Below are 115,343 nucleotides of genomic sequence, written 5' to 3'. Positions count from 1 at the left end.
TAATAATGATTTTTGCCAGAAATTACTTCAGCAGCAATATGTGACTCATGAATAGCTTTATGAGCTAACATAGGAAAACCTGTAACATCACCAATTGCATAAATATTAGATATATTGGTTCTTAATTGATTATCCACTTTAACAAACCCAGAATCGTTTAATTTTACACCAATTTTATCCAATTCTAAATCTTTAGTATTAGGAGTACGTCCTATTGCAATTAATATATTATTATAACAAATGTTATGACTTGTATTATCACCTTCCATAGAAACAATTAAACCGTTTTCTTTTGATTCTACAGTTGTAATATGTGTATTTAAAAATATATTAAATTTTTTATTAATTGATTTAATATACATTTCAGAAATATCTTGATCAATTAAAGGAAGAAATACATTAAAACGATCTACAATATCTACAGTTGATCCTAATGAACTATATATTGTTGCCATTTCTAAACCAATAATTCCTCCTCCTACAATTAAAAAACGATTAGGAATATTTTTTAATGATAAAGCATCTGTAGAATCCCAAATTCTATTATCTTCAATTGGGAAAGAAGGTATTTTAATTGGATTAGAACCCGTGGCAATAATAGCATTTTTAAAAGATACATCAAATTTATTCTGATTATTTTCTATAATGATATTATTATCACTCTCAAAATAAGCTTTTCCTTGAATAAATCTTATATTTCTTTTTTTGCTGATATTATATAAACCGTCTGTCAATTTACTAATAATATGATTTTTCCAATCTTGAATTTTTTTAATATCAATAGAAGGTTTGTTAAAAAAAACACCTGCTTTAGATAAATCATCAGCATTTTTTATTACTTTTGCTATATGTAATAAAGATTTTGAAGGAATGCACCCTACATTTAAGCAAACACCACCTAATTTTTTATGACGTTCTACCAATACTGTATCTAAACCTAAATCAGCACATCGAAAAGCTGCAGAATAACCAGCAGGTCCTGATCCTAAAATAACCACTTCTGCTTGAATTTTTTGATGCATATAAACCTCTTTAATAATTAATTTTATAAAAGATATTTGATCAATATAAAATTACATAACTAAAAATCGTATATCAGATAATAACTTCTTAAGAAAAACAATAAAACGAGCTGCATCTGCTCCATTAATAACACGATGATCATAAGATAAAGATAAAGGCAATATTAGAGATGGAATAAATTTTATACCATTCCAAATTGGTTTAATGACTGATCTGGAAACTCCAAGAATTGCAACTTCTGGAGAATTAATAATTGGTGTAAACCAATATCCTCCAATACCTCCTAAGTTAGAAATGGTAAAACAACCATCTTTCATATCTAATTTATCTAATTTATTGTTACGTGCTTTTCCAGAAAGTGATGTTAATTCAGATGATAAATTAATAATACTTTTTTTATCCACATTCTTTAATACTGGAACAAGCAAACCGTTTTTAACATCCACAGCAATACCAATATTAACGTATTTTTTGAAAATAATTGTTTTTTTATCTGAAGATAAAGAACTATTAAAAATTGGAAAATTTAATAATGCATGTGATACTGCTTTTATAATAAAAATTAATATAGTAATATTAGTATAATTATTATCTTTTTTACGTTCTTCATCATTATAATGTTTTCGAAATTCTTCTAATGTAGTAATATTTATCTCATCAAACTGTGTTACATGAGGTATATTTACCCAATTATTATATAAATTATCACCAACAGTTTTTTGTAAAATATCTATTTTAACTTTTTCTATTTTTAATTTATTTAAATTATTAAAAGTATTTTTTGTATATAACTCAAGATCATTTTTTAAAATACGATTTTTTCGACCAGAACCTAAAATATTATTTAAATTAATATTTAAATCACGTGCTAATCGTCTTACTGATGGTGTTGCATGTACTATATTTTTTTTAATATCAATCGTCGATGTTTTAACTTTGGGAATATTAATATTTTCTTTTTTATGAACATTCGAATTAATAATATTAGTTATAAAAATCATAATAATAGTATCAGTAGATACTTTATCTCCAATTTTTACGTTAATTTTTTTTACTATACCAGATATAGGAGAAGGTATTTCCATAGAAGATTTTTCACCTTCAACAGTTATTAAACCTTGTTCTATTGTTACTTCTTCATTCAATTGTACTAATATCTCTGTTACTTCCACTTCATCTAAACCAATATCAGGCATTTTAACTTCAATATGCACTTTATTTCACCCCTCAAGCTAAACGTGGATTAATTTTATCTGCATTGATATTAAATTTAATAATTGCTTCTTCTACTACCTGTTGATTTATATTATTCAACTTAGCCAATAAATTTAACGAAGCTAATACAATATAGTGTGCACTAACTTCAAAATGATCTCGAAGTTTTTCACGACTATCTGATCGTCCAAAACCATCTGTACCTAAGACATAATATTCTCGTGATGGGATATAATTACGTACTTGCTCTGCAAATAATTTCATATAATCAGTAGCAGCAATAGCAGGAGCTGAGTTCATAATTTTTTTTATGTAAGCAATTTTCTTTTTTTGATTTGGATGTAACATATTCCATCTTTCACATTCTTCACCATCTCTTGCTAATTCTGTAAAAGAAGTGACACTATAAATATCAGTAGTTATATAATACTCATTAGATAAAATTTCAGCAGCCTCACATATGCAACGTAAAATAGCTCCAGAACCCATTAATTGTATTTTTAATCCAGTAGCATACAATGTTTTTAATTTATAAATTCCTTTACAAATGCCTTCTTCTACACCCTTTGGCATAGCTGGCATATAATAATTTTCATTAATTGTAGTAATATAGTAATATATATTTTCTTGAAGAGGACCATACATTCTTCTTAATCCATCTTGTATAATAACTGCAACCTCATAAGCAAAAGCAGGATCATAAGAAATACAATTAGGTATTGTTAAAGACTGTATATGACTATGACCATCTTCATGTTGTAAACCTTCTCCATTTAAAGTGGTTCTTCCAGATGTACCTCCAATTAAAAAACCTCTTGCTTGTTGATCTCCTGCAGCCCAAAAAAGATCTCCGATTCGTTGAAAACCAAATATTGAATAATAAATATAGAACGGAATCATAGGAAAATCATTAGTACTATAAGAAGTTGCTGCAGCAAGCCAAGACGAAGCAGCTCCTAATTCATTAATTCCCTCTTGTAATATCTGTCCTTTTTTGTCTTCTTTGTAATATGCTAATTGTTCACGATCTTGAGGAATATATTTTTGTCCATTAGAACTATAAATCCCAATTTTTCTAAATAAGCCTTCCATTCCAAAAGTACGCGCTTCATCAGCAATAATAGGAACGATTAAATTCCTAATAGAATTGTTTTTTAGAATTAAGTTCAAAACTCGAATAAAAGCAATTGTAGTAGAAATATGTTTAGTTTGTTCTTCTAATAATGATTTAAAATCGATTAAATTTGGCAAATTTAATTTCTTTGTAAATTTAGATAAACGAAATGGAATGTAACCACCTAGATTTTTTCTTTGATTTTGCATATAGCAATATTCTTTAGAATTTTTTTCAAACGTAATATAAGGTAATTTTTCAATTTCCTCATTAGATATAGGAATATTAAAACGATCTCTAATATAGATAGTTCCATTAATATTTATTTTCTTTATTTGATGCGCAATATTTTTACCTTCTGCAATATTGCCCATACCATATCCCTTGATAGTATGCGCTAAAATAACTGTGGGTTTCCCCTTGGTTGATTTTGCTTTTATTATTGCATTAAACATTTTTTTAGGATCATGACCTCCTCGATTTAAATTCCATATTTCTTCATCTGTCATATTTTTAACTAATTCCAATGTTTCTTTATATTTTCCAAAAAAATGTTTTCTCACATAAGCGCCATCTTTTGATTTAAATGTTTGATAATCTCCATCTATTGTTTCATTCATTAATTGGATTAGCTTTCCAGTTTTATCATTTTTGAGCAAACTATCCCATTTCCCACCCCATATTACTTTAATTACTTTCCATCCTGCACCATAAAAAAAACTTTCTAATTCATTTACAATTTTACCATTACCTATAACGGGACCATCCAGTCTTTGTAAATTACAATTTATTATAAAAATTAAATTATCTAACTTTTCTCGAACTGCAATAGAAATAGCTCCTTTAGATTCAGGTTCATCCATTTCACCATCACCTAAAAAAGCATAAACTGTTTGTTTTGAGGTATTTTTCAATTCACGATTTTGAAGATATTTTAAAAATTTCGCTTGATAAATAGAACAAAGAGGACCTAGCCCCATAGACACAGTAGGAAATTGCCAAAAATTAGGCATTAATTTAGGATGAGGATAAGAAGATAATCCATTACCATCAACTTCTTGTCTAAAATTATCGAGTTGTTTTTTAGATAAACGACCTTCTAAAAATGATCTCGCATAAATACCAGGAGAAATATGACCTTGAAAGTATACTAAATCACCTCCATCGTAATTATTTCTAGCACGAAAAAAATGATTAAAACAAACTTCATATATAGTTGCAGATGATTGAAAAGAAGATAAATGTCCACCTAATTCTAAGTTTTTTTTTGATGCACGTAATACCATCATAATAGCATTCCAACGAATGGCAGAACGAATTTTTTTTTCTAGAATTAAATCTCCAGGATATTCAATTTCATCTTCATCATTAATTGTATTAATATAATCGCTTGTAAAAAAACATTTAAAAAAATCTGATTTATTTATTTTAGATTGTTTTAAAACTTTTTCAATTAAAAAACGAGCTCTTTTAAGACCTTCTTTTTGAATAACAGATTCAATTGATTGTACCCAATCATTAGTTTCAATTGGATCCACGTCATCATATAAATTTTCTGACATGGTATAAGTTCCTTATATATTATTTTCAATGATAAAATTTCTTATCTTTTTTTATAAAATAATTAATTATTAATTTCTAAAAAAAATCAATAAAATTAACTATAAAATAATTAATTTTATTGATTTTATTATTTTAAATTTTTTAAAATAATATATATAATATAATTTATATTAATACGTAAAATTATTAAAAACACAATTTTCTTGTTCATTAACTCTTATAAACGTAGTTCTTTTAGTTAACTCTTTTAACTTTTGTGCTCCTACATAAGTACAAGAAGATCTCAGTCCACCTAAAATATCACGTATAGTTATATCAACGTTTCCACGAAAAGGTATTTTTACCGTTTTACCTTCTGAAGCACGATATCTTCTAATTTTTCCAGAATAACGTTGCATTGCAGAAGCAGAACTCATACCATAAAATAACATAAACTTTTTTAAATTTTCTTTAATAATTTCTCCTGAACATTCATAATGTCCTGATAACATTCCTCCTAACATTACAAAATCTGCACCACCTCCAAAAGCTTTGGCTATGTCTCCAGAAACAATACAACCTCCATCACTAATAATCTGTCCATTTAATCCATGTGCAGCATCAGCACACTCTATAATAGCTGAAAGTTGAGGGTAACCTACACCTGTTTTCACTCTTGTAGTACAAACTGAACCTGGTCCAATTCCAACTTTAACTATATCAGCACCAGATAGAATTAATTCTTCAACCATTTCACCAGTAACAACATTTCCAGCACAGATAATCTTATTAGGAAATGCATTTCTTACTTTTTTTAAGAAACAAACAAAATGTTCAGAATAACCATTAGCAACATCAATACAAATATATTTTAATTTAGAAGATAGTGATAAAATTTTTTGAATTTTTAAAAAATCTAAATCAGATGTTCCAATTGATACAATAACATGTTCTAATACTTGTTCCGAAGATGTATTAATAAAATTTTTCCATTCATCGAAAGAATAATATTTATGTATTGCGGTTAAAATATTAAAATTTGATAAAGACAAAGCCATTTGAAAGGTGCCAATAGTATCCATATTTGCAGCAATAATCGGTATACCGGACCATTTTTGATCGGAATATTTAAAAGTAAAAATACGAATAAGATCAACTTCAGAACGACTTTTTAAAGTAGACCGCTTAGGCCTAATTAAAACATCTTTAAAACCTAGTTTAATATCTTCTTCAATACGCATAAAATTAACATCCTTATAAATAATAAAAAGTATATAATATAGATATCTATTTGTTAATATAATAAAAATTTTTATATACTTAAACTTTATCAACTTAAATAGAAATAATTATGACTTATATTGTAGCACTTACTGGAGGCATTGGTAGCGGAAAAACTACTATTTCTAATAGCTTTAAAAAAATAGGTATAAATGTTATTGATACTGATATTATAGGGAAAAAACTAATAGAAAAAAATATAAAAATATTTAATTCTATTAAAAAAAAGTTTGGACATAGCATATTAAACTCAAATCAATCAATAAACCGAAGATTACTTAAAACATATATTTTTAATGATAAGCAAAAAAAAATATGGTTAGAAGATAGATTAATTCCTGAAATTTACAAAGAAAGCAAAAGACAAATAAAATTAGTAAGTTCAATTTGGTGCTTATGGGTAGTTCCATTACTTATTGAAAAAAAACTAGATAAAATAGCACATCGTATTCTTGTAGTTGATACACCTATAAAAACTCAAATAAAACGTATAATCATACGAGATAAAATTAATCAATATCAAGCAAAAAATATGATTGCTCAACAAACTAGTAGAAACAAAAGAATTTTAATTTCAGATGATATTATTTTTAACAACAATAAGACTATAAAAAAATTAGATGCATATGTTCATTATTTAAATTATTTTTATACATATTTATTTAATCAAAATGAACTTAAAAAAAAAAAATAAAATACAAATTTTTAAAAAAAATTATTTAACTAAATTATATTAATTAATATTAATTTTCAGAGAATATTTTTTAATTTTTTTATAACAAATAAATTAGAAGCTGGAAATTTAAAAGATTTTAATTGTTTTAAATCAACCCAACAATATTTATATCCTTCTATACTATATGCTGTTCCTTTCCATGTTTTGATTAAGAAAAAATATAATTTTATTTTTTTATGAAAAATTTTTTTATATTGAAAAAAATTAAATTTTAATATTCTTATTCCTACTTCTTCTAGTAATTCACGTTTTAATCCACATGTAATATATTCGTTTTTTTTAACTTTACCACCTGGAAATTCCCAAATATTTGAATTATATTTAATTTTATTTGCTTTAGTAATATAAACTTTATTCTGTTTTAAAATAACTCCAATTGCTATTTTTATATAACTCATAAAATATAACTTAAATTAAAATTATAAAATACCATGACAGTATTTATATTTTTTATTAGAACCACAAAAACATAACGTATTTCTTCCAATTTTAATATCATCTAATGGTTTATTTAAATTATCTTTAAAATTAAAATGTTTTTTTGTATAAGATATATTTAATTTACTAAGAAAAGATATAACTTCATACTTTAATAATTCTAACATGTCAGAAAACATATTAAAAGATTCTCTTTTGTATTCTTGTTTAGGATCTTTTTGTGCATAACCACGAAGATGAATACCTTGTCTTAAATAATTCATAGCTGATAAATGATCTTTCCAAAGATCATCTAATGTTTGTAACATAATAGACTTCTCTATCATTCTAATATTAGAATGACCTATTAAATTTTCTTTTTCTTCATAGTTTTTTTGTGCAATATTAATAATTTTTTCTATAATATTGTTTACATTTAAATTAGAATCTTTTTTCATCCAATCTGAAATTGATATATATATATTAAATTCAATATTTAATTTTTTTTCTAAATCTACAACTTTCCAATGATCTTTTTCAATGTTTTTACTTATGTATCTTTTGATAGTATTGTTTAATACATCTATTAAAATATCATTAATAATTTTTTTAATATCGTTTGAATTAATTAATTTATTACGTTGAGAATAAATTATACGACGTTGTTCATTATAAACATCATCATATTCTAGAAGTTGTTTTCTAATATCAAAATTTCGATTTTCTACTTTTTTTTGAGCATTTTCAATCGCTTTAGTAACCCAAGGATGTGCGATAGCTTCATTAGTAGAAAGTCCTAATTTTCGCATCATATTAATAATTTTTTCAGATATAAAAATTCTCATTAATGAGTCTTCCATGGATAAATAAAAACGAGAAGAACCGCTATCTCCTTGACGACCTGCACGTCCTCGTAATTGATTGTCAATACGACGTGATTCATGACGTTCAGTACCAATGATGTGTAAACCTCCGGATGATACGACTAAATCATGTTCTTTTTTCCATTTCCCTTTAATTATTTCAATTTCTTTTAAAGACATTTTCTTATTCAATTCTAAATCTATACTACCACCCAAAACTATATCAGTACCTCTGCCCGCCATATTAGTAGCAATTGTGACTGACTTAGGTTTTCCAGCTTGAGCTATAATTTCTGCTTCTTGCGCATGAAACTTTGCATTTAAAACGCTATGTTTAATATTAAATTCTTTTAATTTTCTTGAAATCACTTCTGATTTTTCAATAGATACTGTTCCAACTAAAACAGGTTGATTTCTTTGAATACAATTTTGAATATCTTGTAAAATAGCATATATTTTTTCTTTTTCGGTCATATAAACTAAATCAGGCATATCTTCTCTTATCATTGGTTTATTTGTAGGTATAACAATCGTATCTAAATTATAAATAGAATTAAACTCAAATGCCTCAGTTTCTGCAGTACCTGTCATACCTGCAATTTTTTTATATAAACGAAAATAATTTTGAAATGTAATAGATGCTAAAGTTTGATTTTCATTTTTTATAGAAACTTTTTCTTTAGCTTCTATTGCTTGATGTAATCCATCTGACCATCTTCTTCCCGGCATAGTTCTACCTGTATGTTCATCTACAATTACTACACTATTATTTTTTATCAGATAATCTACATCTCGAATAAATAATTTATGAGCACGTAGAGCCGATATAATATGATGCATTAAGATAATATTATTAGAAGAATATAGTGATTCATTTTTTTTCATTAATCTTTTAGTGATTAATAATTTCTCAATTTTAATTAATCCTCTTTCAGTTAAATAAATCTGTTTTGATTTTTCATCTACTGAAAAATGACCTTGACCTTGAAAATCATCAGAGTCTTCTTTTTTTTGAGCAATTAAAAAGGGCACTATTTTATTAATTTCTTTATATAAAAAAGAACTATCTTCTGAAGGACCTGAAATAATTAAAGGTGTTCTAGCTTCATCTATTAAAATTGAGTCCACTTCATCTATTATTGCATAATTTAATTGACGTTGAACTCGATCTTCACTAGAAAAAATCATGTTATCACGTAAATAATCAAATCCATATTCATTGTTTGTACCATAAGTAATATCACAAGAATATGCATATTTTTTTTGAGTAAAAGACATTTCAGATAAATTTAATCCAACTGACAAGCCAAGAAATTCAAATAATGGAGTGTTTTTATTAGCATCTCGTTCTGCTAGATAATCATTCATTGTTACTATATGAACACCTTTACCAGATAAAGCGTTTAAATAAGCAGGAAGAGTAGATGTTAAAGTTTTTCCTTCTCCTGTTCTCATCTCCGCTATACATTGCTTGTTTAAAACTATTCCACCAAGAATTTGAACATCAAAATGACGCATATTAAACACACGTTTACTTGCTTCTCTAACTGTAGCAAAAGATTCTACTAATAAATTATTTAAATGTTCTCCTTTACTTAATCGTAATTGAAATAATTTTGTATTTTCTTTAAGCTGTATATCTGAAAATTTTTCAAAAGTTTTTTCTAAATAATTGATTTCAGAAACAATTTTATTATATTTTTTTAAAACACGATCATTATAATTTACAAAAATTTTTTTTAAAAATTTAATTAACATATTACAATTCTCAAATTATATTTTTATTACAAATTAATAATATTTATATAATTTATAATAAATAAATTAATTTACTTTTAAATATCTATTTAATATTAAATTTATTAATTAGGATTAAGTTCTTATGTAAAAAAATTTTTTATCCAAAATAAAAAATTTTTTTTGTGTTTACTATTCTTTCTAGAATGACTTCTTAAATATATATTTTTAGTATATAAATTTTGAGTATTTAAAGACCATATTGGTATAGATTCTGTATATTCATTATTTTTTTTATAAAATAATTTCCCATGATTATTCATATAAAATACACGAATATTCTTAGGACGATTTAATATTAATGGCCTTGGATGTTGATATTCAAGATATTTTTGATATACTTGCATTGCACCAGAAGAACCATATAATCTAGTTGATTTATTATTATCTCGTCCTATCCAAGTAACTACAATTTGTTTTCCATCCACCCCTACAAACCAACTATCTACTAAGTTATTTGTAGTACCAGTTTTTCCAGCTAAAGAAAAATTTTTAAATAAAGCTCCTAAAGATTTAGCTGTTCCAGAAGTTACAACCTTTTGCATGGCATATAATGTTAAGTATGCTGCCTCAGAAGAAGCTATGTTTTTAGATTGTGGTAAACTTTGATATAATATTTTTCCATCATCAGAAACAATAAATCTAACTGAAGATAATAATGATTTATAACCTTCATTCGAAATTACTTGAAAAACCTGAGCAACTTCAATAGGTGTTAAATTAATAGATCCTAATGACATTGAGGGGAAAGGAGTTAAATATTTTCTAGAAACACCTAAATGAATCCAATTTTCTATTAATGAGTTTAAACCTATATCAATACTTAGATTGACTATAGGTATATTAATAGAGTTAATTAACGCTTCCAAAAGCATTACCCGTCCGTTAAATTGATTATTATTATTTTTTGGAATCCAATATTTACCATTATCTAATTTAATTGCAATAGGATCATCGGATATCCAAGTATTTAAATGATATTTTTTTGGATTAGATAAAGCTTTCAAATAAATAACAGGTTTAGATAAAGAACCAATAGAACGACGGGCTTTTAAAGCACGATTATAACCAGAAAATGTTGGATGAGAACTACCAACAAGTGCATTAATTTCACCATTAGATTTGTCTACTACAACCATTGCGATTTCTAAATCTTTTAATTTTTTTTTCTTTTTTAGTATAGGAACACCAACTCTAACAGATTTTTCAATAGAATTTTGAGATAAAGAATCTAAAGTAGTAAATATTTTTAAACCTGAAAAACTTTTAGTTTTTTTCTTTAATTTTTGTTTTACTTCCATCTCAACAAGTTGCAAAAAATCAGGATGATCTGAAATCATGAATCCTTTCGGATGAATTTTTAACGGTCTTTTAGATAATTTAATATAAATTTTTTGCTCAATTAATCCTGTATTATATAAAGTTAATAAAACTAAATTTCTTCTATTTAAAGCAATTTCCGGATTACTCCAAGGGTTATATAAAGAAGCTCCTTTCACCATACCTACTAACAAAGCATATTGGTCTAAATTCAATTCATCAATTGGACGACCAAAATAATAAAGACTAGCAAGTGGAAAACCTCGAATTTGTTCATTACCATCTTGCCCTAAATATACTTCATTCAAATATAATTCTAAAATACGATCTTTTTCATAAAAACAATCTAAAATCAATGCCATATACATCTCGTTCATTTTTCTCCATACCGAACGAGTATTTGTTAAAAAAAGATTTTTCACTAATTGTTGGGTAAGAGTACTACCTCCTTGTATTGTTTTACCTGCCATAATATTAACAAATAAAGCTCTAATAATAGATGATATATTAATTCCATCGTGTTTATAAAAATTTCTATCTTCAATTGCTAATAATGTTTTAATTAAAATCATAGGATATTTAGATCGAGGAAGAAAAATACGTTTTTTCCCTTTAAAAGAGTTTAGCATACTAATTAATTTTGGTTCTAAACGGAAAAAATTAAAATCACGATAATTTTCAAGATTTTTAATTTTTAATAAATAATTTGTGTTAAAAATTAATTTTACATGAAGTTCACTTTCGTTAATATCAGGAAAATTAAAAGCACGACGTATAAATTCTATATTATTATCTTGTATACTATATTCACCAGGAAGCATAATTCTATCAACTTTTCTATACATTGTATTCTTTAAAAATGTTTCAATTTCTTTTTGAGAAAACAAACTTCCTGGTTCTAAATTTATTATTCTACTATATATTGAAGTAGGAAAATGCCATACTTTACCATTGATTAAATGGCTTATCTTCATGTATAAAAAAAAACCATAAAAAATTATTAAAATCAATATTAGAATAAAAATTTGTCCTAATGATTTTATTTTTTTTTTATTCATATACACTAAAGACCTTATTAATTAAACATCTTATTATTAAAAAATTATATTTGATTTAAAAACTTAAATACACTTTTAAAATTTATTTTTTATTTAAAAAATCATTCTTTTATTTTAAAAAAAATATCTTCAAATACTGGTAAGTTAAAACATTTAGGATATTGAACATATAATAAATATAAACCTTTTGCAGGAGCAGTAGGACCTGCATAATTTCTATTTTTTTTTTTTAATAAATTTTTCATAATATTTTCTTGGTTAATAGAATTAATTTGAATTAAAGAACCAACTATATTTCGAACCATATGATATAAAAAAGAATTTGCTGTAATATCAATCATAACTAAATTATTTATGCGATAAACATTTATTTTTGTTATTTTTCTTCGAGCTGAATAAGATTGACAACCTAAGGCTTGAAAAGAAGAAAAATCATGTTCTCCTAATAAATGTTGTGCTTCAGAATTCATTTTTAAAACATTTAACTTTTTGTAAACATGATTTGATTTTTTATATAAAATACTAGAACGACAAACAGAATTATATATTATATAACGATAAGTACGTCTGATAGCACTATAACGCGCATTAAAATACTCAGGAACTTCCTTAACCCATGTAATTGAAATATTTTTAGATAAATAAGTATTTACACCTACTGTCCAAGCATATGTACTTCGAATAGAAGTAGTTTGAAAATGAATTACTTGCCCTATACTATGAACACCAGAATCAGTTCGACCAGCACAAATAACATCGACTTTATGATTTGCAATTTTAGACAAACATTGTTCTACTTCTTCTTGAACGGAAGGATGTTTTTTTTGACATTGCCAACCATGATAATATTCTCCATTATATTCTACTCCTAAAGCAAATTTTTTTATTTTTTTTTCCATTATTTAAAATTTTCCTTATTAATAAATTAATAGTTAAAATAAATATTAATTTAAGTAAACCTATAACTGTATAAAAACATATTTAATTAAAGTTTGTGTTAAAATTAGTTTTTAATAATTTTCTAAAAATATTGTACTCAATATAAAAATTATTTGTAAAAAAATAAAATATATTACATATAAAAATATTTATAGATTATTTATAATATATACTTATTCTTCTAAAGAAGAATATTTTTTTAAAATTTATACATTAAAATTTTTTACTAGGAAAACACTATGGAAAAAGAAAAACAAAAAAAAAAATCTTCTTTAAATGTTCTTTCTATAGCTGGATTAAGACCTTATCAAAAACAAATAGACGAACAATATATGAATGAAAGTCAAATGTTACATTTTAAAAAAATTCTTGAAACATGGAAACATCAATTAAAATTTGAAATCAATCATACTCTACTCTATATACAAGATAAATCGACTAATTTTCCAGATCCCATTGATCGAGCAGCACAAGAAGAAGAATTTAGTTTAGAACTAAGGAACCGAGATAGAAGTCGAAAATTAATAAAAAAAATTGAACTAACTTTAAAAAAAATAAAAAATAATGATTTTGGTTATTGTAATTCTTGTGGAATTGAAATTGGAATACGTCGTTTAGAAGCCAGACCAACTGCAAGTTTATGTATTGACTGTAAAACATTAGCAGAAATTAGAGAAAAACAAATGGCTGGTTAGTCATATAGATTAGGATATTCGATTGATACATTAAATTATCTCGAGTATCCTTTTAATTAATTTATATTCAAATTAACTTATTAAAAATCGGATTAAAGATGAAATCTATTAATATTTCTACATTACAGAATTGGAAAAATGAAAAAAATAAATTCGCTGCAATTACAGCTTATGATTTTAGTTTTGCCAAGTTATTTGCAAACCAAGGAATCCCAATTATACTTGTTGGAGATTCTCTTGGTATGACAATTCAAGGTCATAACTCAACAATACCTGTTACAGTTCAAAATATTGAATATCATACAAAAGCAGTAAGAAAAGGTGCTCCAAATGTTTTTTTAATATCTGATTTGCCATTTATGTCTTATTACCAAATAAATCAAGCATTAAAAAATACTTCTAAAATTATTCAATCCGGTGCTAATATGATTAAAATAGAAGGTGGAAAAAACTTAATTCATATTATTAAGGAATTATCGAATCATTCAATATTAGTATGCGGACATATAGGACTTACTCCACAACATATAAACTATTTAAGTGGATATAAGGTTCAGGGAAAAACTGAAAAAGACGCAAGTAAAATAATAGAAGAAGCTTTATTACTTGAAGATGCAGGAATTAAAATGCTAGTATTAGAATGCGTTCCTGCAAAATTATCAAAAATAATAACTGAAAGATTGTCTATCCCAGTAATTGGAATAGGAGCTGGAAATTACACCGATGGACAAATACTAGTAATGCAAGATCTATTAGGAATTACTGAGGGTAAAAAACTAAAATTTACAAAAAATTTTCTTTCTCAAAATGGAAGTATTCAAAATGCAATTAAAGCATATATTTATGAAGTGAAAAAAGGTATTTTTCCTAACGAAAAAAATAGTTTTTAAAAAATTTCAAATATCCTATAAAATAAAACCATTATGTACATAATAAAAAAAATAGATACTTTATATAAAAAAATTCAATTTTTTAAAAAACAACAAAAAACATTAGCACTAGTTCCTACTATGGGTAATTTACATGAAGGTCATATAAAATTAATTTTACTAGCCAAAAAATATGCAGATATTGTTATTGTAAGTATTTTTATTAATCCTATGCAATTTGATAATACATTAGATTTAAAAAAATATCCTCAAACTTTTTTAGAAGATTGCTTAATTTTAAAAAATGAAAAAATAGATATTTTATTTGCCCCTAAAATATCTGAAATTTATCCTAATGGTATAAAAATGCATACCTATATCCAAGTACCTAAATTATCTAAAATCATTGAAGGAAAATCACGACCTGGACATTTCATAGGAGTAACAACAATAATTGGAAAATTATTTAATCTAATACAACCTAATTTTTCATTTTTTGGAGAAAAAGATTATCAACAATTATTAGTAGTAAAAACTTTTGTTAAAGAATTAAACTATCCAATAAAAATTATTAGTTTACCTATAATTCGACTAAAAAATGGATTAGCTTTTAGTTCAAGAAATAGATATTTAAATGCGTTAGAATTAAAAAAAGCTCCATTTTTATATAAAATTATAAGATCGACAATAAATATTATTTTAAAAAATAATGGGAGAAAATTATATGAAACTATAAATCTTGCAAAAATATCTCTAATAAAAAAAGGATTTCTAGTTGATATATTTAATGTATATAATTCTAAAACACTAGATGTTTTTTCTAAAACAAACAAACAAAACATTATTCTTGCATCTGTTTGGTTAGGAACTACTCGTTTAATTGATAATAAAAAATTTAAATTACCAAATTAAAAATAAATATTTTTATTTTTTAAAAACTACTTTTCCTATGTAAGGTAAATAACGATAACATTGAGCATAATCTATTCCATAACCCACTATAAATTCATCAGGTATAGAAAAACCTACAAAATCAATATTAATATTAACTTCACGACATTCAGGTTTATCTAAAAGTGTGCAAATTGATAAAGATTTTGGATTTCTAAGCTTTAAAATACCTAATACTTTGCTTAAAGTTTTTCCAGAATCAATAATATCTTCAACAATTAAAACATTTTTATTATAGATATCTTCATCTAAATCTTTTATAATTTTTACATCTCCACTAGATATAATTCCACGACCATAACTAGAAGTAGTCATAAAATCCACTTCATGTTCAATTGTAATACTACGACATAAATCTGCTATAAATACAAATGAACCACGTAATAGAGCAATTAATATCATTTTATTTTTGCTATTTCTATATTTTTTAGTAATTTCTCGCCCTAATTCACCAACACGAATACCTAATTCTTTTTCAGAAAAAATAACTTTAATAATATGTTTCATAATATTAATTGATTTTTTAATTTAAATTATAATTTTATTATACTAAAAACAATCTAATTGATATTGATTAAAAATAAAAAACATTAATAATAGATAAAATTTCAATACTCAATTAAAAATTGAAATATTTATTTTTTAAACTATTGCAATAATAATAATCATTATGTTATAAAAATTATTATATTTACAAATATTAATTAAATACTTTATGTAATTATTCTATTATTTTTATTTATGCTATATCTTAAATATATATATTTTTTAATATATTTACACAAATACCTGCATAAATAATCTTATTATTTAAAATTATTTTATAAATATAAAATGTTATTAATAAATTATTTTTTTAATATTATTTAAAAAAAACAAACTAAATTTATGATAAAATTAATAGCATATAAGTTATACTAATAACAATAAATTTAAATATATTTTCAATTAAAAATCTGACTCTTATTAAAAAACTACCTAATAAAATAATTAAATTACTTTAAATACTTATTAATTTTAACTCTCAAGATGTTACATCAAATATTAATATCTATTTATAATCTTATCATAATAGAATTACTATTCTAGTTTACTATACTATTCTAGTTTACTATAAATAAACTTACATATAATGCAGGAGAAATATATTTCTAATAAAAATAAATTATAAACAATACAAGTTTTTTATGAAATAAATTTAAGGATTCATGAAATATGAAACTATTAAAATTTGGTGGAACTTCATTAGCCAATGCAGAAAAATTTTTATGTGCGGCTGATATCATAGAAAAAAATAAAAATTATGAACAAGTTGCAATAGTTCTTTCTGCGCCAGCTAAAATAACTAACTATCTAGTTAATATTGTTGAAAAAAACATTAATATTAATGAAATGTTAGAACAAATTGAACTTGCAGAAAAAATATTTATTGAAATAATACAAAATATCAAACAAATAAAATCTTACTTTTTATATGAAGAAACAAAAAAAATAATTGAAATTGAATTTAATGAATTAAAAAAAATAATAAATAATTTTACATCATTTAAAAAATACCCTGACAATATACAAGCCATTATAATGTCTCGTGGAGAAATACTTTCAATTTGGATTATGAAAAATATATTAAAATCTAGATACCATCAAGTTACTATCATAAATCCTATTGAAAATATTATATCTACAGGAAGTTTTTTAAATTCTTCAGTTGATATTAATGAATCTAAAAAACGTATTAGTAAAATTAATATAAATGAAAATAATATTATTTTAATGCCAGGTTTTATTTCAGGAAATAAAAAAGGCGAACTAGCATTATTAGGGCGTAATGGATCAGACTATTCTGCGGCAATATTAGCTTGCTGTTTAAATGCACAATTATGTGAAATTTGGACAGATGTTGATGGTGTTTTTACTTCGGATCCAAAAAAAATATCTAATACTTTTTTATTAAATTCAATATCATATGAAGAAGCAATGGAATTATCTTATTTTGGAGCTAAAGTAATACATCCACGAACTATCGAGCCACTTAAAAAATTTAATATACCATGTATTATTAAAAATACTTCTAACATTGAATCTAAAGGTACATTAATTTGTAAAAAAAGCAATCATAGTAAAGATATTCTAAAAGGTGTAACTAATATAGATGATATCGCAATGTTTACAATATCTGGTGATTTAATAAAACAAAAAAATAATACAATTACACAGATATTCAATCTACTTGAACAAGAAAATATTAACATTATATTAATTACTAAATCATCATCAAAAAATAATTTTAGTTTTTGTGTTTTAGAAAAAGAAACACAAAAAATACTCATTTTATTAAATCAATTATTTCCATTAGAATTACAAGAAAAAATTTTAAACAATATTAATATAATTAAAAATTTATCCATATTATCTGTAATTGGTTTTAATATTTCTCAAAAATACGATATTGCTTCAAAAATTTTTTCTTCTTTAGGAAAATCTAAAATTAATATTCTTGCAATTTCACAAGGATCTTCAAAATATTCTATATCGTTAGTAATTAAAAAAGAGAATATTTTACAAAGCATGCAAATTATTCATAATGCATTATTTTATAATAAAAAAATTATAAATGTTTTTTTAATTGGAATAGGTGGAGTAGGAAAATCATTAATCAAACAAATATTACAACAAAAAAATTTTTTAGCGAGCAAAAATATAGAAATAAAAATTCGTATTATCGCAAATTCTAAAAAAATATTATTTTTAAATGATTTAATTGATTTAAAAAATTGGGAAAAAGCTTTCCAAGAGTCAAAAGAAAGATTTAATCTTGAAATACTAAATAAATTATTAAAAGATAATTCTTTTTTAAATTCAGTTCTAATTGATTGTACTTCTGATGAAATTTTATCTAAACAATATGTGAACTATTTTTTAAAAGGATTCCATGTCATTACATCAAATAAAAAAGCTAATACTAGTCCATTAAAATATTATAATGAAATAAGAACTACTGCATTAAAAGAAAATAAAAAATTTTTATATGAGACTAATGTTGGCGCAGGATTACCTGTTATACAAACATTACAAAATCTATTTAATACAGGTGATAATTTAATTTGTTTCAAAGGAATATTATCTGGTTCGCTATCTTTTATATTTGGCAAATTAGAAGAAAATATTTTATTGTCAGATGCCACTAAACAAGCTAAAGATTTAGGTTTTACAGAACCAAATCCATGTGACGATTTATCAGGAATAGATGTAGCTAGAAAATTATTGATTTTAGCACGTGAAGTAGGATATAAAATAGAATTAGAAGATATTAACATTGAACCAATATTACCCGAGTATTTTAAAAAATGTAAAAGTATTAAGGAATTCTTATATAAATTAAAAGAGATGGATGTTCCTTTTATAGAAAGAGTTAAAAAAGCACGAAATTTAGGAAAAGTATTACGTTTTGTTGGAACAATAGAAAAAGGAGGAAAATGTTCAGTAAAGATTGAAGAAATAAATAGTAATAATCCATTATACAAAGTTAAAAATGGTGAAAATGCACTGACATTTTATACAAATTATTATCAACCGATTCCTCTTGTATTAAGAGGATATGGTGCTGGTAACAATGTTACTGCCTCTGGAGTATTTGCCGACCTACTACGTACAATATTATAAACGTCAGTGTGGAGTACAGTAATGATTAAAATTTATGCACCAGCTTCTATTGGTAACGTTGGAGTTGGATTTGATATTTTAGGTGCAGCCATTAAACCCATAAATGGTGAATTATTAGGTGATTGTATAACAATAAAATTATCAAAAAATTTTCAATTGATTAATAAAGGAATATTTTCTAATCAGTTGCCTACAAATACAGAACAAAATATTGTCTGGAAATGTTGGTCTAAATTTTGCAAAATAATACAAAAAAATATCCCAGTTTCTATAATTCTAGAAAAAAATTTACCTAGTGGATCAGGACTAGGTTCTAGTGCTTGTTCTATAGTTGCCACTTTAGTTGCAATTAATGAAATTTTTAATAATCCATTAAATTCAAAAGAATTGCTATTACTTATGGGAGAAGTAGAGGGAGAAATCTCCGGAAGTATTCATTACGATAATGTTGCTCCATCTTATCTTGGAGGGCTTCAATTAATCTTAGAAGACTCTCATATAATTAGTCAAAATATACCTAATTTTACAACTTGGTTTTGGATAGTTGCTTGGCCAGGAGTAAAATTATCTACTGCATCAGCAAGAAAAATTTTACCTAAAAAATATACAAAAGATATTTGTGTTAAAAATAGCCGTTATTTAGCTAGTTTTATTCATGCATCATATACTCAACAATCTAATTTAGCAGCAAGATGTATGAAAGAATTGATCGCAGAACCATATCGTAGTAAATTACTTCCTAATTTTTTTAAAAACAAAGAAGAAATTAAAAAATTAGGTGCTATAAGTTGTGGTATATCTGGTTCAGGACCAACTATTTTTGCTGTTTCAGAAAACATTAAAATTGCTAAAAAAATATCTTTATGGCTGAAAAACAACTATTTGAAAAATAAAACAGGATTTGTTCATATTTGTTATATAGATACAAAAGGTGTTCGAAAAATAGGATAAAAAATGAAACTTTATAATTTAAAAAATCATAGCGAACAAGTTAATTTTGAAACTGCTATCAAACTTGGATTAGGACAACAACAAGGATTATTTTTTCCAGTAAAAATACCAATCATTACACCTTTTGAATTATCAGACATATTAAAAATGGATTTTATTACAAGAAGTACTGAAATACTTTCTAAATTTATTGATAATGAAATATCTAAAAAAAAAATATATGAATATGTAAAAAAAGCCTTTTCATTTCAAAAACCATTAAAAGTTTCAATTAATAAAAATATAAGTTGTTTTGAATTATTTCATGGTCCAACACTAGCATTTAAAGATTTTGGAGCCCGTTTTATGGCTCAAATGATTTTTTCTTTGAAGAAAGAAAATGAAAATTTTACTATTTTAACTGCAACATCAGGAGATACTGGAGCTGCAGTTGCACATGCATTTTATAAAATGAAAAATATTCGAGTAGTTATTTTATATCCGAAAGGAAAAATTAGTTTCTTACAAGAACAATTATTTTGTACTTTAGGGCAGAATATAACAACTATATCAATTAATGGTAGTTTTGATGATTGTCAAAATTTAGTTAAAAAAGCTTTTGATGATAAAAAATTAAAAAAATTAATAGGTTTAAATTCTGCTAACTCTATTAATATAAGTCGTTTATTAGCACAAATATGTTATTATTTTGAAGCTTTTTCATTAATTTCAGAAGAACAACAAAAAAATTTAGTTATAGCTGTTCCATGTGGAAATTTTGGAAATTTAACAGCTGGATTACTAGCGAAATCTATTGGTTTACCAATTAAATCTTTTATAGCTTGTACAAATGCAAATGATACTGTTCCAAGATTTTTAAAAAATAGACAATGGAAACCAAAAAAAACTATATCTACGCTTTCTAATGCTATGGATATAAGTCAACCAAATAATTGGCCTAGAATCGAGGAATTATTTCGTAGAAATAATTGGAATTTAAATGATTTAAGATTTGGAAGTGTATCAGATAAGATAACTAAGGAAACAATCAAAGAACTTTTTAAATTAGGATATACTTCTGAGCCACATGCTGCAATTGCATATCGATTATTAAATGATCAATTAAAAGAAGATGAATATGGTTTATTTTTAGGAACAGCGCATCCATCTAAATTCAAAGATACTGTCGAAAATATTTTAAAAAACAGTATTACTTTACCAAATGAAATTAAATGTAGAATTGATTTACCGCTATTATCTCATAATATAAACCCAGATTTTAATCAACTTAAAGAATTCTTATTAAATAAATAAAAACCAAAAAATTAGAGAGGATAATTTTCCCTCTCTAATAAAAAAATAAATTAACAAATATCATATAGTTTTTAAATAATTAAATTATTTTTAAATATTAAACAAAAAGTTAACAATGTCACCATCTTCGATTTTATAATCTTTTCCTTCAAGTTTACATTTACCCATTTCTTTAACTTTAATTTCACTTTTATATTGAATAAAATCTATATACTTAATAATTTGAGCTCGAATAAAACCTTTACTAAAATCACTATGAATTTTATGAGCTGCTTGAACACTCGTACTACCATTAGGTATAGACCAAGCATGAATTTCTTTGATCCCAACTGTAAAAAATGTTATTAAATCAAGAATTTTATAACCGTATTTAATAATTTTATTTAATCCTAAATTTCTTATATTAAAAGCTTTCATAAAATATTTTTGTTCTTTTTTATTCATGTTAACCAAATCTAATTCTAAATTTGAATAAATTGGAACAACTAGAGAATTATCTTTTTTTGCTATTTCATTTAATTCATTTAAAAAAACTAAAGATTCTTTATTCTCATTAATATTTGCAATATACATCGTTGGTTTCAAAGTTAAAAATCGAAAATCACTAATCATTTTTTTTTCTGTTTCATTTAATCGTAAAGTTTTAAGCATTAAAAAATGCTTTAAATGATTCATACATTTATTTAAAACAATTAATTTGTTTTTTGTTTCTTTTATATCATATTTCAAGTTCTTTTCTAATTTTAATATAGACTTTCTACAAGAATCAAAATCAGACAATATAAGTTCAGAATTAATTATATCTACATCGTTTGTAGGTTTTATTTCATTATAAATATGACTAATATTATCGTCTTTAAAACATCGTACAACATGTGCAATAGCTTGAGTGTCTCTAATATTGCTTAAAAATTGATTTCCCAAACCCTCGCCTTTAGACGCACCTTTAACTAAACCAGCAATATCTACAAATTCTATACATGTATTTACTATTTTTTTAGGAGAAACAATTTTAGAAAGTTCATCAATACGAATATCAGGAACTGAAACTATTCCAATATTAGGTTTAATAGTACAAAATGGAAAATTTGCAATTGCAGAATTTCCTTTAGTTAAGGCATTAAATAAAGTAGATTTACCAACATTAGGAAGACCTATAATACCGCATTTAAAACCCATATTTATATACCTTAAAATAAATAACTTTATTTTAGATTAAAACAATAAAAAAATTCTTAATTAATTAAGAAATATCACTCAATAATATAAGAGTTTCTTTTATAGCATATTGAATAGATATATTAATTAAATTAGTTTCTTCTATTGTAGGATCTGAAAGTACAAAAGATGATATTTCTTTTTTATTTTTTGGTCGACCAATACCAATTCTAAACCTATAAAAATCTATTTTTTTATTAAAAATATTAACAATACTTCTTAAACCATTATGACCACCATGTCCATAACTATATTTTAGTTTTAATTTACCAGCTTCTAAATCTAAGTCATCATGTACTACCAATATTTCGTTTAAATTAATATTATAAAATGAAGATATTTTATATATTGCAATCCCATTAATATTCATAAAAATATTAGGTATAAATAAACGAATATCATTTGAATGTATATTAATAGAAGCAATAAAACCAAAAAATTTTTTGTCTTCTTTTAATAAAGTGTTAAAATATTTTGCTAAAGAATAAATATACCAAGAACCTATGTTATGACGTGTATTATGATATTTATTTTTAGGATTAGACAACCCTACAATCATCTTAATAATACTCAAAATAATCCTTTAATATTTTTCTATAATTTTATATGTTCAAACATATAATATAAATATATTATATGTTTTTAATAAAAAATTTTATTTTTGCAAGCGAATATCAACTTTATCCCAATTTACTACATTCCAAAATGCTTGAATATAATCTAATTTTCTATTTTGATATTTTAAATAATATGCATGTTCCCAAATATCTAAACCTAAAATAGGTTCACCATAAGTATTTGATATTAATTTACCCATTAATGGATTATCTTGGTTTATAGTAGATACTATATCTAGTTTTCCATTTTGATTTACTAACCAAACCCATCCTGAACCAAAATGTTTCATAGCAATTTCTTCAAATTTATTTTTAAAAGATTCAAAACTTCCAAAACTTTTTTCTAATTCTAATTTGACATTCCTATTTAATACAGTGTTAATTTTTAAAGATTCCCAAAAAAAACTATGATTTATATGTCCACCTGCATTATTACGAAGTGCATTTTTATTGTCTAAACTTATTTCATTGAATATAGACATCAGCTCTTCAATTGAAAGAGAAGAAAAAGCTGTATCTTTTAAAATGGCATTAGTATTATTAATATAATTTTGATGATGTTTTGTATGGTGAATTTTCATTGTTTCTTCATCAAAATAAGGTTCTAAAGAATTATATGAATAAGGTATTGAAGGTAAAAAATAACTCATTTTTTTTTCCTATTAAAATATGAAATATATATAAAAATTAAATTAAAAATTTCATCTTAAATATTATATTAAATTATAGTACAATTATTACATAATAAACAAGAATCATAATAAATATAAAAATTAATTTTATTAAATAAAAACGATAGTTTTTTAAATGAGATGTAAATGCCTACAACGCAAGAATTTAATTTATTAAATAATCGATTTCGAAATTTTTATCCTGTCGTAATTGATATTGAAACAGCTGGTTTTAATCCAAAAACCGATGCATTATTAGAAATTGCTTTAATAACATTAAAAATGGATAAATTAGGGTGGTTGCATACAGCAAGCACACTCCACTTTCATATTAAACCTTTTAAAGGATCCATTATTAATCCTGATGCCATTGCATTTAATAAAATTGATCCATTTAATCCATTACGTGGTGCTATTAGCGAAAAATTAGCAATTAAATCAATATTAGAAACAGTAAAACAAGGAATAAAAATAGAAGGTTGTAGAAAAGGTATTGTAGTTGCGCATAATGCTAGTTTTGATCATAATTTTTTAATGGCAGCAATACAAAGACTTCAAATTAAAAAAAATCCATTTCATCCATTTGTTACATTTGATACAGCCGCACTAAGTGCATTAGTTGTTGGAGAAACAGTTCTAGCAAAAGCATGTAAAGCTGTTGGATTAACATTTGATAATAATCAAGCTCATTCTGCACTTTATGATACTTTACAAACTGCAAATCTTTTTTGCGAATTAGTGAATCGTTGGAAATGTTTAGGTGGATGGCCAGTTAATATAAAAAATACAAATACTTTTCTTAAAAATTAAAATACTATTTTAGTTTTTATAAAATTTTTAAAAATTATAAAAAGATATGACATTAATAATATTTTTTTAAAAATGTCATATCTTTTTTAAAAGTAATTTAATAAATTGAATTTTATTTATTATATTTATTTATTGTTTTAGATATTAACTTCTGTAGATCTCCATTTTGCATCATTTCTATTATAATGCTACAACCTCCTATTAACTCACCATCTATCCATAATTGAGGAAATGTAGGCCAATTTGCATACTTAGGTAATTCTCTTCTAATATCTGTATTTTCTAAAACATCTACATATGCAAATTTTTCTCCACATGCTGATAAAGCTTGTACAGCTTGAGCAGAAAAACCACAACTAGGAGCGCTTGGCGTTCCTTTCATATAAATTAAAATAACATTATCTTTAATTTGATTTTCTATCTTTTTAATTATATCCACAATTTACTCCATTTTAAAATTTATAAATCTAAAAAACATTAAAAATAATTTTTCCAGTTTAAATGCTTTTAAAATATTTTCTAGACAACTTTATTTTTTTTTGTAATACTAATAAATTAATTAATTTATAATCTCCAAATATGGGGCTGTTTTGGATTCGACAAGATTATCAAAAAAATAAAGTGCATGCCGAGGAACGGTTTGCCTCGTAAAAAGCCGTAAAAAAATAGCTACAAATAATAAACAAAACTACGCATTAGCAGCTTAAAAAACTGTATAATGCCCTTTATTCTCAAAATTAACTCTTTTATAACGAGAAATTACTAAAGGTCATGCATTAAAGAGAAAACGTGAAAAAAGCTTGATAATAACACGTAAAAATATTTCTTAAGCTATACTCCTAAAATAAGTTTTTCTAAATTAGGAAAAGAATTTAACATATAAGAAAAACTAAGCATGTAGTATCTTTATTTATAGAAATTTTGGACGCGGGTTCAAATCCCGCCAGCTCCAAAATTTTTAAATATTATAATTTATTCAAATTATTCAATACTAAAATAAAAAACTTTATCTTCTTTAAAAAAAATATTTAATGTTGTTTTTTGACATGTATCTTTTGTAGATTGTTTACAAAAAATATAATGATAAGTATCACTAAAAGAATCAGAAATTATAGGATTTCCAAAAATATAAATTATTTGCTCTCTTGTCATACCTTTATAATTTTTTTTAAACTCATTTAAACTGAAATAAAACTTATCTATATTATTATAATTATAATTTTTATTGTCTAAAAATGAACAACTAGTCAATAAAAAAGTTATTAATAATATTTTAATTATAAAAATTTGAATATTCATTAATAAATTATTTCCTACTACTTTATAAAATATTGTTAATAATAATTTTTATAATAATTCTCTTGTAAATATACAATTCGAGAATATTAGATCATATTTATATATGTAATATATTAAAAATATTATATAATTTTAAAAAAATTTTTTAGACCAATTTAATTTTGAAGTTAAAGTTTCAAAATAGTTATAGCTTTTCGGATGCACGAGATTTAAATAGTAATTACTTCTTTGAAGAAGAACATGTTGTTTTTTTTTAACAGGTAATACTATTTGACTATCACAACTAATTTTTAAATCTTTTTCTACATTAGAAAACTTTAAACAAATTACACTATCACTTCTAATTACTAATGGTCGAGCTGACAAAGTATGAGGAAACATGGGTATCAATAATATAGCTTCCAAAGAAGCTGCTATAATTGGTCCTCCTGCAGAAAGTGAATAACCTGTTGAACCAGTGGGAGTTGAAATAATTAACCCATCTGAACGTTGTGCAAAAGCAAATTTTTCGTCAATATAAACTTCAAATTCTATCATATGAGCTACATATTTAGGATGTAAAACAACTTCATTAACAGCTATACTAGATTGATAAAGTTTTTTTTCCTTATAAATTTTTACATCTAATAAAAAACGGTTTTCTATAAAATAGTTTCCAGATAAAACTTCAGATAATTTTTTAAATCGATTATCAGGATTTAAATCTGTTAAAAAACCTAAATTTCCTCGATTAATACCAATGATTTTAATATTAAAATATGATAAAATTCGAGCTGTACATAATAAGTTTCCATCTCCACCAATTACTATAGCTAAATCACAAAGTTGACCGATTTCTATTAATGTAGCAGTTTTTGGATTTTTTAATTTTAACTTTTTAGAAACATTATATTCAATAAAAACTTTATAACCTCTTTTAATTAACCATTTATAAAGTATCTCATGTGTTCTTAATGCATTATAATGACGAGGACGTCCAACAATACCGATACAATTAAAATATTGTTTCATTGCATTAAAATCCCTAATGAATATATATATATATTTAATTAATACATGAATTAACTTAAAAAACATATAAAACAAATCTATATTTAACTAATACAGTAATATTCAAAACGGTGATATTATGGATACTGAAGAAAAACAAGAAATAAATAAAAATATTTCAAAACAAGATCAAGAAAAAGAAAACGAAGAAAAACTAAATAATGTTTCTACACTTAAAAAGACAAATAAAAATGAATTAAACGAATTAAAAGAAAAACTATCAAACAATCAAAAAAAAATACATGATATGCAATTAAGACATTTAGCATATATAGAAAATATTAAAAAAAAATCTGAAATAGAAATAAAAAATATAAAAAACATAAAAAAAGAAGAATTTTTTAAAAAAATAATTCCTATTATAGACATTTTAGAAGATACTTTATCTTTTTCTAAAAATTCAAATTTAGATAAAGAATCATTAGTACAAGGAATACAGTTAATATTAGAGTCTTTATTAAAAATAATGTATAAATTTGGAGTAAAAATAGAAGGTAAAAAAAATGAAATTTTTAATCCAAAAATTCATCATGTTATATTAACCGAAAATTCAAAAGAAATACAACCGAATCACATTATTTCAGTAACACGAAAAGGTTTTAGCTTTAATAATATTATACTTCGTAAAGCATTTGTAATAATTTCTAAAACTTAAAAAAATTTATATTTTTAATTATAAAACACATTAAAACTACTGAGTATATAAATAAAAATAGAAAAAATTTTATAAATTTTTTCTATTTTTACGTACAAATTTAAATATCAAACCAATTAATTTCTTTTTTTTTACATTCAACTAATATTTTATTAGTTTTAGAAAAATGTTTGCATCCCAAAAAACCTCGATGTGCTGATAATGGAGATGGATGCGATGACTTTAAAATATAATGTTTATTAGTATCAATTAAATTATATTTTTTTTGAGCGTTATTTCCCCAAAGTAAAAAAACAACAGATTTTTTATATTTGCTAATATAAAAAATCACTTTATTAGTAAATATTTCCCATCCTATATTATTATGGGATCTTGGTTTTCCTGACTCAACAGTTAAAATAGAATTTAATAAAAAAACACCTTGTTTTGCCCAATTTTCAAGACAACCATGATTAAATATATATTTTTTCTTAAAATCACTATTTAATTCTTTATATATATTTCTTAACGAAGGTGGTATATTTTTATTTTTAGGAACTGAAAATGCCAATCCGTGTGCTTGATTATTTGAAAAATAAGGGTCCTGTCCAACAATAACTACTTTAATTTCATCAAAAGAAGTTAGTAAAAAAGCTTTAAATATATCTTTAGAAGAAGGATATATGATTTTCGTTAAACGTTCTTTGTTAATATAATTAATAGCATCAAAAAAATATTTTTTTTTTTCTTGAGATAAAAGATCTTTCCAAGTTAAACTACTATTCATAAAAAACTCTTTTTTAAATTAAAAAAATAAAATATTTTAAAAAATCATGACTTTAATTTTATTTCACAATAAAAGGAGATAAAAATGGTTTTAGTAACAAAAAAAGCACCAAATTTTACAGCTCCAGCAATTTTAAGTAATGGTGAAATTACAAATACTTTTGATTTGAAAAAATATTCTAATGGTCAATCAGTTATGTTGTTTTTTTGGCCTATGGATTTTACTTTTGTATGCCCTTCTGAAATTATGGAATTTAATAAATCTTATGAAGAATTTTATAAGAGAAATGTAAAAATTGTAGGTGTATCTATTGATAGTGTTTTTGTACATCAAGCATGGCAAAATACCCTTCCTAAAAAAGGAGGAATTGGAAAAATTAAATTTCCAATGGTATCTGATATCAAGCATGAAATTCAAAAATCTTATGGTATTGAACATCCAGAATTAAATATTGCATTAAGAGCATCATTTTTAATTGATAAAAATTGGATAATACGTCATCAAATTGTTAATGATCTTCCGTTTGGACGTAATGTAAATGAAATAATACGAATGATAGATGCTATAGAATTTCATAATCAATATGGAGAAGTCTGCCCTGCAAATTGGGAACCAGGAAAAGATGGAATAACTACTTCTTTACAAGGAATTTCTTCATATTTAGATAAACATTTTTCTTAAGAATTATTTTTTATCTTAAAGTCAGCAAAAAATATGCTGGCTTTATTAAAATTTTCGAATTGAAAATAATTTTATATAAAATATTTCAAATAATTAAATAAAATTATCATCATTAATATCATTAATATCACTTGTATTATTCATATCATCATTAATGTCATTAATATGATCATCATCAAAATTAGACGTATTTTCAGAAGTGTAAAAATGATTTTCATTATCATAGTCGATTAAATTATTTTCATTATCTGGATTCAATTCGTGGTTTTCTATATTATATATAGAAGATTCGTTAATAGTATTGAACACCTCTTCTTCAGGTTTACTATGATTAAAAACATTCATTAACATATTACCTAAAATCATTCCTCCTGCTACACCAGTTGCTGTCTGCAAAGCATTTTTAAGAAACCCACTATTACCGCTATTACCATTATTACTACTGATAGTTGGAGAAGATGATGATAAAGGATGATAATTTCCTGAAGAATTTTGATCTTTTTTCCAAATATTATTATTAAACATATCTGAAGAAGTTGGTGATTTTTTAAAAAAACTAGATAAAAAACTTGGTTTTTTAGTTGTTTTATTTAAACTTAAGTTTGATATTTGATTGGTTAATTCTTCAAGTTTTAAACTTAATTTTTTTATTGCTGTTTCTTGGATTAATATTGTTTGCGTCATATAATAAGAAGAATATGGTTGTTTTTTTACCAGATCTTGGATTAAACTATTTGCTTCATTATCTCGTTCAGAAGAATTTAATTCAGTTTTTTTTAAACGATTAAATAAGTTTTCTATTAATTTTTTTTCTGCATCTTTCATACAAAAATCTCATATTCAATTATAATTAAAAAATATTATTTTAAATTATTCCAATATTAATAAAATAATTTTAACAAGCTATTATTTTAATACTTTCATTTCAAATAAACAATATAAAAAAATATTTTTCACTATTAATTATATTAGTAAAGATATTTTTAAATACAGAATCTATTTCTTTCAATGCATCTAATGTGTTAATTATGTTATAATTTTGACTTAATTTAATTTTATTAATTTAAAAAGAGACAATAGTTATTATGAAAGAACTTGCACGAGAAATCATACAAGTTAATATCGAAGAAGAATTAAAAAGTTCTTATTTAGACTATGCTATGTCTGTTATAGTCGGAAGAGCTTTACCTGATGTTCGAGATGGTTTAAAACCAGTACATCGAAGAATACTTTTTGCAATGCATATATTAAATAATGATTGGAATAAAGCATATAAAAAATCTGCTAGAATAGTAGGCGATGTAATCGGAAAATATCATCCACATGGTGATTCTGCTGTATATGATTCAATAGTCCGTATGGCTCAAGATTTTTCCTTGAGATATATGTTAATAGATGGCCAAGGAAATTTCGGATCAGTAGATGGAGATGCTGCTGCAGCAATGCGATATACAGAAATTCGTATGTCTAAAATTGCCCATGAGTTATTAATGGATCTTGAAAAAAACACTGTTGAATTTATTCCTAATTATGATGGAACTGAGTATATTCCTGAAATATTACCATCTAAAATACCAAATCTTTTAATTAATGGATCATCTGGAATAGCTGTTGGAATGGCAACAAATATTCCACCGCATAATTTATATGAAGTAATCAATGGATGTTTAGCATATATAGAAAACAATAATATCACTTTAGAAGAATTAATAAAATACATTCCAGGACCAGACTTTCCAACTGCAGGAATTATTAATGGTAAAAAGGGGATTGTAGAAGCATATCGCACTGGAAAAGGAAAAATTTATATTCGTGCCCGTAATAAAATTGAAAAAAACAAAAAAAATAATAAAGAAACAATTGTTTTTTATGAAATTCCTTATCAAGTTAATAAATCACGTTTAATAGAAAAAATCGCAGAATTAGTAAAAGATAAAAGAATAGATGGAATAACAGCTTTACGTGATGAATCCGATAAAGATGGCATGAGAATTGTTGTTGAAATTAAAAAAGAAGCATTATCAGAAATAATTTTAAATCAATTATATTCTCTTACTCAATTACAAGTTTCTTTTGGAATAAATATGGTTGCATTATGTCGAGGACAACCAAAAACTTTATCTTTAAAAGAAATAATCAAATATTTTATATTACATAGAAAAGAAATAGTAACACGTCGAAGTATTTTTGAATTAAAAAAAGCACTGAAACGTACTCATATTCTTGAAGGACTAAGTGTTGCTTTAACAAATATTAATCTTATTATTGATTTAATAAAAAACTCTAAAAATTCAATAGATGCGAAAGAACTTATTTTAAAAAAAAAATGGATTTATAAAAATAAAAAAAATAATAATAAGAATATTAAAGATATTAAACAAACAAATCAAGAAAACAATTATTATTACTTTAGTGAAAAACAAGCGCAATCAATTTTAGATTTAAGATTACAAAGATTAACTAATTTAGAACAAAACAAAATCATTTTAGAACATGATAATTTAATAAAAAAAATTACAGAACTTGAAGAAATATTAAAAAACCCAAATCGTATGCTTTCAGTGATCAAAAAAGAATTATTATTAATACAAGATAATTTCAATGATAAAAGAAAAACAGAAATAATAGAGCATCATACTGATATTAATATTGAAGATTTAATTAATCAAGAAGATGTAGTAGTTACATTATCTCATTCAGGATATGTTAAATATCAACCTATTTCTGATTATAATGCACAAAAAAGAGGAGGAAAAGGAAAATCAGCCGCGAAAATTAAAGAAGAAGATTTTATACAAAGTTTAGTAATTGCAAACACACATGATACTATCTTATGTTTTTCAAGTCGAGGTATTTTATATTGGATGAAGGTATATCAGTTACCAGAATCTAGTAGACATGCAAAAGGTAGACCTATAGTAAATTTATTACCATTAAACAACAAAGAAAGAATTACAGCTATTTTACCTGTCCACGAATATAAAGATAATCTTAATATTTTTATGGCTACTGCTCAAGGTGTAGTAAAAAAAACTTCTTTAAAAAAATTTCAAAAACCTAGATCCGCTGGAATCATAGCTATTAATCTGAGAACTAATGACGAATTAATTGGAGTAGCATTAACCAATGGTCATAATAATATTATGCTATTTACACAAAATGGAAAAGTGGTGCAATTTTTAGAAAATAGTGTTAGAGCTATGGGTAGAACAGCTTCTGGAGTAAGGGGTATTAAAATACGAAAAAATGATAAAGTTGTTTCATTAATTGTTCCTCACAAAAAAGAAAGTATTTTAATAGCAACTAACAATGGATACGGAAAACGTACAAAAATTTCTGATTTTCCAATTAAATCAAGAGCAACACAAGGAGTAATTTCAATAAAAATAACCAAGAAAAATGGAAAAATAATTGGAGCTATACAAGTAGTAGAAAAAGATCAAATTATGATGATTACTAACGCGGGAACATTAGTTAGAATTAGAGTCTCAGAAATAGGGATATTAAAAAGAAATACACAGGGTGTAATTTTAATACGCACCTCAAAAAATGAAAAAGTTGTTGCTTTACAAAGAATTGTTGAACCTATTATAGAAACTATATAATAAAAAATATTAATAATGAATTTTATAAAAATTATATTTGTAAAACAGGTTAAGTAAATATGAAAAATAGTCTATTTGTGACTAAACGTAATGGAAAAAAAGAAAAAATAAACTTAGATAAAATTCATAAAGTATTAAATTGGGCAGCTAAAGGATTAGAAGATATATCTGTTTCTCAAGTTGAATTACGTTCACGTATTCAATTTTATAATAATATAACAACTATTAATATACATGAAACAATTATTAAAGCAGCAGCAGATCTAATATCTAAAGATACACCTGACTATCAATACATGGCTGCTAGACTGGCTATTTTTCATCTTCGAAAAAAAGCTTATAACCAATTTGAACCACCAATACTATATAATCATGTTAAAAAGCTAGTAAATCTAGGAAAGTATGATAAAAACTTATTAAAAGATTATTCTTTTGAAGAATATGTAATAATGAACTCTTTTGTTGATCATCGCCGTGATATGAACTTCTCTTATGCTGCAGTAAAACAATTAGAAGGAAAATATTTATTACAAAATCGTATTACTGGACAAATTTATGAAAGCGCACAATTTCTATATATTTTAATATCTGCATGTTTATTTTCTAAATATCCTAAAAATATTCGAATGAACTATATTCAACGCTTTTATAATGCAATTTCTACTTTTAAAATTTCACTACCTACACCAATAATGTCAGGAGTAAGAACTCCAACTCGACAATTTAGCTCTTGTGTTTTAATTGAATGTGCAGATAATTTAAATTCTATTAATGCAACCACAAGTTGTATTGTGAAATATGTTTCGCAAAGAGCAGGTATTGGGATTAATGCTGGTCAAATTAGAGCTTTAGGAAGTCCAATTAGAAATGGAGAAGCATTTCATACAGGATGTATTCCTTTTTATAAACATTTTCAAAGTGCTGTCAAATCTTGTTCACAAGGGGGTGTTAGAGGTGGTGCAGCAACAGTATTTTATCCAATATGGCATCTTGAAATTGAAAATTTATTAGTTTTAAAAAATAATAGAGGTATCGAAGAAAATAGAGTACGTCATCTTGATTATACTGTTCAAATTAATAAATTAATGTACCAAAGGATGTTATTAGGGAAAAAAATTACATTATTTAGTCCTTCTGATGTTCCAGAATTATATGAAAATTTTTTTTCTAACCAGAAAAAATTTAAAGAAATATATATTCAATATGAAAAAAATAAAACTATAAGGAAAAAAACCGTTAAAGCAATTGATTTATTTTCTCTTATTATGCAAGAGAGAACTTCTACTGGACGTATTTATATACAAAATGTAGATCACTGTAATTCACATAGTCCTTTTAATCCTAAATTAGCTCCAATAAAACAATCTAATTTATGCTTAGAAATTACATTACCTACAAAACCACTAAATGATATTTATGATGAGAACGGAGAAATAGCTCTTTGTACATTATCAGCTTTAAATCTAGGTTCAATTAAACATTTACAAGAACTTGAAGAATTATCTATATTATCTGTTCGAGCATTAGATGAAATATTAGAATATCAAAACTATCCAATAATATCAGCAAAAAATTCTTCTATTTCAAGACGTTCTTTAGGTATTGGTGTAATTAATTTTGCATATTATTTAGCGAAAAATAAAGTTCGTTATTCAGATGGAAGTGCAAAAAAATTAACACATAAAACTTTTGAAGCAATACAATATTATTTATTACAAGCTTCTTGTGAACTAGCAAAAGAAAAAGGATCATGTATATTATTTAATCAAACTAATTATTACTTAGGAAAATTGCCAATAGATACATATAAAAAAGATATAGATGTAATATGTAACGAACCATTACATTTAAACTGGAATTTACTACGAAAAAAAATTAAAAAATATGGTTTAAGAAATTCGACTCTATCTGCTTTAATGCCTTCAGAAACATCTTCTCAAATCTCTAATGCTACTAATGGTATTGAACCACCAAGAGGATTTATTAGTATAAAAGCATCAAAAGATGGAATGTTAAAACAAGTAGTCCCAGATTATAAAAGATTAAAAACACAATATGAATTACTTTGGAACATACCAAATAATACTGGATATTTAGAACTAGTGGCTATTATGCAAAAGTTTGTTGATCAATCTATTTCAGTTAATACTAATTATGATCCAAAACGGTTTATAAACGAAAAAATACCAATGAAACAACTATTATATGATTTACTTATAGCATATAAATTAGGAATAAAAACTTTATATTATCAAAATACAAGAGATGGAGCTGAAGATAATTATAACTTTAATCAATCTGAAACAAATAAAGAAGATAATTGTACAAGCGGTTCTTGTATTATATAATAAAATATAAAAAATTAATTTTTAGGTATAAAAAAGTGTCTTATACAACATTTTCAAAAGAAAAAAACAATCAACTCATAGAGCCTATGTTTTTTGGACAATCTGTAAACATAGCTCGATATGATCAACAAAAATATAATATTTTTGAAAAATTAATTGAAAAACAACTTTCATTCTTCTGGAGACCAGAAGAAATAGATTTATCGCAAGATCGAATAGATTTTCAAAACCTTCCTTCACATGAAAAACATATTTTTATTAGTAATTTAAAGTATCAAACATTACTTGATTCTATTCAAGGACGAAGTCCAAATATTGCTTTTTTGCCTATTATATCTATCCCTGAATTAGAAACATGGATTGAAACATGGTCGTTTTCAGAAACAATCCATTCTCGATCTTATACTCATATAATTAGAAATATTATAAACAACCCATCTATTATTTTTGATGATATTATAACTAACAAAAATATTAATGATAGAGCAAAAGATATTTCTACTTATTATGATGAGTTAATTGAAATGACTAGTTACTGGCATTTATTAGGAGAAGGAGATCATATTATTAATAAAAAAAAAATTTACATTGATTTAAATTTATTGAAGAAAAAATTATATCTTTGTTTAATTAGCGTTAACGTATTAGAAGCTATTAGGTTTTATGTTAGTTTTGCTTGCTCATTTGCATTTGCAGAAAGAGAAGTTATGGAAGGAAATGCGAAAATTATTAGATTAATCGCAAGAGACGAAGCATTGCATTTAACTGGAACTCAACATATTTTATATCTTTTAGGTAATCAAAAAAACAATGAAAACATGAATAATATTGTTGAAGAATGTAAAGAAATAGCAACTCAAATTTTTATATCTGCTTCAGAACAAGAAAAAAAATGGGCAGAATATTTATTTCAAGATGGTTCAATGCTGGGCTTAAATAAAGATATACTATGCCAATATATAGAATATATCACTAATATTCGTATGGATGCAATAGGTTTAAAAATGCCTTTTGAAAAAAAATCAAACCCTATTCCTTGGATTGATTCTTGGTTAAATTCCGATTATATACAAAATGCTCCTCAAGAAACTGAAATTAGCTCTTATTTAGTTGGTCAAATTGACTCTGATCTATCTAGTCAAGAATTTAAAAAGTTTAAACTATAAAATGAACTATTCTACGATTGAAATAGTTAACAACAAAACAATTATTTATAAACAAAGTATTTCACTATTATCTATTCTAAATAAACATAATATACATATAGGATACCAATGTAAATCTGGATACTGTGGTACATGTCGAATACAAATAATAAAAGGAAGAGTACATTACTTAATAAAACAGCCTATAGCTGCTTTATTTAAAAAAAATGAAATTTTTCCATGTTGTTGTATACCAAACGGTAATATTATAATTAAAATTTAATTAAAACAAATTATGACTGAATTGAAGTTAAAGCGATAGTGTAAATAATATCTTCAATTGATGCACCTCTTGATAAATCATTTACTGGTTTTCTTAGTCCTTGTAACATAGGTCCAATACAAATCAGTCCTAGAGAACGTTGTACCGCCTTATAAGTTATATTTCCAGAGTTCAAATCTGGAAAAATAAAAATATTTGCAGATCCTGAAATTGCTGAATTTGGAATTTTTAATTTAGAAACTTTTCTTGAAATAGCTGCATCATATTGAATAGGACCTTCAATAATTAAATTAGGTTGTTTTAATTTTACAAGATCAGTTGCATATCTAACTTTTTCTACTTGTAATCCATTTCCAGAATACCCGCTAGAATAAGATAACATTGCTATGCGTGGTTCTATACCAAAAATTTTAGCTGAATTAGCAGATTGAATTGCAATTTCTGCTAATTGTTCAGCAGTTGGATCTACATTAATTGCACAATCACCATAAATAAACACTTCTTTAGGAAACAACATAAAAAATATTGAAGAAACCAAAGAATAAATAGGATTAGTTTTAATAATTTGTAATGCTGGACGTATAGTATTAGCTGTTGTATTTATTGATCCGGAAACTAATCCATCAACTTTATTAGATTCTAAAATTAATGTTGCTAAAATAGTATTATCTTGTAATTGTTTTATTGCAGAACATTCAGTAATTCCTTTATTTTTTCTTAATTCTATCAATCTTGATACATAACTATCTCGTATAGAATCAGGTTCTATTATTGTAATATCTTTGCTTAAATAAATTCCTTTATCATTGGCTATCTTAAAAATTTTTTTTGGACTTCCTAACAATATACATTCTGCAATTCCTAAATCGCTTGAAATTGATGCAGCTTTTAATATACGAGGTTCGTATGCTTCAGGAAGTATAATGCGTTTTTTATTTTTTTTAGATAACATTTTTAAATAATAACAAAATTCTTTAGGTGAATATTTTTTATTATCACCAGTTATTTTGTCTTGAAAAAAACTAAAATTAATATTTTTAAAATAACTAGAAATATATTTTAATATTTTATAAATATGTATCTTATCGTAAAAATTAATATTAAAATTAAATTTTTGCAATTGAGATAGTGTTGTTATCGTATTTGTATTAATAAAAAAAATAGCAATATTACTATCTTTTAAACAATTAATTAAATATAAAATCTTTTTTGTAAATTTAGACACTCCTGTTAAGATAATACCACTAATTTTTTTTATTTTTAATCTAAGAAAAAACTCATCAACAAATGTTTCTAAACGACTTAAACACACTAAAAATAAAGAATGATTATAATTTTTTATTGATATTTTTACATAATTTTCATCAAATATGATTACTTTTTTTACAATAGAATTTTTTGTATTTTTCATATTAACAATATTTGCATTTAAAAAACTACAAATTTCCATGATAGATGGTGTTAATAAATGTTGATTCCACGGAACACAAGCTAATGTAGAAAAAAATTTATTTGTAAAAAAAATATCTTTTTTAATTTTAAAAATATTTTTATTTTTTTGAAAATTGTATAAAATATTTAAATTTTCTATAAAATCATATTTTTTTTGTATTAAAGGTGAACCTATATTATTAAAAATAAAACCTAAAATATTTTTATATTGACTATAGTTTAAAAATATTTTTATTTTATTTTCTTTTTTATGAATATATTCTAAAGAATACTCTTTTAAATATTCTACAAATATTACTTCAGCATTTATATTTTGAGATACTTCATAATTTATTTTATTAGCATCAATATGTTGTTTTCTATTTATACCTTTAATTAAAATTAATCCATTATTAATATCTTTTTTATTATAACATTGTTCAATAACCTGATTAACAAGCATATGATATTGATTAGAATTAAAACATTGTTTTGAAAAATCTATATTTTCTAATGAATTGATATTCTTTGAAAAATATTTATTAATAATAAATTTAGTATTATCTATTGAATTATCTATAAGAGAAAAATAAAAAAAAGATTTAAAAAAATTATTTTTTATTTTTTTACTAATTAAGTAAACTAAACTTAAAGTAGTAGTTGTTAAACTAACATTGTCATTCAAAGGAACTAACATTATAATACGTGACATAATATTCTTATTATTTTAAAATGTAAAAACTTATAAATAATTATATTTAACTAACTATTTTCATCGTTTCTTGTGCTATTAATAACTCTTCGTTTGTTGGTATTACTAAAACTGGAATAGAATTATTTATAGTAATTAATCCACTTTTTCCATTTTTAACTGAAAGATTTTTTTCTATATCAATTTTAAAACCAATTAAACATAATTTTGATAAAGTTATTTGTCTAATTAATGATACATTTTCACCAATACCACCAGTAAAAACTACCGCGTCTAAACTATTATCCATTAAGCACATATAAGAAGCAATATACTTAGATAATCGATGACAAAAAATATCTACAGATAATTTTGCTTTTTCATTAGTAGAATAATTTTTTTCAAGATAACGAAAATCACTACTAATTCCGCTTAATCCCAATAAACCAGATTCTTTCGTTAATATTGTATTAATTGTATTAATACTTATTCCAAGTTGTTGATGCATAAAAAAAATAACGGAAGGATCTATATCACCACTTCGAGTACCCATAACTAAACCTTCTAAAGGTGTTAAACCCATAGAAGTATCTACACAAACTCCATTGCGAATTGCAGAAATAGAAGATCCATTTCCTAAATGACATGTTATAATATTTAGTGAATTAAAATCTTTATTTAACATAATAGATGCTTGATTTGAAACATAATTATGACTGATTCCATGCGCTCCATAACGTCGAATATGATATTTTTTATAAAAAATATAGGGAATAGCATACAAAAATGAAGTTTTAGGCATTTTTTGATAAAAAGAAGTGTCAAAAACTGCTACATTTTTATTTGATAAAAGAGGAAGTTTTTCCATAACCATTTTAATCCCTATCAAATTTGCAGGATTATGTAATGGAGCAAAAGGAATAGCTTTTTCGATAAAACTTATAATTTCAGTATTAATTAAAACAGATTTATTGATTCTCTTTCCACCATGAACAACTCTATGCCCTATACCAATAATATTATCATATATATTTTTTTCTTTTGATAAAACTTGATTAAAAATGAAATTTAAAGCATCTTGATGAGATACATGAGATCCTATATATTTTTCATATTTTATTCCCAAATATTTCCATTTAATATATGTATTTTTTAAAAATAAACATTCCACTAAACCAGATAAATATTTTTTTTTAGTATTTGGGTTTAATATAGAAAATTTTATAGAAGAACTACCACAATTTAATACAAAAATTAAATTATTCAATATTATTTACCAATGTTTTGTTAAAATTTAAAAGTAAAAATAATTTTTTTAATATAAATTTAAACAATTATTATATTTAATATATAATATATAATAATTAGTTTAGTAAAAAAAGATAATCTGATAAAATAAATATTTTTATAACATCTTAATTAATTTAAAGTTAAATACAATATGATATTACAAAAAAAAATTATTAGACTACTAAATGTAAAATCAAAAATTATACCAAAAATAGAAATTGAAAATCGTATTATACACTTAAAAAAATACTTACTTCAAAATATTCATTTAAAATCTCTAATTGTAGCTATTAGTGGAGGTCAAGATTCGACATTAACAGGAAAATTATGTCAAATAACAATTGAACAATTACGTCAAGAAAAAAAAGACCAATCCTATCAATTTATTGCATTAAGATTACCATATGGAATTCAAAAAGATGAAGAAGATTGTAAAAAAGCAATTAATTTTATCAATCCAGATAAAATTTTTACAATTAACATTAAAAATTCGGTTTTAAGTAGTGAATTATCATTAAATATGGCAGGAATTAAAATTTCAGACCATGTCAAAGGAAATGAAAAAGCAAGAGAAAGAATGAAAGTACAATATAGCATAGCTGCAATGAAACATGGAATAGTTGTAGGTACAGGAAACGCAGCAGAAATTATTACAGGTTTTTTTACTAAACATGGAGATCATGGAATAGATGTAAATCTTATATCTCAATTAAATAAACGGCAAGGGCAATTATTATTAAGAGAATTAAATTGTCCTAAATATTTATATTTAAAAACACCAACAGCAGATCTTGAAGATGAAAATCCACAAAAACCAGATGAATTTGATTTAGGCATTCAATATAGCACAATTGATTCCTACTTAGAAGGAAAAGAAATAAATAAATCAGATAAAAAAATAATTGAAAAACTTTATTTAAGTACACAACATAAAAGAAATATAATTAATATTGGATAACACTTAATATACAAATTTTATTAATGTAATATCATTTTTTTTTGTTCAATAGAATGAATTTGAACCTTAATTATTTCACTAATAGGATCTTCAGGACAATTTTCCACAAAATAAAGTAGATCTGTTAAAGCAACATGATTACAATCTAAGTGTGCATAAATTAATCCTCTATCACGAATTTCATATGGATCATTAGGATCAATTTGCAAAAGAACATTACTAACATTTAAAGCTAATTCCATATTTTTTTCTTCCATTAAAGCGGATTTTAGAGTATTGAGCATCTTTCGAATGATAGTAACAGATTCAGCTTGATATAAATCATTTTCATACAACTCTGCTGTTGGACTAATATTTCCTTTCAACCATACTTCTAATATATGCTGATCTAATATATCACCATTAAATGGATTAATTAACCACTTTTTTTTATCTGACCAATCAGCTCTTAATATTAATTGTGTAGGAAATGCTACTGGATTTAATGGTAATTTCAATTCTTGTGCAATATGTAGTAAAAGAATACCTAAAGATACTGCAGTACCTTGTCGAGTGTTTAAAACATTATCAATCCATAATACGTCTGAAAGTTTATAAATACCACTCGCTCCACCAAAACTCCAATGCTTATAAAATAAATTTAATAATTTTTTCAATTTTTTATTTGGTTCAATTTCAGATGAAATATAAGATTGTGCTTCTTTAATTTTATTACACATATCTAAAACTACAGAATCTATAGGAAAATCTTCTCGAATAAACTGAGAAGCAGCTACAATAGAATCAAACAGTGATAATTTAGATAAATTATTTTTTGAAAAAGATTTCATATTATTATACTAATACTTTTAATTAATAAAGAAAATAAAATATATTTTTAAAATATTTTAATAAAAAATATTCAATCATATTATTCAGAATGTAAAATTTATACTTTTAAATTAAAAATTTCAAAAATATTACTATTTTTTTTGACCAATAGTAACACGATCATTACCTCCATAATCTTTATAAGATTGTATATTAAAAAAATTATATTTTTTAAATAAGCACTGAACTTGTAATTTTTGTTTCCATCCATGTTCAATAAAAAGCCAGCCTTTATAAAATAAGTAATTTTTTGCTTGTTTTATAATTAAATCAATATCTTTTAGCCCATGATTTCCTGATACTAATGCATTAAATGGTTCAAAAATAAGATTTTTTTTAAAAAATTGCATTTCTTTTGAACTAATATATGGAGGATTGCTTACAATAATATGAAATTTTTTATTTATATGTGAAAACCAATTACTATAAAAAAAAAAATATTATTTAAACTTAATTCTATCGCATTTATTTTAGCTATTTTAATAGCTTTATTTGAATTGTCAACAGCCGTAATATTGAAATTTGAACAAATACTTCCAAGTGCTAATGCGATAGCTCCACAGCCAGTTCCTAAATCAAGAATATATCTTTGATTCTTATTAATTTTAGATAATACTGTTTCAACTAAAATTTCTGTATCAGGTCTAGGGATTAAAGTATCTGGAGATACACGTAAAGATAAAGACCAAAAATCTTTTTTTCCTAATATATAAGCCATAGGTTCTCCTGATAATCTTCGATTAACAAAATTTTTTAATTGATTTTGATTAAATTGATTCAATTCTGTTTCATCAAAAGCTATAATCCAAGAACGTGAACGTTTTAATACATGACTTAATAGTATTTCAGCTTCATATCGAGGATATTCAAAATTAGAGAATATTTTAATTGTTTTCTGTAACCATTGATATATTTTCATCCTTTAAACTCAGATAAAGAAGAAAGCATATCTGTTTGATATTCTTGAATTATTGGTTCAATAAGAAAATCTAATTTCCCTTCTAATACTTCATCTAATTTATATATAGTTAAATTAATTCTATGATCTGTAATTCTATTTTGAGGAAAATTGTATGTTCTATTTCTATCTGATCTTGAACCACTACCTAATAAGACTCGTCTCATAGAAGCATTTTCTTGCTGATTTTGTGCTAACTTTGCAGTATATAAACGAGCAGATAAAATAGATAAAGCTTTTGCTTTATTTTTATGCTGTGATCGTTCGTCTTGACATTCTACTACATATCCTGTTGGGAGATGAGTAATTCTAATTGCTGAATCAGTAGTATTAACATGTTGACCACCAGCACCAGAAGAACGAAATGTATCAATTTTCAAATCAGATACATTAATTTCTTCTTTTTCTGTTTTAGGAAGAACCGGCATGACTGCAATAGTACAAGTAGAAGTATGAATTCTTCCTTGTGATTCAGTTTCAGGAACTCGTTGAACACGATGACCGCCTGATTCAAATTTTAATCGGCCAGAAGCACCTTTACCTGTAATTTTAACTATAATTTCTTTAAATCCCCCTTTTTCATTTTCACTTGAACTCATTATTTCTGTTTTCCACATATAACTTTCAGCATATCTTATATACATTCTGCATAGTTGACCTGCAAAAATAGAAGATTCATCTCCACCTGTAGCTGCTCGAATTTCAATTAAACAACTATGCTGATCATTAGGATCTTCAGGTAACAATAATGTTTTAATTATTTTTTCTAATTTTTTTTTTTGTTTTTTAAGTATATAATATTCTTCTTTTGCTATATCAAGCATTTCTTCATCATCAAATAAAGAATTAATATCTTTCATATCATATTTTATTTTTTCCCATTCAATAAAACATTTAATAATTTCAGAAAGTTTTAAATATTCTTTAGATAAGTGTCTTAACTTATCTTGATTTAATATAGTATCTTTTTGAGTAAGTAATACTTCAATTTCTTGATAACGGTATTTTAAAGATTTTAATTTATTAATAATAGAGGTGTTCATATAATATGATCTCTTTTATAATTTAAAAAAATGCAAATAATATTTATATACTTCAAAATAAAGTAATATATTTCTAATAATCACAAATTAAAATCTTCAAATTAAAATGATTATATCATTTTTAATAATTTTCAGTATAATTTTAATAAATATTAACATAAAAATAATTTTTTAAAAATAAACATAAAAATGATATATACATGGCCTTCTCCTGCAAAAATTAATTTATTTTTATATATTACAGGTGTTCGATCAGACGGATACCATTATATACAAAGCTTATTTCAATTTCTTAATTATGGTGATACATTAAAAATAGTTTCAAATACAACTGGAAAAATTGAATTATTTTCTGAAAAAAAACTTATTTTAAATACAGAAAATACTATTATTAGAGCAGCTAAATTATTAAAATCAAAAGCATTATATTATGAAAAAACAAATTGTACTACTCTTGGAGCAAAAATATTTTTAAATAAAAAAATACCTATAGGAAGTGGGCTAGGTGGAGGTTCATCTAATGCTGCAACAGTATTAATTGCATTAAACAAACTGTGGAAAACAAAATTTACATTGGAAGAATTAGCTCAATTTAGTCTTAAAATAGGGTCAGATATTCCAGCATTTATCATGGGAAAAACATCTATTGTTGAAGGAATAGGAGAAATATTAAATCCTATTCAAAGAAAAGAAAAATGGTATCTAGTTGTCTATCCTAAAATACAAATTTTAACAAAAAATATATTTTCCAATTTTTTACTTGAGAGCACATCCCAAAAAAAAACAATACAATTACTGTTACAGTCTCCATTTAGTAATGATTTTGAAAATATAGTAAGTAATAAATTTAAAAAAATAAAAACATTACTTTCTATATTATCTATTTATGCACCAACTCGAATAACTGGAACAGGTTCCTGTGTTTTTTCAGAGTTTGATGATAAACTATCTGCTCAAAAAATATTTTCTTTACTTCCTAAGAACGTGCAAGGATTTATTGCTAAAAGTGTTAATACTTCTCCATTACATCATGTTTTTTATAAAAAAAATATCCATATTTGAAATTAAAAATCAACATTAAAATAAAAAATAAAAAACAAGGTTTGTTATGCCAGATATGAAATTATTTGCTGGAAATTCTATTCCAAAACTAGCAAAATTTATTGCTCACCGACTTTATATAAATTTAGGAAATGCATCTGTAGGTCGATTTAGTGACGGTGAAATTAGCGTTCAAATTAATGAAAACGTTAGAGGAAGTGATGTCTTTATCATACAATCAACTTGTTCTCCAACTAACGATAATATTATGGAACTTGTTGTAATGGTCGATGCATTAAGAAGAGCTTCAGCTGGTAGAATTACTGCAGTAATACCATATTTTGGATATTCACGTCAAGATAGACGCGTAAGATCTGCACGTGTTCCAATTACAGCTAAAGTTATAGCTGATTTTTTATCTAGTATCGGAGTAGATCGTGTATTAACAGTAGATTTACATGCTGAACAAATTCAAGGATTTTTTGATGTACCTGTGGATAATGTATTTGGTAGTTTAATTCTTTTAGAAGATATGTTGCAAAGAGAATTAAAAAATCCTATTGTTGTATCCCCTGATATTGGTGGGGTAGTAAGAGCACGAGCAATTGCTAAACTTCTTTATGATACTGATATGGCAATTATAGACAAAAGAAGACCTCGTCCTAATATTTCTCAAGTTATGAATATTATTGGCGATGTTGCAAACCGAGATTGTATTTTAGTTGATGATATGATTGACACTGGAGGAACACTGTGCAAAGCTGCAGAAGCTCTTAAAGAAAGTGGGGCAAAAAGAGTTTTTGCATATGCTACACATCCTATTTTTTCAGGAAACGCATCAGAAAATTTAAAATGTTCTGTGATTGATGAAGTAGTTGTATGTGATACCATTCCATTACAAGAACAGATTAGATTACTACCAAACGTACGAACTCTTACATTGGCCGGAATGTTAGCAGAAGCTATAAGACGAATCAGTAATGAAGAATCTATTTCTGCGATGTTCGAACATTAATAAATTGATTCTAAGCACACTATATTTTTTAAAATAATGTGCTTAGTATTTGAATAAAATATTAAAAAATTATTATTTAAAACTATTCAAACATAAATGAATTAAAAAAGATTCTTTTAATATATTTAAATAAATAGTATTACTGTATTTATGAATACAAAATAGCAAAAAAAATACTAATATTATTCCACGAAAAAAACCAAATACACTGCCTAAAATAATATTAATATATAATAATTTAAATTTTTTAATTATTGTGTTAAAAATAAAATTTAATAATATTTTTATTGTAAAAAAAAAACAATAGTAATTAAAATTATTAAATAATTTTCATTTTTTAAAAAAATATCAGAATAAAAGTTACTAAAATATACATAATTAATAAAAAAATATACAAAAAATAACCAAAATATAGTAGATGTTAAGTCTTTTAAAAAACCTCTAAATATTCCTAAAAAAGTAGAAAAGAAAACAATAATAAAAATAATAAAATCTATTAAAATCATAGTTTTTCCAAAAAATAATGTTTTTATTATGTTATTTTATTTCTTGATTTTTTATGGAAATAAATTCTGAAACAGTAATAAAAGAACCAAAAACTAATACTATATCTTTTTTAGTTAATATTTTTTTTAGGTTATTCCAAGCATTATAAATGCTATTAAAAAAAATTGTATTCTGAATAGGTAAACTATTTTCTAACTGCTTAATAGTAGCAGTACGATCTATAGGTAAGGTAGATACATACCAATAATAAACTTTATCTTTTAGTGGAGAAATAATTGACAAAATATCTTTATCTTTCAACACACCAAATATTGCATATATATTTCCTTGTATATCTATTTGATCAATTTTTTTAGAAAGATATAAGGAAGCATCATAATTGTGAGCAACATCAACAATAATATAAGGGGAGCAAGAAATAGTTTGAAATCTACCTTGTAATTGTACTGTAGATATTGAATTTATTAGTTTTTCTTTATTAACTTTAAGATTGGAATAAAATAATGCTGATAAAGCAATTGCAGCATTTGATAATGGTATTTGAGGCATTGGTAAATCGTATAATTCTATATTTGAATGAATTAAATCCCATGTATGATTGTATTCTTTCCAATACCAATCTTTATTAACTATTTTTAATATTGTTTTACTTTTGTATGCTGCTTGATATACAGAATCTGGAAGAAGTTTTTCACCAATCACGGCAATTTTATTTTTTCTAAAAATACCAGCTTTTTCACGAGCTATACTAAATCGATTTGAACCTAAAACTGAAGTATGATCGATGCCTATATTAGTAATTAAAGATATATTTGAATCTATAATATTAGTAGCATCTAATCTTCCTCCTAAACCAACTTCTAATATAATAACATCCAATGAATATTGTTTAAATAAAAACAAAGCGGAAAGTGTAATAAATTCAAAATAACTTAAATAATAATCTGATTTTGCAGAATATATATTAAAAAATGCAGAAACATATTGTATCTCAGTAAGATATGAGCCATTAATTTTAACACGTTCTATAAAATTTAAAAGATGTGGGGATGTATATAAACCAACTTGGTAACCGGAATCTAATAATAATTGCTCTAACATAGCACATGTTGTTCCTTTACCATTAGTCCCTCCTATAGTAAAAACAAAAGACTTTAAATTTAATAAATTTAATTTTTTTGCAATTTTTTTAATTTCTATTAAATTTATTTGATTTTTTTTCTTTAATTTTTCTAAATATTCAATCCACATAAAAAAAGAAAAATTTTTTTTACACATATTTCCAACTTATTTTAAAAAAAATTTTATTTATATAAATTTTAAAAATATTAAATATAAATAATTAACATGATATTATTTTTTTTTAATAAAAATTATATTTATCAGAAATGCAGAGACTAAAATTATCAATATAATACTAAAAGTAAGAAAAGTTGAAATAATTATGAATTTTTCAAATAATATTTTAAATCCTATAAACATCAAAATAAATGATAAAGCATACTCTATCATAGGAAATTTATTTACTATAGGAGCTATAAACAAATACATAGATCTTAACCCTAAAACTGAAAAAATATTAGATGATAAAATAATAAATAAATTATGAGTAACAGAGAAAATAGCGGGAATGCTATCTGCCGAAAAGAGAATATCACTAAATTCTATAAGAATTAAAGATACAAATAAAGGAGTAAAAAATATTTTATTATTTATTTTTAAAAAAAAATTTTTACAGCAAGAATTATTACTTATTCTAAATATTTTATAAATCCAAGATAAGCTTATATTTTTTTGTTTATTTTCTTTTTTACTTGATATGAAAAATATTTTAAAGCTCATTAATATAAATAATATTCCAAAAAAATATAATACCCAATGCCACTTAGAAAATACAAAAAAACTAAAAAAAGAAAATATAAAACGTAATACGAAAGCTCCTAATAATCCATATGATAAAACTTTTTTTTGATGAATTATTGGTATTTTAAGTGATTTAAAAATTAAAAACCAAATAAAAACATTATCTACTGAAAGTATAATTTCTAATAAATAACTAGTTAAAAAACAAACAATATTTTTATTAGCAATATTAATTCCACTGATGTTATATAAAAAAATCCAAAATATAGAAATAAACAAAAAAAAAGCAAAAAAATAACTAAAAATCCAACGATGTAAATAAAAAAAATGATTTATTTTACTTTTAAAATTGTATTTTTTAAAAAAAAAGTTAATTAAAATTAAAAAAAAAACCCAAATATTAGTGAAGTCGAAAAAAAAATAATCATTCAATTTCTCTTTTTTTAATTAAACATTTATTTTAATAAAAATTATTAACTTTTTAAAGTAATCAGATAATATTAAATTATTATCTACTGACATCTATTTGCTATAAACTACCCAGTTAACTTTATTAAATATATTAATGGATTTGGAAATAACCCCAATATTAACAATATTACTGAAGAAAATAATATTAAAATTTTAGAAGGCATATCAATCCAAATATTTGATGTAACTTTATTAATTAATGATTGATCTGATGGTTTTAAATATAAATTAATAATTAATCTAAAATAACCATAAAAACCCAATATGGTTCCAAATAAAAAGCTAAAACCCATGAACCATAAATGGTTGGTTATTATAATAGATAAAATATAAAATTTACCAATAAAACCCAAAGTTATGGGAATACCAGCCAAAGATAGTAAAACAATTGTCATAACACTACTTAAAAACGGTTGAAACCAAAACAAACCTTTATATGAATTAATTGAGTCTATATCATTAGATGAACGAGAAAATAACTGAATAACACCAAAATATGATATATTGATCAACAAATAATTAACAAGATAAACTAAAACTGTTTCTAAAGAAAAAACATAACTATTTTTTAAAACAAGCAATGTTATTAATAAATAACCTAATTGAGATATTGATGAATATCCGAAAAATCTTTTAATGTTCTTTTGAAAGATAGCCATTAAACTACCAAATAATATAGAAAAAATACTTATTAATGATAATATTAAATATAATATTTTATTATTCATAATAGCATTACATGTAAATATATTTAATAAAACACTAAAAAGAGCTACTTTCCCAGAAACAGAAAAAAATGATAAAATTGAAGATGGTGTTCCTTGATAAATATCAGATGTCCATAAATGAAATGGAACTAATGATAATTTGAATAAAAAAGAAATTAATACCATTACTATTCCAAATAGTAAAACTAATTTTTCATTATTAAATACAAATGATAAAACATGATTTATAGATGAAATACTAAGATCTCCAGAAATAGCATATATCCAAGCAATACCAAGCAATAAAAACGCAGAAGATATAGCAGATAAAATAAGATATTTAAAAGATGCTTCTAAAGCATAATTTACATAATTTGAATATGCAATTAAACCAAAAATTGGCAGTGACATTAGCTCAATACTAATAAATATTGATGACATATGACTAGAAATAGTTAACAAAATTGAACCTAGTGTCGAAAGAAGAAGCATTAAATAAAACTCTTCTTTATTAAAAGGATAATTTAATAACCATGAATATGAAAAAATGCAAGTAGCAAAACTAGATAGTAAAATAATACTAATATATAAAATAGAATATTTAGTAATATGAAATAACATAGTAATATCAATAGGAATCACTGAAAATAAAAAATATAATGAAAAAAAAGTTACAATTAGAATAAAAGCACTAAATACAGCCACCAAAAAATGATTTCGATTATAAGAAATAGATAATATAACTATTACTACACCTGCTATTAAAATTAACAAAGGTAATAAAGCGGTTAATTCTTGTAAATTTATCATCATTATTTATTATAACCTTGTCTTTGAAATAGAATTAATATTTTTTTTTTGAAAATGGTATATAGAAAATATAGTACCTTGTGAAATATTTAATATCTTTTGAGGCATTAAACCTAAAAAAATCAACGTAATAATTAATATTATTGATATCCAAAACTCTTGAATATTCGGATAAAATATTGAATAATTTTTCTTACAAGGGCCATAATAAATTCTTTGCACCATATATAAAGAATAAATAGAAGAAAAAACAATACTTATTGTAGCTATAATAGACACAATAGAATATGTTTTAAATATTCCAAATAAAATTAAAAATTCACCAATAAAATTTCCAGTTCCTGGAAGTCCTAAATTTGCTAAAGAAAAAAATAAAGAAAAAGCAGGAATCCAATAAATTTTAGACCACAACCCTCCCATATTAAGAATATTTTGAGTTTTAAAATATTTGTAAATTTGACCAGATAAGATACATAACGCAGCAGTAGCTACACTATTAGATATTATTTGTATTACTACTCCCTGAAAAGCAATTTCACTATTGCTATAAATAGCAATTAAAATTAACCCCATATGAGAAATCGAAGAATATGCAATTAAACGTTTAATATTTGTTTGAGAAAAAGCTAGTAAAGCACCATAAAAAACACTAAATAAACCCAAAAACATTGCAATCGGGGTCAATGCTTGTATTGTACTTGGAAATAGTGTCATACCATAACGAAACAAAGCATAAGGAGCAGTTTTTAATAAAACACCAATTATATCAACCGCACCACAATATGAAGATTCAGCATGAAAATCTGATAACCATCCGTGAAATGGAACAATAGGCATTTTTATAATAAAAGAAATAAAAAAACCTAACATAACAACATATGCTATATTTGAATTAAGTGAATTAAAAAGTAATAAATTATAATTAAATGTTAAAATATGAGTATTATTATAATAACTAAAAACTAATAATAAAATTGATACTAACATTATCAAACCAGATATTTGGGAATATATAAAAAATTTATTAGCAGCATTTATAGAACTTGTTTTATCTTTTTTGTTATTTCCCCATAGTGCAATTAAAAAATACATTGGAACTAATATAATTTCCCAAAAAAAGAAAAATAAAAATAAATCAAAAGCAATAAAAATTCCTATCACTCCAGTCAGAACTAACATCAAATTAAAATAAAAAAATCCTTCATTTTCTTTAATTTCATTCCATGCACATAAAATAGAAATAATTCCTAAAAATAAAGTTAAAAACAACATAATCATTGAAAAGCCATCAATCGCTAAATGAAATTCAATTCCAAACCTAGGTATCCAAGGTAATATTAACTGATAATTCCAATTAGGATAATGATCTATTTGATATATATAAAAATTTCCAAAAAACCATATTTTAATAGCAATGAAAATTGTAAATATTATACTTACTATCGCAATATAACGAGGAATATATTTATTTAATTTAAAAGACAAAAAGGAAATAATACTACTAAAAAATGGAATGATAACTAATAAAGAAAGCAACATCAGATATATATTCCTATGATTTATAAAACTATTCAATTAAAAATTTTATATAATTAACAAATTAAATTTTTTATAAAAATAAAATTAATGCAAAAATTAAATTAACACCTAATAGCATTGATGCTATATACCATTTTATATTTCCGTTAACCGTTTTTAATAAAGTCAAATTAAAATTTTTTGTAATATTAATAAAAAAAATATTAATTTTATTAAATGGATCAGAAAATAAAACATTAGAAATAGATAAATATAAATCAACAAAAAACAAATTATATAATGAATCAAAATACCATCCATTTAATAAAAAATAATGTATAGATCGAAAAATTTTTAATTTTAATATTTTAATAATAAAATCTGTATTCTTTACCCAAAAATAATATGCAAGCCCAATTCCTAAAAAAGATATAAAACTAGATATAATTTCAAATAAAAGTTTTTTATTTATAGAATGTTCAAACACAGGGAATATACAAGATAATGAAGGTATAATATATATACCAAGTACACTAGAAAGCCCTAATAGAATTAACAATGGAAGATTATGTGTTAATCTTTTCTTATATAAAAAATTAGAAAAACTACACTTATAAAATAAAACAAAAATCATTCTAAATGTATAAATAGATGTTAATAATGAACCAAATAAACCAAATAAAAATAAATTAAGATGACCACTTTCTAAAACACTAAATAAAATATTACCTTTACTATAAAAACCAGCTGTAATTAATGGAAATGAAATTAAAGATGCTCCTCCAAAAATAAAACTAATATATAAAACGGGACATTTTATATTTATTTTAGACATTTTAAATATATTTTTTTCATTTTTACAAAAAATGATTAAAGAACCAGCGGACAAAAATAACAATGCTTTAAAAATAGCATGTATTATTAAATGTGTAATTGCAGCAGACCATGCTTTTACACCTAATGCTAAAAACATATATCCTATTTGACTCATAGTAGAATATGCAAGAATGCGTTTTATATCTGTTTGAACTAATGCAGAAAAACTAGAAAATAATATTGTTAAAATACCAATAAAACTTACAAGATATAATATATTTGGAGCTAATAAAAATAAAAAATGTGTTCTACCTATTAAGTAAACACCTGCTGTTACCATAGTTGCAGCATGAATTAAAGCTGAAACAGGAGTTGGACCCACCATAGCATCTGATAACCAAGTTTGCAATGGAAATTGAGCTGATTTACCAATTACACCAATTAATAAAAAAAATGTTATAAAGTTTATACTGGAACTATCTATATAAATAAAATTTGATAAAAAGTGAATTTTTTGAAAAGTAAATGTTCCATATTTTTGATATATTAAAAACATTGAAATTATTAAAAATATATCTGAAATTCGTGTTAAAATAAAAGCTTTTAAAGCACATTTATTATTATTAATATTTTTATAATAAAATCCTATTAGTAAATAGGAACAAACACTTACACCTTCCCATCCAATGTACATTAATATAAAATTATCTGCTAATACTAATAAAGACATGCTTGCTATAAATAAATTAGTATACGCAAAAAAACGTGAATATCCTTCTTGATTTTGCATATACCAAACAGAAAAAATATGTATTAACAACCCTACTCCTGTAATCACTCCTAACATACTTAAAGATAATCCATCTAAAATTAAGTTACAATCTATTCTAAACGTACCAATAGCCATCCAACACCATAACCTTTGGATCCAAAATTGAAAAGAATGATTAATAAAAATTATGCTATAAAAAAGAGTAATAAGAAAAGAAAAAAATATCGAAAATACTCCTATAATAGATATTTTTACTTTAGAAAGTGTTCCTTGTGTAATAGATAAAATAAAGAAACTAATTAATGGAAATAAAATTATCAAAAAAATAATATTCATCCACTCATCTCACTTAACACATTAATATTTAATGTTTTTTTATTTCTATATAATTGTAATAATAAAGCTAATGCTATACTAGCTTCAGAAGCAGCTAATGTAATAGCAAGTATATACATTATTTGACCATCTGGTTGTTTCCAATATGTACTAACTACAACTAATGCTAACGCAACAGCATTCATCATTATTTCTAAACTAATCAATATAAATAGTACATTACGACGAACGATAAGAGATGTTAAACCTAAAATAAATAATATTAATGATAAAAACAAACCATGAAACAAAGAAATCATCAATCGTTATCCTTGAAAAATTAAGAAGTTATGATTATTTTTTTTGAGTTATTTTTTTTTCAGTACCAATATGAAAAACTACAACTAAAGCAGATAACAAAAGAAACGAAGCAAGTTCAACTAATAATAAATAAGGACCAAATAAACTAATGCCTATAATTTTAGTATTCATTAAAAAAAAGTCTATTTTTTTATCTCTTAGAAAAAAAATAACATATGTCATTGATAAAAACAAAACCAACGTTAAACAACTTGGTGTAACCCAAAAAATAGGATGTAAATATTTTTTTTCTTGCATATCATCTTTTTTACCAAGATTTAACATCATAATAACAAAAACAAATAAAACTATAATTGCTCCTGCATATATAATTACCTCAATAGCACCTGCAAAAAAAGCGCCAATTGTAAAAAAAATACCTGATATTGATAAAATAGAAATTATTAAATATAGTAAAGAATAAACTGCGTTTTTTTGAATAATGACTAAAAAAGTAGAAATTATAGCTATACAAGAACATATATAAAAAGCGAAATTCATTTAATAATATCCTATGGCAACAAAGTCTTAACATTAATAGGTGATGATTCTATATCTAATTCACCTGTCTTTTTACCACTAATAAGTGCACCTGAAAAATGATAAAAATTATAATCAGGATATTTTCCAGGACCAGAAATTAATAAATCTTTTTTTTCATAAACTAAATTATACCTTTTAAAGTCTGATAATTCAAAGTCTGAAGTTAATTGAATTGCAGCAGTAGGACAAGCTTCCTCACATAAACCGCAAAAAATACAACGAGAAAAATTAATTCTAAAAAATTCAGGATACCAACGACCACCTACTTTTTCGGATTTTTGTAAAGAAATACAATCAACCGGACAAACTACTGCACATAAGTTACATGCAACACAACGCTCGTCTCCATTTAAATTTCTTGTTAATATAACACGACCACGATATCTAGGCGGTAAATAAACTTTTTCTTCTGGATATAACTTAGTTTCAGATTTAGAAAATATATTTATAAAAATCATCCAAATACTTCTTATTTGCGTAAAAAATCCAATAATGATTTTTTTTAAGTTCATAAATAAAATCTCTTTTAATAAAGTTTAAATCAATATAAAAAAAGCTGTTATAAGCAAGTTTAATAAGGTCAGAGGTAGACATATTTTCCATCCAAAAGATAATATCTGATCATATCTAGGTCTTGGCAAGGATGCTCGAATTAAAATAAATAGAATAATAAAAAACATCATTTTTAAGAAAAACCAAAAAAAACTGGGTCTTCCGAAACCAAAACAACCACCAAAAAACATTACTGTTATTAATGATGAAATTGTAACAATTGAAATATATTCTCCAATAAAAAAAAATCCAAATTTCATACCAGAATATTCAATATGATAACCATCAGCCAATTCTTGTTCAGACTCGGGTTGATCAAAAGGATGTCTATGACAAACAGCCAATCCAGCTATAAAAAAAGATAAAAAACCAAAAAATTGAGGTATAATATTCCAAATTTCTTTTTGATTATTTACAATATCAATTATTGAAAATGAACCTGATTTTGCAACAACTCCCATTAACGACAAACCTAAAAACACTTCATAACTTAAAGTTTGAGCAGAAGCTCGAATAGCTCCTAATAAAGCATATTTATTGTTACTGGACCAACCTGCAAATAATATTGCATAAACAGATAAACCTGCCATCATTAAAAAAAATAAAACTCCTATATTTAAGTTAATTATTGGATTATTTGGAATAAATGGAATGATTGGAATTACAAATAATAAAGAAATAAAAGATATAATTGGAGATAAAATAAAAATAAATTTTTTACTAAATTTTGGAACCCAGTCTTCTTTAAATAAAATTTTAATCATATCTGCACACAGTTGTAAACTACCAAAATAACCAACTCGATTAGGACCATGTCTATTTTGAAAAAATGCTAATAGTCGACGTTCAAAAATACTTAACATTGCTGAAAAAAATACAACCAAAACAACAAATGATGTGATTCTAAAAAATCCTAAAAATATTTCCAATATATCTATTCCCAAGTATTTCATTTAATAAATTCTCTTATATATTTAATTTCTTTCCCAACTAGAGCAATAGGAAAGCCTTTTCTTCCTATAGGTAATCCAATTTGTTTTCTATTCAAATTCTTAGATAATCTTATATTTAAACGAAAATTTTTATTTAAACAATGAAACTCAATTATAGAATGTTTTTTTAAACCTATTTCTAACGCATCTAATTTATTTATCAAAACATATGGTATAACTATGTTATCTTGAATAATAGATGAATATTGTGTTAATTCTTCATTCCCAAAAATATGGTAATATGGGATTACATACCAATTTCTTTTTTTAATATTACTTTTAAAATTTAGATAAATATCTTTAACTTTTCTATTATCTTTAAATAAATGAACACCTGAATCTCCCGCTACTGATTTTTTCCCAACTTCTATTTGAAATTTATTCCATGCTTGTGGTGAATTCCATCCAGGAAACCAAGCAAATGGAATATATGAAAAAGATTTATTAGGTTGATTAAAACCTTCCATAGAAAAAGAAAACATAGTATTAATATCATTAGGTTGAGAAATTTCATGAATATTAATATGAGATTGTAAAGCAGTTCTACCACTATAACGATTAGGAGAGCGAGCAATCTTTTGATTATTGATTCGGAAATTCGCACTTGGTAAAGATATTTTTATCTTTTTAAAAATAGGATACTTATTACTATACGAAACAATCACATCATCTAAATTAAACCAAGATATTTCTTGATTTAAAAATTTACATTGAATGAAATGTAACCATTTCCAACTTTCATAAAGACAGTTTTTTTGATTTAAAAACATTGGATCATAAACTTGAAAAAAACGTTGTGCTCTACCTTCAAAATTAATTACTGTACCAGAACTTTCTGAAAAATTAACACAAGGTAAATTCAATGTAGAATTTTTATAAGTGTCAGTATATTGATGATCTATTGATAAAATATTATTTTTATTTTTTAAAAAAACATCACAATCGTATTTAGACAGATAACGATATAAATCGTATTCCATACATATAATTGCATCTACTTCTTTTTTACTTAATCGTTGGCATACTTCTTCTATAGAAATTCCACCAATTAATCCCAATCCTAACGTATTTGAACAAGATGTTAAAAAAGTAAGAGCAACATGATTGGTCTTTTTCTTCTTAATAGATATAGATAAATTAATAGCGGTCTTTATAATTGATGTACTAAATGAATGCATACCAGAAATAATTAGTACTTTTTTTGCATGCAGTAATTTTTTTGAGATAAAATTAGCTTTTTCAAGTAAAAATGGACTTAAATCTTCGATAGCTGGTAAGAGAGGATCTAAATTATGAGCAATTGCAGAACCGAATTTTGATTGATCATTAGTTGATGCAAAATAAGACCAATCAGAAATATCATCTAATTTAGTTTCGTGTGTATGAGTAATATATAAAGAATTTTTATAATTTTCTGAAATATTAGATACAACTGTAGCATTCCATCGAGGTATTCCGTTTAATTCAGCTATATCTTTAGCTTTATTTTTAATAGCTTGACGTACTGCTAATGCAACACGAGGTGACGTTTGTGTTAAATCTTCTCCAAGAATTAAAATAACGTCATAACTTTCAATTTCTTTTAAAGATGGAATATATAAATCGTTATTTTTAAGAACATTTAAAATTAATTTTAAACAAGCGTCTTCCTTAAGAGACATTCCATGAGAAAAATTATTTTCTCCGACTAATTCTTGTAATGCAAAATTGTTTTCTATGCTAGTACGTGCAGAACCAATACCAATTATATGTTTATAACGTTGAAAAAAATTTACCCCTTCTTCTATTGCTTCAGTAAAACTTAATATTTTTAAATTTCCATGAAATACATGAGAAGGATTTTTAGGACGTTTATTTAAATAATTATGTGAATATCCAAAACGCCCTAAATCACAAATGAAATAATGATTTATATTTTGATGATATCTATTTTCTATACGACGTATTTCACCATGTCGTTCACCTATACTAATATTACAACCTATACTACAACTTTGACATATACTAGGAGCATATTGCATATCCCATTTTCGATTGTATTGTTTAGAATGTGTTTTATCAGTAAAAACTCCAGTAGGACATATTTCAATTAAGTTACCTGAATGCTCATTTTCTAAAATTCCATCTTCTGTTCGACCAAAGTAAATATTATTATTAGCACCATAAACATTTAAATCAGTCCCACCTGCATAATCTTTATAGTATCGAACACAACGATAACATCCAATACAACGATTCATTTCATGTTTAATAAAAGAACCTAAATATTGATTTTTATGTGTTCTTTTTGAAAATCGATAATTTCGAGTATGATGTTTATTCATCACTGTCATATCTTGTAAATGACAATTACCACCTTCCTCACATACAGGACAGTCATGTGGATGATTTGTTAACAATAACTCTACTATACTTCTTCTAAATGATTCTGATATATTATCATTAGTTGATATAATAGTTCCATCTATTACAGGTGTCATACAAGACATAATAAGTCGTCCTTGAGAATCTGAAAAACTATTATACTGAGTTACAGCACATTGTCGACAAGCTCCTACACTTCCTAACTTAGGATGCCAACAAAAATAAGGAATATCCAATCCAATTGAAAGACACACCTGTAGTAAATTATCAGATTTATTTACATAATATTCTTTATTATTTATATAAATTTTAAACATAATAGAAAATTCCAGAACTTTTTTAAGAATAAATTTATATTTAAAAATTAAAATTTTAAGTTAAATTTATTAGATTGAATCCCAGTAATATTTTTATTTAAATTTGTTTTGTTTATACTAATTCCATCTTCAAATTCTGAACGAAAATATTTTATAGCACTTTGCAATGGTTCAATTGCCCCAGGCGCATGAGCACAAAACGTTTTTCCTGGGCTTAGAGAAATACACAATTGTTCTAAAATTTTTATATCATTACTTTGGCCATCTTTATTTTTTAAACTACGTAATATTTTGACAACCCAAGGTAAACCATCTCTACAAGGTGTACATAAACCACATGATTCACGAGCGAAAAACTTTTCTATATTATATACAAGTGATACCATATTAATTTCATTATCAACAGCCATAGCAAGTGCAGTTCCTAAACGACTACCTGCTTTTGAAATAGTAGTAAAATCCATAGATAAATCTAAGTGTTTTGGCGTAAGAAAATCAGTACCCGCACCTCCTGGTTGCCACGCTTTTAAAGATAAACCTGATCGCATTCCAAGTGCATAATCTTCTAATATTTCACGTGCAGTTATACCAAATGGTAATTCCCAAACACCAGGGTTATTCACTTTTCCTGAAAAACCCATTAACTTTGTACCAGTATCAGAACTTTTAGATAAATTTTTATACCAATTAGAGCCATTTAATATAATAGATGGAACATTAGATAAAGTTTCAACATTATTAACACAAGTGGGCTTTCCCCATAGTCCAAAAGTTGCAGGAAATGGAGGCTTAAATCTAGGATTTGCTCTTCGACCTTCTAATGAATTAATTAAAGCTGTTTCTTCACCACAAATATAACGACCAGCTCCAGTATGTAAAAATAAATCAAAATTAAATCCGCTATTTAAAATATTTAAACCAATATAACCAGAATTAATTGCTTCCTGTATAGATTTTTTTAAAACATATTCTCCTTTAATATATTCTCCTCTTAAAAAAATATAACCACGAGTAGCTTGTATCGCAAAAGCTGATAATAATATTCCTTCAATCAATTGATGAGGAAGCTGCTCTATTAATAACCTATCCTTATAAGTACCTGGTTCCATCTCATCTGCATTACATAATAAGTAACGATGTTCTTTATTATTAATTTTTTCTGGCATTAAACTCCATTTTAAACCTGTTGAGAAACCTGCTCCTCCTCTTCCTTTTAAACCTGATTCTTTAACTAGATTAATAGCATCTTTTGGAGTTATTTGATGTAATGCTTTCTTAAAAGCAGAATAACCATTTTTATTAGAATATTCTTCAATCCAAACAGTTTTTTTATCATCACGCATTCTCCATGTTAATGGATGAGTTTCTTCCATACGAACAATTTTTTTATTCATTTATATGATTCCAGTAAATTTAGTACAGATTCTGGAGTTAATTTAGAATGTAGATCCTCATTGATCATAATAGTTGGACTGTGATCACAGTTTCCTAAACAACAAATTGGTAATAATGTAAATCTTTTATCTATAGTAGTATGACCTGTTTGAATCGATAAATGTTTTTCTAGTACTTTTTTAATTTTTTGATAGCCTGTTAAATAACAAACTACGCTATCACAATAACGAATTATATTCCGTCCTACAGGTTGACGATAGATTTGACTATAAAAAGTTGCTATACTTTCTACATCACTGGCACTAATATTAAGTATTTTAGAAATTTCAACAATAGCTTGATTAGAAACCCATCCACGTTGTTTCTGAACAATTTTTAAGGCTTCTATAGCAATTGCTCTATAACTTTCATAATGCTTTTTTTGATTTTCTATTTCATTAATTTCGAAGGAACTTAATACAAATTTTGTAGAAATTTCTCTTAATTTTCTTTTTTTTTATCCATGATTATCTATCCACGTCTGACATAACAAAATCTATGCTTCCTAAATATACAATTAAATCTGATATTAAACTTCCACGAATCACTGAAGGTATTTGTTGTAAATGTGGAAAACTAGGCGTACGTATTCTCGTTCTATAACTCATAGTACCACCATCACTAATTAAATAATAACTATTAATACCTTTAGTTGCTTCAATCATTTGAAAACTTTCATTCGCCGGAATGACAGGACCCCATGAAACTTGTAAAAAATGAGTAATCATACTATCAATGTCTTTTAAAACATTTTCTTTGGGAGGTGGAGTTGTTAGTGGATGTTCTGCTTTAAAAGGACCTTCTGGCATGTTATTTAAACATTGCTTTAAAATTGAAAGACTTTGATAAACTTCTTCTACTTTGATCATTACTCTAGAGTAACAATCACTTATTCCACTACCAATAGGCACTTCAAAAGTATAGTTTTGATATCCAGAATAAGGTCTCCATTTTCTTACATCAAAATCTAAACCAGTCGCACGTAAACCAGCACCTGTTACACCCCACTTCAAAGCTTCTTTTTGAGAGTATTTAGCAATACCTTTAGATCGACTAATTAAAATAGTATTTTTTAAAGCTACATCTGTATAATATTTTAATCTTTTTGGCATCCATTCGAGAAAATTCTTTAATAATATATTCCATCCTTTTGGCAGATCATGGGCTACACCACCAATACGAAACCAAGCAGGATGCATTCTTGCCCCAGTTATTGCTTCAATTATATCATAAATTTTTTGACGATCTGTAAAAGCAAAAAAAACAGGTGTCATACATCCTACATCTTGAATAAACGTTGAAATATATAATAAATGACTATTAATTCGAAATAACTCTGATAACATGACTCGAATAACTTCTACTTTTTCTGGAACGGAAATATCAGCTAATTTTTCTACTGCTAATACATACGGCATTTCATTAACACAACCACCTAAATATTCAATTCGGTCTGTATATGGAATATAACTATGCCATGATTGACGTTCTGCCATTTTTTCCGCACCCCGATGGTGATATCCTATATCAGGTACGCAATCAACAATATTCTCACCATCTAATTGCAAAATAATTCTAAAAGCACCATGAGCAGAAGGATGATTCGGACCTAAATTTAGAAACATAAAATCTACATTATCGTTTTTTCTTTTCATCCCCCATAATTCAGGTTTAAACTTTAAACTTTCCATTTCTAAATCTTCTTTCTCGTCATTTAAGAAAAAAGCTTGAAACTCAGTAGCTCTAGCTGGAAAGTCTTTTCTTAACGGATGTCCTGTCCATGTATTTGGCATAATAATACGAGTTAAATTTGAATGATTTTTAAAAATAATACCAAACATTTCCCATGTTTCTCGTTCGTACCAATTTGCATTAGGAAACAAGGTAGTGCATGTAGATAAAATTAAATCATTTTCTAATAAAGGTACTTTGATCATAAAATCAATATTATATTTAATAGAGATTAAATGATAAAAAACTGAAAAATCAGCTGGAGGAAGATCTTCTCTATGCAATCGAAAACGTTCATCAACACCATGTAAATCAAAAAGCATATTGTAAGAATAAGATGAATTAAATAAAAATTTAATAACTTGTAATAAAAAAGTTTTATTTAACCAAATGATCGGAAAACCTATTTTAGTTTTTTGAATAATACAAAAATCTTCACCAAAGATATCAAATAATTCCTTAAAAACTAAATCATTTAGATTATCTTTATTAGTATTTTCACTTAAAAAACTACTTTTATTTACAATTTCATCTATCATGGATTTCTCATTATGATTGATTTTTAAAGCTTAAATATTTTTTTAAATTTTTATTATCTTTAAATAAGATATTATTTTTCATAAAAAATTAAATTTTTTCTGCTGTTGGAAGGTTAACAATTGAAATTCTTTTGCTTCTTTTTTTTTCTTTTTCTGATAATAATTGTTTTCTATATATACCTTGCTCGCCAACAACCCAAGACAATGGTCTTCTTTCTTCATGAATTGAATTTTGAAGAAGTCTTAAAGCATGTATATATGCTTCGGGCCTAGGTGGACAACCAGGAATATAAATATCTACTGGTAAAAATTTATCTACCCCTTGAACAACAGAATAAATATCATACATTCCACCTGAATTAGCACATGCACCCATGGAAATAACCCATTTAGGTTCTAACATTTGATCATATAATCTTTGAATAATAGGAGCCATTTTAACAAATGGTGTACCTGCAATTACCATGACATCAGCTTGTCTTGGAGAAGCTCTTAAGACTTCAGATCCAAAACGAGCTACATCATGTACAGAAGTAAAAGCAGTCACCATTTCCACATAACAACAAGATAACCCAAAATTATAAGGCCAAAGAGAATTTTTTCGACCCCAATTAACTAACTTATGAAGTAACTGATGAACTTTTCCTATAAAAATATTTTTTTTTAAATAACTTTCTACAGGATCTTCAACAAGATTAGTTTCTTCTTTTGGATATTTTTTATTAGAATGTTTTGTTTCTGCTCGAGTCAAAGTATAATGCATTTTACGTTTCATTAAATTATATCCTAAATATAATGAATTTAAATATTTTATTTATGTACCCAATTTAATGCTTTAATGCGAATTAAATAAAATAATGACAATAAAAGAAACAAAATAAAAATAAAAGCTTCAATAAACCCTTTCCAAGCAGTTTCAATTATACTAACAGACCATACATACAGATAAAGAGATTCAACATCAAATATTACAAAAAACATGGCAACCAAATAAAACTTAATAGAAAAATGCAAAGAAGTATCTCCAACTGGATCAATACCTGATTCAAAAGGAGTATGTTTGTATCTTGATAATGATTTTCCTCCTAAAACTGAACTTGCAAATAACATAAAAAAACAAAAAATCAATGAAACAGAAATAAAACATAAAAAAGACAAACATTCGCCGATATCAAATGTATTTAATACAAACATAAAATCACCTCAAAATCCATTTTACACAAATAAAGTAAATAAATATTATAAATATTTTATAATTTTATTTTTTTTAAATGAATAAAAAATTTAATATACATGAAAAATATAAAATAATAAATTATGTTTCGTAAGGAAAGTTATATTCTATTTAAACCAATTTAAAAATTCATTTTTTTTAGACTTAGACCTTGATGACTAAAAAAAAGACCCCATCTAATAATCAAAACACTGATAGATAATTATGAAATACAATCCTATGTTGCTAATCAAAGCCAAAAAAATAGCTACATAAGGGTTGAAAACCCAATTTTTTAAAAAGGAGAATACAATGGGTAAAATTATTGGTATTGACTTGGGAACAACCAACTCTTGTGTTGCTATTATGGATGGCAATAAACCTCGTGTTTTGGAGAATGCAGAAGGAGATCGTACTACACCTTCAATTATTGCATATACTCAAGAAGGCGAAGTTTTAGTGGGCCAACCTGCTAAACGTCAAGCTATCACAAATCCGAAAAATACTTTATTTGCTATAAAACGTTTAATTGGTAGAAAATTTAAAGATGAAGAAGTTCAGCGTGATATAAAAATCATGCCATATAATATAATTAATTCTGAGAATGGAGATGCTTGGATTGATGTAAAAAGAAAAAAAATGGCTCCTCCTCAAATTTCTGCTGAAGTTTTAAAAAAAATGAAAAAAACTGCAGAAGATTATTTAGGAGAATCAATAAAAGAAGCAGTTATTACAGTACCTGCTTATTTTAATGATGCTCAACGACAAGCAACTAAAGATGCAGGTAGAATCGCTGGTTTAGAAGTAAAAAGAATTATAAATGAACCAACAGCTGCGGCACTTGCATATGGTTTAGATAAAGGCCAAGGGAACCGGACTATAGCTGTTTATGACTTAGGTGGGGGGACTTTCGATATATCAATTATTGAAATAGATGATGTGGACAAAGAAAAAACATTTGAAGTACTTGCAACAAATGGAGACACCCATCTTGGAGGTGAAGATTTTGATAGTAGGTTGATTAATTATTTAGTAAATGAATTTAAAAAAGAACAAGGTATTGATTTACGAAACGATTCGTTAGCTATGCAACGCTTAAAAGAATCTGCAGAAAAAGCTAAAATTGAACTATCATCAGCACAACAAACAGATGTAAATTTACCATATATTACTGCAGACTCTAACGGTCCAAAACATTTAAATATTAAAGTAACCCGTTCAAAACTCGAATCTTTAGTTGAAGATTTAGTATTAAGATCAATTGAACCACTTAAAGTAGCACTAAAAGATGCAGGATTATCAATTTCAGACATTAATGATATAATATTAGTAGGTGGTCAAACAAGAATGCCTATGGTTCAATCTAAAGTAGCAGATTTTTTTGGAAAAGAACCTAGAAAAGATGTAAATCCAGATGAAGCAGTTGCAGTTGGAGCAGCAGTCCAAGGAGGAGTTCTTTCAGGTGATGTTAAAGATGTTTTATTACTCGATGTCACTCCATTATCATTGGGAATTGAAACTATGGGTGGTATAATGACTGCACTTATTAGTAAAAATACTACAATTCCTACTAAACATAGCCAAGTTTTTTCAACAGCAGAAGATAATCAATCAGCAGTAACAATACATGTACTACAAGGTGAAAGAAAAAGATCATTAGATAATAAGTCCTTAGGACAATTTAATTTAGATGGAATCGAACCTGCTCCTAGAGGAACAGCACAAATCGAAGTAACATTCGACATTGATTCTGATGGAATTTTACATGTTTCAGCAAAAGATAAAAAAACAGGAAAAGAACAAAAAATTACAATTAAAGCTTCTTCTGGACTAAATGAATCAGAAATTAAAAAAATGATAAATGATGCAGAAGCAAATTCCGAAGCAGATCGTAAATTTGAAGAATTAATTCAAATACGAAATCAAGGTGATCAATTAATTCATAGTACAAAAAAACAACTAGATGAAAATAAAACAAAAATTGAAATTCAAGATCAAGAACAAATAAAATCAGCTTTAAATGATTTAGAACAATCATTAAAGGGAGAAAATAAGTCTGAAATTGAAAAAAATATACAAAATCTTTTAAAAATTTCATCTAAACTAACAGAAGTTCATCAAAAAACAACAGAAAATGATCTCAAAAACGAAAATAAATCTGCTTCATCAAAACAAGATGAAAATGTTGTAGATGCAGAGTTTGAAGAAATAAAGGATCCTAAAAAATAATTATTCAATTAAAAACAGTTATAATAGCCTGAAAACTAGCACGGGCGTAGAATTTTTCTACGCCCGTGTAATTATTTTAAAAGTAGGAAGAGTAATAATGGGAAAAAAAGATTACTATCAAATTTTAGGAGTCTCAAAATCAGCTGAAGAACGTGAGATTAAAAAAGCTTATAAAAGACTAGCAATGAAATATCATCCTGATAGAAATCAAGGTGATAAAAATGCTGAAAATACATTTAAAGAAATTAAAGAAGCTTATGAAATTTTGATCAATGAAGAAAAAAGAAATGCATATGATCAATATGGACATGCAGCTTTTGAAAACGGTCATAATCAAAATACTACTTACAGCACTTTTACTAATTCTACAGATTTTGGTGATATTTTTGGAGATGTTTTTGGTGATATTTTTGGAGGCAATAGAAATCAAAGAGTAAAAAAAGGTGCTGACTTATGTTATAACATGGAAGTTTCTTTAGAAGAAGCAGTAAAGGGAACAACAAAAGAAATACGAATTCCTGCATTTCAAAAATGTCAAATTTGTTATGGAACTGGAGCTAAAAAAGGTACCAAACCTCGAAATTGTTCCACTTGTCAAGGTAGAGGTCAAATTCACATAAGAAAAGGATTTTTTACAGTCCAGCAATCTTGCCATGTATGTAATGAAAAAGGAACTGTAATTAAAGACCCATGTCGTACTTGTCAAGGTCAAGGAAGAATTAAAACCAATAAAACATTATCAGTAAAAATTCCACCTGGTGTTGATACCAATAATCGCATTCGACTAAATAATGAAGGAGAAGCTGGAACAAACGGTGCTCCATCAGGAGATCTTTATGTTCAAATTAAGGTCAATAAACATCCTATATTTGAACGCGAAGAAAATAATCTTTATTGTGAAGTTCCAATAAATTTTACTATGGCTGCATTGGGAGGTGAAATTGAAGTTCCTACACTAGATGGACGAGTTAAATTAAAAATACCATCTGAAACACAATCAGGAAAGCTTTTTCGTATTCGAGGAAGGGGTGTAAAATCTGTACAAAATAGAAATCAAGGTGACTTATTATGCCGAGTCGTAGTAGAAACACCAATTAATCTTAATGAACAACAAAAATACCTTTTAAATGAACTAGAAAAAAGTTTTAATGGATTTAGAGGTGAAAAAAATACACCTCGTTCAAAAAGATTTTTTGATGGAGTAAAAAGATTTTTCGATGATTTAACAAAATAAAATATTATAAAGTATTGCTTCTTAATAAAATTAGAGGCAATACTATTATAAAAAATCTAATTTTAATTTAATTTTTTAATTTGTAATGATAAAATAGATTTATGTCGTGATGCTTTGTTCTTATGTATTAAACCTTTAGTTGCATATTTATCAATAATAGGTTGCATATTTTTAAAAGCATCTTCTGCGTTTTTTTTATCCCCAGAACAAATAGCTAAACGAACTTTTTTTATAAAAGTTCGAACTTTTGAACGTTGACTCGTATTGTTTTTACGACGTTGTTCTGATGCTATAGAATCTTTTTTAGATGATTTAATATTTGCCAATTTTAACTCCTTAAAATTATATTATTTATTAAACATAATACAAGAAATAATACAAATTAATAAATTATATTGATATTATATATCAAAAAATTATTAAACAGTTATTATATAAATATAAATTCTATGATAAATTTTATGATATATTTATTTAATCAGGTTAATTCAATCATGAGGATTATACGAGGTATTCATAATCTAAAAAAAATAAATTCTAATTCAGTTGTAAGTATTGGAAATTTTGATGGAGTACATTTAGGTCATCAAAAATTAATTTCCACAGTATATAATATAGGTAAAGAAAATAATTTACCAACAATAATAATTTTATTTGAACCCCAACCATTAGAATTTTTTAATAATCAAAACCCTCCTAAAAGAATTACAAAATTTCGTGAAAAAATAAAGTATATTCAATTATATAAAATTGATATTGTTTTATGTATTCAATTTAATAGCTTTTTTTCAAATCTTAGTGCAGAAGAATTTATTATACAAATATTAATTAACAAATTAAATGTAAAATTTATTATAATTGGACAAGACTTTAAATTTGGAGCTAAAAGAAACGGAAATATTCCACTTTTAAAAAAAATTAGTAAAAAATACAAATTTAATGTTATTGCAGTTAAATCATTATATAAAAATAATATTAAAATTAGCAGCACTAATATTAGAAAATATTTATTAGAAAATAATATTAAATTAGCTCAACTATTACTTGGTAGACCATTTAGTATTATTGGTCGTGTTGTTTACGGCAATCAAATAGGAAGAACGTTAGGTTATCCAACGGCTAATATAAAATTATATAATAATATTCCTATAAATAATGGAGTATATGCAGTTAAGATTAATTATAAAAAAAAATATTTAGGGATATGCAACATAGGAATAAAACCTAGTTATATTCATATACCAAAAAATAAAATTCTTGAAGTTCATATATTTAATACAAATATTAATTTATATAACAAAAAAATAGAAATTTTAATATATAAAAAAATAAGAAACGAATATTTTTTTTCATCAACACAAAAATTAAAAAACCAGATTGCCAAAGATATTAAAGCTGTTACAAAATATTTTGATATCTTTGATGATGAACTTAAAAATAAAAGATAAAATTATGCATGATTATAAAAAAACTTTAAACTTACCTAAAACAAAATTTTCTATGCGAGCTAATTTAACTCAAAAAGAACCGCAAATATTAAAAAATTGGTATGAAAACGATATTTATCAAAAAATTAGAAAAAATAAAGAAAAGAAAAAAATTTTTTTTCTGCATGACGGACCTCCATATGCAAATGGAAATATTCATATTGGACACGCAGTTAATAAAATCTTAAAAGATATAATAATTAAATCAAAAAATTTATCTGGCTTTGATGCTCCATATATACCGTCATGGGATTGTCATGGATTACCTATCGAACAAAAAGTTGAAGAAAAACTAGGAATATATACAAAAACAATAAAAACTTCAAAATTTCAAGAAAAATGTAGAAAATATGCAAAAAATCAAGTAAAAAAACAAAAACAAGACTTCATTAGATTAGGAGTGATTGGAGATTGGGAAAATGCTCATCTTACAATGGATTATAAAAATGAAGCAAATATAATAAAAACACTTTATAAAATTATTGAAAAACAACACTTATACAGAGATTTTAAACCCATACACTGGTGTTTAAAATGCGAATCATCTTTATCTGATGCAGAAATTGAATACTTTGATAAAAAATCAGATGCAATTTTTGTTGCGATTAAAAGTAATGATAAAAAGTTAAAAAAAATATTTAATGCTTATATACTAAATAATAAAGAAACATATTTACCTATTTGGACTACTACTCCGTGGACACTTCCATCAAGCAAAGCTATTACAGTGCATCCGGATTTTCAATATGATTTAATTGAAACTGAAATATATAATTTAATTCTAGCTAAAGAACTCGTAAAAAACACACTAGATAGTTTAAAAATAAAAAATTGGAAGCATTTAATTTCGATTCAAGGAAAGCAATTAGAAGGAATAAAATTTTTTCACCCATTTTTAAAAAATATTTCATTACCTGTAATATTAGGAAAACATGTAACTCTTGATACAGGTACAGGAGCCGTTCATACATCACCAGATCATGGACAAGATGATTATACTGTTTGTCAAAAATATAATATAAATACAATAAATTTAATTGATTATAAAGGTGATTTTAAAAAAAATACACATCCAAATTTAGACGGCATTAATGTTTTTAAATCCAACGAAATAGTCATTCAATTATTAATTGATCATCATTGTTTATTACATCGTGAATCTTTAAATCATAGTTATCCACATTGTTGGAGACATAAAACTCCTATTATATTTCGAGCTACTCCACAATGGTTTATTGATATGAATAAAAATAATTTTCGTTTTAATACTATTAAAGAAATTCAAAAAGTTTTATGGATTCCAAAATGGGGAAAATTTAGAATAAAAGAAATGATAAAAAAAAGACCTGATTGGTGTATTTCAAGACAAAGAAAATGGGGTGTTCCAATGTCTATTTTCATACATAAAAAAACAGGTAAAATACATCCTCAAAACTCTGTAATAATTAAAAAAATAATTAAAAAAATTGAATTAGAAGGTATTAAAGTATGGTGGAATATTAATTTAAAAGAAATATTAGGTGAAGAATACGATCTATATGATCAAACTTTTGATATATTAGATGTTTGGTTTGATTCAGGAAGTACTCATACTTCAATACAATATAAAAATAAAAAAAATAAAAAAAATTATGCAGATATGTTTCTAGAAGGTTCTGATCAGCATAGAGGTTGGTTTATGTCGTCATTGATGATATCAATGCTAATTAACCAAAAAGCACCTTATTCAGAAGTTTTAACACATGGATTTGTAGTCGATGGAAAAGGACAAAAAATGTCTAAATCGATAGGTAATACTATTAGTCCTAACGATATAATTAACACATTAGGTGCAGATGTTTTAAGACTTTGGGTTGCTTCTTCAAATTACTCTAATGATATTTCTATTTCTAACGAAATTTTAAAAAGAACATCAGATGTTTATAGAAGAATAAGAAATACAGCACGTTTTATGCTAGCGAATATCAATGATTTTCATCCAGATGAAAATATTATTCCCAAAGAAAAAATGATTCATTTAGATCAGTGGGCTGTTTCTCATGCGAAAATAGTACAAGAAGAAATTATTCAGCTTTATGATAAGTATAATTTTCATGGAGTAATACAACGATTAATGCATTTTTGTTCTATTGAAATGGGTTCTTTTTATCTTGATATTATCAAAGATAGACAATATACTCTACAAAAAAACAGTTTAGAACGAAGAAGTTGTCAAACAGCAATATATTATATAATACATGCACTAGTTAGATGGATATCACCTATATTATCATTCACTGCTAATGAAATATGGAATTATTTACCTGGAAAAAATTCAGACTACGTATTTACAGAAGAATGGTCTAATGAATTATTTGAATTAAATACTGATACTAAATTTAATCACCAATTTTGGAATGAATTAATATCAATTAAAAGTGAAATAAATAAATTTGTAGAAGAAGAAATAAAAAATAAAAACATAAATAATTCATTGGAAGCTTCTATTACATTATATGTGACACATGAAATAAAAGAAAAATTAAATGTTTTAGGAAACGAATTAAAATTTATATTTTTAACATCTCATGTTTTAGTAAAAAATTATGACACAGCACCAATAAATACAAAAAAAAGTGTTTCATTTTCTAAATTTAAAATGTCGTTAAAAAAAAGTAAAGAAAAAAAATGTAAAAGATGTTGGCATTATAATATTCCTATTAACTATAATAATGATGAAATTTGTACGCGTTGCATTTCTAACACTCAAGGAAATGGTGAAAAACGAATTTTTATATGAAAAAAATATATCAAAAATATATTTTAATCGTAATAGTTGTCTTAATAATAGATATTTTTTCTAAATATTGGATTTTTAATCATTTAGATTTATATGAAACAAAAAAAATTTTATCAGTACTAAATTTATTCCATGTACATAATTATGGTGTAGCTTTTAGTGCTCTATCAAGTAAAACATTATGGAATAGATTTTTTTTATCAATATTAAGTATAATTATTATATTATTAATATTTAAAGAAATTTTAAAATCAAAAAAAAGTCATAAAAAATTAGCTTTTTACTTTATTATTTCAGGAGCTATAGGAAATTTAACAGATCGTATTTACTATGGGTTTGTTATAGACTTTATTGATATACATATTAATAACTGGCATTTTGCAACATTTAATATATCTGATTGTAGTATTTTTATTGGAATAGTTATATATATAAAAAATAAATATAAAATTTAAAAATAAATCGATTATTTTTAATAATAACCTATGTTCCTTTAATAAAAATATTTTCTGGAGATTTTTATAAGTGGATGTTTTATTAGCAAATCCAAGAGGTTTTTGTGCAGGTGTTAAAAGGGCTATTTTAATAGTTGAAAACGCTTTAAAGATTTATAAAAGAACTATCTATGTTAAACATGAATTAGTACATAATCAATATGTTATAAAAAAATTACGTAAAAAAGGAGTAATTTTTGTTGAAAAAATTTCAGATATTCCAGATAATTCAATAGTAGTTTTTTCTGCTCATGGCGTTTCAAAAAAAACGAAAGAAAAAGCTATAAAAAAAAAATTAATTATTTTAAATGCAACTTGTCCATTAGTTACCAAAGTACATAAAGAAGTTTCAAAAGCAAGTGAAAAAAGTATAGAAACTATTCTTATTGGCCACAAAGGACACCCTGAAGTCATTGGAACACTAGGTCAATATAATAATGAAAATAGTAAGATACATCTTATTGAATCAATAGAAGATATAAATAAACTACCAATTAAAAAAAACAATACAAAATTAAATTTTTTCACACAAACAACATTATCTATTAAATATACTCAATCTATTATTAAATCTTTGAAAAAAAAATTTCCATATATTTCTGGACCAAAAAAAGAAGATATATGTTATGCAACAACTAACCGACAAAATGCAGTGGTTAAATTATCAAACATAACTGATATGATACTTGTAATAGGTTCTAAAAATTCTTCTAATTCTAATCGTCTTGCTGAATTAGGAAGAGAAACTGGAGTGTTTACTAAACAAATTGAATCATTTTCAGATATTAAAGAAAAATGGATAAAAAATATAAAATATATCGGCATTACAGCAGGTGCATCTGCACCAGAATTTTTAGTAAAACAAGTCGTTGAATATTTGCAAAAAATGGGTGCTAAAAAACCAAAAGAAATGTTAGGAACTAAAGAAAAAATAATTTTTAATATACCTAGATATTTAACACTTCCATCACATTTAAAAAACTATGAATAGAAAAATAACTCGTATTGCAATTACCGGAGCTTTAGGCCGAATGGGACAAATGTTAGTTAAGGAAATACAAAAGAACAAAAAAACTTGCTTAACTACAGCAGTAGTAAAAAAAAATCATCCATTAATTGATCATGATATTGGAGAAACAATTGGAATAGGAAAAATAGGAATACTTATTAAAGATACTTTAGATATAAAAAAAAATGACTTTGATGTTTTAATTGATTTTACACATCCCATTGCAACACTAGAATATTTAAAATATTGTAATATATTTAAAAAAAAAATAATTATTGGTACAACTGGATTCTCAGATTCAGAAATACAAACAATCAACTTATATTCAAAAAATATTGCTCTTTTAATATCATCAAATTTTAGTATAGGAATAAATTTACTTTGTCAATTAGTAGAGCAAACAACTCGAATTTTAGGGGATAATTCTGATATTGATATAATAGATTTTCATCACCGTAATAAAATTGATATTCCATCAGGAACTGCATTAACTATTGGCGAAAGTATATCAAAAGTCATGAAATGGGATTTAAATAAAAATTCATTATATTATCAAAAAGGACTCACAAAAATTAGAGAATTAAAAAAAATTGGATTCTCTAGTATAAGATCAGGAAATATTATTGGAAAACATTCAGTAATTTTTACAAATTCTGAAGAAGAAATTAATATTACTCATACTGCTTTTAATAGAAAATCTTTTGCTAAAGGTGCTATTCAATCAGCTCTTTGGATTATTCTAAAAGAAAAAGGATTATTTAATATGAAAGATTTTTTAAAAAATATGTTTTAAATTTTTTATTATAAACAGTGAATATACGAATTTTATATTCTTTAAAAAAATTTTTTTAAAAAAACTAAGATACATAAAATATTTATTACGATAATAGACAAAAATATTAATTTTAGTTAAAATCAATATTTAATTTTTCAAAATATTTTAATTATTATTTATAAAATTTACTCAATATTAAAAAATTTTTTGGAGGGTGTTTTGGGCCAATCAGCAGTATTAGTTTTAGAAGATGGCACTAGATTTCATGGACGTTCTATTGGAGCTACAGGAACAACTGTCGGAGAAGTTGTTTTTAACACATCAATAACTGGATACCAAGAAATAATCACTGATCCTTCTTACTCACATCAAATAGTTACACTAACACATCCTCATATTGGAAATATTGGAACAAACAAAAATGACGAAGAATCATCTAAAATTCACATAAGAGGTTTAATTATTCGAGATATGTCTCCAATATCTAGTAATTATCGTAGTGAAAAAAGTTTTTCTTCTTATTTAAAAGAAAACAATATTATTGCAATATCTGATATCGATACAAGAAAATTAACACGTATTTTACGCACAAAAGGATCTCAAAATGGATGTATTATAGAAGATAAAAAAGAAAACTACATTATAGCACATAAAAACGCAAAAAATTGTTTAAGTTTGCAAGGATTAGATTTAGCCAAAAAAGTAACTACTAAAGTCGTTTATAATTGGAATGAAAGAACATATATTATTAACAAAAAAAAACTATATTCTGAAAAAAAATTTCGATTTCATATTATTGTATATGATTTCGGTATTAAACGAAATATTTTACGTATGTTAGTAGATCGAGGGTGTTATTTAACTATAGTACCTGCTACAACGAATGCAAAAACAGTATTAGATTTAGCTCCTGATGGAATTTTCTTATCTAATGGTCCAGGTGATCCAAGACCATGTCAATATGCTATTAAATCTATTCAAAATTTCTTAAAAATTAATATTCCAATATTTGGAATATGTTTAGGACATCAACTACTTGCATTGGCTAGTGGAGCTGATATCATTAAAATGAAATTTGGTCATCATGGTGGAAATCATCCAGTTAAAGAACTAAAAACAAACCGTGTAATTATTACTTCACAAAATCATAGTTTTACTGTTGATACAAAACATATGCCAAATAATATTTCTATAACACATACTTCTCTTTTTGATGGTACAGTACAAGGATTACGTTTAACTGATAAACTAGCTTTTAGCTTTCAAGGACATCCAGAAGCAAGTCCAGGACCACATGATGCTTCGTATTTATTTGATTATTTTATAAAATTACTCAATCAAACAAAATTCAGTAATTAATTAGGAAAAAAAAATGCCTAAATCTACTGATATAAAATCCATTTTAATTCTTGGTGCAGGTCCTATCGTAATCGGACAAGCATGTGAATTTGATTATTCGGGTGCACAAGCATGTAAAGCGCTGCATGAAGAAGGTTATAAAATCATTCTTGTTAATTCTAATCCTGCTACTATTATGACTGATCCATATATGGCAGATGCTACATATATTGAACCTATTCATTGGAAAATAGTAGAAAAAATTATTATTAAAGAACGTCCGGATGCATTACTTCCAACAATGGGTGGTCAAACAGCACTTAATTGCGCATTGGAACTAAATAAAAGAGGAATACTAAAAAAATTTAATGTTAAAATTATAGGTGCAACTATCAATGCAATTAAGAAAGCAGAAGATAGAAAATTATTTGAACTTTCAATGAAAAAACTTAATTTAAAAACTGCAAAATGCGGTATTGCACACAACATTAAAGAAGCATTATTAGTATTAAAAAATGTAGGTTTTCCATGTATTATTAGACCTTCTTTTACTATGGGTGGAAATGGTGGAGGAATAGCTTATAATCAAGAAGAATTCGAAGAAATTTGTGAACGAGGATTAAAATTATCTCCTACTACTGAATTATTAATTGATGAATCTTTAATTGGTTGGAAAGAATATGAAATGGAAGTTGTACGAGATAAAAATAATAATTGTATTATTGTTTGTTCAATTGAAAATTTAGACCCCATGGGAATTCATACAGGAGATTCAATTACTGTAGCTCCAGCACAAACTTTAACTGATAAAGAATATCAGATTATGAGAAATGCATCTATGGCAATATTGCAAGAAATTGGAGTGGAAACTGGAGGGTCTAACGTACAATTTGCTATTAATCCAAAAAACGGTCGTATGATAGTTATTGAAATGAATCCTCGAGTTTCTCGTTCTTCTGCACTGGCATCTAAAGCTACAGGGTTTCCCATTGCAAAAATAGCTGCAAAATTAGCAGTAGGGTATACATTAGATGAACTTGCTAATGATATTACAGGAATTAATACAACAGCATCCTTTGAACCATCAATAGATTATATAGTTACTAAAATTCCAAGATTTAATTTTGAAAAATTTTTAGGATGCAACGATAGATTGACAACTCAAATGAAATCTGTCGGAGAAGTCATGGCAATAGGAAGAACATTTCAAGAATCAATACAAAAAGCAATTCGAGGATTAGAAATTGGAGTATGTGGTTTTAATTCTAAAATATCTCAATTAGATCCACAATGTTTAATAAAAGTTAGACATGAGTTAAAAGAAGCTGGTGCAGATAGAATTTGGTATATCGGTGATGCATTTAGATTAGGAATGTCCATAAAAGATGTATTTGAATTAACATCAATTGATCCTTGGTTTCTTGTACAAATTCAAGAAATAATTCTTTTAGAAGAAAAAATTAAAAAAAATGGATTTATTGGATTAAATTATAAATTTTTATATTTTATTAAAAGAAAAGGTTTTTCAGATTTACGTATAGCAATGTTAACTAATAAAAAAGAACATGATATACGTAATCTTCGATATGAATTAAATTTACATCCTGTTTATAAAAGAATTGATACATGTTCAGCAGAATTTTCTACTGAAACAGCATATATGTATTCCACTTGGGAAGATGAATGTGAAGCTAATCCAACTAAGAATAATAAAAAAATTATTATAATAGGAGGTGGACCTAATAGAATCGGACAAGGAATAGAATTTGATTATTGTTGTGTACACGCTGCACAAGCATTAAGAGAAGATGGTTTTGAAGCAATTATGATTAATTGTAACCCGGAAACAGTATCTACAGATTATGATATATCTGATCGACTTTACTTTGAACCAATTACATTAGAAAATGTTTTAGAAATAGTTAAAATTGAAAAACCTAATGGTGTCATTATTCAATACGGTGGACAAACACCATTAAAATTAGCACGAGCATTTGAAAAAGAAGGAATACCAATTATTGGTACACAACCAGATGCTATTGATAAAGCAGAAGATCGCAATCGCTTTCAAAAAATTGTAACAAAATTAAATTTAAAACAACCGTTAAATGCTACTGTTTTAACTTTAAAAGAAGCTCATCAAAAAGCACTACAAATTGGTTATCCTATTATGGTTAGACCATCTTATGTTCTAGGTGGTAGAGCAATGGAAATTGTTTATGAACCATCTGAATTAGACAACTATTTTAAAATAATGTTAAAAAACAAAAAAACTACTCCAGTTCTATTAGATCAATATTTAAATTATGCAATAGAAGTAGATGTAGATGCTATCTGTGATGGAAAAACAGTTTTAATTGGAGGTATAATGGAACATATTGAACAAGCTGGAGTGCATTCTGGAGATTCTGCCTGTTCTTTACCAGCATATACCTTAACAAAAAAAATTCAAGATAAAATTAGAAAGCAAGTAAAAAAACTAGCATTTGAATTATCTGTAAGAGGATTAATGAATGTTCAATTTGCAATCAAAAAAAATGAAATATACATTATTGAAGTAAACCCAAGAGCCGCACGAACAGTTCCATTTGTATCAAAAGCAACAGGATTAGCATTAGCAAAAATCTCCGTACGTGTTATGTATGGTAAAACATTGGAAGAACAAGGATTTACAAAAGAAATTATTCCATCATTCTTTTCAGTAAAAGAAGCAGTTCTACCTTTTGATAAATTTCAAGGTGTAGATCCTATATTAGGACCAGAAATGCGCTCTACAGGAGAAGTAATGGGTATTGGAAAAAATTTTTCGGAAGCATTTTCTAAAGCAATGCTCGGCGCTCATACCAATATGAAAAAATCAGGTCGTGTGTTACTTTCAGTAAGAGATGATGATAAAAAAAGAATTATAAATTTAGCTGTAAAATTACAAAAATTTGGCTTTTTAATTGACGCGACGAAAGGTACATCTATAGCTTTAAAAAAAGCTGGAATTATTTCTAGACTAGTTAACAAAGTATATGAAGGTAGACCTCATATCCAAGATCGTTTAAAAAATGGAGAATATGCATATATTGTAAATACAACATCTTGTCATCAAGGTGTAAAAGATGCAAAACTAATTTGTCGAAGTGCTTTACAATATAAAGTACACTATGATACCACCATTAATGGTGCATTTGCTACTGTTATGGCATTAAATGAAGATCCAACAAAAAATATTACATCATTACAAGACATACATAAACAAATAAATTTAAATCATTAAATTTATTTTTAACAACTAAACTCTTTTTTATAAATATGTTGTAAAACATATTTATAACTCTTAAAAAAAAATTATAAAATATGAAAATTAGTTTAATTGCAGCGCTTTCTAATAATTTTGTTATTGGAAATAAAAATAAAATCCCTTGGCATCTCCCAGAAGATTTAAAATGGTTTAAAAAAAATACAATACATAAGAATATTATTATGGGACGTTTAACTTATGAATCTATTATCAATTCTTTACCTATGCGAACTAATATAGTAATTAGTCGAAAAAAAATTGTCAAAAAAAATATTATATGGGCAGATTCAATTAATAATGCTATAGTGTCTACTATATATTCAAAATACAAAGAAAATCAAGAAATAATGGTAATTGGAGGATCTGAAATATATAAACAAATGCTATTTTATGCTAATAAGTTATATTTAACTCATGTAAATTGTAATATTATTGGAGATTCTTATTTTCCAAAATATACATTATATAAAAATTGGAAAAAAATCTTTGAAAGAAAAATTTTTAAAGATAGCAAACATTCTTATGATTTTTATTTTGAAATATTAGAAAGATAACGCTTATAGATCAATTTTAATATTTTATTAGATTTTATTTTTGATAAGATTGATAAAAACATTTTTTATCTTCCCATCGTAACATGTATAATTCACCACCCCAACAACAACCTTTATCTAAAGGAAAAAATTGACAAGGCACATTTGTATTTTTTAATGTAGACCAATGCCCAAAAATAATAGAATATTTTTCTATAAATTTATTTGATATAAGAAACCATGGTAATAATGGATACTTAATAACACTGGGAGATTTCTTACATATAAGATTCAAATTTCCATTAGGATAACAATATCTCATACGTGTAAAAACATTAATACTATATCGCAATCGATCAATTTTTTTAAAATTAGAATCCCAATAATTTATTTTATTGTTAAAAACAGACTTTAAAAATAAAGGGTAATCATTACTTAATAAAGACTCTTTAATTTCTAAAGCACATTTTTTAATTATTTCAAGATTCCATTGTGGACTAATTCCTGCATGAACCATAATAATTTTTTGTTTTTCATTAATTTGTACAATTGATTGAGAACGTAGCCAATTAATTAATTGATGACTATCTTTAGCAGATAAAAAATCATCAAAATAATTTTCTTTTTTATTTTCTTGTATACCAGAATAAACTGCAATTAAATTTAAATCATGATTTCCAAGTACTATCTTTATACTATCCTTTATAGAATATAGATATCTTATTACTTTTAATGAATTTAGACCTCTAGAAACTAAATCACCTGCAATCCATAAATAATCTGTTTTAATGTTAAAATTTGATTTTTTTAAAATTAGTCTTAATTCTCTATAACAACCATGAATATCACTAATAAAATAATTGCTCATTGTTTTCACTTCACGTGTAAAAATATATATTTAAACAAAAATATACTTCTGATAAATATTATTTTCTATCATATAATTAGATAACTGACAATATTGTAATATAGAAATATTTTCAGGTCTTAATCTTGGATTAATATTTAATGTTATCAAAACTTTTTCAGAAAATATTTTTCCTAAACTATGACGTAATATTTTTCTTCTCTTTTGAAAAGCTAAATTTGTAATATAACTAAGCACTTTTATATTATGAGTAAAATAAGGAAAATAATCAGTATAAGGTATTAAACTAACAAATATTGAATCTACTTTAGGGACTGGTCTAAAACATTTTGGAGAAACATGTAGTAATATTTTTATATTACAATAATATTGAGCAATAATACTTAAACGACCATATAATTTACTTCCTGGAGAAGCAATTAAACGTTGAGCAACTTCTTTTTGTAACATAAAATTCATATCTTTAATGATCTTAATTTTTTTAAATAAATACAATATTAAAGATGTAGAAACATTATATGGCAAATTACCAAAAATTCGAATTAATTTATTTTTTTTATTAAACAATTCTAAATAATCAACTTTCAAAGCATCTTTATGAAATACTATTAATTTTGAATAAAATGAGTGTTTTTTTAATCTTTCTAATAAACATTTATCAATTTCGATAATAATTAACTCATCTATTAACTTGCAAATAGGTTTTGTTAATGCTGCTAAACCAGGCCCAATTTCAACTAATGCTTCATTTGATTTTGGATTAATCAACTCAACTATTTTTGTGATTATATGAGAATCTATAAGAAAATTTTGACTAAATTTTTTAAGAGGAATATGTTTTTTCATTTAAATTTTTATTAACTGATAGTATTATAAAAGTTTAATTTCTAAAAATATATTATTTATATTATTTGAAAATATCTACTGAATATTTATTTATATACGATGATTTTTTAAGCTTTTCAATCCAATTATTTTTTTCTTTTTTTATTTCACGTTCTAATAAAATTTGATAAATTTTTTCTTTTTCTATCTTCCATTTCTCATCTATTTGACGTTTTTCTAACAATTTAATTATATGCCATCCAAATTTAGATCTAATTGGTTTACTAATTTCATCACAATGTAAATTTTTTAAAATATTTTTAAAAACACCATCAAATGATTTATTTGAAATCCAACCTAAATCACCTTGTTTATGAGATGAATAAACATCATGAGAAAAATTTTTAACAGCATCTTCAAAACTATAATTTTTTGTTTTTATACTATTATATATTTCAAAAATATCTTTTTTTGCTTGTTTATCATTTAAAATAATTGAAGGACGTATTAAACAATGCTGAATATGAAATTCAGTTATTATTTTTTTTATACTATTATTTTTAATATCATTAACTTTTATAATATAAAAACCTTTTTTTTCTAAAATAGGACCTAATATTTGATTTTTTTTAAAAATATTTAATCGACTAGAAAATAATTTTCTTACATTTTTTAAATGTTTTAATGATATATTTTCTACTATAAAAAGGTTTCTATTTTCTTTAAAATTTTTATAAAAATAATCAAAATTAGAATTAACATTAATTATTTTAGCAATATTATCAATTAATATTTTTTTATTTTTAATTGTTTTATCACTCTCTCTAGTTGAAAAAGGTAAGATAATACATTTTAAATCAATTTTTTTTAATTCATTTTGTTTTTTTATTTCTTTATTTAATAAATGATATATTTCTTTTTCAGATATATGAACATTATTATTTAATATATGATCTTGTAATATTTTAATTCTTAAAGAATTTTTAATATTTTTTATATAATCTTCATAATTAAAAAAATCATTAGTATTATTTAATATAATATCATTTTTTAATTCATTTAAAGTAATATGCTTTTTTAAAGCAATATTTCTAAGTACAATATCTATTTGAGCATCGGAAACTTCAATATTAAACTTATTTGCTTCTTCTAAAATTAAAGTATCTAAAATTAATTTTTCTAATATTTTATCTCTTAAAAAATTAATTTTTAAAGGCACTGTAATAATATTTTTGTCTTGTTTTAAATAAAAAAGAATTTGATTTATATCACTATTTAATATAGCTTGATTATTTACAACAGCAGCAATTCTATCAATTTCAATATTTTTAGCAAAACAACTCGAAAACAAACTGAAAAATACAGATAAAATTAAAACAAAATATAATCTCATTTTTATTCTTCTTAGATTGGTAAATTTTTTTGTTATCATAATTTTTATATTATCATCATATTCTAATATATAATCTTTTATCTGGATTAAAAAATTTTAAATTTATCAAGTTTATTTAATTTAATAATACTTTTTAAAATATTTTCTTGAGATTTTATTAAAAAAAATATAAAGTATAAAAAATATTTAATTTAAAATATTACATCAAAATTTATCACAATTACAACTAATTATAATGGATATTTATGGAATATTGGTTCACATCTTTAATAACACATTCTTTAATATATTCACTGTTCATAGTAGGTATGGTTGCTTTTTTAGAATCTCTTGCATTAATTGGATTATTACTTCCAGGAATAGTATTCATGACAACATTAGGGACGTTTATAGGTAACGGAAAATTACTTTTTTATCCTTCTTGGCTTGCAGGAATTGTTGGATGTTTACTAGGAGATTGGCTCTCATATTACATTGGACTATACTTTAAACATTGGTTACATAATCTTTCTTTTCTAAAAAAACATCATAAGATTTTGGAAAAAACTAAAATCTTTTTAAATAAACATAGTATGTTAACAATACTAATTGGACGTTTTATAGGCCCAACTAGACCATTAATACCTATGGTAGCTGGAATGTTAAAATTACCATTAAAAAAATTTATTTTACCTAGTTTAATAGGATGTATATTATGGCCTCCAATATATTTTTTTCCAGGAATTATTGCAGGTATAACTATTAATATACCTACAGATTCCAATAATAATTATTTTAAATGGTTTTTATTAGTTATTGCTATTTTAATTTGGATAGGAATATGGTTAATATCAAAATGGTGGAAAATAAAACATATAAAAAACAGAGATAACATGAATATTGCACAAAAACATATTGGATTACTTTCAATAATATTTTTGCTATTCGGATTTATTGGACTAATATTAATACAATTTCATCCCACAATGTTAATTTTTAGAAAAGTTTTATCGACTATATTATAATTTTAATTATTTTTAAAATATATTTTTAAATCTTTTTAAGTATATAAAAAATCTATATGTAATAATTTTAATTTAAATGCATGTCGTTGTACAGATTGTACTCTAACTTTATATTCTTTTCCTTTAATTAATAATAATAATGTTTTTTTATAAAAATCTATTTTTTTTTGTAAATTAAAAACAGAATTATGATCTAAAGTAAGAGATATAGGGGTTTTGTTTAAACCATATAAAATAGCAGGAAACTTATTTTCAATACGTAATTTTCTACTAAAACTTGTTCCTTTTTTTTCTCTGATTTCTGCATTGATAATCAACATAATGTGTTTTCTCTTATAATGAAATAAATATATTAAAAAAATAATTTTATTATTTTAATGATTTTAACCAAGAAATTTCTTTTAACCACATCTTGGGATTACTAGTTTCCAATATCATTGGAATATTATTAAAATATTTATTTTTAATAATCCATTCAAAAACTAATGTTCCAATTTGACCTAAACCTAAATTTTCATGTCGATCAACACGACTATTAAATTCTTTTTTTGAATCATTTAAATGAAAACCTTTTAAGTATTTCAATTCTATTAAATTAAAAAATTTATTAAATATATTTTGACAATTTTCTTTTGTTCGTAAATCGTATCCTGCTGCAAATAAATGACAAGTATCAAGACAAACTCCGACTCTAGATTTATCATCTACTTTATTTATAATTTTATATAAATGCTCAAAAGAATATCCGACATTAGTACCTTGACCTGCAGTATTTTCTATCACAGCTACTATATTTTTAGTATTATCTAAAGCTATATTAATTGATTCAGAAATTCTTGACAAACAATCTATTTCTGAAATTTGATTTAAATGACTACCTGGATGAAAATTTAAAAAACATAATCCTAAATCATCACAACGCTTTATTTCGTTAATAAATGCTATACGAGACTTTTTTAATAAGTCATTATTAGGATGACCTAAATTAATTAAATAACTACTATGAGGTAAAATTTTTTCAAAAAAGAAATTATATTTAATACAAGCTTTTTTAAAATTATCTATTTCTATTAAACTTAAAGGCAATGCAGACCATTGCAATTGATTTTTAGTAAAAAATGAAAAAGCTGTAGCTTTTAATTGAAAAGCTCGAAAAACTGCTTTTTCTAAACCTCCTGCAGCACTAACATGAGCACCAATATATCTCATTTAACTTTTCCATTAAATTTTAAAATATTTGAAATTAATTGTATTTTATTAAAAATTAATTTAAATATCAAAATATTTATAAATTAAAAATCATATAATACTGAGAAATAATATTTTAATCAATCAAATAAATTGAATATATTTGTTCTTATACATTATTTTTAAAAAAAAATTCATCACGAGTACTCTTTTGACTCTTAAATAAACCTTGTAAAGATGAAGTGATCGTTATACTATTTACATCACAAATACCACGTGCTTTAACACAAAAATGATCCATATAAAGAACAATCGCAACATCTTGAGTGTCTAGCAAAACTTGTAATACTAATGATATTTGTTTAGTAAGACGTTCTTGAATTTGAGGTCGTTTTGAATAAAATTGTGCAATTCTATTTATTTTAGATAATCCAATAATTTTATTTTTAGGCACATATGCAATAGTAGCTTTTCCATGAATAGTAATAAAATGATGTTCACAAGTACTCATTAATATAATATCACGAACAACAATCATATCATTTGATTTTATTATATTTTCTATAAATGTAATCTTTGGAAAATTTTTATAATCTAAACCTGAAAAAATTTCATTATTATACATTTTTGATATACGAATGGGAGTATCTTTTAAACTATCATTTTTTACATCTAAATTTAAAATACACATAATTTTATACATATATTTAGCAATTAATAATTCTCTTTCTTTTTCTTCTATACCATTGTATGCTTTTAAAGTAGGATTTTCTAATCCCATAGTTAATAAAGCATTACGTGCTAATTTAGCTTCTTTACTAATTTTAATCATATTGAAACTTCTCCTTAACATTAAAAATTATATTTTATATAATTTTTATCTACAAAATATATAGATTATAAATATCATTATATATAATATACACAAATAAATACTATTCCTCCTGAAGGTATAAAATGAAAAATCATTGCAATACTTTTTACAATTTAATTCAAATTTTAAAAAAATATTGGATAGAAAAAGAATGTACTATTTTCCAACCATTAGATTTACCAATGGGAGCGGGTACATTTCATAATATAACATTTTTAGGAACAATTGGTCCTGAACCTATTAAAGCTGCTTATGTACAATGTTGCAGACGACCAACTGATGGAAGATATGCAAAAAATCCAAATCGTTTACAAAATTATTATCAATTTCAAGTGATTATCAAACCTCCAGTAAACAATATTCAAAATATGTATTTAGAATCATTAAATTTGCTTAAAATAGACGAAAAAAACAATGATATACGTTTTATAGAAGATAATTGGGAAAATCCTACCTTAGGTGCATGGGGTATTGGATGGGAAGTATGGCTTAATGGAATGGAAATTACTCAATTTACTTATTTTCAACAAGTGGGTGGAATCGAATGTAATCCTGTAACTATAGAAATTACATATGGTTTAGAAAGAATAGCAATGCATATGCAAAATAAATCAAATGTATATGATTTGATTTGGAGTTCAAATAAATTTCAAACAATTACTTACGGTGATATTTTTAAAGAAAACGAAATAGAACAATCGAAATATAATTTTGAATATTCGAATATTGATTTATTATTTAAATATTTTGAAAAATATATGTTTGAAGCAAATAATTTAATAAGTTTAACAAAGCCATTACTATTAGTAGCATATGAAAAAACATTACAAGCTAATCATGTTTTTAACTTATTAGATGCAAGAAAAGCAATATCTTCTAGCGAACGTCAAAATTATATTTTAAAAATTAGAAGCTTAAGTAAAAAAATTGCAAAAGAATATTTAAATTCACGAAAAAAATTAAAATTTCCATTATGCAAATAAAAAGAGAAAAAAAATGAAAAAAACATTTTTAGTTGAAATAGGAACAGAAGAATTACCTGCTAAAATATTATATCATTTAATTATTTCATTTTATGAAAACTTTACTAATGAATTAAAATTACATAATATTAAATATAAAAAAATTGATTATTTTGCCACTCCTAGAAGATTAGCATTAAAAATTATAGATATTGATAGTTCTGAAAAAATAAAAAAAATTTTAAAAAAAGGACCTTCCTTGAAATGTTCTTTTAATGAAAATGGAACTCCAACAAAATCTGCATATTCATGGGCTCAACATATTGGTATTGAAATAAATAAAGCAAGTCAATTAAAAAATAAAAAAGGCAGTTGGCTAGTACACTATATAAAACAAAAACAAGAAAATATTGAAATATTACTTCCTAAAATAATAGAAATATCATTAAAAAATATAAATATTAAAAAGTTAATGCGATGGGAAGTAAATAATACTAAATTTTTTCGACCTATTCGAAATGTTTTAATGATGTTAGATAACAAGATAATTAATAGTACAATTTTTAATATTTTTGCTAACAATAAAATTCATAATCATATTTCTTCCAAAGAAAAAAAAATATATCTTAATCATGCTCAAGAATATCCATCTATTTTACTTAAAGAAAATTATATAATAGCTGATTATGCAATTCGTAAAGAAAAAATTAAAACAGAAATAAAAGAAATTGCTAAAACAATAAATGGATATACACAAATAAACGATGTTCTTCTAGAAGAAATCAATTCAATAGTAGAATCACCTAAAGGTCTTTTAGCTACTTTTGAAGAAAAATACATTGAATATATACCGAATGAAATTCTTATCTATATTATAGAAAAACAACAAAAATGTTTTCCAATATACAATAAAAAAAGACTTTTACCATATTTTATTTTTATAGCTAATATCAATTTAAAAAATAATAATCAGATTATATTAGGAAATGAAAAAGTCATGAAAGCTAGACTATCTGATGTAATATTTTTTTTAAATAAAGATAATAAAATAAAATTATTAGATTATCTTCCATTATTAAAAAAAGTTTTATTTCATAAAAATTTAGGAACGTTATATGACAAAACTATGCGATTACAATCACTTGTAGATTTAATGTCTAACAGTAGTAATAAAATTGATTTAATAAAATCAGCAATGTTATCAAAATGTGATCTAATTACAGATATGGTATTTGAATTTCCAGAATTACAAGGAATAATTGGTATGTATTATGCAATTAAAAATAATGAAAAATATGAAATTGCCATCGCTATTAAAGAACAATATTTACCATCTTTTTCTGGAGATAAACTTCCATCTAGTATTATGGGATCTATATTGTCAGTTGCTGATAAAATAGATACTTTATGTGGTATGTTTTCAATTAATCAAATACCATTATCAAATAAAGATCCATTTGCTCTAAGAAGAGCGGCATTAGGAATAATAAGAATTATTATTAATAAAAAATTGTCTTTAGATTTAAAATTTTTAATTTGTAATAATCTAAAATTTTATAACAAAAAAGAATTAAATTATACATTAATATCTAATAAAATTATGGATTTTTTACAACTAAGATTATCATCTTTTTATGAAAAAAAGGGATATAATATTAAAGTAATTCAATCAGTATTATCTTGTAAACCAATAGACCTTTTAGATATAGATCAAAAAATCAGAATAATATCAGATTTTAAAACAACAGAACAGTCAAAATCAATTTTTTTAATAATCAAAAGAATATCTAATATATTAAAAATTCATAAACAACATATAATCAATAATCCAATTAATATAAATCTAATGCATATGGAAGAAGAAAAGATGTTATTTAAAGAAATAAAAAATTTTAATCATGATACAAAAAAATTATTTATAGAAAAAAATTATAAAACAATCTTATTAAGATTAAAAAATTTTGAAAATCCTATAAATAACTTTTTTAATCAAGTACAAATCAATCATTGTAATCCTGAAATTAAAAATAATAGATTAATTTTATTAAAAAAAGTAGAAAAAATTTTTTTTAATATAGCAAATTTTTCTTTTTTATATTAAAAAATTTATTTACATAATTTTAATTAAGGTTTTGAATTATTTACTTTTTTCAAAGATTCTAAAGTATTTTTAGGAAGTAATGAAACTATAAAATCTTTTTTTATAAAAACTTCATTTGCATCATTTAGCTCTAATAAAATATATCCATTGTCTGTGATGTCTTTTACACGACCTAAAAAACCGCTAGTTGTCATTACTTCATCACCTAAAGTAATTAATTTCATAAGATTTTTTCGTTCTTTTTCTTTTTTTTGTTGAGGACGAAAAAGCATAAAATAAAAAATTAATAAAAAAATTACAAGCATAATAACTAAAGAATAAGAACTACCTTCTATTGGTTGGTTCACTGCAGCATTTGCGTTTTCAATTAAAATACTCATTTTATAAAATTCCTTAGTGTATATTAATCAATATAAATTTATTTTTTTTGATTATAAAATTTTAGTATAAAATCATCAAATCTTTTTTCTTTAATTGCATTTCTTATATTAGACATTAATGTTTGATAATAATGTAAATTATGTATAGTATTCAAACGAGCTCCTAAAATTTCATTACAAGCATCTAAATGATGTAAATATGATCGACTATAATGTTTACAAGTATAACAAAGACATGTTTTATCTAATGGAGATACATCTTTTTTATATTTTTTATTTCTAATTTTTATTATACCATTAGTTACAAATAAATGTCCATTTCTTGCATTTCTTGTAGGAAGAACACAATCAAACATATCGATACCACGATATATACTTTCTATTAAATCTTCCGGCTTTCCTACTCCCATTAAATATCTTGGTTTATTTTTTGGTATTTGTGGAATTACATGATCTAATATCTTATGCATTTCCGGTTTAGATTCGCCCACTGCTAAACCACCTAAAGCATATCCATCAAAATTCATTTTAATTAATTCGTTTAAAGATAAATCTCGTAAAGTTGGATATATTCCTCCATGAATAATACCAAATAAAAGATTATTATTTTTTTTATTTAAATCAAAATAAACACGACATTTTTTAGACCAATTTAATGATTTTTCCATAGCATTTTTTGTCTTTTCCCAATCTGTAGTATATGAAATACACTCATCAAAAACCATAATAATATTTGAACCTAAATTTAATTGAATTTCCATTGAAAGTTCAGGTGTTAGAAAAAAGTTTTTACCATTAATATGATTTTTAAAAATCACTCCTTCTTCATTAGTTTTACAAAATTTTGACAGACTAAAAATTTGAAAACCGCCAGAATCCGTAAGAATAGGTCCATGCCAATTCATAAAATTATGTAAATTATTATGTAATTTAATTATATCTTGTCCTGGTCTTAAATATAAATGCAATGCATTAGCTAAAATTATTTTACTTCCAGTATTTTTGATTTCTTCAGTACTAAGACTTTTTACTGTTCCATATGTACCTACAGGCATAAAAATAGGAGTTTCTATACGTTTTTCATTAAAATAAAACATTCCACATCTTGCTTTTTTATCTTGACTAATCACTTGAAATTTCATTTTTTTCTCATAGACAAACAGATTTTTTTTAAATTAAAATTTTTTATTTTTTATTTTTTCATAAGGAGCTAATTTATTATATGTAATATACATTGCATCTCCATAACTAAAAAATCGATATTTTTTTTTAATTGCTTCATGATAAGCATTAATAGTATTTTTATAACCTAAAAAAGAAGATACTAACATAATTAATGTTGACTCAGGAAAATGAAAATTAGTAATTAATGCATCAACAACTCTATGTTTATAACCAGGGTATATAAAAATGTTAGTATTTTTGGAATAATTTTCTGTATTATTCCATGAAGTTGAATTGTATGCACTTTCTAAAGCACGTAATGTAGTAGTACCAACAGCTATGACACGTCCTCCATTTTTTTTACATATTTTAATTTTATTAATTAAATCTGAAGAAACACTCACCCATTCAGAATGCATAATATGTTTTTCTATTTCTATAGTTCTAATAGGTTGAAATGTGCCACTACCTATATGTAACGTTATAAAATCGATGTCTACTCCTTTTTTAAGTAAAGATTGTAATAAAGGTATATCGAAATGTAAACCTGCAGTTGGTGCCGCAATTGAACCTATATTTTTTTTATATATAGTTTGATATAAATGTTCATCTAATTTTATATTTTTTCTTTTAATATAAGGAGGTAAAGGTATATGTCCAATTTTGTTAAAAATATGAATAGCTGAAACTTTACTATTATGAAATTTAATTTCATAGAATGGATTTCTATAATTAATTATAGAACCTTGAACTTCATTATACTTTCCAAAAAAAAGATTAGAATTAATTTTAACTCGATTTGATGATTTAAGATATGCAAGTATATTATTATTATTTAATACTTTTTCAAGTAAAACTTCAACTTTTCCCCCGCTTTCTTTAAAACCAGATAAACGAGCAGGAATAACTTCGGTATTATTAAAAATGACTAAATCACCAGAATTAATTTCATTTATAATATTAAAAAAAAATCTATGATTTATTTGACCTGTACAACCATTAATTATCATTAGACGACATTGACTACGTATCCAAGAAGGATAAAAAGCTATCAATGAATTTGGTATCTCAAAAGAAAAATTGATAAGATTCATATTTTATTTCTTTAAAAAAATTCAACTAAATATTAATATTTAGTTTTTATAACACAATGTTCAACACGATTTTTTAATTTTTGACCAGCTTTAAAAGTAACAACTCGTCTTTTTGAAATAACTACTTTTTCTCCTGTTTTTGGATTTCTACCTGGACGTTCTTTTTTGTGTTTTAATTGAAAATTTCCAAATCCAGATAATTTAACATTTTCTCCTTGTTCTAAAGATTTTTTTACTTCTTCAAAAAAAAACTCTACAAATGCTTTTGAATCACGTTTAGTTAATTTTAATTTTTCAAATAAATTTTCTGAAATTTCAGCTTTTGTTAGTACCATAAACTTATTTCCTTAAAATAATTTGAAATTTGTCTATTAATGTTTTGATGCAATAATCAAGCATTAAATTAATTTCATTTTCTTTTAAAGTTTTTCTGTTATCTTGAAAAGTAAAGCTAATACCTAAACTTTTTTTATTAGAAAATTGTTCACATGAATAAATATCAAATAAATTAATATCTACTTTTTTATCTAAAAAACAATTTTTACATACTTTAATAATATCAGCATATGAAACATTTTCAGATATTAATATTGAAATATCACGACGACTACTAGGGAATTTAGAATACTCTTTTACTTTAAAATCTTGAAAAACTTTTAAATCAAAAATTTTATCAATTAACAATTCAAATAAAAATATATTATGATCTAAATCTAACTGTTCTTCTAAAGTTGGATCTATTTTTCCAAAATTACCAATAAAATTATTATTGAAAAAAATTTGAGCACTTTGATTTGGATGCAAACCTAATACCTGTTTATTTTTTATTTCATAACTATTTGAACCACATACTAATTCTAATATAGATTCTAAATCACCTTTTAAATCATAAAAATCAAATTTTCTTCTTTTAGAACACCAATTTTCTTTACTATTAAAACCACTAATTATACCTCCTAAATACATTTGTTGATTCACTCCAAGATTTTTTTGATCATCTATTGAAAAACATAGGCCTCTTTCAAAAAAACGAATACTATCTTGTTTACGATTTATATTATAAGAAAGAGTTTTAATAAGACCTGGCCATAATGATATACGCATACAAGAAAGATCTTTAGAAATGGGATTGGAAATAAATAATTCTTTTTCATTTTTTAAGAAAATATTGTTTTGTAAAATTGGATCAACAAATGGATAAGTAATTACTTCATAATAACCTCTATGCACAAGTAAGATTGCTAATTGATTTAATGTATAATCTTTGTTCAAATCATTTTTTTTATTATAAAAATTAAAATTTTCTTTTAATGGAATCAATGGAATTTTATTATAACCATATATACGCAGTATATCAGCTATTACGTCTTCTTCTATTAATACATCAAATCTACAAGTAGGAGGAATAACGTTCCAATAGTCTCTTTTCTCTTCTATCTGATACTCAAGACGTAATAAAATATTTAAAAAAATTTTAGAATCAATAAAAAAACCAGCTATTTTATTAATATTTTTATAATATAATTTAATTTGATTTGTATATCTTAAATAAGAATTATCTATATAAGAGGTAATTTCACCTGCACTTCCACCACATATTTGAAGAATTAACTCTGTCGCATATTCTATTGCATATTTCTGAAGAGAAAAATCAATACCATAATTATAATGATTAAGAATCTTATTAGGACCAATTATTTTATTAATATTAAAAAGAGATTCTTGATCTACTGAGTATGAAATCAAAAATATATTTTTAGTATTATGATCTATTTCTAAACAATAAGAATTTATATTACCAGGAATAAACAATATCTTTGATTTATCAGACACAACTAATATATTTTTATGTAAAATTATTTTACAATCTTTTTTTAAGTGTAAAACATTTTTTTCATTAGTTTTTTTAATATGAATAAAAGTATCTATTATATCTGAATTTAATACATTTAAAGGTTGACCAATTTCAATTAAAATATAATTAATAATATTTGTTATTACATTTTCTGACAACATTTCACACATGAATAGTTTCTTTTTCATCCAAAATGGAGTCTGACTGTTAATATTAATATTTTTAATTACTCTTCCAAAAACATTAATATCTTTTTTTTCTAAATTAACATAAATTGGAAATTTTTTTTGAATAGTAACAAGATTATTTTTATCCTTTAATGGAACTATATTTATATTATTTATAACTGCTATATTGCGAGCTATTCCTAAAATACTTAATCCATCTGCTCGATTAGGAGTAACATTTACTTTTATAAGATTATCTTCCAATAAAAAGTAATCATTAACGTTAATTCCTATAGGAGTTGTTTCAGGAAATTCAATAATTTCATTATTATTTGAATTAAACAGACCTAATTCAAAAAAAGAACATAACATTCCTTCAGACTTTTGGTCATGAAATTTTTTTAAATTAATTTTTATATTATTAGGTAGTATACTCCCAATAATAGCTACTGCAACTTTGATTTTATTACGACAGTTTAAAGCTTTACATAAAATATTTAATAACTTATTGCTTCCTATATCAACTTTAACTATTTTTAAATTATTTAATGTAGGATGCGTAATACAAGAAATTATTTTACCAACTACTACACCTGTAAATAAAGGAACAATTTTTTCAATAGATTCAATTTCTATACCAGAATTAATAATTTGTTCACTTAAAATAATACTATCTATTTTAGGATTGACCCATTCACGTAACCATTTCTCACTAAATTTCATTTTATCTCACTAAATATATTTAAATTGTTTTATAAACCTTAAATCATTTTCAAAAAAAGATCGAAGATCAGAAATTCCATAACGTAACATAGTAATACGTTCTACTCCTAATCCAAATGCACAAGCGGAATAAACATTAGAATCAATATTAACATTTTTTAAAACCAATGGATGAACCATTCCACATCCTAAAATTTCTAACCATTTTTTAGAATCATCCATAATATCAACTTCAGATGAAGGAGTAGTAAAAGGAAAATAAGAAGGACGAAATCTAAGAGAAACTTTTTTGTTAAAAAAACTATATATAAAATTATATATAATCCATTTTAAATGAGAAAAATTAATATTTTTTTCAACTATTAAACCTTCTACTTGATGAAACATAGGTGTGTGTGTGGAATCGTAATCATTTCGATAAACTTTACCGGGGAAAATAAATCTCATTGGAGGTTTTTCTGATTTCATCATACGAATTTGCATAGTAGAAGTTTGAGTTCTTAATAATCGGATTTCATCTAGCCAAAAGGTATCATGATTATCTCGTGCAGGATGATTTTTAGGTATATTTAATGCGTCAAAATTATGATATTCATCTTCTATTTCTAAACCATTAACTGATTGAAAACCTAATTTAGCAAAAAAATTTTGTATAAAATTAATACTATGATTGACAGGATGAATAGAACCATTTTGAATGTATCGACCTGGTAAAGATACATCAATTTTTTCTTTCTGAATTCGTTTTTTGAGAATAAATTTATTTAATTCACTTTTTTTTATATTAATTTTAGATATTGTTTTTTTTTTAATTGTATTAATAATAATACTATATTTTTTTTTTTCTTCAAAAGAAAAACTTTTTATGTTTTTCATATAATTATTAAAAATTCCATTTTTTCCTAAATATTTAATTTTTATTTTATCCAACATTTCTATATTATTAGAATTGTTAATTTCATTTTTAATTATATACCATAATTTTTCTAACATTAACATTGTTGACTCTTTTTTATATTTTATGTAAGTTTATATTGTTTAGATGTTAAAAAGCTTCCATAAAGGAAGCTTGTTTTATTGAATTTTTTAACATATAAAATATAAATATATTAATTAGATAATCTGATAGAAATTATTTAGAGATCAAAAATCTAACTATGATTTAGATAGAGGGGAGATGGATTTCCCCTTCTTTATTTTAAAAAAAATTACTTATATTATAAGTAAAGCTTCTTTTGCTTTTTCAACTAAAATATTAAATGCATTCGAATCAAATATTGCAATATCAGATAATATTTTACGATCAATGTTAATAGAAGCCTTTTTTAATCCATATATAAACTTGCTATAAGAAATTTTACTCTGACGAACTGCAGCATTTATTCTTGTAATCCACAACTGACGAAATTGCCTTTTTCTTTGACGCCTGTCACGATAAGCATATTGACCAGCTTTTACTACTGCTTGACATGCTACTCTATAAATACGAGAACGAGCTCCATAATAACCTTTTGCTTGTTTTAAAACTTTTTTATGACGAGCATGAGCAGTCACACCACGTTTTACACGAGCCATTGATATGCTCTCCTGTTCATACAATTTAAGTAAAAATAAATTTATAAATAAGGTAAAAATAATTTAACTTTATTTATATCTCCTTTCGATACTAAAATCTTAGGACGAAGATGACGTTTTTTACTTGTAGTTTTTTTTGTCAAAATATGACGTAAATTTGCTTGTTTACGTTTAAATTGACCAGATGCAGTTTTTTTAAAACGTTTTACTGCACTCTTTAAAGTTTTAATTTTTGGCATATAATGTTTCTTTTAAATTATAAAAAAATAATTATATATTTATTTTTGAACACGTTTAGTCAAAAATTACTATTTTTTCTTTGGCGCTAAAACCATTATCATTTGACGGCCTTCAATTTTAGACGGAAATGATTCAACAGTTGCTAATTCAATTAAATCATTTTTTACTCTGTTCAATACATTTACACCTATTTTTTGATGTGCCATTTCACGACCTCTGAATCGTAAGGTAATTTTAACTTTATCACCATCTTCTAAAAAACGAATTAAATTTCGTAGTTTAACCTGATAATCTCCTTCGTCAGTTCCAGGACGAAATTTAATTTCTTTCACTTGAACAACTTTTTGTTTTTTTTTCTGTTCTTTAGAAGACTTACTTTTTTCATAAAGAAATTTCCCATAATCCATAATACGACAAACTGGAGGCTCTGCATTAGGACTGATTTCCACTAAATCTAATCCTAATTCTTCAGATTTTTCTAAAGCTTCACGTAAATTAACTATACCAATTTGATCGCCTTCAACACCTGTAAGACGAACTTTAATTGCACGAATTTCGTTATTAATACGATTTGGCCTGGTCAATTGAGTTCTTTTTCCGACTTTAATACCTTATTCCTCCATTTGAAAAAAACTACGAGTAAATATTTCTTTTTGTAGTTTTTTAATAAACAAATCAACATCCATAATCCCAAAATTACTTCCATTTCTACTTCTAATAGAAACTGTATTAGTTTTTACTTCTTTTTCACCACAAATCAATATATAGGGAATTTGACGTAAAGTATGTTCACGAATTTTTAGACCTATTTTTTCATTTCTTAAATCCGATTCAACACGAATCTTTAAAACATTAAATTTTTTAACTATTTTATTTACATAAATAGCATCAACATTTTTAATAGCAATTACTATAACCTGTATTGGAGATAGCCATGTTGGTAATTTACCAGAACACTCTTCTATTAATATTCCAATAAAACGCTCAATTGAACCTAATATAGCTCGATGAATTATTATAGGAGTTTTTTTTTCATTATATTCATTAATATAAAATGAATTTAAACGACGTGGTAAATAAAAATCTAGTTGAATTGTTCCACATTGCCAACTTCTATTTAATGAATCTTGTAAAATAAATTCAATTTTAGGGCCATAAAAAGCACCTTCTCCCAACTGATGTTCAAATTCTAAGTTGTTTCTTATTAATGCATTAGACAAATCTGTTTCTGCTTTATCCCAAATTAGATCATTACCAATACGTTTTTTTGGTCGTGTAGAAAATTTTACTAGGATTTTTTTAAAATTAAATATACTATATAAATCATATATCATTTTAATACAATTATTTATTTCAGAATGTATTTGTTCTTGAGTGCAAAATATATGAGCATCATCTTGAGTAAAATTACGTACTCTCATAAGACCATGTAAAGATCCTGAAGATTCATTTCTATGACAACTTCCAAATTCCGCCATACGAATAGGTAAATCTCGATAAGATTTTAATCCAATATTAAAAATTTGAACATGTCCAGGACAATTCATAGGTTTAATACAATATTCTCTATTTTCTGATGAAGTAGTAAAAATAGCATCTTTATAATTGTCCCAATGACCGCTTGTTCCCCATATTGATTTATCTATTAATAAAGGCGTTTTTACTTCTTTATATTCATATTCTTTTAATTTCTCTCGAACAAAATTTTCTAGTTCATTAAAAATAATCCATCCATTATTGTGCCAAAAAATCATACCAGGAGACTCATCTTGCATATGATATAATTTTAAATATTGATTAATTTTTCTATGATCTCTTTTTTTTACTTCAGCAATATAACTTAAATATTTATCTAATTCTTCTTGATTCAACCAAGCAGTTCCATAAATACGTTGCAACATTTTATTTTTTTTGTTACCTTTCCAATAAACACCTCCAATTTTCTCCAATTTGAAATATTTACAAAATTTTATATTAAAAACCTGCATACCAATATCAAAATCTATATAATTTTCATGATAATATAAAGAAATTATATCATTTTCAATAAAATTACTTTTGATTAAGTCAATTTTATATGTATCTGATTGTTTTTCAAATTTTTTTAAAGCATAATTAAAAGAAACTTTTTTATTTAAAATATTATATTTTTTATTTAAAAGAGTTTTCATTTCTTTTTCTATTAAAACAAGATCTTTTTCTAAAATTCTGTTTTTTATATCTATATCGCAATAGAAACCATTACTTGTAATTTTACTTTCTACAATTTGACATAATGGCCATATTTTTTTAACGGAATAATTTAAGAGTTGTATACATGAATATCTAATAATATTTAATGCATCAAGATCTTTTTTACTAATAAATTTGATTGAAGAATCTTGTGTAATTACAGTATTTAAATTTGAAAAATTACCATTTACAGAAATAGCAATGAGAGATTGAATTATATTAGGATATTTATGCTTTAAAATTTCTATTAATGAAATAGAATGCTCGTAAATTTCTTTACTCCCATCACAAAATCTTATTACAGGCATTCTTATATACCTTTTATTTAAAAATATTTTTAATAATTTATAAAAAATTTAATTTTATAGAATTAAATGTTTTTAACTAAAAACATGCTAGTCAAAATTTTGACTAGCATATAAACTAAAAACGAGTATCTACTGCATCTGCTAATTGTTTGATAATTAAAACACTATCTTCCCAATTTAAACATGCATCAGTAATTGATTTCCCATATATTAATGGTTTATTTTTTGAGACTTTTTGAAAACCTTCTTCTAAAAAGCTTTCAATCATTACCCCAAATATATTTTTTGATCCTAAAGAAATTTGATTTGCAACAGATACAGCAACATTTTTTTGACGAATATGTTCTTTTAAACAATTACCATGACTGAAATCAATCATTAAATGTTCTATTAAATTAAATTCACGTAAATCTTTTATTGCTAACTCAATATCTTTAGCATGATAATTCGGAGTTCGACCACCTCTCATAATAATATGTCCATATGGATTTCCACTAGTATGATTAATAGTCATTTGTCCATCTTTATTTGGAGCAAAGAATAAATGACGAGCTTTTGCAGCTCTAATAGCATCAATTGCAATACGTATATTACCATCAGTACCATTCTTGAAACCCACTGGACATGAAAGTGCAGAAGCCATTTCTCTATGAATTTGACTTTCAGTAGTTCTAGCTCCAATAGCTCCCCAACTAATTAAATCTGCAATAAATTGACCTACTACTATATCTAAAAATTCTGTTGCAGCAGGCATTCCTAGTGTATTGATATCTAATAATAATTTACGTGCAACAGAAAGCCCATGATTTACTCTAAAACTACCATCTAAATCTGGATCTGAAATCAATCCTTTCCAACCTACTACTGTTCTTGGTTTCTCAAAATATGTACGCATTATAATTTCAAGACGATCTTCATATTTTTTACGCAACTCATATAATCGATGAGCATATTCAACTGCAGCTATAGGATCGTGAACAGAACATGGACCTATTACAACAAGTAAACGCAAATCTTGACCAGTCATAATTCGGGCAATATTTTGTCTTGTTATAATAACATTATCCATAATATCTGAAGTAATAACATATTTTTTTGCTAATTCAGAGGGAGTTATTAATGGATCAATTCGTATTGTACGTAGTTCATCTGTTTTTTTCATTTTATTCTCTAAATGAATTTTTTATTCTAAAAAGAATATCAAGATGTGATCAAATCACGATAAACTCATTAATCATAAACTTGTCTCTAATAAATTTTCTCACATACTCAATACTAAAGAAAACATTATATTTTTAGAGAAAAGAAGTATAATAGTATACTTTAAACATAATAAAAAAAGCTTAAAATAGGAAATAAAATGAAGATAAAATCCTAAAAATAATACAATTATACAAGATTATTAATATTCTGTTCAGTAAATATTAAACATAATTAAATTATTTTTTATAATATCATAATTTTTTATTTATTTTTTAAAAGTAATTATTCTATTTTTTAGATTAAATTAACTAATATTTTTTTACAACTTAAAATTTAAAAATTATATTACTATTAATTTTACTTATTATTAATTAATTTTAGATTTTACATTTATATTATTAATAAATGAATTAATAGAGATGCCATATATCCAAGATATTGTTAATCTATACAATATTACTAATGCGACTGGCCCAATAAACAATCCAATCATTCCAAAAGCTATTAAACCACCTATAACACCTAATAAAATTAAAAAAGTTGGTAAATCAGAACCCATTCGTATAAAAAAAGGCCGAAGTATATTATCTAATATAAACACAAAACAACTCCAAATTAATAACAATGTACCGCATGTAGTATCACTATGCCAATAAAGCCATATAATAGATGGTATTAAAATTGGTAATGGACCCAATTGAATCAAACAAGAAAAAACAATTAAAATCATTAATAAAGTCCAATATGGAATACCTGAAACCAATAAACCTAACCCAGATAAGAAAGCTTGAATTAAAGCTGTTACTACAACTCCTAATGCAACAGATCTAATAGCTCGAACTGTCAGTAAAATAATAGCATCTCCATTTTTAGAATTGATACGAGATGCAAATTGACGAATTGTATTGCTAATTTTTTCACCATTCCAATAAAGTACAATACTAAACAATAACATTAAAGTTAAATGTATAACAAGCAATCCAAAATTTTTAGCTTGAATTATAAAAAATTCAGTCGTACGACCCATATATGGTCTCACTTCTTTAATTAATTCTGCTCCATCACTATCTAATAATTCTTTATAGCTAATAAAAATTTTTTTTCCAATAAGTGGTATGTCTTGAAGCCAAATTAATTCTGGAAATTCTAAGGAATTTGAACTAAACCAATGAATAAGTGGAATACTTGTTGCAACCAAACTATTTACTAAAAGTACTATTGGAATAATAAATAATAATAATAAAATAATAATCATACTAATAAGAGCAATTAAACGCCTACCTCCTAAAAATTTTTGTATTTTTAACATAAGAGGCCAAGTTGAAATTACAATTGTACTAGCCCATGAAAATCCTAATATAAATGGTTTTATTATTAAAAAACTTGTAATGCTTATAGCAATAATAAATATTAATGATAAAATAAACTGCGATAAATCCATTTTTTCTTTTGGATTTTGCATATAATTGTTTCACCTCAATATTTTTATCAATATCTTGATATTATAAATGATGAGTAACAAATAATTAAAAAATTATAACATTAAATTTTTAAAAATTATGAAAGAAAAAATAATACGCTTTAAAGATGTATCGAAATCAATCTAAATTATTATTTAAAGAATATTTTTTTATTAAAAGTAATTAAAGAGAAAAAAATGGAAAAAAAACAAGAAAATACTTATTTATTTAATCAATATAAATGGAAAGGAATTGAGATAACTAAAAGTGCTATCAAACAAATATCATTTTTAATTAATCTTAATACAGAAAATAAGGGAATAAAATTAAGCATAAAAAAATCTGGATGCGCAGGTTTTCGATATATAATGGAATTAATTAATAGCAAAAAAATATCAGAAACAGAAGATAATATAATATTTTTTCATGAAAATATTCTAATACAAATTTCTAAAAAAGATATTCCATTTTTAAATGGTATTAAGATTGATTTTATAAAACACAATATTAATAAAGTATTTAAATTTTATAATCCTAAATTAGAAAAATTTTGTGGTTGTGGCGAAAGTTTTTCAATTAGTTAATAATTTAATGAATACATACTAATAAATAAATTATTTCCAATCTATAAGGCAATGATTTTTTTTTCCCCTTGAAATTAAAGTAAATTGATTGAATAATTTATCATTATCATGAAAAACATGATTTTTATTTATAATTTTATTAGTATTAATAGATATAGAATTAGATATTATCATGTTTTTTGCTTGTGTTCGAGATTGAGCTAGTGAGCATAATACTAATGCTTCTTGTAAATCTTTTATTTGATATACTTCAATAGAAGGTATTCCATCTTTTTTCAGTTGTTGTAAATCAGATTTTTTGATCTCGTGTATATTCTTTAAAAAAAGAATGTCTGTAATTCTTTCTGCTGCTAATAAATTTTCTTCACCATGTACTAAACGAGTCATATATTTAGATAAATAAGATTTATCATTAATAATTTGATTATTTTTATATTTGTTTATTTCTCTTTTATTAATTTCATTACAATCTAAAAAAGTAAATAATTTTAAAAAACTATAAACATTAGAATCTTCTATATTTTTCCAAAACTGATAAAACTTATAAGGAGTTGTTTTTTTAGAATCTAACCAAATAGTTCCAGATTCTGTTTTACCAAATTTAATACCATTAGATTGTACAAGCAAAGGCAATGTTAAACCATAAACTTCTTTTTTAGAAATTCGATTTATTAAGTGCATACCTGCAGAAATATTTCCCCATTGATCTGATCCACCAATTTGAAGAGATACTTGTTTTTTTTTATTTAATATAAAAAAATCATATGCCTGTAATAAATTATATGAAAACTCTGTAAAAGAAATACCTTGATCTGATCTTTTAATACGTTGCTTTACTGCTTCTCTATTAATCATAGTATTAATTGAAAAATGTTTACCAACATCACGTAGAAATGACAAGATGTTAATCTTTTCAAACCACTTTTTATTATTTAATATAATTGCACGATTCATACTAGAATTAATATCCAAAAAAGAAGATATTTGTTTACTTATTTTTATTGACCATATATCAATTTTATTATCAAAATTTAATAAACGTTCTTTTTCTTTAAAACTAGGATCACCAATAAGACTTGTAGCACCTCCAATTAAAATAACAGGTATATGACCTTGCATTTGAAATCTTTTAAGAGTAATTAAGGGTAAAAGATGACCTACATGTAAGCTTTCTTCAGTAGGATCAAATCCGCAATAAAGTGAAATAGAATTATTCTCAATATTTTTTTTTAACATACTTTCATTTGTAACATGAGATATTAAATTGCGTTGTCTTAATTCATCAACTAAATTAACATGATTCATTCAAAACCTTTTCAAATAAACACTTAAGTTATTTAAATATTTTATGCTAATTTATTTTAAACTTCAATAAATAAGATATATAAAGTTTTTATTTTATTAAAATTAATTCATATCAAAATTTAAAAACCATTTAATATCATTAAAAATAGAAAAATATTTTGAAATTTCAAGTGATGTTCGTAATATTTTTTGCAAATAAACACGTGAAGAACATTGTATTAATAATTTATAAATATATTTTTTTTGAGGTGTAAAAAAAACAGGTTCAGGACCTACAAACCATAATAAGATATTATTTTTTTTAGATTGTTTTTTTAAAAAAACATATATAAATTTTAAAAAAATAAAACTTTTTTTAAGACTTTTACTTTGACAATATAAAACTACTTGAAAATTCCATGGAGGTAATAAAAATTTTTTTCTTATAATTAATATTTGACGAGCATAAAATAAATATTTTTGATTACATATGTTAATTAAATCTTTATTATTAGGAATTGATGTTTGTATAAATATATTTAAAAATTTTGAATTTTTTTGTATCAAATTAACAAGATTAAAATAAAATTGAGCAAAATATTCAGTGTTATTAAACTTCAAAGAAAAAAAATAACAGTCAATATTAATCAAACCAATTAATCGTACATTAGGAAAATAATAATTTTGAACTATTTTTTCTGTAGTAATAATAATTCCAGAATGTAAAATAGAAAAACTAGAAATATTTAAATTTAATTTTTTTATTGTAATATCTTTTAAGTTTAATAAAAATAATATCGGTATATTAGGAAATATTTTTTTTATATTTTGTTTTATTTTTTTTATACCAAAATTAAATTTAGTTAATGGAAAAAAATTACAATTATAGCAAAATAAAGGTTTTTTATAATGAATTAAACAATGCCTACAAAATGCAGTATTATTGTATTTACTAACTTCATAATACTCATTGCAAATATCACATTTAGGAATCCAATTACAATTATTGCAAATTAGACTTAAAAAAATCAAATCAGATGGATTAAAAATTAATAAAACTGAAAATTTTTTTTTTATATTTTCAAAAATTTTATTAATTAAAGTATCTGATAAGCCAGTACTTCTTCTTTCTTTTTTTAAATCAATAATTTTATTTTTTAAAATTAAAGAAGTATGATTTTGATGAAAATTTATCCAAAAAATTTTTTTATTAATAACATTATATAATGTTTTTAAAGAAGGTGTATTTGAATCTAAAATAATAGGTATATTTTCTTTATATGCTCTTAATATCGATATATCTCTAATATTACATTTAAATTTATCTATATTTTTATAAATTAAACTATGTTCTTCAAAAATAACGATTAAACCTAATTTTAAAAAAGGAAAAAAAATACTTTTTTTTGTTCCTATAACAATAGAATTTTTTCCATTTTTAGTTTCCATCCATATATGAAAAAATATTTTGTCACTTAATTTAGAATGAACAATATCAATTGGCACATGAAAATATTTTTTTAAAAAAAACAACGTTCTATATATATCTTTTATAAAAGGAACAACAATTAAAATTTGTAAATTTTCCTTTAAAATTTTTTGAAATAATCCTAAATAAAATTTAATTTTTATATATAAATTAATTTCAGATATTAACCAAAATTTAAAGGAATTTTTCATTAAAATTTTATTTATCTTTAATAAAATTTGTTCACTTAAAAAAAACTTTTTATTAATTTTAAATTGATTAATTTCATTCGTATTTATTTTAAAACAAACTTTATTGTTATTTTCATCTATTTCTCTAGATTTTAAAATATTTGGTAAAATGAAAAACAATATACTTCCTATAGGATAATGATAATACTTACTCAACCACATTAAAATATTTAATAATGAAATATTTATAATTGGTTGATGGTCAATTATATATTTCACAAATTTAAAATTTAAGTTATTTATATTTTTTTTTTGATGAATCGCCACAATAATTCCTATAGTATCTTTTGAATGAAAAGGTACTACAACACGTCCACCAATTATAGGAGTCATTGAATATGGAAGTATATAGCTAAAATATACTCTAATTGGAAAAGGCAAAATCACGTCTACAATAATCACTTATATATTCATATATTATATAGATTCATTATTAATAAATTCACAAAATTTGCTTATCAAACAAATATTACATTTTTGTTTTCTTGCTTTACAAATATAACGTCCATGATAAACAAACCAAAAATGAATATTTTTTTTAAACACAGATGGCACAACTTTCATTAATTTTTTTTCAACTTTTATTACATTTTTTCCTGTAGCAAAACCAGTACGATTGGAAACTCGAAAAACATGTGTATCTACCGCAATAGTTTTTTTGTTAAATAATACATTTAAAATAATATTTGCTGTTTTTCTACCCACCCCAGGTAAAGACTCTAGTTCAATACGATTCTTAGGAATTTTATTATTATATTTATTAAATAGTAAAAAAGATGTTTGAATAATATATTTAGCTTTAGTGTTATATAAACCAACACTTTTAATATAATATTTTAATTTCTCTATACCTAATTGTAAAATACCTTCAGGGGTATTAGCAATTTTAAATAAAATAAAAGTTATTTTATTTACTGTTTTATCAGTTGATTGAGCAGATAATATTAACGATATTAATAATTCAAAATCTGATGAAAAAAATAATTCTATCATAGGATTTGGTTCATTTACATGAAATAATGATAAAATTTCATAACGTTTTTTTTTATTCATACTGTTATATTATTTTCTAAAATTTGAATAAATACATTTTAAACATTTTTTTTTCTTTTTTATTTTATTCTTATCTAAAAAATTTTTAAAAGCAATTAAAAAACCTAATACTAAAAATCCTCCTGGAGAAGATTCTGCTAAAATTATTATATTTTTACTTAATATTGTAAAAAAATAATTTGCTCCTAAAGTATTAAAAATTTTATTAATTCCAAATAAAAAGGTACCATGACCTAATATCTCTCGTATTGAACCTATAAAAAACATTGCTAATGTTGACCCCAATCCTGTCAATAATCCGTCAAAAAAAGCAACTAAAACAGAACTTTTATAAGCTATAGATTCTGCTCGACCAATTACAATACAATTAGTTACTATTAGAGGAATAAAAACCCCTAATGATTTATATAAATTAAATTGATATGCATGCAATATCATTTCGATACAAGTGACTGTTGAAGAAACAATTAACATAAAAATAGGAATTCTGATATTTTTAGGTATCACATATTTAAATATAGAAATAATACTATTTGTAATAGTTAAAATAAATGTTGTAGCAATTCCTAATCCTATTGCATTTACTACATTTGTAGTCATTGCTAAAACTGGGCACAAACCTAAAAGTTGAACTAAAGAAGAATTATTAGACCATAATCTTTTCTTAAAAAAATCATTCCATTTCATATATTTTATCTCTTTAAAGAAAATATTAATGGTATTCTCTTGATAAAAATTACCGTTCTTTTTATAGCATTAGTTACTGCCTGAGGTGTAATAGTTGCACCTGTAAATTGATCGATTTGACCACCATATTTTTTTAATAATACATGATTGTCTTGTTCATTAATCACACTTAAATCTTTAAATTTAGTAATCCAATTAGAAATAGATATATCGATTTTATCTCCAATGCCAGGAGTTTCTTTATGAGATAAAACTCTGACACCAATAATTTTTCCATTTAAATATGCAGCTACTAACATATAGATTGAACCAGAATATCCATCTGGAGCTGTACTTTCAACAATAGCAACTTTTGCTATTTTATCTTGAAATAACAACCATAAATTATGTTTTTTTAAATCTCCTAATAATTCGTTCTCTACTAAATATTTTTTTTTTTCATAGGAATTATAAATACTATAAGGTATTACCTGCTGAATAAATATTTTTTTTTCTTCTTCTTTTTGATTTTTTATTTGGTTTTTTGTAATATAATTTATATATCCAACAATACATAAAGATAAAACAGAAAAAAAACTCATTATAAATGAATTTTTTAATATTTTTTTCAAATATTTCATATTTTTTTATGTCCATATCCAGATGTTTTTAAAAAATCATCTATTAATGGAACTATCATATTTCCAAATAAAACTGAAAAAGCTATTCCATCTGGATAATCGCTGTAATTTCGAATTATATACACTAAAAACCCAATTATTAAACCAAAAATTATTTTCCCTATATTACTATAAGAAGTTGTAACTGGATCAGTAGAAATAAAAAAAGCACATATCATTGTTCCACCAGAAAAAAAATGAAACAATGGACATACAATAAGATTAGTTGAAAAAAAATAGTTAATAGTCGAAAAAATAAACAAAGAAAATAAAAAACTAAATGGAATACGCCAACAAATAATTTTTTTATATAATAAAAAAAAACCACCTAATAAAAAACTTATATTAATATAATTCCAAGATGAAAAAATAATTATTTTTTTATTTTTTAGACTTATATTTTCTAATGAGGTATTATAAGAAGCACGAGATTTATTTTTAAAATCATTTAAAGGAGTTGCTTTTGTAAAAATATCAGGATCGTTATCTATAAAAACGTCACTTTTACTTGTTTGAAAAAAAATTTTATTTATTGAAATTGTTACATCATCTAAAGAAAATAACTTAGTATTTTCCTTATAACAAGCACTCATATATAAAGGAAAAGATATAAGTAGTACAGCATAACCAACCATAGCTGGATTAAATATATTTTGACCTAATCCTCCATATAAATGTTTCGCAACAACAATAGCAAAAAAAGAACTAAACATTATCATCCACCAAGTTAACGTAGCAGGAACACTTAAACCTAGTAATACTGCAGTTACGATTGATGAATTATCTAATATGTTATTTTTAATATTTTTACCACGTATTTTTAATATAATTATTTCAAATAGCAAAGAAAATATTATAAATAATAAGATTTGTATTAATACTACTACACCAAAAAAATAGCATTCTGTTAATATAGCTGGAATAGATGCTATAAGTACAAAAAACATAATGTTTTTTACACTGTAATGATTATATATATAAGGAAGATTCATTTTTTATATTATTTAAAAGGTAAGATTATAAAATTTTATTTTTTTAATTTCGCGCGTTCTATTGAAGATCGTAATATTTCTTTTCTAATATTTTTTTCTATTTCTTGTTTATTAACAAATTCTTTTTTTGACGTTTTTTCTAAAACAGAAAACTTCATTAAATTTGTATTATTAAAATCGTTTTTATTTTCATGAACAATTGTTTTTTGGTTTAATATTCTTGCTTCTCTCTGCTGAAAATGATTAAAAAACATTTTTTTTCGCTTAATTTCTGTATCTATTTCATTTTGAATTATTTTTTCACGCTTAAAATATTTTACTAATGGAATATTACTAGGACAAACTTTTTCGCAAATTTTGCACTCAATACAATCCATAATATACGATGATTTTGCTTTTTCATGATGATTATATTTAGAATGTAAATATAGTTTTTGAGGCAACAAATTAACTGGACATACTTGAACACAATAGCCACAATTAATACATGAATAATTAATAGGTTTTTTCGTTTTTTTTTCGTATTTTCTTATTAAAACACAATTTATGTCTTTTGATATGGAATAATTTAAATCAATAAGTATATTATTCATAAATACACCTCCTATATATATCATATAATCTAAATTATTTTTAATCTTTAAATAATTTAAAAAAAAATTTATAGGAGTGCCTATTCTAATTAAAAAATTTTTAGATAAATGATTTTTATCATTATATAAACTAACAATTCTCTGAATTAATGGTTCTCCATTAATAACAGCTCTTTTAATAGCATATACAGTTGCAATATTAAAAATAAGATATCCTATGTCTATAGAATGTTGTCCATAAGGAATGTCTTTTCCTGTTAAAGATTGAATAATTATTTTACTACTACCTGCAGGGTATTTTTTTTTAAAAATACAAATTTTAAATAATGGTTTATTTTGAATTAATAATTTAATTTGTGAAATTAATTTAATTTTATCTTCTTGAATCACAATAAAAATATTTTTTACTTTAGATATCCAAGATATAATTTCACACCCTATAAATATTTCATTCAAATAATTGTTCATTAAACAATAATCAGCAGTTATATAAGGATCACTTTCAACTGCATTTACAACCAATGTATGTACTTTATTAATACTTAACATTAATTTTTTAGACGAAGAAAAATAAGCACCTCCAAGACCTACTACACCTGATCGATAAATAATTTTTATTAAACTTTGAGGAGAATACAATTTATAATTATTAATTTTTTTTAGTCTAATCCATTGATCTAAATAATCAGATATAATTGTAATTTTTATATTTTCTTTATTAATACCAAAACAATTAGAATTAAATTCTATATTTTTAATTAAACCTGAAGTAGGAGCATGAATAGGAACACTCAAACAGTCACCAAAAGTTAACGGTTCACCACACAATACTTTTTGATTAATTTTTACTCTTAACATATTTTTTTTTAAAGTATTATATTTAACATGAACAAAAAACTCTTTAGGATAAGGAATATAATTAATAATATAATTATCTAATTCTGTGTTTATTGATAAGCATTTAATTCCACCTGAAAAATTATATTTTTTTTTTATTAACAAAGTGTAATACAAAATTTTTCCAAAATTTATTAAATAAATATTTTTTTAAAATACGTGTTATTTTTAACATAATATTATTCTTTAATGATTTTAATACAATTAGTTGGACAATGTAATAAACAGATATTACAACCAGTACAAAATTTTTGTACTACTGTATGCATGAAGTTAGGAGCTCCAATTATTGCATCTACTGGGCAAAAAATAGCACATTTAGAACAGCCTACACAATTTTTTTCATCAATTTTTACTGTTGTATATACAAGTGATTTATTTTGAATATTAATATCTTCTATATTTTTATCTAAATTTAATAATTTAGTAATTTTAAAGATTAATTCACTTCCTCCAGGTATACACTTATTAATCTTTTCATTTTTATTTATTATGGCTTTCGCATAAGGATAACAACCTGGATAACCGCATTGTGCACATTGACTTTGAGGTAATTCATTATTAATTTTATTTATAATAGGATCTGTTTTTACAGGAAAAAGATAATGAGTATATGCAAGTATTAATCCTAATAAAAAAGATACCAAAGAAAAAATTAAAATAATTATTATTATAGACATGATTAAATTTTTATTAAACCTCTAAAGCCCATAAACGAAATAGCAATTAAACTGATGGTAATAAGAACAATAGGAGAACCTTTAAATGCAATAGGAATATCAGATAATAATATACGCTCTCTAATACTTGAAAATATAATCATTACTAAAGAAAAACCTAAAGCAGAACTCATCGCATAAAAAATTGACTCTAAAAATGTATAATTTTCATACAAACAAAATAAAGGAATTGCTAAAACTGCACAATTAGTTGTAATTAATGGTAAAAAAATACCAAGTATGCGATATAAAAAAGGACTAGTATTACGTAAAATTATTTCTAAAAACTGTACCAAAAATGAAATTACTAACATATATATAATAATTCTTAAATAAACTAAATTAAATGGAGATAAAATTAAAAAATTAACAAACCATAAAATCATAGTAGATATAAATACAACAAAAGTAGTCGCAAAGCTAATACCTACTGCAATTTCTAATTTATTTGAAGCTCCTGTAAAAGGACACAAACCAAGAAATTTTACTAAAATAAAATTATCAATTAATATATTTGATACAAAAAATAAAAAATAATTTTTCACTTATAATTTCCATTTATAAAAAATACAATATAATTGGATAATATATTATAAAAAAATTTAAATTATTTATATATAAAAAGAAAATTATTGATCAAACGTTCTGTGGTATCTACAGTTATTTGAGTGCATAAATCAATCTCAATATTAACTAATTCTCCAACTTTTTTATAACCTATTGTTGTTAAAGATAATGTTTCTGGTATTATACTTACACAAAACTCATTCTTAATAATATTAACAATTGTTAGACTTATTCCATCTATACAAATAAAACCTTTATAAAAAATATATTTTATTAAAGATATATCTGTTATTTTAAACCATATAATATAATTATTATCTAATTTTATTATTTTAGATACTTCAGCAGTATTCATAATATGACCAGATACTATATGTCCTCCAATTTCATCACCATACTTAACAGATCTTTCAATATTAATATAATCACCTATATTTAAAAGCCCTAAATTAGTATGGGCAATTGTTATTTGCATTACATCAAAAATTACATAACATTGGTCAATTTTTTTAACTGTTAAACAACATCCATTATGCGAAACTGAAGCTCCAAGTTGTAATTTATTTAATAAAATAGATGGAAAATGCATGGTATAAGTATATAATTTTTTTTTCTTATCTATAGAAATAACTTGAGCAATTCCATGAATAATACCTGTAAACATAAAATATCCTTAACTTAATGTTATTTAAATTTTTTTTATTTATAAAAAACATTTATTTTTTTAAAAAATTCATGTATGTTTTAATAGAGAAAAAAATATTTTTATGATAAAATATTTCAAATAATTATTCTAATTTTTACGTTCGTAGCTCAATTGGTTAGAGCACCACTATGACATGGTGGAAGTTAGTGGTTCAAGTCCACTCGAACGTAATAAAAAATGACAATATATTTTTAAACTAGGCGATTCTTATTTGATTCAAAATATTATTGAAAAATATAAATATAAACTATTCTTAATAGCATATAGTGGTGGAATGGATTCTACAGTATTATTATATCAATTATTAAAAATTAAACAAACAGACGATCAAATTAAAATACGTGCTATTCATATTAATCATAATATTCATACTCATTCAAAAATATGGCAAAAACATTGTTTCGATACTTGTGAAAAACATGATATACCATTAATTATTGAAACAATAAATATAAATATTACAAAAAATATTGAAGAAAAATTACGTATTAAAAGATATAACTTGATTTATAAACATTTATTTAATAAAGAAATACTGCTGACAGGACATCACTTAAACGATCAATGCGAAACATTATTTTTATCTTTAAAACGAGGTAGTGGTCCGACTGGATTATCTGCAATGTCTTCTGAAACAATTTTTGGAAAAACTAAAATTGTTCGTCCATTTTTAACAACAACAAAACAAGAACTTAAAAAATGGGCTAATTTAAATAAATTAACATGGATTGAAGATTTTACTAATTTTGATACAAACTATGACCGTAATTTTATAAGATATAAAATACTTCCAATTTTAGAAGAAAAATGGCCGTTCTTTTTAAGAAATTGTTTCCGTACTACAAAAATATGCAATGAAGAAACTAAATTAAAAAATATTTTTTTAAAAGAAAAAATTAAAAAATTTCTTCACTTTAACGAATGTTTAAATATTAAAAATTTTAAAAATTTGAAAGAAGAAGTATGTAAAGCATTAATTCGATATTGGATTTCTTTAAAAAATATTAAATTACCATCATATAAAACTATTCAACGTATATATAATGAAATTATATATAGTCGAAAAGATGCTAACATAAAAGTAATTATCAAAGAAAACGAAATCAGACGTTATAAATCATCTCTTTATTTTATTAAAACAACAAAAAGCATTAAAAATATGATTATATTTTGGCACGATACTAATCATAAATTAACTCTTCCTAATAATTTAGGATATATTATAAAAAATAACAAAGAAGGTATTAACATACCAACACCTAAAAATAGTGAATTCATTAATATTCGTTTTCAATATTCAGGAAAAATATTAATTTTAGGAAGACAAAAACGAAGAAATATTAAAAAAATTTGGCAAGAATATAATATTCCTCCTTGGTTACGTAATCAAATTCCTCTGTTATTTTATAATGATCAATTAATTAGTGCATTAGGCGTTTTTATTATTAATCAAAAAATTAAAAATGTAGAAAAAAACAATAAAAACGAATGGAATATATCGTGGATAAATAATATTCAATTAAATTATTGTAATAATTTTTTATTTAATTAAATGAGCTTACATTGTTTTAATGTTCAAAATTACTTAGATAATTTTAACAATTTTAATATTTTATCAGAACTTATTCTTTCATATAATCTTGGAAAATCTTTTATTTTTTGAGATAATAATGGTTTTTTAATATCATCCCAAATAAGATTTGAAACTAAAAATAGCTCTGTTTTTTTAGATAAAACAGGTAGAATAGGTTTTAAAAAAATCATAATTATTCTAAATAAATTAATTCCTGTAGTACAAATCATATGTAATGTATTGTTTTTTTCTATTTTTGTTTGAATCATCCAAGGTTTTTTTTCATTTATATATTGATTTGCTATATCTAATAATTTCATAGAACTTCGAATAATTGAACTAAACTTTCTATTTTCAAAAAAAATTTCTATTTTTTTAGTTGCATTAACAAAAGATTCGTATAAATTATAATCATCTAATCTATCAGATAAATATCCATTAAAATACTTATTAATAAAACTAGCACTTCTTGATGCTAAATTTACTAATTTATTTACAATATCACTATTAATTTTATATATAAAATCATCTAAATTTATCTCAATATCATTAATATTATTTGTTAATTTACTTGCATAATAATAACGTAAACTATCAGAATCAAAACATTTTAACCAATCTGATGCTTTAATTGAAGAACCTCTAGATTTTGATAATTTTAACCCATTCAGTGTAAGATGACCATGCACAAAAATACCATTAGGTTTTCGAAAAGAAGATGCTTCTAATATTGACGGCCAAAATAATGTATGAAAATAAATAATATCTTTTCCAATAAAATGATATAATTCACATTTAGAATTTATATCCCAAAATTCATTAAAATTTAAATTTTTATTTTTTAAACAAAGGTTTTTAAATGAACTTATATATCCAATAGGAGCATCTAACCAAACATAAAAATATTTATTTAAAAAATTAGGAATTTTAAAACCAAAATATGGCGCATCACGAGAAATACACCATGTCTTTAAACCTGATTTTAACCATTCTTCTGTTTTTTTTATTATTGAATTTTCTAAAACCCCAGAATATATCCATTTGTTCAACATATTTGAAAAAAATGGCAAATTAAAATATAAATGTTCAGTTTCTTTTAAAATTGGAGGTGTTCCTGAAATTGCTGAAATAGAATTAATTAAATCTATAGGTTCATAAATTGAACCACATACTTCACAAATATCTCCATATTGATTTTCTGAATAACAAACAGGACATGTGCCCTTAATAAATCTATCTGGAAGAAATATTTGTTCTTTATTATCATAAAATTGAATAATTTTTTTCTTATGTAAAAGTTTTTTATCATTTAAAGCAGAAAATATTTTTCTAAGTAAAAATAAATTTTCTATACTATGTGTATTATGATAGTTATCATAAGAAATATTAAAATTCATCAAATCTATTTTATGTTCTTTTTGAATATATTTTATTAACTGTTTTTCGGATATTCCTAAATCTTTAGAACGTAACATGACAGCTGTACCATGTGCGTCATCAGAAGAAACAAACCAAACTTCATGGCCTCGCATCCTTTGATAACGAACCCAAACATCTGCTTGGATATGTTCAAGCATATGTCCTATATGAATAGGACCATTGGCATATGGCAAAGCACAAGTAACTAGTATTTTTCTAAGTGTAGTAGACATAAAATTAATATTTCATTTATCAAAATAATTAATATAATATACAAAAAAATAATCGTAAAGTACTTATTTTAAAAATCTATAAATAAATTTTTAAAAATAATTATAAGTTTAAAATACTTTTTCTTTATAAATACGACTAGGAACTACTCCATTTTGGATTTTATATTTGGATTCACAACGAGCACTATAAGGACGAATAACTGATTTAGAAAGTAGTTCAAAACTTAATGCCGCAATTTTAATTTTCGGGGTTAATACTAGTGTTAAATTACCAGCATTGAAAATTTCTAAAACTATATTACCATTCCAACCCGGATCAATTCTATGAGATGTTACATGAATCATTAAACCTAGTCTTGCCAAAGAAGATCTACCATCTAACCAACCGACTAAATTATTAGGTAAAGTAATACTTTCTAAAGTTGAAAATAATACTAAAGATTTTGGTTTTAAAAAAAATGGATTTTTTTTAGAAAATAATTTTTCGTTGCTCATTACTTTTTTTAAATTTTTAGATATTTTTTCTTGTGAACTACTTAAATTAATACAAGAAATAGTATGATCATAAAAAATACGAAATTTATTTCCAAGATGTATATCAACAGTAATTCCATTAATCAGTTCTTTCTGAGGGTGAGGTGTAATAATTAATTTTTTCTGAGCCAACCACTCTTCAATATCTTGATCACATAAACGCATGATTTTTCCTATATTTTTAAAATCTCTTAATATTGATATCTTATACATTTATTTATAGCAGAGAGATATGTTCGCACATCTTCTGCTATTTTAAAAACATTAAAATCATAATAAATTATATAATCAATTTAATTTATAAAAAACTAAAACATTTATAGTTTAAATTATTTTTTAATCAAC

101 protein-coding genes, 1 tRNA gene, 1 other RNA gene and 1 pseudogene (2 of these 104 cut by a window edge) are annotated in these 115,343 nt (G+C 24.1%); 34 read left to right on the top strand and 70 right to left on the bottom strand.

Going from position 1 to position 115,343, the window contains the following annotated elements:
* The 4 genes from lpdA to FQV33_RS03085 form a co-directional block, all read right to left on the bottom strand.
* Positions 1 to 1,022: the 5' portion of a dihydrolipoyl dehydrogenase gene (gene lpdA, locus FQV33_RS03100; protein ID WP_158348511.1), read on the bottom strand. Its footprint begins 403 nt before the window's first position; 1,022 of the gene's 1,425 nt are visible here — the first part of the coding sequence; its start codon is at positions 1,020 to 1,022; its stop codon lies off the left edge, out of view.
* A gap of 51 nt (positions 1,023 to 1,073) precedes the next feature.
* Positions 1,074 to 2,237 carry a 2-oxo acid dehydrogenase subunit E2 gene (locus FQV33_RS03095; protein ID WP_226856624.1) on the bottom strand — a complete coding sequence of 388 codons (1,164 nt, stop codon included), beginning with the start codon at positions 2,235 to 2,237 and terminating at the stop codon, positions 1,074 to 1,076.
* A 13-nt stretch (positions 2,238 to 2,250) separates the two neighbouring features.
* Positions 2,251 to 4,914: a pyruvate dehydrogenase (acetyl-transferring), homodimeric type gene (aceE, locus tag FQV33_RS03090; protein ID WP_158348509.1), complete on the bottom strand. Its 2,664-nt coding sequence runs from the start codon at positions 4,912 to 4,914 to the stop codon at positions 2,251 to 2,253.
* A 171-nt stretch (positions 4,915 to 5,085) separates the two neighbouring features.
* Positions 5,086 to 6,135, bottom strand: coding sequence for a GMP reductase (locus tag FQV33_RS03085; protein WP_158348507.1), 1,050 nt, complete (start codon positions 6,133 to 6,135; stop codon positions 5,086 to 5,088).
* A 110-nt stretch (positions 6,136 to 6,245) separates the two neighbouring features.
* Here FQV33_RS03085 and coaE point away from each other — a divergent pair.
* Positions 6,246 to 6,912: pseudogene (coaE, locus tag FQV33_RS03080) on the top strand (dephospho-CoA kinase).
* Positions 6,913 to 6,925: 13 nt separating this feature from the next.
* On the opposite strand, the gene FQV33_RS03075 reads toward coaE, so the two are convergent.
* From FQV33_RS03075 to truA, 4 genes are all read right to left on the bottom strand, one after another.
* Positions 6,926 to 7,309, bottom strand: coding sequence for an NUDIX domain-containing protein (locus tag FQV33_RS03075; protein WP_158348503.1), 384 nt, complete (start codon positions 7,307 to 7,309; stop codon positions 6,926 to 6,928).
* Positions 7,310 to 7,330: 21 nt separating this feature from the next.
* Complete coding sequence (gene secA, locus FQV33_RS03070) at positions 7,331 to 9,949, bottom strand: preprotein translocase subunit SecA (RefSeq protein WP_158348501.1); 2,619 nt, start codon at positions 9,947 to 9,949, stop codon at positions 7,331 to 7,333.
* 122 nt (positions 9,950 to 10,071) lie between these two features.
* Positions 10,072 to 12,366, bottom strand: coding sequence for a penicillin-binding protein 1B (gene mrcB / locus FQV33_RS03065; RefSeq protein WP_264284752.1), 2,295 nt, complete (start codon positions 12,364 to 12,366; stop codon positions 10,072 to 10,074).
* Between the two features lie 101 nt (positions 12,367 to 12,467).
* On the bottom strand, positions 12,468 to 13,268 hold the full coding sequence (truA, locus tag FQV33_RS03060) for a tRNA pseudouridine(38-40) synthase TruA (protein ID WP_158348497.1): 801 nt from the start codon (positions 13,266 to 13,268) through the stop codon (positions 12,468 to 12,470).
* A 276-nt stretch (positions 13,269 to 13,544) separates the two neighbouring features.
* On the opposite strand from truA, the gene dksA reads away from it, so the two are divergent.
* From dksA to panC, 3 genes are all read left to right on the top strand, one after another.
* On the top strand, positions 13,545 to 14,000 hold the full coding sequence (gene dksA, locus FQV33_RS03055) for an RNA polymerase-binding protein DksA (protein WP_158348495.1): 456 nt from the start codon (positions 13,545 to 13,547) through the stop codon (positions 13,998 to 14,000).
* Between the two features lie 98 nt (positions 14,001 to 14,098).
* Positions 14,099 to 14,890 carry a 3-methyl-2-oxobutanoate hydroxymethyltransferase gene (panB, locus tag FQV33_RS03050; RefSeq protein ID WP_158348493.1) on the top strand — a complete coding sequence of 264 codons (792 nt, stop codon included), beginning with the start codon at positions 14,099 to 14,101 and terminating at the stop codon, positions 14,888 to 14,890.
* A 33-nt stretch (positions 14,891 to 14,923) separates the two neighbouring features.
* Positions 14,924 to 15,781, top strand: coding sequence for a pantoate--beta-alanine ligase (panC, locus tag FQV33_RS03045; protein ID WP_158348491.1), 858 nt, complete (start codon positions 14,924 to 14,926; stop codon positions 15,779 to 15,781).
* Positions 15,782 to 15,793: 12 nt separating this feature from the next.
* Here panC and hpt read toward each other — a convergent pair whose 3' ends face one another.
* Positions 15,794 to 16,327 carry a hypoxanthine phosphoribosyltransferase gene (gene hpt, locus FQV33_RS03040; protein ID WP_158348489.1) on the bottom strand — a complete coding sequence of 178 codons (534 nt, stop codon included), beginning with the start codon at positions 16,325 to 16,327 and terminating at the stop codon, positions 15,794 to 15,796.
* A 708-nt stretch (positions 16,328 to 17,035) separates the two neighbouring features.
* On the opposite strand from hpt, the gene thrA reads away from it, so the two are divergent.
* Genes thrA through thrC form a run of 3 tightly spaced genes read left to right on the top strand, consistent with a single transcriptional unit; the run spans position 17,036 to position 21,727 of the window.
* On the top strand, positions 17,036 to 19,483 hold the full coding sequence (gene thrA / locus FQV33_RS03035) for a bifunctional aspartate kinase/homoserine dehydrogenase I (protein WP_158348488.1): 2,448 nt from the start codon (positions 17,036 to 17,038) through the stop codon (positions 19,481 to 19,483).
* Between the two features lie 21 nt (positions 19,484 to 19,504).
* Positions 19,505 to 20,434, top strand: a complete 930-nt coding sequence (thrB, locus tag FQV33_RS03030; RefSeq protein WP_158348486.1) for a homoserine kinase — start codon at positions 19,505 to 19,507, stop codon at positions 20,432 to 20,434.
* A gap of 3 nt (positions 20,435 to 20,437) precedes the next feature.
* Positions 20,438 to 21,727, top strand: a complete 1,290-nt coding sequence (gene thrC, locus FQV33_RS03025; RefSeq protein WP_158348484.1) for a threonine synthase — start codon at positions 20,438 to 20,440, stop codon at positions 21,725 to 21,727.
* 90 nt (positions 21,728 to 21,817) lie between these two features.
* Here the strand turns inward: thrC and ychF are convergent, their stop codons facing one another.
* The 3 genes from ychF to FQV33_RS03010 form a co-directional block, all read right to left on the bottom strand.
* Positions 21,818 to 22,906, bottom strand: coding sequence for a redox-regulated ATPase YchF (gene ychF / locus FQV33_RS03020; protein WP_158348482.1), 1,089 nt, complete (start codon positions 22,904 to 22,906; stop codon positions 21,818 to 21,820).
* A gap of 64 nt (positions 22,907 to 22,970) precedes the next feature.
* Positions 22,971 to 23,504 carry an aminoacyl-tRNA hydrolase gene (gene pth, locus FQV33_RS03015; RefSeq protein ID WP_193201193.1) on the bottom strand — a complete coding sequence of 178 codons (534 nt, stop codon included), beginning with the start codon at positions 23,502 to 23,504 and terminating at the stop codon, positions 22,971 to 22,973.
* Positions 23,505 to 23,600: 96 nt separating this feature from the next.
* Entirely contained in the window at positions 23,601 to 24,212 is a 612-nt protein-coding gene (locus FQV33_RS03010) for a Fe-Mn family superoxide dismutase (protein ID WP_158348478.1), read from the bottom strand.
* Between the two features lie 168 nt (positions 24,213 to 24,380).
* Between FQV33_RS03010 and rnt the strand changes: the two genes are divergently transcribed.
* Complete coding sequence (gene rnt, locus FQV33_RS03005) at positions 24,381 to 25,043, top strand: ribonuclease T (protein ID WP_158348476.1); 663 nt, start codon at positions 24,381 to 24,383, stop codon at positions 25,041 to 25,043.
* A gap of 112 nt (positions 25,044 to 25,155) precedes the next feature.
* Here rnt and grxD read toward each other — a convergent pair whose 3' ends face one another.
* Positions 25,156 to 25,482 carry a Grx4 family monothiol glutaredoxin gene (grxD, locus tag FQV33_RS03000; protein ID WP_158348474.1) on the bottom strand — a complete coding sequence of 109 codons (327 nt, stop codon included), beginning with the start codon at positions 25,480 to 25,482 and terminating at the stop codon, positions 25,156 to 25,158.
* Positions 25,483 to 25,624: 142 nt separating this feature from the next.
* On the opposite strand from grxD, the gene ssrA reads away from it, so the two are divergent.
* Positions 25,625 to 25,996, top strand: a transfer-messenger RNA (tmRNA) gene (gene ssrA / locus FQV33_RS02995).
* Between the two features lie 28 nt (positions 25,997 to 26,024).
* Here the strand turns inward: ssrA and FQV33_RS02990 are convergent.
* Together FQV33_RS02990 and nadK are read right to left on the bottom strand one after the other, a co-directional pair.
* Positions 26,025 to 26,342, bottom strand: a complete 318-nt coding sequence (locus FQV33_RS02990) for an outer membrane protein assembly factor BamE (protein WP_158348472.1) — start codon at positions 26,340 to 26,342, stop codon at positions 26,025 to 26,027.
* 132 nt (positions 26,343 to 26,474) lie between these two features.
* Positions 26,475 to 27,353, bottom strand: coding sequence for an NAD(+) kinase (nadK, locus tag FQV33_RS02985; RefSeq protein ID WP_158348470.1), 879 nt, complete (start codon positions 27,351 to 27,353; stop codon positions 26,475 to 26,477).
* 118 nt (positions 27,354 to 27,471) lie between these two features.
* On the opposite strand from nadK, the gene FQV33_RS02980 reads away from it, so the two are divergent.
* Positions 27,472 to 28,047, top strand: coding sequence for a nucleotide exchange factor GrpE (locus FQV33_RS02980; protein WP_158348468.1), 576 nt, complete (start codon positions 27,472 to 27,474; stop codon positions 28,045 to 28,047).
* Between the two features lie 100 nt (positions 28,048 to 28,147).
* Here the strand turns inward: FQV33_RS02980 and ung are convergent, their stop codons facing one another.
* Positions 28,148 to 28,813 (bottom strand): uracil-DNA glycosylase, encoded by a 666-nt coding sequence (gene ung, locus FQV33_RS02975; protein WP_158348466.1) that lies wholly within the window; start codon positions 28,811 to 28,813, stop codon positions 28,148 to 28,150.
* An 84-nt stretch (positions 28,814 to 28,897) separates the two neighbouring features.
* On the opposite strand from ung, the gene FQV33_RS02970 reads away from it, so the two are divergent.
* Positions 28,898 to 29,494 (top strand): peroxiredoxin, encoded by a 597-nt coding sequence (locus FQV33_RS02970; RefSeq protein WP_158348464.1) that lies wholly within the window; start codon positions 28,898 to 28,900, stop codon positions 29,492 to 29,494.
* Positions 29,495 to 29,587: 93 nt separating this feature from the next.
* On the opposite strand, the gene FQV33_RS02965 is transcribed toward FQV33_RS02970, so the two are convergent.
* Positions 29,588 to 30,319, bottom strand: coding sequence for a DUF2076 domain-containing protein (locus tag FQV33_RS02965; protein ID WP_158348462.1), 732 nt, complete (start codon positions 30,317 to 30,319; stop codon positions 29,588 to 29,590).
* A gap of 260 nt (positions 30,320 to 30,579) precedes the next feature.
* Here FQV33_RS02965 and gyrA point away from each other — a divergent pair, with 260 nt between their 5' ends.
* The 4 genes from gyrA to yfaE are packed head-to-tail and all read left to right on the top strand — an operon-like array spanning position 30,580 to position 36,875.
* Positions 30,580 to 33,099, top strand: coding sequence for a DNA topoisomerase (ATP-hydrolyzing) subunit A (gene gyrA / locus FQV33_RS02960; RefSeq protein WP_158348461.1), 2,520 nt, complete (start codon positions 30,580 to 30,582; stop codon positions 33,097 to 33,099).
* A gap of 59 nt (positions 33,100 to 33,158) precedes the next feature.
* Positions 33,159 to 35,447, top strand: a complete 2,289-nt coding sequence (nrdA, locus tag FQV33_RS02955; RefSeq protein ID WP_158348459.1) for a class 1a ribonucleoside-diphosphate reductase subunit alpha — start codon at positions 33,159 to 33,161, stop codon at positions 35,445 to 35,447.
* 35 nt (positions 35,448 to 35,482) lie between these two features.
* Positions 35,483 to 36,613, top strand: a complete 1,131-nt coding sequence (nrdB, locus tag FQV33_RS02950; RefSeq protein WP_158348457.1) for a class Ia ribonucleoside-diphosphate reductase subunit beta — start codon at positions 35,483 to 35,485, stop codon at positions 36,611 to 36,613.
* A 1-nt stretch (position 36,614) separates the two neighbouring features.
* Positions 36,615 to 36,875, top strand: coding sequence for a class I ribonucleotide reductase maintenance protein YfaE (gene yfaE / locus FQV33_RS02945; RefSeq protein WP_158348455.1), 261 nt, complete (start codon positions 36,615 to 36,617; stop codon positions 36,873 to 36,875).
* Positions 36,876 to 36,885: 10 nt separating this feature from the next.
* On the opposite strand, the gene pta is transcribed toward yfaE, so the two are convergent.
* Both pta and FQV33_RS02935 read right to left on the bottom strand, forming a co-directional pair.
* A complete protein-coding gene (pta, locus tag FQV33_RS02940) occupies positions 36,886 to 39,018 on the bottom strand; it encodes a phosphate acetyltransferase (protein ID WP_158348453.1) in 2,133 nt (710 codons plus the stop codon).
* A gap of 46 nt (positions 39,019 to 39,064) precedes the next feature.
* The gene (locus FQV33_RS02935) at positions 39,065 to 40,267 is read right to left on the bottom strand and encodes an acetate kinase (protein WP_158348451.1); all 1,203 of its coding nucleotides are present in this window, start codon (positions 40,265 to 40,267) and stop codon (positions 39,065 to 39,067) included.
* 171 nt (positions 40,268 to 40,438) lie between these two features.
* Here FQV33_RS02935 and nadE point away from each other — a divergent pair, with 171 nt between their 5' ends.
* A complete protein-coding gene (nadE, locus tag FQV33_RS02930) occupies positions 40,439 to 41,245 on the top strand; it encodes an ammonia-dependent NAD(+) synthetase (RefSeq protein WP_158348449.1) in 807 nt (268 codons plus the stop codon).
* Between the two features lie 20 nt (positions 41,246 to 41,265).
* Here nadE and sirB1 read toward each other — a convergent pair whose 3' ends face one another.
* The 4 genes from sirB1 to prfA all read right to left on the bottom strand — a co-directional run bounded on the left by sirB1 (position 41,266) and on the right by prfA (position 44,116).
* Positions 41,266 to 42,075, bottom strand: a complete 810-nt coding sequence (gene sirB1 / locus FQV33_RS02925; protein ID WP_158348448.1) for an invasion regulator SirB1 — start codon at positions 42,073 to 42,075, stop codon at positions 41,266 to 41,268.
* Positions 42,076 to 42,207: 132 nt separating this feature from the next.
* Positions 42,208 to 42,465, bottom strand: a complete 258-nt coding sequence (locus tag FQV33_RS03150; protein ID WP_226856623.1) for a hypothetical protein — start codon at positions 42,463 to 42,465, stop codon at positions 42,208 to 42,210.
* Positions 42,466 to 42,518: 53 nt separating this feature from the next.
* A complete protein-coding gene (locus tag FQV33_RS03145; RefSeq protein WP_226856622.1) occupies positions 42,519 to 43,034 on the bottom strand; it encodes a HemK/PrmC family methyltransferase in 516 nt (171 codons plus the stop codon).
* Positions 43,031 to 44,116, bottom strand: a complete 1,086-nt coding sequence (prfA, locus tag FQV33_RS02915) for a peptide chain release factor 1 (protein WP_158348446.1) — start codon at positions 44,114 to 44,116, stop codon at positions 43,031 to 43,033. Before prfA ends, FQV33_RS03145 begins: the two co-directional genes overlap by 4 nt.
* Positions 44,117 to 44,305: 189 nt before the next feature.
* Here prfA and ispE point away from each other — a divergent pair, with 189 nt between their 5' ends.
* A complete protein-coding gene (gene ispE, locus FQV33_RS02910) occupies positions 44,306 to 45,178 on the top strand; it encodes a 4-(cytidine 5'-diphospho)-2-C-methyl-D-erythritol kinase (protein WP_158348444.1) in 873 nt (290 codons plus the stop codon).
* Positions 45,179 to 45,224: 46 nt separating this feature from the next.
* Positions 45,225 to 46,172 carry a ribose-phosphate pyrophosphokinase gene (locus FQV33_RS02905; RefSeq protein ID WP_158348443.1) on the top strand — a complete coding sequence of 316 codons (948 nt, stop codon included), beginning with the start codon at positions 45,225 to 45,227 and terminating at the stop codon, positions 46,170 to 46,172.
* A gap of 537 nt (positions 46,173 to 46,709) precedes the next feature.
* Here the strand turns inward: FQV33_RS02905 and folC are convergent.
* The 15 genes from folC to ndhC all read right to left on the bottom strand — a co-directional run bounded on the left by folC (position 46,710) and on the right by ndhC (position 63,977).
* Complete coding sequence (gene folC / locus FQV33_RS02895; RefSeq protein ID WP_158348441.1) at positions 46,710 to 47,957, bottom strand: bifunctional tetrahydrofolate synthase/dihydrofolate synthase; 1,248 nt, start codon at positions 47,955 to 47,957, stop codon at positions 46,710 to 46,712.
* A 75-nt stretch (positions 47,958 to 48,032) separates the two neighbouring features.
* Positions 48,033 to 48,821 carry a TerC family protein gene (locus tag FQV33_RS02890; RefSeq protein ID WP_193201183.1) on the bottom strand — a complete coding sequence of 263 codons (789 nt, stop codon included), beginning with the start codon at positions 48,819 to 48,821 and terminating at the stop codon, positions 48,033 to 48,035.
* A gap of 257 nt (positions 48,822 to 49,078) precedes the next feature.
* A complete protein-coding gene (locus FQV33_RS02885) occupies positions 49,079 to 50,533 on the bottom strand; it encodes an NADH-quinone oxidoreductase subunit N (RefSeq protein ID WP_158348437.1) in 1,455 nt (484 codons plus the stop codon).
* Positions 50,534 to 50,539: 6 nt separating this feature from the next.
* A complete protein-coding gene (gene nuoM, locus FQV33_RS02880; protein ID WP_158348435.1) occupies positions 50,540 to 52,069 on the bottom strand; it encodes an NADH-quinone oxidoreductase subunit M in 1,530 nt (509 codons plus the stop codon).
* 70 nt (positions 52,070 to 52,139) lie between these two features.
* Entirely contained in the window at positions 52,140 to 53,972 is a 1,833-nt protein-coding gene (gene nuoL / locus FQV33_RS02875; protein WP_158348433.1) for an NADH-quinone oxidoreductase subunit L, read from the bottom strand.
* Positions 53,969 to 54,271 (bottom strand): NADH-quinone oxidoreductase subunit NuoK, encoded by a 303-nt coding sequence (gene nuoK / locus FQV33_RS02870; protein ID WP_158348431.1) that lies wholly within the window; start codon positions 54,269 to 54,271, stop codon positions 53,969 to 53,971. Before nuoK ends, nuoL begins: the two co-directional genes overlap by 4 nt.
* Before the next feature lie 34 nt (positions 54,272 to 54,305).
* A complete protein-coding gene (gene nuoJ / locus FQV33_RS02865) occupies positions 54,306 to 54,812 on the bottom strand; it encodes an NADH-quinone oxidoreductase subunit J (RefSeq protein ID WP_158348429.1) in 507 nt (168 codons plus the stop codon).
* A gap of 11 nt (positions 54,813 to 54,823) precedes the next feature.
* Positions 54,824 to 55,366, bottom strand: coding sequence for an NADH-quinone oxidoreductase subunit NuoI (gene nuoI / locus FQV33_RS02860; RefSeq protein ID WP_158348427.1), 543 nt, complete (start codon positions 55,364 to 55,366; stop codon positions 54,824 to 54,826).
* Positions 55,367 to 55,390: 24 nt separating this feature from the next.
* The gene (nuoH, locus tag FQV33_RS02855) at positions 55,391 to 56,359 is read right to left on the bottom strand and encodes an NADH-quinone oxidoreductase subunit NuoH (protein WP_158348425.1); all 969 of its coding nucleotides are present in this window, start codon (positions 56,357 to 56,359) and stop codon (positions 55,391 to 55,393) included.
* Positions 56,356 to 59,079 (bottom strand): NADH-quinone oxidoreductase subunit NuoG, encoded by a 2,724-nt coding sequence (gene nuoG, locus FQV33_RS02850; protein ID WP_158348423.1) that lies wholly within the window; start codon positions 59,077 to 59,079, stop codon positions 56,356 to 56,358. The genes nuoH and nuoG overlap by 4 nt, the downstream gene beginning before the upstream one ends.
* Positions 59,080 to 59,126: 47 nt before the next feature.
* Positions 59,127 to 60,473 carry an NADH-quinone oxidoreductase subunit NuoF gene (nuoF, locus tag FQV33_RS02845; protein ID WP_158348422.1) on the bottom strand — a complete coding sequence of 449 codons (1,347 nt, stop codon included), beginning with the start codon at positions 60,471 to 60,473 and terminating at the stop codon, positions 59,127 to 59,129.
* Positions 60,470 to 60,949 carry an NADH-quinone oxidoreductase subunit NuoE gene (gene nuoE, locus FQV33_RS02840; protein ID WP_158348549.1) on the bottom strand — a complete coding sequence of 160 codons (480 nt, stop codon included), beginning with the start codon at positions 60,947 to 60,949 and terminating at the stop codon, positions 60,470 to 60,472. The genes nuoF and nuoE overlap by 4 nt, the downstream gene beginning before the upstream one ends.
* Before the next feature lie 31 nt (positions 60,950 to 60,980).
* On the bottom strand, positions 60,981 to 62,783 hold the full coding sequence (nuoC, locus tag FQV33_RS02835) for an NADH-quinone oxidoreductase subunit C/D (RefSeq protein ID WP_158348420.1): 1,803 nt from the start codon (positions 62,781 to 62,783) through the stop codon (positions 60,981 to 60,983).
* Between the two features lie 88 nt (positions 62,784 to 62,871).
* Positions 62,872 to 63,546, bottom strand: coding sequence for a NuoB/complex I 20 kDa subunit family protein (locus FQV33_RS02830; protein ID WP_158348547.1), 675 nt, complete (start codon positions 63,544 to 63,546; stop codon positions 62,872 to 62,874).
* A 47-nt stretch (positions 63,547 to 63,593) separates the two neighbouring features.
* Entirely contained in the window at positions 63,594 to 63,977 is a 384-nt protein-coding gene (ndhC, locus tag FQV33_RS02825) for an NADH-quinone oxidoreductase subunit A (protein ID WP_158348418.1), read from the bottom strand.
* Positions 63,978 to 64,308: 331 nt separating this feature from the next.
* Here ndhC and dnaK point away from each other — a divergent pair, with 331 nt between their 5' ends.
* Positions 64,309 to 66,225 carry a molecular chaperone DnaK gene (gene dnaK / locus FQV33_RS02820; protein ID WP_158348416.1) on the top strand — a complete coding sequence of 639 codons (1,917 nt, stop codon included), beginning with the start codon at positions 64,309 to 64,311 and terminating at the stop codon, positions 66,223 to 66,225.
* A gap of 97 nt (positions 66,226 to 66,322) precedes the next feature.
* On the top strand, positions 66,323 to 67,459 hold the full coding sequence (gene dnaJ, locus FQV33_RS02815) for a molecular chaperone DnaJ (protein WP_158348414.1): 1,137 nt from the start codon (positions 66,323 to 66,325) through the stop codon (positions 67,457 to 67,459).
* Positions 67,460 to 67,521: 62 nt separating this feature from the next.
* Here dnaJ and rpsT read toward each other — a convergent pair whose 3' ends face one another.
* A complete protein-coding gene (gene rpsT / locus FQV33_RS02810; RefSeq protein ID WP_158348412.1) occupies positions 67,522 to 67,785 on the bottom strand; it encodes a 30S ribosomal protein S20 in 264 nt (87 codons plus the stop codon).
* Positions 67,786 to 67,953: 168 nt separating this feature from the next.
* Between rpsT and ribF the strand changes: the two genes are divergently transcribed.
* From ribF to folA, 8 genes are all read left to right on the top strand, one after another.
* Entirely contained in the window at positions 67,954 to 68,907 is a 954-nt protein-coding gene (ribF, locus tag FQV33_RS02805) for a bifunctional riboflavin kinase/FAD synthetase (protein ID WP_158348410.1), read from the top strand.
* Positions 68,908 to 68,911: 4 nt separating this feature from the next.
* Positions 68,912 to 71,725, top strand: a complete 2,814-nt coding sequence (ileS, locus tag FQV33_RS02800) for an isoleucine--tRNA ligase (protein WP_158348545.1) — start codon at positions 68,912 to 68,914, stop codon at positions 71,723 to 71,725.
* Positions 71,722 to 72,180, top strand: coding sequence for a signal peptidase II (gene lspA, locus FQV33_RS02795; protein ID WP_158348408.1), 459 nt, complete (start codon positions 71,722 to 71,724; stop codon positions 72,178 to 72,180). The genes ileS and lspA overlap by 4 nt, the downstream gene beginning before the upstream one ends.
* 70 nt (positions 72,181 to 72,250) lie before the next feature.
* Positions 72,251 to 73,210: a 4-hydroxy-3-methylbut-2-enyl diphosphate reductase gene (ispH, locus tag FQV33_RS02790; RefSeq protein WP_158348406.1), complete on the top strand. Its 960-nt coding sequence runs from the start codon at positions 72,251 to 72,253 to the stop codon at positions 73,208 to 73,210.
* On the top strand, positions 73,203 to 74,021 hold the full coding sequence (dapB, locus tag FQV33_RS02785) for a 4-hydroxy-tetrahydrodipicolinate reductase (protein ID WP_158348404.1): 819 nt from the start codon (positions 73,203 to 73,205) through the stop codon (positions 74,019 to 74,021). The genes ispH and dapB overlap by 8 nt, the downstream gene beginning before the upstream one ends.
* Before the next feature lie 189 nt (positions 74,022 to 74,210).
* Positions 74,211 to 75,362 (top strand): glutamine-hydrolyzing carbamoyl-phosphate synthase small subunit, encoded by a 1,152-nt coding sequence (gene carA / locus FQV33_RS02780; protein ID WP_158348402.1) that lies wholly within the window; start codon positions 74,211 to 74,213, stop codon positions 75,360 to 75,362.
* A gap of 13 nt (positions 75,363 to 75,375) precedes the next feature.
* Positions 75,376 to 78,606 carry a carbamoyl-phosphate synthase large subunit gene (gene carB / locus FQV33_RS02775; RefSeq protein WP_158348400.1) on the top strand — a complete coding sequence of 1,077 codons (3,231 nt, stop codon included), beginning with the start codon at positions 75,376 to 75,378 and terminating at the stop codon, positions 78,604 to 78,606.
* 80 nt (positions 78,607 to 78,686) lie between these two features.
* Complete coding sequence (gene folA, locus FQV33_RS02770) at positions 78,687 to 79,184, top strand: type 3 dihydrofolate reductase (protein WP_158348398.1); 498 nt, start codon at positions 78,687 to 78,689, stop codon at positions 79,182 to 79,184.
* A gap of 34 nt (positions 79,185 to 79,218) precedes the next feature.
* Here the strand turns inward: folA and FQV33_RS02765 are convergent, their stop codons facing one another.
* The 3 genes from FQV33_RS02765 to FQV33_RS02755 all read right to left on the bottom strand — a co-directional run bounded on the left by FQV33_RS02765 (position 79,219) and on the right by FQV33_RS02755 (position 82,249).
* Positions 79,219 to 80,031 carry a symmetrical bis(5'-nucleosyl)-tetraphosphatase gene (locus FQV33_RS02765; protein ID WP_158348396.1) on the bottom strand — a complete coding sequence of 271 codons (813 nt, stop codon included), beginning with the start codon at positions 80,029 to 80,031 and terminating at the stop codon, positions 79,219 to 79,221.
* 30 nt (positions 80,032 to 80,061) lie between these two features.
* Positions 80,062 to 80,877, bottom strand: a complete 816-nt coding sequence (rsmA, locus tag FQV33_RS02760; RefSeq protein ID WP_158348394.1) for a 16S rRNA (adenine(1518)-N(6)/adenine(1519)-N(6))-dimethyltransferase RsmA — start codon at positions 80,875 to 80,877, stop codon at positions 80,062 to 80,064.
* A gap of 61 nt (positions 80,878 to 80,938) precedes the next feature.
* Positions 80,939 to 82,249 carry a peptidylprolyl isomerase gene (locus FQV33_RS02755; protein WP_193201182.1) on the bottom strand — a complete coding sequence of 437 codons (1,311 nt, stop codon included), beginning with the start codon at positions 82,247 to 82,249 and terminating at the stop codon, positions 80,939 to 80,941.
* A 245-nt stretch (positions 82,250 to 82,494) separates the two neighbouring features.
* On the opposite strand from FQV33_RS02755, the gene FQV33_RS02750 reads away from it, so the two are divergent.
* Positions 82,495 to 83,253 (top strand): DedA family protein, encoded by a 759-nt coding sequence (locus tag FQV33_RS02750; protein ID WP_158348390.1) that lies wholly within the window; start codon positions 82,495 to 82,497, stop codon positions 83,251 to 83,253.
* A 35-nt stretch (positions 83,254 to 83,288) separates the two neighbouring features.
* On the opposite strand, the gene rplY is transcribed toward FQV33_RS02750, so the two are convergent.
* The 3 genes from rplY to folE form a co-directional block, all read right to left on the bottom strand.
* Complete coding sequence (rplY, locus tag FQV33_RS02745) at positions 83,289 to 83,573, bottom strand: 50S ribosomal protein L25 (protein ID WP_158348388.1); 285 nt, start codon at positions 83,571 to 83,573, stop codon at positions 83,289 to 83,291.
* 49 nt (positions 83,574 to 83,622) lie between these two features.
* Positions 83,623 to 84,462 (bottom strand): deoxyribonuclease IV, encoded by an 840-nt coding sequence (gene nfo / locus FQV33_RS02740; RefSeq protein ID WP_158348386.1) that lies wholly within the window; start codon positions 84,460 to 84,462, stop codon positions 83,623 to 83,625.
* 148 nt (positions 84,463 to 84,610) lie between these two features.
* Entirely contained in the window at positions 84,611 to 85,273 is a 663-nt protein-coding gene (gene folE, locus FQV33_RS02735) for a GTP cyclohydrolase I FolE (RefSeq protein ID WP_158348384.1), read from the bottom strand.
* A gap of 125 nt (positions 85,274 to 85,398) precedes the next feature.
* On the opposite strand from folE, the gene glyQ reads away from it, so the two are divergent.
* Both glyQ and glyS read left to right on the top strand, forming a co-directional pair.
* On the top strand, positions 85,399 to 86,298 hold the full coding sequence (gene glyQ / locus FQV33_RS02730; RefSeq protein ID WP_158348382.1) for a glycine--tRNA ligase subunit alpha: 900 nt from the start codon (positions 85,399 to 85,401) through the stop codon (positions 86,296 to 86,298).
* Positions 86,299 to 86,311: 13 nt separating this feature from the next.
* Complete coding sequence (glyS, locus tag FQV33_RS02725; RefSeq protein WP_158348380.1) at positions 86,312 to 88,378, top strand: glycine--tRNA ligase subunit beta; 2,067 nt, start codon at positions 86,312 to 86,314, stop codon at positions 88,376 to 88,378.
* Positions 88,379 to 88,401: 23 nt separating this feature from the next.
* Here the strand turns inward: glyS and yajC are convergent, their stop codons facing one another.
* The 12 genes from yajC to ydiK all read right to left on the bottom strand — a co-directional run bounded on the left by yajC (position 88,402) and on the right by ydiK (position 100,781).
* The gene (gene yajC / locus FQV33_RS02720; protein WP_158348378.1) at positions 88,402 to 88,758 is read right to left on the bottom strand and encodes a preprotein translocase subunit YajC; all 357 of its coding nucleotides are present in this window, start codon (positions 88,756 to 88,758) and stop codon (positions 88,402 to 88,404) included.
* Positions 88,759 to 88,796: 38 nt separating this feature from the next.
* Entirely contained in the window at positions 88,797 to 89,900 is a 1,104-nt protein-coding gene (gene tgt, locus FQV33_RS02715; RefSeq protein ID WP_158348375.1) for a tRNA guanosine(34) transglycosylase Tgt, read from the bottom strand.
* A gap of 33 nt (positions 89,901 to 89,933) precedes the next feature.
* The gene (queA, locus tag FQV33_RS02710; protein WP_158348372.1) at positions 89,934 to 91,016 is read right to left on the bottom strand and encodes a tRNA preQ1(34) S-adenosylmethionine ribosyltransferase-isomerase QueA; all 1,083 of its coding nucleotides are present in this window, start codon (positions 91,014 to 91,016) and stop codon (positions 89,934 to 89,936) included.
* Positions 91,017 to 91,048: 32 nt separating this feature from the next.
* Complete coding sequence (locus tag FQV33_RS02705) at positions 91,049 to 91,351, bottom strand: integration host factor subunit alpha (protein WP_158348370.1); 303 nt, start codon at positions 91,349 to 91,351, stop codon at positions 91,049 to 91,051.
* A gap of 4 nt (positions 91,352 to 91,355) precedes the next feature.
* On the bottom strand, positions 91,356 to 93,761 hold the full coding sequence (gene pheT / locus FQV33_RS02700; RefSeq protein WP_158348368.1) for a phenylalanine--tRNA ligase subunit beta: 2,406 nt from the start codon (positions 93,759 to 93,761) through the stop codon (positions 91,356 to 91,358).
* A 9-nt stretch (positions 93,762 to 93,770) separates the two neighbouring features.
* A complete protein-coding gene (gene pheS, locus FQV33_RS02695) occupies positions 93,771 to 94,760 on the bottom strand; it encodes a phenylalanine--tRNA ligase subunit alpha (RefSeq protein ID WP_158348366.1) in 990 nt (329 codons plus the stop codon).
* 213 nt (positions 94,761 to 94,973) lie between these two features.
* Complete coding sequence (rplT, locus tag FQV33_RS02690) at positions 94,974 to 95,336, bottom strand: 50S ribosomal protein L20 (RefSeq protein ID WP_158348364.1); 363 nt, start codon at positions 95,334 to 95,336, stop codon at positions 94,974 to 94,976.
* Between the two features lie 41 nt (positions 95,337 to 95,377).
* Positions 95,378 to 95,575, bottom strand: a complete 198-nt coding sequence (gene rpmI / locus FQV33_RS02685) for a 50S ribosomal protein L35 (RefSeq protein WP_158348362.1) — start codon at positions 95,573 to 95,575, stop codon at positions 95,378 to 95,380.
* Positions 95,576 to 95,644: 69 nt separating this feature from the next.
* Positions 95,645 to 96,184 (bottom strand): translation initiation factor IF-3, encoded by a 540-nt coding sequence (infC, locus tag FQV33_RS02680; protein WP_158348360.1) that lies wholly within the window; start codon positions 96,182 to 96,184, stop codon positions 95,645 to 95,647.
* Between the two features lie 3 nt (positions 96,185 to 96,187).
* A complete protein-coding gene (gene thrS / locus FQV33_RS02675; protein WP_158348358.1) occupies positions 96,188 to 98,116 on the bottom strand; it encodes a threonine--tRNA ligase in 1,929 nt (642 codons plus the stop codon).
* Positions 98,117 to 98,231: 115 nt separating this feature from the next.
* Complete coding sequence (locus tag FQV33_RS02670; RefSeq protein WP_158348356.1) at positions 98,232 to 99,278, bottom strand: 3-deoxy-7-phosphoheptulonate synthase; 1,047 nt, start codon at positions 99,276 to 99,278, stop codon at positions 98,232 to 98,234.
* 408 nt (positions 99,279 to 99,686) lie between these two features.
* Positions 99,687 to 100,781: an AI-2E family transporter YdiK gene (gene ydiK, locus FQV33_RS02665; protein WP_158348354.1), complete on the bottom strand. Its 1,095-nt coding sequence runs from the start codon at positions 100,779 to 100,781 to the stop codon at positions 99,687 to 99,689.
* A 195-nt stretch (positions 100,782 to 100,976) separates the two neighbouring features.
* On the opposite strand from ydiK, the gene FQV33_RS02660 reads away from it, so the two are divergent.
* Positions 100,977 to 101,363, top strand: a complete 387-nt coding sequence (locus FQV33_RS02660) for an iron-sulfur cluster assembly accessory protein (protein WP_158348352.1) — start codon at positions 100,977 to 100,979, stop codon at positions 101,361 to 101,363.
* Between the two features lie 30 nt (positions 101,364 to 101,393).
* Here FQV33_RS02660 and tyrS read toward each other — a convergent pair whose 3' ends face one another.
* From tyrS to FQV33_RS02610, 10 genes are all read right to left on the bottom strand, one after another.
* Positions 101,394 to 102,668, bottom strand: coding sequence for a tyrosine--tRNA ligase (gene tyrS, locus FQV33_RS02655; RefSeq protein ID WP_158348350.1), 1,275 nt, complete (start codon positions 102,666 to 102,668; stop codon positions 101,394 to 101,396).
* Positions 102,669 to 102,770: 102 nt separating this feature from the next.
* Positions 102,771 to 104,753, bottom strand: coding sequence for a primosomal protein N' (gene priA / locus FQV33_RS02650; protein ID WP_226856621.1), 1,983 nt, complete (start codon positions 104,751 to 104,753; stop codon positions 102,771 to 102,773).
* Between the two features lie 30 nt (positions 104,754 to 104,783).
* Positions 104,784 to 105,419, bottom strand: coding sequence for an endonuclease III (nth, locus tag FQV33_RS02645; protein ID WP_158348347.1), 636 nt, complete (start codon positions 105,417 to 105,419; stop codon positions 104,784 to 104,786).
* Between the two features lie 9 nt (positions 105,420 to 105,428).
* Positions 105,429 to 106,106, bottom strand: a complete 678-nt coding sequence (locus FQV33_RS02640; RefSeq protein WP_158348345.1) for an electron transport complex subunit E — start codon at positions 106,104 to 106,106, stop codon at positions 105,429 to 105,431.
* 5 nt (positions 106,107 to 106,111) lie between these two features.
* A complete protein-coding gene (gene rsxG / locus FQV33_RS02635; RefSeq protein WP_158348343.1) occupies positions 106,112 to 106,726 on the bottom strand; it encodes an electron transport complex subunit RsxG in 615 nt (204 codons plus the stop codon).
* Complete coding sequence (locus FQV33_RS02630) at positions 106,723 to 107,757, bottom strand: RnfABCDGE type electron transport complex subunit D (protein ID WP_158348341.1); 1,035 nt, start codon at positions 107,755 to 107,757, stop codon at positions 106,723 to 106,725. Before FQV33_RS02630 ends, rsxG begins: the two co-directional genes overlap by 4 nt.
* A gap of 35 nt (positions 107,758 to 107,792) precedes the next feature.
* Positions 107,793 to 109,364, bottom strand: a complete 1,572-nt coding sequence (gene rsxC, locus FQV33_RS02625) for an electron transport complex subunit RsxC (protein ID WP_226856620.1) — start codon at positions 109,362 to 109,364, stop codon at positions 107,793 to 107,795.
* A 62-nt stretch (positions 109,365 to 109,426) separates the two neighbouring features.
* Positions 109,427 to 109,918, bottom strand: coding sequence for an RnfABCDGE type electron transport complex subunit B (locus tag FQV33_RS02620; RefSeq protein ID WP_193201192.1), 492 nt, complete (start codon positions 109,916 to 109,918; stop codon positions 109,427 to 109,429).
* 11 nt (positions 109,919 to 109,929) lie between these two features.
* A complete protein-coding gene (rsxA, locus tag FQV33_RS02615) occupies positions 109,930 to 110,511 on the bottom strand; it encodes an electron transport complex subunit RsxA (protein ID WP_158348337.1) in 582 nt (193 codons plus the stop codon).
* A gap of 62 nt (positions 110,512 to 110,573) precedes the next feature.
* Positions 110,574 to 111,197, bottom strand: coding sequence for a riboflavin synthase subunit alpha (locus FQV33_RS02610; RefSeq protein WP_158348335.1), 624 nt, complete (start codon positions 111,195 to 111,197; stop codon positions 110,574 to 110,576).
* A 138-nt stretch (positions 111,198 to 111,335) separates the two neighbouring features.
* Here FQV33_RS02610 and FQV33_RS02605 point away from each other — a divergent pair.
* Together FQV33_RS02605 and tilS are read left to right on the top strand one after the other, a co-directional pair.
* Positions 111,336 to 111,409: transfer RNA gene (locus FQV33_RS02605), tRNA-Val, on the top strand.
* Between the two features lie 41 nt (positions 111,410 to 111,450).
* Positions 111,451 to 112,791, top strand: a complete 1,341-nt coding sequence (tilS, locus tag FQV33_RS02600; RefSeq protein ID WP_158348333.1) for a tRNA lysidine(34) synthetase TilS — start codon at positions 111,451 to 111,453, stop codon at positions 112,789 to 112,791.
* 29 nt (positions 112,792 to 112,820) lie between these two features.
* On the opposite strand, the gene metG is transcribed toward tilS, so the two are convergent.
* From metG to gndA, 3 genes are all read right to left on the bottom strand, one after another.
* A complete protein-coding gene (gene metG, locus FQV33_RS02595; RefSeq protein ID WP_158348331.1) occupies positions 112,821 to 114,464 on the bottom strand; it encodes a methionine--tRNA ligase in 1,644 nt (547 codons plus the stop codon).
* Positions 114,465 to 114,572: 108 nt separating this feature from the next.
* The gene (gene dcd, locus FQV33_RS02590; RefSeq protein WP_158348330.1) at positions 114,573 to 115,163 is read right to left on the bottom strand and encodes a dCTP deaminase; all 591 of its coding nucleotides are present in this window, start codon (positions 115,161 to 115,163) and stop codon (positions 114,573 to 114,575) included.
* Between the two features lie 164 nt (positions 115,164 to 115,327).
* On the bottom strand, positions 115,328 to 115,343 hold the end of the coding sequence (gene gndA / locus FQV33_RS02585) for an NADP-dependent phosphogluconate dehydrogenase (RefSeq protein ID WP_158348328.1). The gene runs 1,400 nt beyond the window's last position; 16 of the gene's 1,416 nt are visible here — the last part of the coding sequence; its start codon lies beyond the right edge, outside the window; it ends in the stop codon at positions 115,328 to 115,330.

The organism is Buchnera aphidicola (Aphis fabae), from assembly GCF_009069125.1.
GTDB lineage: Bacteria > Pseudomonadota > Gammaproteobacteria > Enterobacterales > Enterobacteriaceae > Buchnera > Buchnera aphidicola_BB.
This window is presented reverse-complemented; position numbering and strand designations above follow the sequence as displayed.

Excerpts from the sequence above, each read along its gene's own strand:
- FQV33_RS03085 (WP_158348507.1), bottom strand. The coding sequence starts at position 6,135 with ATGCGTATTGAAGAAGATATTAAACTAGGTTTTAAAGATGTTTTAATT.
- metG (WP_158348331.1), bottom strand. The coding sequence starts at position 114,464 with ATGTCTACTACACTTAGAAAAATACTAGTTACTTGTGCTTTGCCATAT.
- tyrS (WP_158348350.1), bottom strand. The coding sequence starts at position 102,668 with ATGAATCATGTTAATTTAGTTGATGAATTAAGACAACGCAATTTAATA.
- ung (WP_158348466.1), bottom strand. The coding sequence starts at position 28,813 with ATGAATAGTAGTTTAACTTGGAAAGATCTTTTATCTCAAGAAAAAAAA.
- FQV33_RS02705 (WP_158348370.1), bottom strand. The coding sequence starts at position 91,351 with ATGGTACTAACAAAAGCTGAAATTTCAGAAAATTTATTTGAAAAATTA.
- ndhC (WP_158348418.1), bottom strand. The coding sequence starts at position 63,977 with ATGTTTGTATTAAATACATTTGATATCGGCGAATGTTTGTCTTTTTTA.
- ispE (WP_158348444.1), top strand. The coding sequence starts at position 44,306 with ATGATATATACATGGCCTTCTCCTGCAAAAATTAATTTATTTTTATAT.
- FQV33_RS03145 (WP_226856622.1), bottom strand. The coding sequence starts at position 43,034 with ATGAAAATATATCAATGGTTACAGAAAACAATTAAAATATTCTCTAAT.
- nrdA (WP_158348459.1), top strand. The coding sequence starts at position 33,159 with ATGAAAAATAGTCTATTTGTGACTAAACGTAATGGAAAAAAAGAAAAA.
- pheS (WP_158348366.1), bottom strand. The coding sequence starts at position 94,760 with ATGTTAATGTTAGAAAAATTATGGTATATAATTAAAAATGAAATTAAC.
- nadE (WP_158348449.1), top strand. The coding sequence starts at position 40,439 with ATGATATTACAAAAAAAAATTATTAGACTACTAAATGTAAAATCAAAA.
- rsmA (WP_158348394.1), bottom strand. The coding sequence starts at position 80,877 with ATGAAAAAACATATTCCTCTTAAAAAATTTAGTCAAAATTTTCTTATA.
- queA (WP_158348372.1), bottom strand. The coding sequence starts at position 91,016 with ATGAATCTTATCAATTTTTCTTTTGAGATACCAAATTCATTGATAGCT.
- glyQ (WP_158348382.1), top strand. The coding sequence starts at position 85,399 with ATGAAAAATCATTGCAATACTTTTTACAATTTAATTCAAATTTTAAAA.
- FQV33_RS02755 (WP_193201182.1), bottom strand. The coding sequence starts at position 82,249 with ATGAGATTATATTTTGTTTTAATTTTATCTGTATTTTTCAGTTTGTTT.
- nadK (WP_158348470.1), bottom strand. The coding sequence starts at position 27,353 with ATGAAACAATATTTTAATTGTATCGGTATTGTTGGACGTCCTCGTCAT.
- tgt (WP_158348375.1), bottom strand. The coding sequence starts at position 89,900 with ATGAAATTTCAAGTGATTAGTCAAGATAAAAAAGCAAGATGTGGAATG.
- nfo (WP_158348386.1), bottom strand. The coding sequence starts at position 84,462 with ATGAGATATATTGGTGCTCATGTTAGTGCTGCAGGAGGTTTAGAAAAA.
- FQV33_RS02980 (WP_158348468.1), top strand. The coding sequence starts at position 27,472 with ATGGATACTGAAGAAAAACAAGAAATAAATAAAAATATTTCAAAACAA.
- folC (WP_158348441.1), bottom strand. The coding sequence starts at position 47,957 with ATGTGTAAAAAAAATTTTTCTTTTTTTATGTGGATTGAATATTTAGAA.
- nuoM (WP_158348435.1), bottom strand. The coding sequence starts at position 52,069 with ATGTTGCTTTCTTTATTAGTTATCATTCCATTTTTTAGTAGTATTATT.
- ydiK (WP_158348354.1), bottom strand. The coding sequence starts at position 100,781 with ATGCAAAATCCAAAAGAAAAAATGGATTTATCGCAGTTTATTTTATCA.
- glyS (WP_158348380.1), top strand. The coding sequence starts at position 86,312 with ATGAAAAAAACATTTTTAGTTGAAATAGGAACAGAAGAATTACCTGCT.
- prfA (WP_158348446.1), bottom strand. The coding sequence starts at position 44,116 with ATGAACACCTCTATTATTAATAAATTAAAATCTTTAAAATACCGTTAT.
- nuoF (WP_158348422.1), bottom strand. The coding sequence starts at position 60,473 with ATGAATAAAAAAATTGTTCGTATGGAAGAAACTCATCCATTAACATGG.
- nuoL (WP_158348433.1), bottom strand. The coding sequence starts at position 53,972 with ATGAATATTATTTTTTTGATAATTTTATTTCCATTAATTAGTTTCTTT.
- rplT (WP_158348364.1), bottom strand. The coding sequence starts at position 95,336 with ATGGCTCGTGTAAAACGTGGTGTGACTGCTCATGCTCGTCATAAAAAA.
- nuoC (WP_158348420.1), bottom strand. The coding sequence starts at position 62,783 with ATGATAGATGAAATTGTAAATAAAAGTAGTTTTTTAAGTGAAAATACT.
- thrS (WP_158348358.1), bottom strand. The coding sequence starts at position 98,116 with ATGCCTGTAATAAGATTTTGTGATGGGAGTAAAGAAATTTACGAGCAT.
- FQV33_RS02670 (WP_158348356.1), bottom strand. The coding sequence starts at position 99,278 with ATGAAAAAAACAGATGAACTACGTACAATACGAATTGATCCATTAATA.
- rpmI (WP_158348362.1), bottom strand. The coding sequence starts at position 95,575 with ATGCCAAAAATTAAAACTTTAAAGAGTGCAGTAAAACGTTTTAAAAAA.
- dcd (WP_158348330.1), bottom strand. The coding sequence starts at position 115,163 with ATGCGTTTATGTGATCAAGATATTGAAGAGTGGTTGGCTCAGAAAAAA.
- aceE (WP_158348509.1), bottom strand. The coding sequence starts at position 4,914 with ATGTCAGAAAATTTATATGATGACGTGGATCCAATTGAAACTAATGAT.
- dnaJ (WP_158348414.1), top strand. The coding sequence starts at position 66,323 with ATGGGAAAAAAAGATTACTATCAAATTTTAGGAGTCTCAAAATCAGCT.
- pth (WP_193201193.1), bottom strand. The coding sequence starts at position 23,504 with ATGATTGTAGGGTTGTCTAATCCTAAAAATAAATATCATAATACACGT.
- nuoI (WP_158348427.1), bottom strand. The coding sequence starts at position 55,366 with ATGAACTTAAAAAAAATCATTATTGGATTTTTTACGCAAATAAGAAGT.
- panC (WP_158348491.1), top strand. The coding sequence starts at position 14,924 with ATGTACATAATAAAAAAAATAGATACTTTATATAAAAAAATTCAATTT.
- gyrA (WP_158348461.1), top strand. The coding sequence starts at position 30,580 with ATGAAAGAACTTGCACGAGAAATCATACAAGTTAATATCGAAGAAGAA.
- pheT (WP_158348368.1), bottom strand. The coding sequence starts at position 93,761 with ATGAAATTTAGTGAGAAATGGTTACGTGAATGGGTCAATCCTAAAATA.
- ribF (WP_158348410.1), top strand. The coding sequence starts at position 67,954 with ATGAGGATTATACGAGGTATTCATAATCTAAAAAAAATAAATTCTAAT.
- ileS (WP_158348545.1), top strand. The coding sequence starts at position 68,912 with ATGCATGATTATAAAAAAACTTTAAACTTACCTAAAACAAAATTTTCT.
- FQV33_RS02660 (WP_158348352.1), top strand. The coding sequence starts at position 100,977 with ATGGAAAAAAAACAAGAAAATACTTATTTATTTAATCAATATAAATGG.
- folE (WP_158348384.1), bottom strand. The coding sequence starts at position 85,273 with ATGATTAAAATTAGTAAAGAAGCTAAATTAGCACGTAATGCTTTATTA.
- thrC (WP_158348484.1), top strand. The coding sequence starts at position 20,438 with ATGAAACTTTATAATTTAAAAAATCATAGCGAACAAGTTAATTTTGAA.
- lspA (WP_158348408.1), top strand. The coding sequence starts at position 71,722 with ATGAAAAAAATATATCAAAAATATATTTTAATCGTAATAGTTGTCTTA.
- carB (WP_158348400.1), top strand. The coding sequence starts at position 75,376 with ATGCCTAAATCTACTGATATAAAATCCATTTTAATTCTTGGTGCAGGT.
- FQV33_RS02765 (WP_158348396.1), bottom strand. The coding sequence starts at position 80,031 with ATGAGCAATTATTTTATTAGTGATATTCATGGTTGTTATAGAGAATTA.
- hpt (WP_158348489.1), bottom strand. The coding sequence starts at position 16,327 with ATGAAACATATTATTAAAGTTATTTTTTCTGAAAAAGAATTAGGTATT.
- FQV33_RS02885 (WP_158348437.1), bottom strand. The coding sequence starts at position 50,533 with ATGATGATAAATTTACAAGAATTAACCGCTTTATTACCTTTGTTAATT.
- FQV33_RS03010 (WP_158348478.1), bottom strand. The coding sequence starts at position 24,212 with ATGAGTTATTTTTTACCTTCAATACCTTATTCATATAATTCTTTAGAA.
- folA (WP_158348398.1), top strand. The coding sequence starts at position 78,687 with ATGAAAATTAGTTTAATTGCAGCGCTTTCTAATAATTTTGTTATTGGA.
- sirB1 (WP_158348448.1), bottom strand. The coding sequence starts at position 42,075 with ATGAAATCTTTTTCAAAAAATAATTTATCTAAATTATCACTGTTTGAT.
- rsxG (WP_158348343.1), bottom strand. The coding sequence starts at position 106,726 with ATGAAATATTTGAAAAAAATATTAAAAAATTCATTTATAATGAGTTTT.
- FQV33_RS03075 (WP_158348503.1), bottom strand. The coding sequence starts at position 7,309 with ATGAGTTATATAAAAATAGCAATTGGAGTTATTTTAAAACAGAATAAA.
- FQV33_RS02750 (WP_158348390.1), top strand. The coding sequence starts at position 82,495 with ATGGAATATTGGTTCACATCTTTAATAACACATTCTTTAATATATTCA.
- FQV33_RS02640 (WP_158348345.1), bottom strand. The coding sequence starts at position 106,106 with ATGAAATGGAATGATTTTTTTAAGAAAAGATTATGGTCTAATAATTCT.
- FQV33_RS02905 (WP_158348443.1), top strand. The coding sequence starts at position 45,225 with ATGCCAGATATGAAATTATTTGCTGGAAATTCTATTCCAAAACTAGCA.
- dksA (WP_158348495.1), top strand. The coding sequence starts at position 13,545 with ATGGAAAAAGAAAAACAAAAAAAAAAATCTTCTTTAAATGTTCTTTCT.
- rplY (WP_158348388.1), bottom strand. The coding sequence starts at position 83,573 with ATGTTGATTATCAATGCAGAAATCAGAGAAAAAAAAGGAACAAGTTTT.
- nth (WP_158348347.1), bottom strand. The coding sequence starts at position 105,419 with ATGAATAAAAAAAAACGTTATGAAATTTTATCATTATTTCATGTAAAT.
- yajC (WP_158348378.1), bottom strand. The coding sequence starts at position 88,758 with ATGAGTATTTTAATTGAAAACGCAAATGCTGCAGTGAACCAACCAATA.
- FQV33_RS02610 (WP_158348335.1), bottom strand. The coding sequence starts at position 111,197 with ATGTTTACAGGTATTATTCATGGAATTGCTCAAGTTATTTCTATAGAT.
- FQV33_RS02965 (WP_158348462.1), bottom strand. The coding sequence starts at position 30,319 with ATGAAAGATGCAGAAAAAAAATTAATAGAAAACTTATTTAATCGTTTA.
- FQV33_RS03150 (WP_226856623.1), bottom strand. The coding sequence starts at position 42,465 with ATGCAATTTTTTAAAAAAAATCTTATTTTTGAACCATTTAATGCATTA.
- nuoJ (WP_158348429.1), bottom strand. The coding sequence starts at position 54,812 with ATGAATTTCGCTTTTTATATATGTTCTTGTATAGCTATAATTTCTACT.
- secA (WP_158348501.1), bottom strand. The coding sequence starts at position 9,949 with ATGTTAATTAAATTTTTAAAAAAAATTTTTGTAAATTATAATGATCGT.
- dapB (WP_158348404.1), top strand. The coding sequence starts at position 73,203 with ATGAATAGAAAAATAACTCGTATTGCAATTACCGGAGCTTTAGGCCGA.
- mrcB (WP_264284752.1), bottom strand. The coding sequence starts at position 12,366 with ATGAATAAAAAAAAAATAAAATCATTAGGACAAATTTTTATTCTAATA.
- FQV33_RS02830 (WP_158348547.1), bottom strand. The coding sequence starts at position 63,546 with ATGCATTATACTTTGACTCGAGCAGAAACAAAACATTCTAATAAAAAA.
- nuoH (WP_158348425.1), bottom strand. The coding sequence starts at position 56,359 with ATGAAATACTTGGGAATAGATATATTGGAAATATTTTTAGGATTTTTT.
- nuoG (WP_158348423.1), bottom strand. The coding sequence starts at position 59,079 with ATGTTTAAAATTTATATAAATAATAAAGAATATTATGTAAATAAATCT.
- dnaK (WP_158348416.1), top strand. The coding sequence starts at position 64,309 with ATGGGTAAAATTATTGGTATTGACTTGGGAACAACCAACTCTTGTGTT.
- nuoK (WP_158348431.1), bottom strand. The coding sequence starts at position 54,271 with ATGATTTCTTTGTTTCATGGTTTGTTTTTATCATTAATATTATTTATT.
- thrA (WP_158348488.1), top strand. The coding sequence starts at position 17,036 with ATGAAACTATTAAAATTTGGTGGAACTTCATTAGCCAATGCAGAAAAA.
- rnt (WP_158348476.1), top strand. The coding sequence starts at position 24,381 with ATGCCTACAACGCAAGAATTTAATTTATTAAATAATCGATTTCGAAAT.
- FQV33_RS02990 (WP_158348472.1), bottom strand. The coding sequence starts at position 26,342 with ATGAATATTCAAATTTTTATAATTAAAATATTATTAATAACTTTTTTA.
- ychF (WP_158348482.1), bottom strand. The coding sequence starts at position 22,906 with ATGGGTTTTAAATGCGGTATTATAGGTCTTCCTAATGTTGGTAAATCT.
- thrB (WP_158348486.1), top strand. The coding sequence starts at position 19,505 with ATGATTAAAATTTATGCACCAGCTTCTATTGGTAACGTTGGAGTTGGA.
- FQV33_RS02970 (WP_158348464.1), top strand. The coding sequence starts at position 28,898 with ATGGTTTTAGTAACAAAAAAAGCACCAAATTTTACAGCTCCAGCAATT.
- panB (WP_158348493.1), top strand. The coding sequence starts at position 14,099 with ATGAAATCTATTAATATTTCTACATTACAGAATTGGAAAAATGAAAAA.
- FQV33_RS02630 (WP_158348341.1), bottom strand. The coding sequence starts at position 107,757 with ATGAATCTTCCTTATATATATAATCATTACAGTGTAAAAAACATTATG.
- pta (WP_158348453.1), bottom strand. The coding sequence starts at position 39,018 with ATGTCACGTATTATAATGTTAGTTCCTTTGAATGACAATGTTAGTTTA.
- yfaE (WP_158348455.1), top strand. The coding sequence starts at position 36,615 with ATGAACTATTCTACGATTGAAATAGTTAACAACAAAACAATTATTTAT.